Below are 115,343 nucleotides of genomic sequence, written 5' to 3' on the forward strand. Positions count from 1 at the left end.
GGAAGAACGAGCGGGGGTCGGCGAGGAAGCGGACCCCCACCGCCCGCAGGAAGGGCAGGGCCTCTCCCAGGGGGACGTCACGGGCCCGGACGGCCACGCCCAGGGCCAGCGAGAACGACACGGTGAAGTTCATGACCCCGATGAGCCCCACGCCCACCAGGGCCATGAGGAAGTCGGGTTGGAGCACCGCCTGGGGGCCGAGCGCGCCCCCGGCCATGGCCAGCGAGCCGAGCGCGAAGGTGACGTGACGGACGTCCAGGGGCAGCCCGAAGAAGCGCCCGAGTACGCTCATCAGCGCCAGCAGGAAGCCCAGCGTCACGTTGACGCCCAGGCCCGACGCCGCGTGGACCAGCCCGTCCGCGAGCCGCTGCGCGCCGCCCACGCCCAGGACGCGGCGCAGCATGCGGTGGTGGGCCAGGGCCTCCGGCAGTCGCCGGTACACCACGAAGTTCTCCATCCACCCGCCCGCCACGCTGGACAGCCAGAGCAGCACGCCGGTGAGAGCCGCGTATGGGAGCGCGCCGCTGCGCCAGGGGTGCATGGAGGCCACCGTGGCCTGGGCCTTGGCGGGGGAGAGGAAGGGCGTGCCCCGCGCGGCCTGCCACGCCAGGGCCAGGGCCACCGCGGCGGGCAGCACGCAGCCCAGGTTGCCGGTGAAGGCGGCGAGCTGCGAGCGGGTGATGCGGGGGATGATGTCCACCAGGCTCGACAGCCGGTCGCCCCGGGCGCCCTCGCCCACCGCGCCCGCCAGCGTGGCCGCCGTGACGGAGGGCTGCTTGGTGGCCAGCGTGAAGCCCAGGGCCTGGATGAGGAGGAAGGCCACCGCGTAGTTGAGGCCCACGGCCAGAAACGAGAAGAACGGCGCGAGCGCCAGCGCGGTGAGGGCGAACTTGAGGGCCACGGCGACGGCCGTCACCAGCCCGCCGCCCGCCGCCGAGTGCACCATGGCGTGGAATTCCGAGCGGGTGCTGGTGATGTAGTGCTCGCCGGAGTGGCCCGCGCGCTCGATGATTTTACGCGCCAGCATCCGCACGTTGCGCCGCACCAGCTCGCCCACGGAGCGGTCCGCGTGCGCGCGCCGCAGGAGGTCCGACAGGAGCCCCAGCGCCTCGCGCCAGCGCGGCTCACCCCGAGGCGCGCCCAGCACGCGGGCGATGGCCTCCATGCGCTCCAGGCTCCGGCGGATGCGCTCCAGCCGGTACACCAGGTCCACGCTGACGCCCGAGGCCTCCAGGTGCCGTGACACGCTGCCCACCACGAGGCGGCAGTCGTCCACGCACGTGGCCAGGTCCCTCATCGTGTCCGCCGCCGCGTCGCGCGCCAGCACCGCGTCGCACACCATCCGCAGCCGCAGGAAGGGCGAGGCGCGGAAGGCCGTCTCCGGGGCACGCTCCCTCACGTCCTCCATGGTCCCCAGCGCCGCTGTCTGCACCGCCAGCAGCATCAGGGCGTCCAGCAGGTCCGCGCGCACGCGGGCGGCGGGCACCGGGTCCGGCGGCCGGGGCTCGCCCACCAGTGACGCGAGCTTCGCCAGCAGTGCGGGCGACAGCAGCGCCAGCCACACCGCGTCCTCCGGTACGGGGAACAGCCGCAGCAGGAGCTCCGACAGCTTGCCGGGCTCCGGCGGGGAGGGGAGCAGCGTGCGGGCCAGCCGGTCGGACGCCTCCGACAAGAAGCCCTGGCCCGCGGGCAGGCCCACCTGCGCGAAGAGCTTCAGGCCCCGGCTGCCATCACAGACGGCGGAGACCAGGTGCGTCACCGCGGCCCGCATGGCCGGTTCGCCCTCCATGATGCGCACCATCAGCGACAGGCGGGTGTCGGCGGGGGGCGCTTCCGGCTCGGTGGCGTCCACCAGCCCGTGGGCGGGGATGCGCTCGCGCAGCCACGCCATCCAGCGCTCCACCCAGTCCAGCCGCGACTCCAGGCCGTCCTCGGGCACGTCGCGCAAGAGCCGGTACAAGTCCCGCACCGCGGGGTGCCCGGGCGCGCGCGGCGCGTACTGCACGCAGAACGCGTCCACCTCCCGCTCGGAAGGAGCGTGGGAGGTGCGGCTCACGGAGAGCTGAGCGGAGGAGGAGGTGGTGGTCATCGACCCGACGAGAGGGGAGGGCGAGACTACGCCATGCGTCGCCCCCTCGGAACCCCTCCGACGGCCGAGGGCCTGGTGGCCCGGCCGTCGGGAGTGGGCGCGGCGACTACTTCTTCGCCAGCTCCTGCCGCATGCGCCCCAGCAGCAGGTCCCATCCGCCCTGGGCCAGCAGCGGCTGCACCTGCGTGTCGCGGATGTCCTGGAGCATGGAGGAGCCGAGCACCGTCACGTCCACGACCTTCCACGCGGCGGCGTCCTTCACCAGCCGGTACTTGAGCTTCATCTCCTGCGTCTTCAGCGGGTGCTTGATGAAGACGACCGAGTCCACCGTGGCCTCGTTGCCCGTCACCTCGGCGGGGGAGTAGACGATGTCCTCCAGCGACTTGAAGTTCTCCCGCACGCGCGGGAAGGCGATCTTCGCGAACAGGCCGTGGAAGAGGGTGACGAACTCCTTGCGCTGCTCGTCGGTGCCCTTGGCCCACGCGTCGCCAAGCAGGTACTTCCCCTGCTCCTCACCCCCGAAGAGCTTGAGGGCCGCCGCGTCGCGCTCGTAGCGCACGGACGTCACCACCGTCTTCACCGGCTTGACGACAGGGTCGTCCTTCTTCGGGGCCGCGGCGAGGGCGGGCATGGACAGGGTGAAGGCGACCAGGAGGGAGAGGGTACGGAAGCGGGCGTTCATGTCGGGCGAGTCCTCCACAGGGAATGCTCGGCGTTCTGTTAGCCCAGGAGAACGCTGGGCGCTTCGCGAAATTCAACCCCAGACGCCTGGCGGGCGGGCACCATGCCCGGTCGCCCTGCATGTCGGACACCCGAATGAAGCGGCCCGGATGTCTGTTTGACTCCCTTGGGACCACACTTTAGTGTCCGCCCGCGCGCGCGGTATGCGCCCCCCTTGCACTGAGACGACATGCCTACCGACTACCTGTTCACGTCCGAATCCGTCACCGAGGGCCACCCGGACAAGATCGCCGACCAGATCTCCGACGGTGTCCTCGACGCCATCATCGCCAAGGACCCGCAGGCGCGGGTCGCCGTGGAGACGCTCGTCAAGACGGGCCTCGCCATCGTCGCCGGTGAGGTGACGACGAACACCTACGTGGACATCCCCAAGATTGTCCGCAGCACCATCTGCCGGATTGGCTACACCGACAGCTCCATGGGCTACGACGGCAACACCTGCGGCGTCATGGTGGCCATCGAAGGGCAGAGCCAGGACATCGCCCGCGGCGTGGACAACAAGAAGGAGCAGGGCGCCGGTGACCAGGGCATGATGTTCGGCTTCGCGTGCGACGAGACGCCGGAGCTGATGCCCGCCCCGCTGCACTACGCCCACGCGCTGACCCGCAAGCTGGCGGACGTGCGCCGCAAGCAGCACGACTGGCTTCGTCCCGACGGCAAGAGCCAGGTGACGGTGGAGTACCGCGAGGGCCGCCCGGTGCGCATCGACGCGGTGGTGGTGTCCACCCAGCACTCGGACGACGTCTCCAACAAGAAGATCCAGGAGGCCATCCGCGAGGACGTCATCGCGAAGGCGCTCCCCAAGAAGCTCATCGACAACAAGACCAAGTTCTACATCAACCCCACGGGCCGCTTCGTGGTGGGTGGCCCCATGGGCGACTCGGGCCTCACCGGCCGGAAGATCATCGTCGACACCTACGGCGGCATGGGCCGTCACGGTGGCGGCGCCTTCAGCGGCAAGGACCCGTCCAAGGTGGACCGCTCCGCCGCGTACATGGGGCGCCACATCGCGAAGACCGTCGTGGCCGCGGGCCTGGCGACTCGCTGCGAGGTGCAGGTCTCCTACGCCATCGGCGTGGCCGAGCCCGTCAGCGTCATGGTGGAGACCTTCGGCACCGCCACGGTTCCCGAGGAGCGCATCGCCAAGGCCATCCGCAACACGTTCGGCCTGAAGCCGCGCGAAATCACGGAGCACCTGGACCTGCTGCGGCCCATCTACCAGAAGACCGCCGCGTACGGGCACTTCGGCCGCACGGAGAAGGAGTTCACCTGGGAGCGCACGGACAAGAAGGACGCGCTCCGGGATGCGGCGAACAGCACCTCCACGGGTCGTCGCCTGAAGGTGGTCTGAAACCCGCGCCTTCGCCCCGCTGATGGGGGCTGACGCGGGACCGAGATGGGCCGCTTCCCACCATGGGGGCGGCCCATCGTCGTTTCAGAGCAGCCCGTGCGCCTTGAGCGCGTCGATGGCCGACGCGAGTGCCGGCGAGCGCGACGGGGCCTTGCCCGTGGGAGAGCGCACGGCGCTGACGAAGACGTGGCGTCCCTTGGGCGAGGCCACGTGGCCCACCAGCCAGGTGACGTCACCGGACTTGTTCGGGTACCAGCCCGTCTTGGCGCTCAGCACCGCGCCGTCCTTCCAGGGGCCGCCCAGGTTGATGCCGTCGCGGACGCTGGCCACGGTGTCCGGCCCGTGCGTCATCGTGCCCTTCACCTGCTCCAGCACCTTCGGGCTGACGGGGAGCTGGCCCCGGAACATGCGCGCGAGGAAGTCGAGCTGCTCGTCGGGAGAGATGCGCAGCGGGCCTCCCAGCCAGAAGAGGGTGATGTCGCCGGAGGCGTCCCGCGTGCCGTAGTCGAAGCGGCCGAGCCAGTCCTCCATGCGCTCGCGGCCCAGCTGCTTCGCCGTGCCCTGGAAGAACCACACCGCGGAGCGGCGCATGGCCGTGTCCAGCGTCTGGTCCTGGTTCCACATCGCGATGGAGTGCTTGGTGCCATCCCACTTGTGCACCTCGTCCACGCTCGCCACGACGCCGGTCTCCAGGGCGATGAGCGCGTGCGGCACCTTGAAGGTGGAGGCGGGCGGCAGCCGCGCGGCGCACTTCACCGCGTCGTTGCGAGTGACCTTGCCTGTCTCCAGGTCCATCAACAGGAAACAGCCCGGGTGGGCCGCTGGAGCCTTCGGCGCGGCGGCGAGCGCGCTCGTGGTGGCGAGGGTGATGAGGGCGAGCAGTGTCGAGGGGCTGCGGGACATGGGGCTCCGGTTCCGCGCGACGTGGGCCGAGCTTCGCGCGTTGGGGCCGGGGCGAGAGCAAGGCTCGCGCCAGGGCTCGTTGCGAGGCGCGTGAGTTGGAACCCGTAGGTCGCGTGGTCCTCCGGACACGAAGCCGTGGCGCCTCGTCCACGGGCTCGTGGCTCGAAGCCCGCGCGCTCGTCAACATCGACCGCGCTCGCGTCGCGGCGGCATCGCGATGACGAAAGAAGCGGCGTAGCGTCCCGGCGGGAAGATTCTGGCGACCCGCCGTTGGGTGGGCATGGGCTGCCAGGGCACATACGCGGGGAGTACGGCGGTGGATGACGGGTCCTGGTCCTGGATTCCGCGGCCGAGGTGGGCCGCGCTCGTGGTGGTGGTGGGTGTCGCGGGAGCCGCCGCTGTCGTGGCCGGCGTGCGCTCGCGGCAACGTTCCGAGCCTGTGTCGCCGGAGCTGTTCCTGACGGGCGCTCCAGTTCGCACGCTGGAGGCGCGGGTGAGTTATCCCGGCGCGGATGTACACCGTCCCTACGGACCGCTGCGCTCGGGGGATGCCGGCGGGCCGACTCCCGCGCCGCTGCGTGAGCTGGCGCGGCTGGAGGCCGAGGGCGACATGCAGGGGCTCGCGGCGGCCTATCTGGTGCGCCGCGACACGGAGCTGGCGGCGCCCTATCTGGCGACGGCGGGGACGTCTCCGGACGTGGACAGTGACAGAGCCATCATGGCGTTGGACCAGGGAGACTCCGCCACGGCGCTGGCGCTGTTGGAGGGCGTGCTGACGGCGCGGCCGACGCATGCGCAGGCGCTGTGGAATCGGGCGCTCGTGCTGCGAGACCTGGAGCTGTGGGCACTCGCCGCGCTGTCTTTCGACGCCGTCGCCGCGCTGGGGGAGCCGGGCTGGGCGGTGGAGGCGAGGACTCGCGCGGACGCGGCGCGCGCTCGGCTGATGAGCACGGAGGACTGGCGCAAGCCGTCGGCGCTAGGACAGGCGCTGGTGACTCAGGGCGAGCCCGTGTCCGCCGAGGTCCTCCAGGCGCATCCCGGCATCTTCCGCATGTTCCTGTACGAGGCCATCCGCGCGGCGCCTTCGCTGGAGCGGCTGCACGCCCTGGAGTCGGTGGCCACGGTCCTGGATGCTCGCGACGGTGGCACGGTGCTGCGAGATGCCCTCCGCTGGGCGAGCGGACGGGACTTCCACGTCCGCGCGCCCCTGGCCCGTCGCTACCTGGAGCTGTACCGCACGCACGAGGTCGCCGGGGGGCTCGCCGCGTTCCTGGACGAGCTGCGGCGCGCTGGCGAGCTGGACCTGTACCTGGGGGCTTTGGTGCGCGAGGGGAAGGTGGCGGAGCGCCTGGACGAACTCACCCCGCTCGTCGCGCGATTGGGGGACCCGTGGTTCACGCTCCTGCTGGAGCACGAGCGCGCCAGGGTGGCCATCTCCCGAGGAGAGCTGCTCCAGGCGGAGCAACACCTCCTGGCCGCTGCCGCGCTCTGCCAGGAACATCCATTGGGTTACCGCTGCATCCCGATTGAGTCGGACCTGGGCGACCTCTATCGCCAGCTCCACCGGCTGGCGGAGTCCCATCGTCACCTGCAGGCCGCGCGCGCCCTGTACCGCACGGACCCGAGGTGGGGCGAGGCGCAACTGCTGCTCCATCTCGGACAGCTCGCCCGCTACCAGGGTGATGGCGCGCAGGCACGGGCCTATCTGGAGGAGGCGCTCGCGCAGCGTCCCGAGGACTGCACCATCCGCCACTTCGTCCGCTCGAACGACGCGCTGGCCTTGCTGGGGAATCTGTCCGTGGCGCCGGCCCGGGAGCGCATGCGTGAGGCGCTCTCCTGCAAGACGCCCCTGCTGCTCTCGGGCGCGAAGACGCTCGCGGACCTGGCGCGGTTGGGGCCGGACCCGGAGCAGGATGCTCGGCTCGTGGCGGGGATGTCGGAGCGGCGCCAGCAGGGGACGCTCACCCCGGGCGAGGCGGCGCTGCTCACGCACATCGAAGGGCGCTTCCTCGTGGAGCAGGACAGGGTGCGGGGCGAGGCGTTGCTGCGGCGGTCCATCGCCGAGGCGCAGCGCCTTCCCTCCACCAGCGTCGATGCGCGCAAGGCCCGCGCCTACAGCTACACGTCCCTGCTCTTCGCGGCGGCCCGGGCCGGAGAGTCCGAACAGGCGTTCCGACTCTTTGGAGAGGAGCTGGGCGGCCCGCTTCCCGAGCGGTGCGTCCTGGCCGTCACCGTGGATGTCGAGCGGACCCTCGTGCTGGCGCGAGGACCGGAGGGGCAGCTCGTGGAGCATCACGATGCCAGCCGCCGCGCGCCCCTGGATGAGGAGCTTCAGGGACTCGTGCCCGAGTCGGTGACGACGATGCTGCGAGCCTGCCCGGCGGTGGAGGTGGTGGCGCGTCCTCCGCTTCATGGCCGAGCGGGGCTGCTGCCCGAGGATGTGGCGTGGGCCTACCATGTTGTCAGGCCAGGGCCGGCCGTACCGGCACCGAGCATGGGACGTCGGTTGGTGGTGGCGGAGGTGCAGGCGCCCGCGTCGCTGGGGCTGCCAGCGCTCGGCGGGTGGGCGGGGCTGCCCGGGGATGACGCCACGATGTTGCTGGGACGGCAGGCCACGCCTTCACGCGTGTTGGATGCGATGGCGGACGCCACGCAAATCGAGGTCCATGCCCACGGGCTGATGAACCCGGATGTGTCCGAGGCGTCGTTGCTGGTGCTGTCGCCCGAGTCGAACGGTCGCTATGCGCTCACCGCGGGCGAAGTGCGTGCGACGAAGCTGCGAGGCCAGCCCCTGGTCATCCTGGCGGCGTGCCGGGCCGCGCATGGCGTCACCTGGACATATGAGCGCTTCAGCCTGCCCGTCGCCTTCCTGGATGCGGGGGCGCGCACCGTGCTCGCGGCGACCGTGGACGTGCCCGATGCCGAAGCGGGACCTTTCTTCAATGCGGTGCGTGAGCGGATTCAGCGTGGAGAGCGCGCGGCCAATGCCCTGCGAGATGTGCGGATGACGTGGATGCGGCGAGACCCTCGCAGTTGGGTGCGCTCCGTCCTGGTTTTTGAATGAAGGCGGGATGGGCCCGCCTGGTTCGAGTGGAGGGGGAAGACAATGAAGAACATGAACAAGTGGATGATGTGCCTGGTGCTGGTGGGGGCGGTGACGGGGTGCCGCACGATGGGCTCGCGACCGACGCCGAGTCCGTGCCCCGAGCCCGGCCCGATGCCGAAGACTCCCAAGGTCCAGCCGCTGCCGCCCAACGCGCAGCTGCCCGAGGGCGCCACCCAGATGGTCGTCGGGCTGTGCCCCCGCACGGGCAAGTTCCTCGCGCTGGGCGTCAACCCTGGCGGGAAGACCTTCGCGTACGCGGTGTCGGGTGACCGTGCCTCCAGCGACGCGTTCTTCGCGAACGTCCGCCGCAAGGGCATCCCCACGACGACGTTCACCGCGCCGGTGAGGGTCCGGAGCGGGGGCTCCGTGGGGACGGACGCCGTCGACGCGGGCTCCAACCCTCAGCAGGGCAATCAGGGAGGAGGCGAGGAGCAGAGCGCGCCACCTCCGTATGACCCCTGCACCAACCAGTCCGACGAGATTGGCGACAAGCCGCCGCCGGACCCGACGGATGAGGGGGGAGCGGTGCCGGATGGCTTCGCGGCCCTGGCCTGGAGGACCGCCAATGCCGTCGATGACACCAGCGACCCCTCGCCCGCGGCCACTGCTCCGCCGGCTGGAACGACGGTGCCCCGCTAAGCGCGGATGAAGGGACGAGGCCCGGAGCTGTCACGCCGGGCCTCGTCGTAGTTCCTCGCAGGCGCGTCAGGTCTCCAGCGTGCCGCCGAGCGCCTTCACGCGTTGCTCGATGTCCGCCTTCACGTCCGAGCGCAGCTGATGGGCCATGGTGAGCTTCGAGCGCTTGAGCCGCGCGATCTGCTCGAGTCCGGCGACGAGGTCGTCGCGCACGAGCTCCTCGTAGGGCTCGTTCATCTTCGTGGTGAAGAGGTGGACCGCGTGCTTGCCATCCGGCTCGCGCACGAAGCGGAAGCCGCAGCTCCAGTCCTTGGTGTCGTTGCGCACCAGTCGGAAGGTGAGGTCAGGGACCTTCAGCGTCGGCACGAGCGAAAGAAACTCCAGCGCCGACGACGGGATTTCGGCGCTCACGTAGATGCGAACCTGGAGTCGCTCCATCCGAGACACGAGCGGTGTCGCCAGGAAATCGGAGACCCACCCGAGGAAGAGGAAGAGGTCCAGGTGGCGCAGCGAGGGGAACGCGCTGGTGTCCTTGCCCACCTCCGTCCAGGCGTCCACCGCGCCACGCACCAGCAGGGACTCGAGCCGGGGCATCTTCGCCAGCGCTCGGAGCCCCACGTCGGTGTTCGCGAGCGAGCGCAGCGACTTCATCACCGGGTCCGTGGTGATGTCGTAGTCGCCGCGACCTTCCAGGTGCTCCACCGTGGCCCACAGGGGATGGCCGATGGTCTTCTCGATGGCGCTCTGGGTGGCGCGCGCGTTGCCCTGCTTCAGCGCGGCGTGGGACAGGAAGCCCCGCGTGAAGACGCAGTCGGGCTTGAGCGCCTCGTCGAGCGGGCCGAGCAGCTCCTTCCGGGCGCTCTTGAGAATCGCCTGCTCCCGCTTGCGCTCGGCGGCGGTGAGTGGGCGCCGGGCGGCCTCGAGCTGGAGCGCGATGAGCTCGCCGCGAGGGTGGCCCTGCTCCAGCAGCACGTCGGCCAGCACGGCGCGGGCCTCGTCGTCCTCGGGCTTCGCGAGCACCTGGGCCAGCAATGCCTCCGCGTCCGCGGCGTTCCGGGGCTTCGGTGGCGCGGCTTCCTGGAGGGCCGCGTCGAACCCGGCGAGGACCTTCACGTCGTCGGCGTGAAGCTCGGCGTCCTTCGCGGCCTCGAGCCCGGCGCGAATCCGGTCGACGTGGCCGGCGAGGAACTCCTCGAAGTCATCCTGTTTGTCGTAGCCCGCGCGTGCCTTCAGCATCGAACTCGCGGCCTGGGCATCCCGGACGCGGCGCGCCAGGGGGGCCAGCCGTGTCCAGTATGGACGGGCTCCGGTGCTGGTGAAGGGCGGGTCCACGAACTGGCTCGCGACCCAGCGGTCGATGCGCGGGTCCTCGGGCCAGTCCGCGAGCGTCTCCAGCCGGGGCCTCCCTTTCACCGAGCCCTTGTCGAGCAACGCGGCGAGCAGCGTCGTGAGGTTCTTCGCGTCGGGCTTCTTAGCGAGCGCATCCCAGTCCTTGGGCGGAGGGATGTCGCCGGAGAGCTTCTGTCCCACGGTGACGATGCGGTCGGCCAGCGCGGTGTGGGGCGCGGCGCGCCACGCGGCGAGCAGGTCGTCGAGGACGCGGCTCCAGTCGTGCTGGCTCGCGGCTTTCAGCAGGGAAGACAGCTTCGAGGTCGCGGTGGGCATCGAGGGTCCTTCGAGGCGCGGAGCTGGCCTACCTGGGAAACGTCGCGAGCGTGAGGGACTCGGGCGGGACGGTCAGCTCGCGGAGCATGAGCGTGTCACCGGAGAGGTAGCGCCAGCCGGTGCCGTCGTGGCGGAAGTCGGAGCGCTCCACGAAGGAGCGGTCCTTGCCCTTCTCGAACACCTTCGCGAAGAAGAGCACCTGCGCGGTGCCCTGGGCGTCGGGGGCCTGGCGGTCCATCACCACCAGCTTGGGGAACTGGTGGGCCTGCGCGAAGGCGCGCAGCTCGCGCACCACGACGTCCTCGGGCCGCGCGCGGTCCGGGTGGCTGGGGTGAAGTGTCTTCCACAGGTACGTCGGCTCGCGCTGGGCGAAGGCGGCGTAGCGGCTGCGCATCAGTCGCTCGGCGTCGGGCGGTTCCGCTTCGCCCCGGTGGAAGGGGGCGCAGCACTCGCGGTAGCGCAGTCCGGAGCAGCAGGGGCACGGAGGGGCAGGGGGCATGTCGCGGACCCGAGCCTACCTGGACCGAGGGGGAAGGGGGACGCCGCGTGCTCGCCCCGCCACACACGCGGAGGTTCGCCCTTGCTGGCGGCGGTGTCCGGGCATACATCCGGGGACCGCGCCTATGAGCCTCCTTGAAGCCATCGTCCTGGGACTGGTCCAGGGTCTCACCGAGTTCTTGCCCATCAGCTCCACCGCCCACCTGCGCATCGCGCCGGAGCTGTTCGGGTGGAAGGACCCGGGGGCCGCGTACTCCGCGGTCATCCAACTGGGCACGGTCGCCGCGGTGCTCATCTACTTCCGCAAGGACATCGTCTCGCTGGTGACGGCGTTCTTCCGGGGGCTTGCGAAGCGCGAGCCCTTCGGCACCGTGGAGTCCCGGCTGGCGTGGTTCGTCCTGGTGGGCACGCTGCCCATCGGCCTCTGCGGCCTGGCCTTCAAGAAGGCCATCGAGACGCAGTTCCGCTCGCTCTACGTCATCTCCGGCAGCCTCATCATCCTGGCCATCATCCTCTTCGTGGTGGAGAAGCGCGCCTCACACCAGCGGACGCTGGCCGACATGACGTGGCGGGACGGCATCCTCATCGGCCTGTGGCAGGCGCTGGCGCTCATCCCCGGCTCGTCGCGCTCGGGCACGACGCTCACGGGCGGCCTGTCGCTGGGGCTCAAGCGCGAGGACGCGGCGCGCTACTCGTTCCTGTTGTCCATCCCCGCCACTTCGCTGGCGGGCATCTTCGAGCTGAAGCACCTGTTGGAAGCCACCGAGCGGCCCAGCGCCGTGTCGCTCTGGGTCGGCACCCTGGTGGCGTTCGCCTCGGGCATGGCGGCCATCGCGTGGTTGTTGAACTACCTGCGCTCGCGCACGACGCTGGTGTTCGTGGTGTACCGCGTGGCGCTCGGTCTGCTGCTCCTCGGGTTGCTCCAGGCGGGCGTGCTCAAGCCGCTGTCGGGCGTGGAGAACGTGGACGTGCCTCGCGAGCCGGGGAAGCAGCAAATCGAGAAGCAGATCACCGACTAGGGAGGCTGGCGTCGTGAGCGTGGAGGCGTTGTTCCAGGGGGTGGAGGCGCGGCTGTCGACGCGTCCGGCGCGCAATGTGGACCTGCCGGGGCTCGTGCTGCGCGAGGCCTCCGTGCTGGTGCCGCTGTTCGAGCGCGACGGCGTGCCGCACGTGGTCTTCACCCGACGACCCGCCACCCTGCGCACCCACGCCAATCAGTACAGCTTCCCGGGCGGAGGCCGCGACGCGGAGGACCTCACGCCGCTGCACACCGCGCTGCGCGAGACGGAAGAGGAGCTGGGCATCGACCGGCGCGGCGTGCGCGTGCTGGGCATGCTGGACGAGGTGCCCACCATCTCCCAGTACCGCGTGCGCCCCTTCGTCGGCGTGATTCCGGGCGACGGCAAGTACCAGCCCAGTCCAGAAGAGGTGGCCTTCATCCTGGAGGTGCCACTCGTCGCCCTGATGGACCCTGCCATCCTCCGCGTGGAGCGCAAGGAAGTCTTCGGCGCCGAGCGGGACTTGTACTTCTACACGTACGACTCCCACGTCATCTGGGGAGCCACCGCGCGCATCCTCCGCGACTTCCTGGGGCAGCTCGCGCAGGTGCCCGGCCTGGAGTCCGTGCTCGCCGCGCCCGGACGCCGTCAGAACTGAAGGTACACGTACGGCCGCGTCTCCACGGCGGACAGGTGGCGGATGCCCAGGCCGAGGACGACCAGCGCCACGGCGCGCACCGGCACCGGCATCCGCACGAACAGCTCCGACGTCACCGTGTAGAGCTTCATCGGCACCACGTGGAAGAACACCGCCGCCGCCAACATGCCCCACACCAGCGGGCTGACGTTGGCGATGCCCGGCACGCCCTCCATCATCCGCGCGTAGAACTCACCCGCGTGCGTCATCGTCTTCGCCCGGAAGACGACGCGTGTCAGCACGACGATGGTGAACGTGGCCAGCATCCCCAGGGCGATGCGAGGGACCCCCGGCTTCTCCGGCTTGCCCACCCACCACTCCCAGCACCGTGACAGGCCCAGCACCGCGCCGTGCACGCCGCCCCAGACGGCGAAGCGCCAGTCCGCGCCGTGCCACAGGCCGCCCAGCACCATCACCGTCATCAGGTTGAACAACACCCGAGGCTTCGACACCCGGTTGCCGCCCAGCGGCCGGTACAGGTAGTCCCGCAGCCAGGTGGACAGACTCATGTGCCACCGGTTCCAGAACTCGCCCAGGTTCTTCGCCAGATACGGCCGGTTGAAGTTCTCCGGGAACTTGAAGCCGAACAGCGCCGCCACGCCCAGCGCGATGTCCGAGTAGCCCGAGAAGTCGTAGTAGAGCTCGAAGGTGTAGGCGATGGCCGCGACGATGCACTCGGCGGAGGCGTACTTGTCCGGCGAGGCGAACACCGGGTCGACAATGCCGCTGCCCAGCACGTCCGCGATGACCAGCTTCTTCACCAGGCCCACGGCGATGCGGAACATCGCCTGTCCGCCTTCTTCCGGCGTCAGCGTGGGCACGTCCTTGAAGCGCGCCATCAGCTCCGACGCGCGGACGATGGGCCCGCTCACCACGCGCGGGAAGAAGAGCATGTACAGCAGGTGCTCGATGAACGAGTGCTCGGAGCTGGCCTTCCCCCGGTACACGTCCACCGTGTAGCTGATGGCCTGGAAGACGAAGAACGACAGGCCCAGCGGCAGAATCAAACTGAACGGCGTCTCGCGGACGTGGAGACCCCAGGACTCGGGCACCAGCTCCAGCGCCGTCTTGCGCAACAGCTCCAGGTACTTGAAGCCCGCGAGCAACCCCAGGTTCGACACCACCGACAGCGTGACGAACAGCTTGCGCACGCCCTGCGACGTCGCGCGTCCCATCCCCTTGACGAGCAGGTGGTCCACCGTGACGCCGATGAGGAAGATGATGAGCGGGAAGGGCGTGAAGGCCGCGTAGAAGTAGACGCTGGCCACCAGCAGCACCAACAGGCGCGGCCAGTAGTGACGGTGCACCGCCCAGTACAGGGCGAACACCGCGATGACGAAGACGAGGTACTGGAGGCTGTGCGACAGCACGTCAGTTCCCCTCCATGCGCGCGGTGGGCTCGGTCTTCTTGCGCAGCTCGTACGCCGCCAGGAAGTCCCGCGCGAAGCTCGCCGCCAGCCGCTCGTAGCCTTCCGGCGTCAGGTGCACGCCATCCGCATGGCCCAGCACCGGACGGGCCCGCTGCCAGCGCAGCATCGCCCGCTCGCCGCCCATGGCCGCGCGAGGAGACCAGTAAGCGCAGCCCGCGTCACGCGCCACCCGAGGCAGCGTGTCCAGCACCGCCGCCAGCGCGGGCGCCTCCGTCCAGCGGCCATTCGCGTCCTGCGCCAGCCGGTCCGTGGGGCCCATCAACAGGCACTCGGCGTTGCCGGTGGCCTTGCGCAGGCGGGCAATGAGCGCGGGGTAGTCGTTCGATATCGCCGCCGCGTCCAGGTCCGCCTTGCCCGCCTCGTTGGTGCCGTACCAGAAGACGAGCAGGTCCGGACGACGAGAGGCGAGCTGCGCATCCACCGCCGACGCATCCATGTCCCGCAGCGTGGAGGCCATGGCCCCGGGCAGCCCCAGCGCGTCCAGCACCACGCCCGGCGTGTCGTACTCCAGCGCGGCGCCTAGCACGGTGACCCCACTGCCCTCCGGCGCCACCACCTCGACTTCGTGCGACGCGCCCGTGACGGGGAAGGAGCGGATGCGCACCATCGGCGCGGAGAGCGGCTCCGGCAGCGGTGCGTCCGGAGGCATGGCCTCGCCGTCCACCCGGATGTCTGGAGCCTTCGTGTCGGGCGCGTCGAGCGCGTACAGGTCGAGCCGCCCGGTCAAGGTCTTCGCGTCCTTGCAGTCCTTGCAGAACTCGATGCGCAGCTTCGCGCCCGGCGCGCCCACGGCGCGGATGCCCGTGAGGCCCCACAGTCCGCCCGGCGGTGCCTCCATCGCGTCCTCCACCGTCCAGTCGCCCACCAGCTCGCGGGCCACGCGCGCGTTCTCGAGCCGCGGCGAGGACTTGCCCGCGGCGATGAAGCCCCGGCCCGCGTCACCGAAGCGCTTCGTCAGCACCCCGCGCACCGCGTCCGTGAAGTAGTGCGACGCGGTATGCGACGCGCCGAGCTGGGCGATGCCCACGCGCAAAGCCTCGCCGGACTCGCGGCGGCGCAGCCGGTCGAACGTCTTCGTCAGCGCGGTGTCCGCGTCCCGCAGGCCCGGCGCGTCCGCCACCGGCACCAGCGGCGCGTGCACCTTCGCGAACCCTCGCTGCAGCGCCAGGTCGAACAGGTGGCCCAGCAGGTCGGAGCCCTTCGCGCGCGGGTGCACCAGGTCCTCCAACATCAACCCGGCCTCCAGCCACCGCAGGGCCGCGCCCTCGCCACCCATGGCGGTGTACGCATCCCAGAAGGCACAGCCACCCAGGCGCGCCTCCTCGCGGAAGATGTCGGAGACCTCCTTGGAGCCCCGGCGCGGCACCAGCTCGCCGCCCATGGTCCGCACGCCCGCGTCGATGGGCGACATGACGAGGCACGCCGCGTCCGGCACGTTGGCGCGCACGCGCGACACCAGCTCCTTCATCTGCGCGCGCACTTCCTCGAGCGTGGTCCGGTCTCTCGAGAAGAAGAACGCCTCGTTGCCGCCCACCATCAACACCACCATGGCCGGCTTGCGCTGACGAAGCTGCGCGCGGAAGGCCGCGGGCTGGGCGCGCAGGTACACCTCCGCCATTCCGCCCAAGAGGCCCACCGTGTCGTAGATGACGCCCGGCGTGCCCGTCTCCAGCGTCACGCCGTGCAGCTCCACCTTGCCGGACGTGGTGAGCGTCAGCGTCTTGGCGCCCTCGGGCAGGTTCACCCGCGCGAAGGCCGCCTCCGACTTCGTCTTGGAGAAGCCGCGCGTCTGGATGCGCTGCAGCGGCCGGCCATCCACGGAGAGCTGCACGGAGCCGCTGGAGGGCTGGGCGAGGAAGAACAGCTCCGCCACCCGCGAGCCCTCCACGTCATACTTCGTGTTCTGCGAGCCACCCGCCGAGGTGAAGGCCACACCCGTCCAGCCCACCCTGTCGCGGGGCCACTTGGTGTCCACCAGCCGCGCGATTTCCCAGCCGTCCGAGCCCCGTCCGGAGCGCGTCCACCGGCCCGCGCTGGCGGGGCGGGTGATGAAGAGGAAGCCCTTGCCGCCCGAGCCGAAGCGCTCCTGGAGCCTGTCCCGCACCACGTCGGTGATGTAGTCCGACGCGACGAGCGAGTCTCCCAGATGCACCACGCGCACCGGCGTGCGCCGCGTGTCCGCGCGCAGCTCCGTCAGCGCCCGGTGGAAGGGGGCGAGCCCGTCCTCCTCACAGGTGCCGTCCGCGCGTGCCTTGCGGCAGTTGGGCTCGATATCCACGTGCTGGGCGCTCATCCGCTCGCGCAGCGCCTCCAATTCCACGGCGCGCGCCAGCGAGGGGGCGCTCAATTCCTCCAGGCCGATGCCGGGCACGGTGGGCACCGCGGGCGTGGGCACCGCGTCCACGACCTCCGTCCCCGCGTCGTCGGCCGGGTCCTCTTCCGGCACGGCGCCCTGCTTGGGCGTGTCCGACGCCACCACCTCAATCTCCGGGGGCGGGGCGGGGCGGCCTCCGGTGAAGGACGCCGGCACCGCCAGCGCCACCAGCTTCGGGCCCAGGGGGCCTCGCTGGAGACTGGGCAGGGGGCGCCACGACTCCGGAATCGGGGCGAGCGAAAGCCCCAGCGCCAGCGCGACGGTGAGGGTGAGCGTCAGCCCGGTGGTTCTGGCCTTGAGGAAGTCCAACAGCGCGGCATGAGACTGGCTTTTCGGGGGCGGGTCAAAACTCTCGCCGCTCGGGGCCGCTTCATCGTCCGGGGGGCGGACAGGCGGGCGGTCTGGACTGGAAGGTGGGAGGCGCAACGGCCTGGACGGGGGCTTCATGGGAAGCGGCTCCCCTCTTTCCCGGAAAGGCCGAAACGGTATGGTGCGCCGCCATTCACGCTGGGGGAAGACCCTGGCGCCTCCCGCTGGCGACGAGCCGGCACTCGCAGGAGTCGTACCCCGCATGGCCCTCTACCCCGTCATCATGGCCGGTGGCTCCGGCACTCGCTTCTGGCCCCTGTCCCGTCAGGCGCGGCCCAAGCAGTTCCTGCCCCTGGCCTCCAAGCTGCCGCTCATCACCGACACCGCCGCCCGTCTCAAGGGCCTGTCGACGGTGAAGAACACCTTCATCGTGTGCGGCCCCCTGCACGCGAAGGCCGCGGCGAAGCTGGTGAAGGGCCTGCCCAAGGCGAACATCCTGGTGGAGCCGGTGGCGCGCAACACCGCGCCCGCGATTGCGCTGGCCGCCGTGCACGTGGCCGCCAGAGACCCGAAGGGCATCATGGTGGTGCTGCCCTCGGACCACCATGTCGCGGACGTCCCCGGCTTCAAGCGCACGCTGGAGGAGGCGGCCCGCATCGCGGAAGGGGGGCACATCGTCACCCTGGGCATCCAGCCCAACCGCCCGGAGACGGGCTACGGCTACATCCAGGTGGGTGACGCGCTCTCGGGTGGCGGCCGTTCCGTGAAGGCGTTCAAGGAGAAGCCCGACACGCAGACGGCCAAGGCGTACGTCTCCTCCGGCGAGTACCTGTGGAACGGCGGCATCTTCGTCTTCCGCGCCGACGTCATCCTGGCCGCCTTCGAGCAGCACATGCCGGAGATGAAGAAGGGCCTGGCCGCGCTGAGCAAGGCGGCGGGCAAGCGCACCTTCGGCCCGGTGCTGAAGAAGGTCTTCCCCAAGCTGCCCTCCATCTCCATCGACTACGGCGTCATGGAGAAGGCGTCCAACATCGCGGTGCTGCCCGGGGACTTCGGCTGGTCCGACGTGGGCTCCTTCGCGGCGATTCCGGAGGTCCGCCCCGCGGACGAGAACGGCAACGTCATCTCCGGTGCCTCGGCGGTGGTGGTGGACTGCAAGGGCTGCGTGGTGCTCGCGGACAAGCGCCCCCTGGCCGTCGTCGGCCTCACCGACGTGGTGGTGGTGGACTCCGGCGACGCGGTGCTGGTGGTGCCTCGCGAGAAGAGCCAGGACGTCCGCAAGGTGGTCGAGGCCCTCAAGGCCCGCAAGCTTCAGAAGTATCTGTAGGCGCAGGCGCCCAGTGTGCGCTGGAGAAACTTCCACTCTCGGGGCTGAAACATTTTCCGCTTCGTGGGTAACGGGTTTCCCCGGGTTCTCGTCCCGTCGGGAGGTTGTCCTGTCCAGTCGGTGACGAAGCGGGGGGTGCACGGGGGTTGCAGTGCCACCGCCGCCCGCCCCATCCAGGGGCGGCAGGGGCGGTGGCGAACATGGCATGCAGGCACTGCGCGGTGGAGCATCCGGTGGGTACGGGCTGTCCCCAGGCGCCGTCGCTGGAAGGGCAGCGTCACGGTCCGCTCGTGCTGCGCCAGCCGCTGGGGGCCGGAGCGCTGGGCACGGTGTACCTGGCCGAGCACCAGCCCACGGGCCATCGCTTCGCGGTGAAGGTGCTGCATCGGCACCTGGCCGCCCAGCCCGCGGTGCTCGCGCGCTTCCAGGCGGAGGCCCGGGCGCTGCGCGGACTGAAGCACCGCCACGTGGCCCGCGTGCTGGATGTGCGCCGGGGCCCCGAGGGACTGCCGTGCCTCCTCATGGAGTACGCGGAGGGTGAGCCCTTCTCGCGCCTGCCCATGCCGCTGGCCTCGGCGGAGGTGGTGCTGCTCCTGGCCCAGGCGCTGTGCGCGCTCGAGGCCGCGCACTCGCGAGGGCTGGTGCACGGGGACCTGTCCGCGGACAGCCTCATCCTGACGTGGGACTCGCGCGGTGAGCGGCAGGTGAAGGTGCTCGACTTCGGCACGCAGGCGGTGCTCTCCGCCAGCCTCTCTCCGGAGGAGCGCGCGTGCGGCATGGTGGTGGGCTCACCCGCCTTCCTCGCGCCCGAGCAGTGGGCGGGGGACGCGGTGGACGGGCGCACGGACCTGTATGCGCTGGGCGTGGTGGGCTACCTGCTCGCCACGGGGCGGCTGCCCTTCGGCTTCGGCCGCGTGGGCGGGCTTTCTCCCACCGAGCCGCATGTGCTCAACCCGCGGGTTCCTCCCGCGCTCTCCACGGTGCTGCTGCGCGCGCTGGCCCAGCGCCCCGGGGAGCGCTTCCCGAACGCGAGGGCCTTCCGCGAGGCGCTGCTGGAGAGCCAGGGCATCGGGCGACTGGAGCCCTCTTCGTCGACGCGCACACGCACGTCGAAGGGCGGCGTCTCCATCTTCGGGCACATCATCCCCGAGGACGGCGCCACGCCGCTGCACCTGGCGCTGAGAGACGCGGCGCATGGGAACGCCACGCCGACCGAGGTCAACCCGCCGCGCATGGAGTCGCCGCGCGGGCTGGGCGTCCGGCTGGGGCTGGCGACGGACACGGAGCTGGTGCCCGTGCGCGTGGGCGATGTGACGGTGGATGGCTTCTTCGCCACCTGGGCGGGCCCGCTGCCGGAATTGGCCTCGCAGCTCCCCGTGGAGCTGTCACTGGGGGGCCGCAAGGTGGCGTGTGACTGCGACGTGGTCCGCCATGTCACGAGTGAAGAAGCGCGGGCGTGGGGCGGGGCCTCGGGCCTCTATGTCCAGTTCGCGGGCGAGGCGGCGCGGGCGCTGCTGGGCCGCGCGCTGGGCGTGGGCGTGATGCCGGGGGAGTTGGACGCGGAGCCCGTGCCGGACGCGGAGCTGGGGCGGCTCTTGTCGCGCGCGGCCGTCGTGGCCAAGGACCCGTACGCCCTCCTGGGCGCGTTGCCTCACGAGGACTTCGAGCAGGTGCGTCGTCGCGCGAGCGCCGGGCTGCGCCGGCTGAACCTGTTCCGTCAGCGCGCGCTTCCGCTGGGGCAACGTCAGGCCCTGGAGTCGCTCCTGCGCCGGGTGGAGGCCGCGGGACGCGTGCTGGGCGAGCCCGTGTCACGCGCGGGCTTCGATGCCACGCGCGGCAACCTCGCGGGAGTGGCGCGCTGCCTCGACGCGGGCCTGTCGGAGCCTCAGGCGGACGTGCTGCGCAAGGCCTTCCTCGCGGCGCGTCCCCTGGCCGAGACGCGGGCCCGGGCGCTCTTCACCCAGGGGCATGCGTTGGAGGCGCGGGGTTCGCTGGACGCCGCGCTGGAGCGCTATGCGGAGGCCCTCTCGTTGGACCCCCTCAACGCCTCCTGGCTGCGGCACTACCAGGAGCTGCGCGGACGGGTGCGTCTGGCGGTCCTCCCGGCCGTCGAGGCCCCTGGCGTGGAGGCCCTCACGCACTGAGGGCCGTGTCTTCCGGGAGACCTTCCAGGGGGCGTGGAGGCCCGGCGTGGACCGCCGCCCGCCCGACAGGCGGGCACATCCAGGGGTTGATTGGCACCCCAGGGACTTGAAGGGCCCCCGAGGGGCCTCCGTTCAGCAGGTTGCGCCCCCGTCTCGGCGGGTGCCGGGAAGGTCGGGGCTCGTGTAGAGTCCGCCGCCCTCCGTCATGCCCTCCGGTCTTCCGAGGGCGGGGACACCTTCATGAACGCGCATATCTTCCGCGAGTACGACATCCGGGGTCTGGTGGACAAGGACCTCACCGCCGAGGTGGTGGAGCTGCTGGGCAAGGGCCTGGGCACCATCATCCGACGCAAGGGCGGCCGCTTCATCGCCGTGGGCCGCGACTGCCGCGAGTCGTCCACCCGCTTCCGCGACTCGCTCTGTGCCGGCCTGACGTCCACGGGCCTCAACGTCTTCGACGTGGGCGTCGTGCCCACGCCGTTGGTCTACTTCGCCGCCAACACCCTGCCGGTGGATGGCCTGGCCATGATTACCGGCAGCCACAACCCGCCGGAGTACAACGGCTTCAAGATTGGCGCGGGGAAGACGACCTTCCACAGCCACGAAATCCAGGCGCTGCGAAAGCTCATCGAGGCCGCTGACTTCGAGGTCTCCGCCACGCCCGGCACCGTCACCCCGTTCGACATCATCACCCCCTACAACCACTTCGTGAAGCAGACGGTGAAGGTGGGCCGCAAGGGGATGAAAATTGTCATCGACGCGGGCAACGGCACCGGCGGCGCCATCGCCGTCCCGCTGTTCGAGAGCATGGGCTTCGAGGTGGTGCCCCTGTTCTGCGAGATGGACGCGACGTTCCCCAACCACCACCCGGACCCGACGGTGGTGGAGAACCTCCAGGACCTCATCGCCGCGGTGAAGCGCGAGAAGGCGGAGGTGGGCATCGCCTACGACGGTGACAGCGACCGCATCGGCGTCATCGACGACCAGGGCAACATCCTCTGGGGTGACCAGATCATGGTCCTCTTCAGCCGCTACGTGCTGAAGGACAGCCCGGGCGCGGCCATCGTCGGCGAGGTGAAGTGCAGCTACACGCTGTACGACGACATCGCCAAGCGCGGCGGCAGGCCCATCATGTGGAAGGCGGGCCACTCCCTCATCAAGGCGAAGATGAAGGAGGAGCACGCGGAGCTGGCCGGGGAGATGAGCGGTCACATCTTCTTCAAGAACCGCTACTTCGGCTTCGACGACGCGGTGTACTCGTCCGCGCGCCTGCTGGAAATCCTCACCCACGAGAAGCAGAAGCTGTCCGAGCTGCTCGCCGACGTGCCCAAGACGTACGCCAGCCCCGAGCTGCGCTTCGAGACGAAGGAAGAGAAGAAGTTCGAGATGGTCAAGCGCGCCACGGAGACGCTGCGCGCGGCGGGCCACGACATCATCGACGTGGACGGCGTGCGCGTGACGTTCCCCGACGGCTGGGGCCTCATCCGCGCCTCCAACACGCAGCCCATCCTCGTCCTTCGCTTCGAGGCCAACACGGCCGAGCGCCTCAAGGAAATCCAGGCGCTCATCGAGGGCACGGTGGCCCGTGTGCAGAAGGAAGTGGGCGGGTGAGCATGTCGTCGCCTCGCATCCTCGCCATCAGCGGAAGCCTCCGGAACGGCGGGTTCAACCAGCTGCTCCTGGCGGTGGGCGTCCAGAAGGCCCGCGCGCTGGGGGCCGAGGTCGACGTCGTGGACCTCAAGTCGCTCGGCGTCCCGCTCTATGACGGCGACGTGGAGGCCCAGGGCCTGCCGGCGCCCGTCGTCGCGCTGCGCGAGCGGGTGGCCAGGGCCCAGGGCTTCCTCATCTCGAGCCCCGAGTACAACTCGTCCATTCCCGGCGGCCTGAAGAACGCCATCGACTGGGCATCGCGTGCGCCGGGCCGGTTGTTCCAGGGCAAGTGGGCGGCGCTCATGGGCGCGAGCCCCGGCAACTTCGGCACGTCGCGCATGCAGCCGCACCTGCGGCAGGTGATGTCTTCGGTAGGCGCGCTGGTGCTGCCCACCCAGGTGCACCTGGCGCGGGCGATGGAGGCCTTCACGCCCGAGGGTGCGCTGAAGGACGACGCGCGGAAGAAGGAAGTCGAAGCGCTGGTCACCGAGCTGTTCGAGCGCGTGAAGGGTTGAGAAAGGACACCGCCATGGCGACGCTAGGAATCGACCTGGGTGGGACGTTCGCCCGCGCCGCCGTGGTGGACGCGGCGGGAAAGATGCTCGCGTCGGCGAAGGTGGCCCTCGACGAGCGCAGCCCCACCGGGGTGGTGGAGACGATTGCCCAGGCGGCGTCCGCGGCGGTGAAGTCCGCGGGCGTCGTGGTGGGCGGCTGTGGCGTGGGCGCGGCCGCGCAGATTCACAAGGACTCCGGCGTGCTGTCGGTCGCCCCCAACCTGGGCTGGCGCAACGTGCCGCTGGGTCAGCTGCTCACGGACCGGCTGGGGCAGAAGGTGAAGGTGGTGAACGACCTGTCCGCCGCCGCCTGGGGTGAGCTGCACGCCGGCGCGGGGCGCGGCGCCCAGGATTTGTTGGTGGTCTTCGTGGGCTCGGGCGTGGGCAGCGCCATCATCGCGGGCGGACAGCTGCTGGATGGCGCGGGCGGCGTGGCGGGAGAGCTGGGCCACATCAAGGTGGTGCCGGATGGCCGACGCTGCGGCTGTGGTGAGCAGGGGTGCCTGGAGGCGTATGCCGGCGGACACAACCTCATCGCGCAGGCGCGGGAGCTGCTGGCGGCCGGGAGCTCGCCCGCACTGGCGGAGCTGGTGGGGAATGACGCCACGAAGCTCACGCCGGTGACGCTGGAGCAGGCGGCGGAAGCAGGCGACGCGGCGGCTCGGGAGGTGTATGAGCGGGCCGCGCGGTTCCTGGCGCTGGCGGTGGCCAACCAGGTGACGGTGTTGAATCCGGCGCGACTCATCCTGGGCGGTGGGGTGTTGAACCACTGTCCCGGCATGCGGCGCCGGGTGCTGGATGGTGTGCGGGCGTGGGCGTCCCAGACGTCCCGCGAGGGGCTGCTCATCGCCGACGCGGAGCTCGGTGACGACAGCGGCCTCATTGGTGCGGCGTTGCTGGCCGCGTGATGAGAGGAGTGGGGATTCATGGCCGAGTTCAAGAACCAGGTCACCTACCGGGGACAGCCGGTGACGCTGGAGGGGGACGGACAGGTGCAGGTGGGCGACGTCGCGCCTGACTTCACCGTCTTCAAGGGGTTCTTCGAGTCCCACCAGCTGTCGGAGCTCAAGGGTCAGGTCGTGGTGCTGAGCGTGGCGCCCAGCGTGGACACCAAGGTCTGCGCCATCCAGCTGCGCATGTTCAACAAGCAGGCGACGGACATGGGGCCGGACGTGAAGGTCTGGTACCTGAGCCTGGATCTGCCCTTCGCGCTCAACCGCTTCAGCGCGGCCGAAGGCATCAACAACGTCGCGGTGCTGTCGGACTACAAGAACCGCGAGTTCGCGCGGAAGTACGGCCTGTACATGAAGGAGCTGGGCCTCCTGGCGCGCAGCACCTTCGTGGTGGGCCGGGACGGCAAGGTCGTCTTCCGTGAGGTCGTCCCTGAGATGATGCACGAGCCGGACTACGACGCCGCGCTGGAAGCGGTCCGCAAGGCGCTCTGAGTCGTCGAGCGCCGCGCCGCTTCCAGGCGCGGGAGTGTGAGGCGGCTCAGGCGTGCACCACGCGGGCCTGCTTGACGGCCATCAGCTCCAGGCAGGTGAAGCCCGCCACGGCGAGGGCCTGCACCAGGGTGAAGGCCTGACCCCAGACGGTGGGCTGCACCCAGCCCGAGGCGAGCAGGACGAAGCTGTCCACCGTCCACAGCACGTTGGCGACGATGATGGCCCAGACGAGCGCTCGGGGCACGAGCGGGCGCATGGCGAGGAAGACGAGCAGCGCGGCGAAGGGCAGCAGGCTGAAGCCCGCCGAGCGCAGCAGCGTGACATGAAGGCCCAGCAAGTCGCTCAAGGGCCCCGCGGCGAAGAACATCAGGGCCCCGGTGGCGCCGCTGATGAGACCGTCGGCGAGCAGGATGTGGCCCAGCAGGGTGCGGGAAGCGGGAATGGCGCTCATGGGTGTGTCCTTGGAGAGCGGCGCCGGTGAATCCGGCCGCCGTGTGAGACACAAATTGCGCGCCGGGGGATTTGAAGTCGATTACGTGGGAGGTAATTGGAGCGCTTCCCCCGCGTTCCTACACCAACGATTGTGATCCTTGAACGACGGTAGGTGGGGCGCTTGCGGCGCCTCGGTGTGGGGATGGACAGGCGGAGCTTTGGGCATTTATTGCAGTCAGGTAGGCACGTACTCGCGCGATGCGTTGCGCCATGGTGGAGCAGCAGTGGTTGCGGGTGACGTTGGCGTGCAGGTCGAGCCACACCCGCTCGAGGCGATTGCCTTACGGGCAGTACGGCGGCACGAAGCGTCTGCCGAGTTGTGCGAGCGCCAAGCGCGTCTTCTTGCTGAAGTGGACCGAAGCGTTGTCGAGAATGAGGTGGATACGGCGAGCGCGTCGGTCCTTATTGGCCAGGCGCCAGAGTAGCCGGATGTAGAATGCGCTGTCCTTGGACTTGCCTTCCACCGACGTCGGCCTCCCTGTCCGGACAGGGAGTGCTCCATCCAGATAGTGCTTCTGGTTGTTGCCATGTGTCACGATCACCCAGCGTTGCCGGGGCAGACAATGGTCGCGTCCAACCTTGGGATTGAGGTGGATGTCGATCTTGTACACGTAGAGGACGAACTCGAGGGCTTCGGTGTCTGCCCCACTTCTGGCTATCTCCAGCTCCCACAGTCGCCTGACCGCGCCAACGGGCGTTCTTCCCTTCGAGACCATCACAGTGTCCTTACGGACCCACTCTTATTCCTGGAATCAACGGGAATCGAGAGTCGCTCATACCCCTCTGGTGGTATGGCTTTTCAGCCCTTAGGCGTTACAGTTTGCGCTGTGAATGGGGGGCCGGTGCAATGAGACCCTGCCGCTTACGGGGTCACACCTCCACAGCATGGGGATTCTGGCCATCGTTTGTCATGGCCTCACACATCTGGAGGCGGCATGTCCATCGCTCTTACTGGTTGGTTCGGGTCGTTCCTCGAGCGGCGACAGACACCTGCACGCAAATTGCCGGACGGACGACCCCTCTTTCGCTATCGCTGCGATGGCCCTGAATTCGAGGCACTCCAGAACTCGCTCCGGGAGCAACTCCGGGGGCGGCTGGATAACGCAGACGGTTGGACGGCGGCCACGTTTTGTATCTGCGCTGCGGAATGGTGGCGTCGCAACTACCTCGAGGGGAGCTGGACTTGGCGGGGTATTCTCGAAGCCTTGGGCGTGGGCGATGTGGCCCATGCCCAGTTGGCCCAGTTGACCGAGCGGGGATTGCGCTTCTGGGGGCGACGCGTCGTCGAGCGCAGCGGGCGTCAGGAGTACCTTCTGTCGCTAGCGCTCGAGGGAGGAATGCCGCTCCGTCTCGTGGAGCGGCCGGATACGCATGTGGGGCGATTTCTTCTGCGCCTCATCCAGGAGCTGCGTGACTTTCCCTGTCCGAACGCCCCTGCGATGGAGTTGGCGCAACGCTCGCGCCATGTGTTGCCCTCGGCCCTTCAGAACGAGCAAGTCATCCTGCTCAGCGCCGAGCTCGCTGCAGGGGTGGTGTTGCTCCAGCGCAAGGTCCGGGGCGAGGAGGACCCCTACCAGGCACTCGATGACAGAGAGCCGGATTGGAGGGAGCGGCTGCCCTTGGACATGCACCACAAGACTGCGGAGAAGCTGCTCCGTAGCCTCATCCAGGCTGCTCGAGAGGTGTCCACCAACCAGCGAGAACTGAACGTCACCACGCGTCTGCTTCCGTGGAATCAAGGCTACCGTCTCGAACGAGCCATCACCCTGCCTCGCAAGCTCTCCCATTCCTGGCTCTCGCAGCTCCTCACGCAACAAGAGCTTCCGGCGCGACTGCAGCTCATTTCCCTCGCCAGTGATGGTACGCGGCAGCCGTTGGCCATGTTGACCCAACGCTCGTCAACCGAGTACCTCGTGGAGACAACGCACGGCGCCTCCGCACGACTGTCTGGGGACTCCTGGCTCGGGCCAGTCCTCCTGTCCGCATGGTCTGGGGGCCAGGAGCTGGGCAGGTATGTCCTGCCTCGAGGCGAGGAACTCGGCATGTTGCCGTGGCTTTTCGTCCCCGACCTTCAGGCGAAGGAGGAAGGAACTTGGCGCCTCGCCGGCACGGGCTCCGGCCGCTTCCGTGTCTCCGAGGTACTGCTGGCGCTGCCCGAGGGCGCCCACCTGACAGTGCGGGTGCCAGGCGCACGGTGGGAGCGCCTGGGCCAACTCGTGGGCGGTCGGGAGGTCTTCCGACTCCAGGGATGTGTGCAGGTGGCGCTCGCCGACATGGGTGTTTGCCAGGTGGACACGGGTTCGGACTCGGAGGAGACGCAGCAGTGCCGCCTGGAGACGGAGGCCCAGGAACTGCTCCCGGGAGTGGTTGCATACCTTGGAGTCCCGGCCCTGCGGGTGAGATTCGCGACTGGGTTCGAGCAACGCCGCGATAGCAGGGAACTCGATTACCGGCCCATGGGTGCAAAAACGTGGCGGCGCGTTGATGGAGCCTGCGTGGGCGACGTGAGCCTCCGTTACCTCTCCGGCGGTGCGTTGCTGTTCCAGACGCGGTTGCGCATTCTGCCTCCGGGAGCCTCGTTGCGCGCACAACCCGAAGGGGCTCGACAGGGTCGTCTGTGTCTCCGCGCGCTCGGGGGGGCGAGCGTGAAGGTGCCCCCCGCGCCCCACGTTCACGCGGACGTCCAGGTCTCCGGGGCGGACACAGAGATCCTCCTGCGCTGCGATGGCGAGGCTCCGGACTTCGCCTCCATTGATGTGGCTTGGCCTGGCGGGCAAGCCTGCTCACTCCAGGTCCCCTTCCCTCGTCAACTTGTCGGATTCACCGATACTTCGGCGCGCCCACTTCGGGATGGGACCCTCGTGCCTCTGGATCGACTCGGGCGCGTGCGCGCGTTTGTGAGGACTTCGCACCTTCAGGCCTCTGCGGTGTTGGAGGTCGCTCCCGGTGGCACGGCACAATCTCTGGACCCCTTCTTCCGTTTGAAGATCCCCCTGCGCTGCACCGCGCCGGGAACGCTCGAGCTGAACCTTGGGGAAATCGAGTCCGCGCTGGCCAAGCGACTCGCGAGCTTCGGAGACCTAGATGCGCTTTATGAGCTGCGACTCCGGATTCGCGGGGGGAGCGAGTCGCGCCCGCCCCTCCTTCGCGTGGGCCGCTACGACCTGACGCTGTCGCCAGAATGGAGGATGTCCCAGGTCCGTCTGGCGGAGACAGACATGGCCGGAATGAACGGAGGAGCGGCGCTTGCGGTGGAGATCCGCCCGCTCGTCCATCCCGTGACTCCCGAGCGCGAACTGGAACGAGTGGCGCCAGGGACCTGGCTCATCCCGTCGGACCTCGCGCCGGGTCCCTGGCTCGTCACGGGTCGTGAAGGCAATTGGTATCGAGGACGCCCGTTGCTCTGGAACGTCTGCTCCGAGGGCGGAGGGAGCGAAGTCCCCGTGCTGGGTCCGCTCCAACGCGCGGTGTGCGCGCCTCCGCAGCGTCGTAAAGCCGAACTGGATGCAGCGCTCGAGGCACTCGGTAGCGACGCGAACCACCCGGACTGGCCTACGCTTCTCGCCTACCTCCGGAGCCTCGGAGAACTCCCTCCCGAGACCTTCGATGCCGTACGGCAACTGGTGGACCACCCACAGACAGCCGTGCTCGCCCTGTTCCTTCTCTCGGAACCGGATCGCAGCCGCATCTGGGTGGGACTCGAGGAGCTTCCATTTCAATGGCCGCTCGTTTCGGCGCGGGCGTGGATGGATGCGACGCGGAGCTGGCTCGACTCGGCGTCGCATCTCTCTCCAGACCTCCGAGCCACTGTCGAACCGATGCTCCATACACGCCATGGCGAGGTCTGCAAGATGGCCCAAAGCCACTTCGCAGGGTTGGAGGCGGTCCTCCAATGGGTGAAGGGACGAATGGCTTCGTCCAGCTCGCGCTCCGGGACACAGACGCCTCCCAACGGTTCTCCCGGGGTGGCCATGGCCCTCCGCCCGGTACTCGAAGGAGAACTGCATCAACTGCGACGCCTGCATGCAGACGCTCCTTGGCCCTCCGTGTCGAACTACTACGCCTCCATCGAGGAACCGTTGCGGGGCTTCCCGCCCACCGCCCAGCGGCACGTCTTCCGCCCCCTTCAGGATATCGAAGAGTCCCTGCCGTTGCTCAATGCTCCGGTGCTCGCGGCGTTGGCGGTGGTCCATGACCAGCGGCTCTCTGCAGCGACCCGCTTCACATTGCGCACCCTGCGTGAGGCGCACCCCACTTGGTTCTCTTTCGCGTTCGGCTATGTGGCTTCCGTTTGTCTGGGTGAGGTGAAGTGATGAGTGAGATCCTCGGTACGCAACTGTTCACCACGCTAGCAGGCGCCTTCGGACATCGCGCGGCACGCGCGGTGGTGAGCAAGCTAGGCCCCATTTCGGATCCGCTACGGAGCGAACTCTTCCGCAGGCTGGATGTTCCAGTGGGAAGAGCGGGGGGATTCCTGTCCGAGCCCGTACTGGAGGCCACCTTCGGCTGGCACACGTCTTTGTACTCCATGCAGCAGCTCTCCGGCGCTTTGTTGGACCCCAGCTTGGTGAAGGCCATGGCCTCGGCGGAAAACCCGGAGGTGGTCTTCCCCTGCGACCGCCATCCATTTACGCACCAGGAGGAGGCTTGGCGGATCCTCCTCGCGGACAAGGTGCGGTCGGTGGTGGTGTCGAGTGGAACGGGCTCCGGCAAGACGGAATGCTTCTTGGTTCCCATCCTGAATTCGCTGGTGAGTGAGGCGCGCACCGCCGGGCCTCTCACGGGCGTACGCGCGCTGTTCCTCTATCCGCTCAATGCGCTCATCAACAGCCAGCGTGAGCGCCTCTCCGGGTGGACGCGGCCGCTCAACGGCAAGGCGCGCTTCTGCCTCTACAATGGCGAAACGCCTAACCACGATGTCCAATCCTTGCGCCAGCAGTCCCGGCCCGAGGAGGTCCTGAGTCGCTCGGATCTGCGGAAGAGGCCTCCTCCGCTCCTTGTGACCAATGCCACCATGCTGGAGTACATGCTCGTGCGGCACGAGGATCAGCCCATCCTCGAACAGTCCCAAGGGATGCTGCGCTGGGTGGTGCTGGACGAGGCTCACACTTACATGGGCTCGCAGGCTGCTGAGGTCGCACTGCTCTTGCGACGCGTCATGCATGCGTTCGGCGTCCAGCCGGGGAACGTGCGTTTCGTGGCGACCTCCGCGACACTGAGCGGGACGGACGGAGACACGGCGCGGCGGGATCTGCGTAGGTTCCTCGCGGACATCGCGGGTACGCGGGAGGACTTGGTCCATGTCGTGGAGGGCAAGCGCTTCGTGCCCCCCTTGCCGCAAGAGGAGTCCACGCGAGCGGATGAGCTTCCATCGCTGGAGTTGCTCCAGGCCCAGGAGCCGCTAGAACGATTCCGGGCCCTGGCCCGCGCTCCGCGCGCGCGTGCCCTCCGCGCACTGCTTGCCAAAGGGCAGGCGCAACCTCTCTCCGCGTTGGCCGCCGAGCTTCGTGGCCAGCCTGTCGAGCGAGTGACTGAGACAGACCGGCAGGAGACGCTGCGCCTGTTGGATGTCGCGCGCTCGGCGATGCTGGAGGACACCCCCTTCCTCCCCCTGCGAGGGCACTTCTTCCATCGCACGCAAAGTGGGGTGTGGGCATGCTTCCGAGCGGATTGCTCCAAGCGAGAGGGCCCACTCACCAGCTCGGATTGGCCCTTTGGTCGCATCTACTTCGAGCGACGAGAGCACTGTGAGTGCGGAGCCAGGGTCTTCCCGATGGTCCTCTGCGGCGGCTGTGGCGCGGAGTACCTCCTGGCGCGAGAGGTGACCTCGGCGGAGGACGGCCAGCGGCGCTTCATTCCGCACGACCTGGACCAGGAGGATGGCTCGGACGACGGAATTGAGAACGAGCTCGAGAATGACGAGGATGAGTCCCCCTCGCTGGCCCCCACCATGGGACTCCGGCTGCTCGGCCGCTACGGGCGCGTGGAGATGCAGGAGCTGAGGAGCGATGCCCTGGAGCCGGAGACAGGCGTGCTCGTAACGCCTCCCTCGGGAGCATCCATGTGTTACCTGTTGCCCGACGAGGGCGCCCTGCGCTGTGGCCGATGCCGGGAGCGAGAGCAGGAGCCTGGCCAGCTCTTCCGCCCCCTGCGCGCGGGAGGTGCGTTCTTCCTGGGCGTGGCGATTCCCACCCTGCTCGAACACGTCCCGGTGCTCAACGACATGAAGCGCCTGCACCCCTTCGAAGGACGGCGACTCCTCACCTTCACGGACAGCCGTCAGGGAAGTGCGAAGTTCGCGCTCCAAACGCAGATGGAGGCGGAGCGTAATCGGATTCGGAGCGTGCTCTACCACAAGCTCCAAGCTGACCGAGCCTCCGTCCGCCCTGGCTCTGGCCCCGCTGTGGCACATCTGAAACAGGAGATCTCCGCACTCGAACCGATGGCGGCAACGAATTCAGTCATCGCGGGCATGCTCGAGCAGAAGAAGCAGGAACTGGCCCGTCTGTCCGCGCCTGCAGAGGGGAGGCTTTCATGGGACGAGGCCGTTCAAGTGCTCCTCCAGGACACGGCAGTGAAGGATTGGATGTACGCGGCGTGGCAGCGGCGCGCGGGTGAAGCATTGCCGCCGAGGGACTTTGCTCGATTCCTCCTCTTCCGAGAGCTTCTCCGCCGCCCGAAGCGACAAAGCTCCCTGGAGACGCTTGGGCTGGTGGCCATCCGCTACCCGGTCGTGGACAAGTTGGATGAGCGTGATGCCCCTGCAGCGTGGCGTGCTCGCAGTCTTCCTGCCCAGGAGTGGAGGAACTTCCTCAAGGTGGCCATCGACTTCATCGTCCGAGGCCGGACGGCAGTCCTTATCGATGAAGAGTTCCTGCGGTGGCTAGGGCTGGCAATAAAACCCAAGTTCCTGCTCGGGCCGGACGCCACCCGCCCCCCTGTTATGGAGCGATTCTTCCTCTGGCCACTCGCCTCTAAGAATACCCGGGCCCGCCTGCCGCTCCTGCTCATCAATGCGCTCCGCCTGAACGCTGATTCGGAGGAAGACCGCGCATTCATCAATGAGCTGTTGCGCGATGCCTGGCAGACCCTCCTGCGACTGGGACTCCTGGAGCAGCTTCCGGATGGTCGCAAGATGAATCTTTCCCGGCACACCGTACTGTCGACCGTAGACGAGGCATGGGTCTGCCCGGTGACCCGGCGTGTCCTGGACGCCTCCTTCTACGGGCTGACCCCATACATCACCCCGGAGCTGCGTTCGGAGGAGATGCGGTGTACGCGTATCCAAATGCCGCAGCTTGCCTACCCCAATGGGAGGGATGAGGCGGATCGGGTTATTCCCATCCATCAGCGACAGTCGTGGTTGGAGAAGAACGAACGCATTCTGGCACTCCGACAGCGCGGTGTGTGGACGGAGTTCAGCGACCGGCTCGCAGCCTCTGCCGAATACTTCGAAACGGCGGAGCACTCGGCGCAGCAAAGCGGCAAGCGGCTGCGAGAGCTGGAAGACCGCTTTAAGCAAGGGGACATCAACGTCCTCAGTTGCTCCACCACGATGGAGATGGGCGTGGACATTGGCGGTCTGTCCGCGGTGGCGATGAACAACGCGCCCCCAGGCCCCGCCAACTTCCTGCAGCGAGCAGGCCGTGCGGGGCGGCGCAAGGAGACCGCCGCCGTGACTCTCACCTTGTGCAAAGCCATTCCTCATGGGGAGGCCGTCTTCAACAACCCCATGTGGCCTTTCATCACGCCTATCTTCGTCCCGCGAGTGTCACTGCAGAGTGAGCGCATCGTTCAGCGGCACATCAACGCGCTTGCGCTCACGCGGTTCATTTCGCTTGAGGGAGGCAACGGATTGGAGCTCCGAGCGGGGACCTTCTTCAGTCCGGTGCCCGGGGGCTCCAGCCCCGCCGAGCATTTCGAGAACTGGCTGAGCCGAAGTGAAGGAGCCCCAGCGGACGCGTGGTTGACCCGAGGCATCCGAAGTGTCGTCACCGGCTCATTCCTGGAGGGCATCCCTGAGTCCCGGTTGCTCGCCAGTACTTCGGAGCACATGAAGCGCGCCCGCGAACGCTGGTACTCCGAATGGGAGGCTCTCACCGAGCAACTCCAACTCGCGGGCGGCCCAGTGAAGGAGAACGGACAGGCCGCGTCGGCTCCGCAGCTTGCTCTTACCCGTCAGATGGGCCGTGTCGAGGGAGAGTATCTGCTGGGAGAGCTATCCTCCCTTGGGTTCCTACCGGGATATGGCTTCCCCACTGGAGTGGTTTCGTTCGTCAACACGACCGGCGAGCAGCTCGCCCGCGAGGAGAAGAACCGAAAGCAGAAGAAGATGGACGGGACCGGAAGGGAGAACGCCCAGCCACTCACGCGTCGTCGTGGATACCCCTCGCGGGATTTGCCCCTGGCCTTGCGAGAATACGCGCCAGGGACCGACGTGGTGGTGGACGGACTCGTCTACCGCTCCGGTGGTGTTACCCTGAACTGGCACATCCCCGCCTCGGATCAGCAATTCCACGAACTACAGTCCTTTCGAACCGCGTGGAAGTGCCGGTGTGGCGCTACAGGATCCAGCAGCGTCCAGGTTGACGCGTGCCCCGCCTGTGGCGCGGAGGCGAACCTGTTGCGGCGCATTCCCTATCTGGAGCCTGCGGGTTTCGCCGTCCCCTTGGGCTACAAGCCGCATACGGACCTGTCAGCGCAAAGCTATGTGCCGCCCCGCCCACCTTGGATCTCCACTGGTGGTGGGGCCTGGCTTCCCCTTCCGAGAGCCGATGCGGGCCGCTTCCGAGCGGCGCATGACGGCGAACTTTTCTTCCGCAACGGCGGCACAAATGGCAACGGCTTCGCCATCTGCTTGGTTTGCGGCAGGGCCGAATCCGAGGAGCCAGAGCGGGAGGAACAATTGCCTCCAAAACTGCGTGGGCACTTTCCCCTGCGTGGTGGGAAGGCCCGGTTGGAGGACGGACAGTGCCCAGGAAATCTCCAGGAGCGGGGCGTCAAGCGTCATCAGTGGCTGGGGGCCACCGTGAGGACTGATGTGTTCGAGTTGCAACTGGCGGACTCCCGAACCGGATTCCCGCTCGCCGACGACTCCACTGCGGCGTCCCTTGCCGTCGCACTGCGTGAGGCGCTGACGAAGAAGCTGGGCATCAGCGAACGTGAGCTCGGCTGGGCCGCCGTTCCCGCGCGCACCGCCAGAGGCGAACCCGCCCGCTCCCTCATCCTCTTCGACACCGCCTCGGGCGGGGCCGGGTACGCAACAGGCGCTGGGGCCTACCTGCCCTCGCTCCTGAATGCGGCACGGCGCATCCTGGAGTGCCCACGCCAGTGCGACGCCGCGTGTCATGCGTGTCTGCTGAGTTACGACACGCAGCGGGAATTGGCCCGGTTGGATCGCCACAAGGCGTTGGCCCTGCTCAATCCAAGCTTCCTCCAAGGCCTCGAACTGCCGCCGGCCTGGGCGGTGTTCGGAGCTCCAACGCAGCTCGAGTACGAGTTGATGGAGAATGCGCTCGCGCGCGAGATGCAGCGCGTGGAGGCCACTGAGCTCAGGCTCTACCTCGGGGGCAATGCCGCAGATTGGGACGTGGTGGTGTGGCCCCTTTGCTCACGACTCCTGCAGTGGGCCGGAGCAGGAAGAGTCATCCGTCTTTTCCTGCCGGACTCCTATCTGTCCCAGTTGGGCGAATCGGTGCTCAGCCCACTCGCGGGACTCGCCTCGGCGGCGCGCGTCGAGGTCCGCACGATGACGCAGCTTCCCATCGTGAGGGGGCTCTCCCTGGCCGCGGAAGTGGGCGGAGACAAGCGTCACTGGCGATGGGCCTGGACCGCCGGAGGGGCCCAGGCCCCTGGCGAAAGCTGGGGAACAGGGGCAGGAGGGGAGCACTGTGTGAGCGCGGCGGAGGAAGCGCCACTTCCCGCCGCCCCTGGTACACCCGTACCCGAGGCACGACTCCGGCCCACCGTGCCGGGCAGCCTGCGCGAACTGCCCATCCGCGGTGAATTGGATGGCCCCATCCACACGTTCAGCCAGCGATTCTGGGACCTCATCTGCAGGAAGGCGCCTCTCTTGAAGGCGCGTCTCGAACAGAAGATGCCCCTTGTGGAGGTCTCATATACGGATCGATACGTGCGATCCCCTCTTACGGTTCGCTTAGTGCGTGAATTGGGGCGCGCGCTCGCAGAGCGCCATGGCGTCATTACTCCCAGCACGCAAGTGCTCATCCGGACCACCCGGCTCGATGAATCCTCCAACCAACGACTGGGGCGCCAGTTGGAGCATGACTGGATGCGTACGGTCGACCGCGACGCCGTACTATCCACCCTGCTCAAGGGCTGGTTGTTCCAGGTGCAGCCAGACACTAGAGACCGTGTTCCGCATGCACGCACGTTGAGCCTGCGATGGGCCGACGGACAGCAAGCGCGCATTCGACTGGACGAAGGGGTCGGGTTCCTCATTCCCGAACCGAGGCGCTCCTTCGACTTTGGAATGAGCACGGCGGAGCAGGCACGGAGGCTTGCCTCCGAAACCTTCCGTGTGGAGCGCCGCAACAATCCCAGTCCGACCTACCTCTATATCTCCGACGTCGCGCCATGATCCCCTGACGTTGGTGGGCCCCTCTGTCAGGGCGAGGAGGGCCCCCGCGCCCAAGATACGCGTACACTCCGCCTGCTCAAACCAGGGAAATCCCATGTGGCCGCAGAAGGGCTCCGTGTCTTGCGCCGTGCTTCCCATCCCCCACGCCCTGCGCACTTCCGCTCCGAGCGGCTTTCATTCCAGGGCTGTGCTCACTTCGTCGTGTTGAACGCCTCGTGATAGGTCACCCCTGCGAACGCGATGGCCAGGAAGTACTCGGCAGGACTGGCCCATCCCGCCGGAATAAAGGCCTACGGGAGAGCGTGCGACATGGCGGGCGATGACACCGTCAGCCTTCGTGCCTAGGGACACGGACTGCAGGCCCGCCCGTTGACGCGCACGCACGATGAGGCGCTCGGTGTGGCTCCTGATAAGGAGCAGTCCGGAGAGCGGCGCCGGTGAATCCGGCCGCCGTGTGAGACACAAATTGCGCGCCGGGGGATTTGAAGTCGATTACGTGGGAGGTAATTGGAGCGCTTCCCCCGGGTTCCTAGTGTCAGGGGCATGATGATGCCGAGCCGTCCGGTGGGTGAGTTGCTGCGGGAGTGGCGCCAGCGCCGCAGCTTGAGTCAGCTGGATTTGGCGTGCCGCGCGGATGTGTCGGCACGGCACGTGAGCTTCCTGGAGACGGGGCGCTCCACGCCGAGCCGGGACATGTTGCTGCATCTGGCCGAGGAGCTGGAGGTGCCCCTGCGCGAGCGCAACGCGCTGCTGGTGGCCGCGGGCTTCGCGCCTGTCTATTCGGAGAACGAGCTGGATGGGCCCCGGATGGGCGCGGCGCGCGAGGCGGTGGAGCTGGTGCTCTCCGGGCACGAGCCCTATCCCGCGCTCGCGGTGGACCGGCACTGGCAACTGGTCACGGCCAACCGCGCCATCGGGGTGCTCTTGGAGGGCGTGCCCATGGAGCTGCTCCAGCCGCCCATCAACGTGCTGCGGCTGAGCCTGCACCCGGAGGGGCTGGGCCGGCGCATCCTCAACCTGGAGCAGTGGCGCGCGCACGTGCTGACGAGGCTGCAGCGGCAGGTGTCGAGCACGGCGGACGTGACGCTGGCGGTGCTGCTCGAGGAGCTGCGAGCGATGGGGGCCCCGAGCGCGTCCGCGGAGCCGGACTTCGCGGGCGTGGTGGTGCCGCTGCGCATCCAGACGCCGCGAGGCATCATGTCCTTCATCGGCACGACGACGGTGTTCGGCACGCCGGTGGACATCACCCTGGCGGAGCTGGCGATTGAGTCGTTCTTCCCTGCGGACGCGGCGACGGGGGAGCTGTTGCGCAAGGCCGCGGCCGAGGGCTCGCGACACACCGACGCCTGAAAATAGGGACGCCCCGTTCCGGCCATAGGGTAACCGGAGCGGGGCGCGGGGTGTGGCGACCGCGACTACAGCGTGGGCGTACCCACGCGATTGCTGCAGTACGCGCTGGAGCCGCAAGTGGTGCCGACGCTGGTGTACCAGGCCGTCTTGCGGGTGCCGTACTGACGATTGTCCGCGTGTACGTGCGCGCCGGTGGAGTTGCCCGTGGAGCCCACGAGGCCCAGCGCACAGCGGTCACACGTCTTGGAGCCGGACGACACGTTGGAGTTCAGGTGGAGCTGACGGAAGTCCCAGCCGGTGGCGCCGGTGACGACGTAGTAGTTGCCCGCGCCGCCGTTACAGGTGGTGCCTCCGCTGCAGTTGTTCGCACAGCCGCCGTAGTAGGCGTAGTAGCGGCTGACGTTGATCATCCCCCGGTGGTTCCACTCGCTGCACGTGCCATTGCTCATGTCGAGCGCGTTGTGGCTGCTGCCCGAGCACGAGTAGTACGTCGTGGAGCCCACGCGAGCGGCCGTGTCACAGATGGGGCCCACCGCTGTCGCGGACAGCGCGCTGGTGGCCCATCCCGTCACGGTGAGCACCACCGTGGCCAACATCCACTTCATTCCCTTCATGGAAACCTCCTCTGGGTTGTTTCGCTGTGGCACTGCCTACGGCGGTGATGCAGGGGTCACCTCCGCAGCCGCTGCTTCTCGCGCAGCAGCAGGTGCCACTCCTGGAGGTTGAGCTTCAGCGCGGACAGCCACGCGTCGATTTCCAAGTCCATGCTCGCGTCCACGCCCCGCAGCGACTCCAAGAGGGGCCGCGCGGAGGCCTGACCCAGCCGGGCGATTCCCTCGAGCGCCGCCTTGCGCACCGCGGGATTCGCGTCACGTCGGAAGGTCTCCACCAGCGAGCGCCGCGCCCCATCCGCCTCCGCCCCTGGCACGCCTCCCAGCGCCGTGGCCGCCGCCGCGCGCAGGCCCGGGTCCTCCGCCTCGAGCTGCCGCGTGACGCTCTCCACCGCGTCGTGGCCCACGGCCTCCATGGAGACCTCGCCCAAGAGCTTCGCCGCCACCGCCGGGTCCTCCGTCGCCGCCGCCACCGACACCGCCGTCTCCGACACCGCGCGGTCATGGCCGGAGTACACCTGCGCGCTCTCCTCTCGCAGGTTGTCGGCCACGGCCTGGCGCACCTCGGGGGATGAATCCCTCGCGAGCTGCTCGTACGTCACCACGCCGCCGTTCTTCGCCATGAACTCGACGGAGGGCGTGGCCCTCAAGGCGCGCACGGCCGCCGCGCGCGCGGCCGGGTCCGCGTCTCCGGCTGCTCGTGCGAGCAGGGGCTGCACCAGCGTGGGTGACTCGGCGTGGCTCGCCTTGGTGGCCAGCGCCGCGCCCAGGGCCTCCAGCACCTCCGGCTCGCGCTCCCGCTCCAGCGCGGCCTGCAGCTCGGCGACGGGCAGGGCCAGCGCGGCCTCACGCAGCCGCAGCTTCACGTAGCGCCGCAGCGCCGGCGATCCGCCCTTCAGCGCGGCGCGCACGTCCACCAGCATCGTCTCCACCGTGCAGGTGGACGGCGTCAGCAGGGGCTGGGCCGCGCTCGCGGACATCCCCCCGGCTACCAGGGCCGACAGCAGCAGCGCGCGCCCCAATTGCTTTCTCACGAGGGCGTCCATCAGTGCGGCGCTCCTTCCTCGACGAGGCACGCGTGGTGCTCGCCCTTGCCCAGCCAGATGCGGGCGAAGTCCACCGTGCCGGAGGCGTAGAGCTGCTTGAACTCCGCGTAGTCGCGCTGGAAGCGCGGGTCCTTCGCGGCGAGCCTCGCCAAGAGCGGCAGCGCCTTCTCTCCGGCGGCGCGCACGGCGAAGCGGAAGATGGCCCAGCGCACGCAGACGTCGTGCTCCTTCTCGAAGGCCGCCTCGTAGATTTTCAGGGCCTCCTCCGGTTCGCGGGTGACGCCGAGCCGGAAGGCCGCCATCTCCCGCACGTCGCGCTCGCGGTCCGTGGTGAGGATGTGCTGGAGCTCGTCGAAGGACTCCGAGCCGATGAGCGGATTGGAATACGACGGCATCTCCAGCGCGAGCAGCCGCACCGCCATGTCGTCCGACTTGCCGGCGATGGAGAGCAGCTCCTTCCAGTACGGGGCATGGGTGCCGGTGCGCTCGAAGTCCTCCTTCATCACCCGGCCCAGGGTGCGCGTGGCCACCCAGGCCGTGGAGTCCGCAGTCTCGTCCAGCGCCACGGCCTTCAGTCGCGCCAAATCACTGGGGGACAGGCGTCGCTGGGTCTCCAGCGCGTCCAGCGCCGCCGAGCGGTTCTGGAGCGGCATGCTCCGGTCCTCACCCAGCTTCAGCAGCGCCTCCGACACCTTCGCGTCGTGGACGGCCGGGGCCGCCTTGAGCGCGTCCAGGTAGAGCCCCAGCTCGGGAGGACTGGCTTGCTTCGCCCACTCGACCACCTGGAGCCCGCGGCCCGCGTCCTGGCCCACCACCTCCGTCAGGCGCTCCTGGAGGTACGTCGCCAGCAGGTTGTCCCGCTTGCCCACCGCGACACCCAGCGCCTCGCGCAGCGAGTCCAGCGTGGCCGTCTTGTCGAGGTCTCTCAGGCCGTCCCAGCACCCCGGCATGGGAAGCTGTTCAACCGCCAGCTTCGGCTCGTTGGGAGACGGCATCCCTGAAGACGTGCCGACCAGCACGCCACTCGCGGAGGGCGGCCTCGCGGCGGAATCAGAGCGCGCGCTGTCCTCGACGGAGGGAGGTGCCCCTCGGGAGAGCAGCAGGGCGACAGCCGCCCCCACCAGCACCGCGCCCACCAGGGCCCAACCAGGCTTTCTGAAGGTCATCAGGAGAAAGTCGATAGGTGGTTAAAGCTGAGAATTCTCGATTACTTGGAAAATGCGTGAATGGCAACGGATTTGTCACGGGCCCGACGCGACGCCTGCTCCCTGCGAGGGCGGGCGTGAAGCGCGCGGAAGCGGCGGACATAGCTTTCCCGGGTGAGGTGGAGGTGACGCCTCCCATCACAGCCGATGCCTGGCAGGGGGAGTCCCATGCACGAGCCGCCACCCGCCGCCTCTGGAGAGGATGGCCGTGCGTCTTCTCGCGGAGCCGTGCCCTGGCATGCCCTTCCCCCCGAGCGTGTGTTCGAGCAGTTGGAGAGTGGCGCCGAGGGCCTGACGGACGAGCAGGCGCGAGAGCGGTTGATGCGCCACGGGCCCAACGTGCTGGAGCGCCAGAAGGGTGAAGGGCCGCTGAGGCTGCTCTGGCGTCAGGTGAACAGCCCGTTCATCTGGGTGCTCATCGTCTCGGCGGTGCTCGCGGTGGTGATGGGGAAGGTGACGGACGGGCTGGTGGTGGCGGCGGTGGTGGTGCTCAACACCGTCATCGGCTTCGTGCAGGAGTTCCGTGCGGGCAAGGCCATCGAGGCGCTGAGCCGGATGGTGCCGGAGAACGCCACCGTGGTGCGCGCCGGCGACAAGCGCGCGGTGCCCGCGGCGGAGCTGGTGCCTGGCGACGTGGTGGAGATTGCCTCTGGGGACAAGGTGCCCGCGGACATGCGGCTGGTGTCCTCACGCAACCTCCAAATCGAGGAGGCCGCGCTCACCGGCGAGTCCGTCCCCGCGTCGAAGCAGCCCCTGCCCGTCGAGGAGGACGCGGAGCTGGGCGACCGGACGAGCGTCGTCTTCGGCGGCACGCTGGTGACGTCCGGCGCGGCCAGGGCGGTGGTGGTGGCCACGGGCGGTGCCACGGAGCTGGGCCGAATCTCGGAGATGCTCCGAGGGGCGACGGACCTCCAGACGCCGTTGACGAAGGCGCTCGCGACCATCGCCAAGGTCATCACCGGGGCCATCCTCGTCGTGTCCGTGCTCCTGCTCGGGGTGGGCCTGTGGCGCGGCTATGACCTCAGCGAGGCCGTCGTCGTGGCGATTACCCTGGCGGTGGCGGCGATTCCGGAGGGCCTGCCCGCCATCGTCACCATCGCCCTGGCCATCGGGGTGCAACGCATGGCGGCCCGTCGCGCCGTCATCCGCAAGCTGCCGGCGGTGGAGACGCTGGGCAGCACCACCGTCATCTGTTCGGACAAGACAGGCACGCTCACGCGCAATGAGATGACGGTGCAGGCGCTGTGGACACCGACGGGGCGCTACACCGTCACCGGGGTGGGCTATGCGCCTCGGGGAGAGCTGCGCAGGGATGGCCCGCCGCTCAGCGCCTTGCTGGTGCCCGAGGACGTGCGGGAGCTGCTGCTCGCGGGCGCGCTGTGCAACGACGCCGCGCTGCACGGGCAGGGCGGTGATTGGCGGATGACGGGTGACCCCACCGAGGGGGCGCTGGTGGTGGCGGCGGAGAAGGCGGGCCTCGGCGTGGACGAAGCCCGCGCCCGCTTCCACCGGCTGGACGCCATCCCGTTCGAGTCCGAGAGCCAGTTCATGGCCACCCTGCATGAGGACGCGCGAGGCGGCCGCGTGCTGCTCCTCAAGGGCGCGCCCGAAGTCGTGCTGGCACGGTGCGCGCCGGACGGCGCCGCGTCGAATGAGGCCGTGCTGGAGGAGGTGGAGCGACTGGCGCGGCGGGGGATGCGCGTGCTGGCCGTGGCCTCGCGCGAGCTGGCGGAGACGCGAGACACCCTGGCACTGGAGGACGCGGAGGGGGGCCTGGAGCTGCTGGGACTGGAGGGGATGATGGACCCGCCTCGCGAGGAGGCCATCGAGGCGGTGAGGGCGTGCCACGAGGCGGGCATCGTCGTGAAGATGATTACGGGCGACCATCTGGCGACAGCGGAGGCCATTGGCGCGCGGCTCGGGCTGCACGAGCCAGGGACGCCCGGTGTCGCGGGCGCGAGGCTGGGGGCGCTGGACGATGAGGCGCTGGCGGACGTGGCCGAGCGCACGAATGTCTTCGCGCGGGTGGCGCCGGAGCACAAGCTGCGGCTGGTGCGCGCGCTCCAGCAGCGGCGGCACGTGGTGGCGATGACGGGGGACGGCGTCAATGACGCGCCCGCGCTCAAGCAGGCGAACATCGGCGTGGCCATGGGAATCACAGGCACGGCGGTGTCCAAGGAAGCGGCGGACATCGTCCTCACGGACGACAACTTCGCATCCATCGCGGCGGCGGTGGAGGAGGGAAGGCGCGTCTACGACAACCTCATCAAGTCGCTGGCCTTCGTGTTGCCCACCAACCTGGGGCTCGCGCTCATCCTCCTGTGTGGCGTGGCCTTCTTTCCCATCCAGGACTTCGGAGGGGGGCCGGTGCCGTTGATGGCGATGCTGCCCACGCAGTTGCTCTGGATAAACCTGGTGGCCACGGTGTCGCTCGCGCTGCCGTTGGCGTTCGAGGCGCGTGAGTCGGACGTCATGCGGCGCAGGCCGCGCGACCCGGACGCGCCGGTTCTCAGTCACTTCATCGTGATGCGCACGGGCCTCGTCGCCCTGCTGATGGCGGCGGGCGCCATTGGCTTGTTCCTCTGGGAGTACGCGCACGAGGTGCCGGACGTGGGGCATGCGCGGGCGCTGGCCGAGGCGCAGACGATGGCTGTGAATACCGTCATCAGCTTCCAGATTTTCTACATGGTGATGTGCCGCACGCTCACCGGCTCGCTGCGCAAGGTGGGCCTGTTCAGCAACCCCTCCGTGTTCATGGGGATTGGGGCGCTGGTGCTCTTGCAGCTCGCCTTCATGTACGTGCCCTTCATGCGGCGCATCTTCGGCACCGCGCCGCTGTCGCTGGAGGCCATTGGCCTGTCCGTGCTGGTGGGCGCGGTGGTGGTGCCCGCGGTGGGCTTGGAGAAGTGGCTGCGCGGACGCAAGGACGGCGGTCCGGTGGAGCGCTCCCGCTCCCGCCCCCGCTCGCGAGAGGATGAGGAGCACACGCCGCCTCCCGGGACTCACGAGCGTTTGCCGGCGTGAGGTGCTTCAGCGCTCCGTGCGCGAGGGGCGCGCGGCGGCGTCCGGGAGCGAGGTGTCCTCGGCCTCGAAGACGATGTGGCAGCGGTCCAGCTTGGGTCCGCAGGCGTGGTCCAGGTCCGCGCGGGTGTCGCAGCCGGGACGCTCCTCGCAGGTGTCGGGAAGGAAGGCCCAGACGAACTGGAGCACGTTGCCCCGGCGTCCCTCGGGCAGCGCGGCGAGGAAGTCTTCGCGGTACGTCTCGAACAGGCGCGCCAGGTGCACGGTGTCCCTGTCCAGGCGCACGTTGCGCTTGTCGCCGATGAAGCGGCGGCTGGCCTCGTTGAGCTGCGAGTGGAGGTACTCGGGCTGGAAGTGGGAGCTGTCCATGCGCGGGCCGCCCCGGGTGGCGTGGAAGAGCGCGAGGTGCACGCGCGGGTCGGCGAACTCCCCGGAGAGGACGCGATGGCGCAGCGACCACAGCGTCATCCGCCGGCCGCCCACGGGCCATGAGCGGGCCCAGAAGAAGCGCCCTGGCCAGGGCTGCTCCACGCTCTCCAGATAGGGATATCCATCCACCACCTGCTGGAGCACGAGCGCGTGGTAGGTGTTGAGCCAGAAGGCGAGCGCGTCCTCCGACGTCGGGAAGACATCTGGCCGGTTGTGAGGAGAGAACGAGGCGAGCGACGCGACGAAGCGGTCCAGCTCCGCGCGCTCGCGCCCCATGGAGGAGAAGTCCACGTCGCCGTCGGGCTGGACGTGTCGCAGCACCTTCTCGAAGCCCTGGTAGTGGAAGGGCTCGTCGGCGGAAGGAGCGGAGGCGGGCAGCAGGCCCTGCACGTACAGCGTCGCCAGCGCCGCCAGCATGCTCACGCTGGCGAAGAGCACGGCGGCCACCAGGTAGCGTCGTCGGGAGGGCAGGGGAGCGTCCACGAGGCGCGCAGCATAGACCAACGCGAGCCCGCGCCACCTTGGCCCCACCGGTCTCCCGCCCGGCGAGCACACAGAAGGACGCCATGCCCACCGGCCACCCACCCTGGGGGCGCCTACGACGTCCTGAGGTGGAGGGCTCGGCGGATGGCGTCCACTCCTGCCAGACGTGAAGGAAGCCGCTGCGGCATCCGCTGCTCTCCCAGTCGCGGACGACGCCACGACGGCGTCCGCGCCCTCCCGGACGCGGAGGACTCCGTTACGGCGTCCGCAGCTGTCCCGACGCGGAGGACTCCGCTACGGCGTCCGCCGCTGTCCCGACGCGGAGGACTCCGTTACGGCGTCCGCAGCTGTCCCGACTCGGACGACTCCGCTACAGCGTCCGCCGCTGTCCCGACGCGGACGACTCCGCGAACGTGTTCAGCAAGCGGTGCAGCTTCACCGCGTGCTGGAAGCCGGGCGCGAGCGACGTGCCCTCCGCGACGTCCTTCGCGAACGCCGCGTAGAGCTGCGCCGTCTGGTGCGCGTCGTCGGTCAGCGCGCCCTTGGCGCTCAGGAGGTACTTCTCCGGCGTGGGCAGCGGCTGGAGCGGCTGGTTGTCGCCTCGCGCTCCGGACACGGTGAGGTCCTGCGACAGGTACAGGTCCCCCTCGGTGCCGGTGATGGTGCAGCCGATGACGCCGCCATTGCGCTTGCCGGCCTCGACATGGGCGGACAGCACCGCGCCGCTCTTCAGCGTGCCGGTGATGAGCACCTGGTCCGGCGCGGTGACGGGGATGACCTCGCCCGTCTCCGCCAGCGTGGTGTGCTCGAACTGGCGCGTGACGAGCGCGGCCACGCTCTGGAAATCCCCCACCGCCGCCAGCACCGTGTCGAGGAAGTGCGCGGTGATGGTGGCCAGCGCGTTGGCCCCCTTGGTGGCGTCCGCCGTGTAGTCATACGCCTTGGGCCGCGTGTGCCCGAGCATGGCCGTGGACACCTGGAGCGTCACCGAGCGCACCTGCCCCACGTAGCCCTCCTGGAGCAAATCCCTCAGATAACGCGCGCCGGGCGCCAGCCGACGCTGAAGCCCGATGACGGTGCGCACCCCCGCCGCTTGCGCCAGCGCCGCCAGCTCCGTCGTCTCCTCCACCGAAACGCCCAGCGGCCACTCGCAGAACACGTTCTTCTTCGCGGCGATGGCGGCGCGCACCAACCGCGCGTGCTCGGCCGCGCGCACCGAGACGACGACGAGGTCCACCTCGGGATGCTCCACCAGCGGCTCGAAGCTCGCGAACGCATGCGGCACGTCGAACCGGCGCGCCGTCTCATCCGCGCTCACCTGCCGCGTGGTGCTCACCGCCGTGACGCGATAGCCCGGCAGGGACTGCAGCGCGGGCAGATGCGCGTAGGTCGCCCACCCCCACTGCGGGCTCGCCCCGATGATGCCCACCCGAATCCTGTCCGACACGCTCGACTTGCCCATCGCTCCACTCCTTCGCAGGTGACGGGGCGGCACCGCGCCAGTCCGGGCTCCGCTCCCGGCCGGCAGGCTAGCGAGCGACCTCCGTGGATTCAAGACGACTGGTCATATTCAATGAAAAGCCGTGGAGTATCATGGGGTTGTAGCGAATTCGAGGCGGGTTTTGACGGCCCGGGGCACGGGCCCTAAAAGGGAGCGATGCCGAGAGCCAGCGTTCGCGACAAGCTGCTCGCCGCCGGTCTGGAGACCCTGCGTACTCAAGGGTTCAACGGCTGCGGCGTGCAGGACATCACCGACGCGGCCGGCGTGCCGAAGGGCTCCTTCTACAACCACTTCGAAAGCAAGGAAGCGCTGGGCGCGGCGGTGGTGGACCAGTACATGCGCGCCAGCAGCGCGGACCTGTCGCTGCTGCGCGACACGTCCCTCACACCGCTGCGACGGCTGCGCGCCTACTTCGCCGCGCAGGTGGAGGTGCTCGTCGCGGGCAGGTTCGAGTGCGGCTGCCTGCTGGCGAACTTCGCCGCGGAGCTGGCCGACCACAGCCCCCTCATCCGCGAGCGCGTGGCGGCCTCCTTCGCCGAGTGGTCCTCGCGCCTGGAGGAAGTGCTCCTCGAGGCGCAGGGTTCCGGAGAGGTCGCCAAGGACGTCGCTCCAGAGATGCTCGCCACCTTCATGCTCGGGGCCTGGGAGGGCGCCGTGCTGCGCAGCCGCGTGGAGAAGGGCCGAGCCCCGCTGGATGCCTTCCTGCGGCTGGCGTTTGATCGCTCCCTGGAGCAGGCAACCGCCGCCTGCGCCCCCTAGCGCGCATGGCGCGGCTCGCCAATCCGCACTGTTTAATTAGGGATTGTTGCTTTCTCGTGTCTTGAGACAGAGTGCTCCCTGAATCACGGGAGGGAGTCAGCTTTGTCCATACGTGTAGGTCTTGCTCGCGGGCTGTGTCTCGCGGTCCTGCTCTTTGGCGCGGGGGCATTCGCGCAGGGCGTCTCGGTCATCACCGGCACCATCACCAGCGCGGATGACAAGCGTTCGCTCGCGGACGCAGTCGTGACGGCGACGTCGCCGAAGCTGCAGGGTGAGCGGGTGGTCGTCTCGGATACGAGCGGCCAGTACCGGCTCGCCCAGTTGCCGCCGGGTACGTACACGCTGCGCGTGGAGCGCGAGGGCTTCGAGCCCTTCGTGCGCGCCGACATCGTCCTGCGGTTGGACCGCACCATCCGGGTCAACATCCAGCTGTTGCCCTCGGCCTTCGGCGAGGAGATTTCCATCAGCGCGGCGCCCACGGTGGACGTGGGCTCCAGCACGACGGGCCTGAGCGTGGACGCGGACTTCCTGCGCACCATGGCCGTCATCCGCCCCGGCACGAAGGGCTCCGCGTCGCGCTCCTTCGAGTCGCTGGCGGAACTGGCCCCGGGCGCCACGGAGGACCGCTACGGCGTGAGCGTCAGCGGCAGCAGCTCGCCGGAGAGCCAGTACGTGGTGGATGGCCTGTCGGTGAATGACCCGAGCGTGGGAACGCTGGGCACGCCGCTGTCCGTCGAGTTCGTCCAGGAGGTCAACGTCATCACCGGTGGCTACATGCCGGAGTACGGCCGCTCCACGGGTGGCGTGCTCAACGTCGTCACCAAGTCCGGCTCCAACGAGTTCCATGGCTCGGTGTTCGCGAACATGGCCCCCGGTGCGTTGCAGCGCAACGGCACGGTGGTCCGCCAGGAAGGCACCGTCATCTCCGCGCAGGGCCAGCCCTGGAACCAGGGCGACTTCGGCTTTGATTTGGGCGGCCCCATCCTCAAGGACAAGCTCTGGTTCTACGTGGGCGTGGCGCCGTCGTTCAATCGCATCCGCGTGGACCGGCAGCTGAGCACGCTGGACTTCTGCACGGAGGTGGACCCGGCGATCGGCTGCGCCACGGTGGGCCAGCGCCGCAGGGACCCGGAGACGGGCTTCGGTCAGGTGACGCCGATTGAAGGCTCGCGCACCACCCGCTTCGCGGACGAGCGCAGCATCCAGTACATGAGCAAGCTGACGTACCTCTTCAACCCGGACCACAACCTGTCGCTCTCCGTCTTCGGCACGCCGCGCTCCTCCGGCGGCGACGGCAAGTATGCCTTCAGCGACGACGGTGACCCGGAGGTCTGCGTGGGCCTGTCCTGCACGGCCTACGTCCAGGGCACCTACGACTCCATCGCCACGCGGCGCTCCAACGGCGTGATGGACATCGTCGCCAAGCAGTCCTCGTCCTTCTTCGACAAGAAGTTCCTCGTCGACGCGACGGTCGGCTGGCACCACCAGTCGGACAGCCAGCTGCCGTCGGATGGCTCGGGGCTCTTGTCGGACTCGGGCCTGTCCTCCCGGCCGAACATCGCCTGGCGCCGCACGCGCAACCCCGGCCCCCACACCATCACCGAGTTCGAGTCGCTGCTGGACCCGTCCGTCTGTGGCGCCACGGAGGCCGAGCAGCGCCGCAACTGTCCCGTCACCGCCTACTCCACGGGCGGCCCCGGCACCATCAGCGAGCAGGAGTTGGACCGCGTCCAGGGCAAGGTGATGGGCACGTACCTGTTCCAGGCGTTGGGCCACCACATCGTCAAGGCGGGCTTCGACGCGGAGCGGATGAGCTTCTACAACAACCGCGCGCGCACCGGCGGCACGCCCTGGCAGGAGTGCACCGGCGGCGACTGCTTCTACACGCTGAACCAGTACGGCTACCTGGATGGGCCGGACTCGCCGGTGTTCCTGGCCAGCAAGGAAGGCACGTCCACGTCGATGACGGTGGGCGGCTTCGTGCAGGACAGCTGGTCCATCATGGACACCGTCACGCTCAACGCGGGCCTGCGCTACGACGTTCAGACGCTGTGGGGCCTGGACGACAAGGTGGGCCTGCACCTGCCCAACCAGTGGTCGCCCCGCGTGGGCGCCGTCTACGACTTCACCCAGCAGGGGCGCTCCAAGCTGTTCGTCAACTTCGCGCGCTTCTTCGAGAACGTGCCGCTGGACATGGCGGACCTGTCCTTCCCGCAGCAGCAGCTCCTGTCGGCCACGTATGACTCGCCGCCGTGCCGCCCCGACGACCGCAACTCGCTGGTGACGGACTGCGTGGCCAGCCGCAACCGTCAGCTCATCGGCAACAGCGAGAGCCCCAATCAGGCCTGGGACGCGCAGGGTGGCGACCGCGTGCCGGTGGACCCGAACATCCGCGCCCAGTCCGCGGACGAAATCATGGTGGGTGGCGAGTACGAGGTGCTGCTCGGCCGCTTCGGCCTGACGTACACCCGCCGCCAGCTCAACGACGTCATCGAGGACATGAGCCGTGACGACGGCAACACCTTCTTCCTGGGCAACCCGGGCAAGGGGTACTCGACGGACTTCCCGGAGGCGGTGCGCAAGTACGACGCGGTGAACCTGTACTACCAGAAGGCATTCTCCGACGGCTGGCTGGCCCAGGCCAGCTACACCTGGTCCCAGCTGCGCGGCAACTACTCCGGCCTGTTCCGCGCGGACACGGGCCAGTTGTCGCCCAACCTCACGCGCGACTTCGACCTGCTGTCGCTCACCACCAACCGTGACGGTCCGCTGCCCGGTGACCGCACGCACGCCATCAAGGTGTTCGGCGCGCGGGAGTTCCAGGTGACGCGGACGACGAGCGTCAATGTTGGCGGTGGCTACCGCAGCCGCTCCGGCACGCCGCTCAACTACCTGGGCGCGCACCCCCGGCGCAGCGGCTCCGAGACGTTCATCCTGCCGCGCGGCAGCGCCGGCCGGCTGCCCTGGGTCCACAACCTCGACACCCACGTGGGCGTCAGCCAGAAGCTGGCCCGCGACTACACGCTGAGCCTGTCGCTGGATGTGTTCAACCTCTTCAACTTCCAGCAGTACACCGCGGTGGACCAGACGCTGACCTTCACCCGCGTCTATGCGATTGAGCAGGGCGGCAAGCCGGAGGATTTGACGGCGTGCCTCACGGCCAACAACCCGGGCTGCAAGGTCATCTCCACGGCGACGAACCTGCCCATCACGACTTCCGACATCAACCCCAACTTCAAGCGTCCCACCGCCTACCAGGCGCCGCGCTCCGTCCGTCTGGGCGCGAAGCTCAGCTTCTAGGCCCCCACCATGAAAGGACAATCACCCATGAAGACTCGTTGGATGGGATGGGGACCCGGCGTCGCCGCTTTGGTTCTGCTCGCGGGCTGTGGCGTCGAGGACCCGGAGCCGCAGTGTGTCGTGGCGCGCGCGGTGAGCGACGGCTCCATCGGCTCGTTCGCCACCGTGTACACGCTGTTGCCCGGACAGAATCCGGACCAGCAGTGCGCACAGCTCAAGCCGGAGCCGCTGGGCCTGCAGAAGTACTACAGCCAGGACCCCAACGCGCGGGACACCGTCGCGGTGCGCAGCGAGCGGCTGGGCGAACTGGTGGCGGACTTCGAGGAGGACCGGCCGGACCCGGACCCCTCGCACACGCCGTTCTCGGTGGGCCCGTTCTCGAGCGAAGGGCCCGGCGCGGACAACTTCTGCGACGTGCCCCAGCTGAGCCCCACGCGGCTGGACGTGCCCGCCACGGCCACGCTGCCCGCGCAGAGCTTCCGCTACGAGTGGTCCAACCTGCGCATCTACAACACGCCTGGGATTCCGGGCACGCAGTTCAAGGCGGACCTGACCTACACGGAGAACGGCTGCACGGCGACGTACCAGGCCAAGGGCATCTGGCCCGTGGTGGGCTGTGCGACGAAGGGCGCGCCGGACGAGACGAAGTGCGACCCGTACGCGGACTACTCCGTGGGCCGGCTGCGCGGCTCCGGCATCAACCCGCTGTTCCCCGTGAAGTGCGACCCGGACGCGCTCATCTGCGTGCTCACCGGTGACGTGCCGTCCGACGAGACGCCCTGAGCGTCGGTGAAGCAGGCCCCTTCCGCTGCTCGTCGAGCGGAAGGGGACCTGGGGCTCACTGGAGCGGGGTGGACTGCTGGTCCACGCCGGAGGACTTGCGCCAGTCGGTGAGGTTCGTCTCCTCCTGGGGGTCCACCTTGAACGTCCCGTTGGAGCCGTACCGGTTCCGGTCCATCTTCAGGCCGGGCCGGTGCTGCCGCTGCCCCAGGCGCACCAGCCTGCGCCCCTGGATGCTGTTGCCCCGCACCGTCAGGTTCTCGCTGGGCGCGCCGTTGGAGCCCAGGCCGAGCATCATCCCGTAGCCCTGCGTGCCGGAGATGGCGTTGTCCACCACCTGCACCTCGCGCGAGTTCTCCACGCGGATGCCCGTGCCGTCGCTCCCGCCGCTCTGGGTGATGTCCCGGATGACGTTGCCGCTCACCACCACGCCCACGGGGCTGGGCTCGTCGCCGATTCGCGAGCCCCCCACGGAGATGCCCCGGCCCGCGTCGTGGATGGTGTTGTCCTCCACGCGCACGTCCCGCGCGGAGTAGTGGATGACGAGGGCCTCTCCAGAGGACGTGGGGGACTTGCGGAAGCCGTACATCGTGTTGTCACGAATGACGACGCGATGGCACGTCTTGATGTCCACGGCGTTCTCGTCATTGTCGTGGAGCAGGTTGTTCTCGATGAGGATGTCGCTCGCCGGAGCGTCTTCCTTCTTGTCCGGCAGCAGGCACTGCACGGAGTCCCCCGAGTTGTGGTGGATGTCGTTGCCGCGCACCGTGATTCCGCGCGACGTGGCCTGGATGACGACGCCGTGCGAGTCGCCCTTGGGTTGCTTGCGGAAGTCGTGGATGTGGTTGTTCTCGATGAGCACGTCCCGGGCTCCGCCGTAGGTGGCGATGCCGGCGCCCAGGGTTCCGTGGTGGAGGTCGTTGCCGGTGAGCACGGAGCCCGTGGTGTTGCCCTCGAAGAGGACGGCGAAGCGGGGCTGGCCGCGCACGTCGATTTCGAAGCCCTCGACAATCCAGTAGGGCTTGCGCACCTGGACCAGCGTCCCGCCTTTCGGCGTCGGGACGATGCGCGGTCGCCCTTCGCCCACCAGGGTGATGGGGGCATCCGCGCGGCCCGCCTTCACCGCGTTGTCGATGAGCAGGCCCTCCGCGTACTCGCCGGAGGCGACCCGGATGGCCTCACCGGGACTTACGACTCTCAGCGCGCGGCCGATGGTGCGGAACGGCGCCTGCTTCGTCCCCGCCGCCGTGTCCGAGCCCGAGGTGCTCACGTGCCACTCCCGGGAGAATTGTTTCGGGCGGCGCGTGGCGTGCCGCACGGTGTCGCCGCTCCCCTGGTCGCCCTCCTTCTTGGCGGGCGAGGTCGTGCTCGCCGCCCATGCGGGGCTGAACGCCCACAGCGCGCAGGCAAGGCCCCATCCCAGTGTCAACTGGCTGACCCTCATCCCCATCCCCTCCCGTCGGACAAACCCCGCTCCCCAAGGTGCGCACGATGGCGCGGCTGGGAAGCGGGGAAGGGGCCCGTCGTTGCCGCTGGGGTTCAGGGAGGGGCGGGCGTCTTGAACTCGGGGATGAGCTCGCCGGTGAGGCGGATGCTCTTGAGGACGGCCTCGTGCGAGAGGGCGCCCACCTGGTGGAAGGACATGAGGGCGTCGATGCCCAGCGACTCGTAGCGCTTGAGGCCCTGCCGCACCTGGTCCTTCGTGCCGACGATGAGCGAGTCCTGCGCGCTCAAGACTTCCCAGACCTGCTCGTGGGGCACGTCCTCGCCGGACATGATGCGGCCGAGGATGCGCTGGGCCTTGGACACGGGGGCGTTCGGGTCCTTGCCGCGCAGGTACTGGCCCGTCAGGCCGCCACCGGCGGGGTCCCTGGCGAGCGCCTCCAGCTCCGCGGCCGACTTGACGAAGAAATCCTTGGCCTCGAAGAAGGTGAAGGAGCCGTTGGTGTACCAGGCCGCGGCCTGGGCGGCGCCGTTCTCCATGGCCTCGCGCTCCGAGTCCGCGCAGTGCACGAAGGTGAAGAAGGCCACCTGGTTGTTCACGAACTCGCCCACGGGCTCACAGCGCGTCCTCAGCGCCTCGCGGTAGAGGTGAATCATCTCTCCCACCTGCTCCGGAGACGCCCACAGCGTCACGCCGAGCGCGCCCACGCCGTTGCGTCCCGCCTGCTCGAAGGACGCGGGGCTGGAGCACGCCTGCCACAGGGGAGGGTGCGGCTTGCGGTAGGGCTTGGGGATGACGCTGATTCGGGACCATCTCGAAAGCCTGCTGCATCTGTGAGCGGGTGGCGTCCGCGTCGATGTTGAAGACGCGCCACTCGGGGATGGTGCTGCGGGCCATGCCGAGCTGGAAGCGGCCGCCACTCAGGTGGTCGATGAACGCGGAGCGCTCGGCGATGCGGATGGGGTGGTTGAAGCGCGCGGGCGCGAGCGCGGCCGAGTGGCCCACGTGGATGTTCTTCGTACCCATCGCGATGGCGGTGAGCATGACCTCCGGCGCGGAGCTGTAGCTGAACTCCACCGCGGTGTGATGCTCCACCTGCCACCAGACTCCGTAGCCCATCTCATCCGCCAGCCGCGCCTGCTCCAGTGTTTCGCGGATGAGCCGATGCTCATGGTCCGGCTGGGTCCAGTGTTCCTTCGGGTGCTGCATCTCCGAGAAGATATCGAGTCGCATGTCAGGTCCTTCCCCCTGTAGACCTCGGGTTGACTCGAGTGTAGCACCGGGAGTGAGGCTGTCTTGTCCCATGGGTCAATCCTTGTCATGCGAGGGTCGGGGTTGACATCCATTGTTTGTCTTGCATGAGGTCACCCGGGGCGGAGCGGGAATGCTCTACTTCGTCGGCCCGCACCCGCCTCCCTCGGGGTGGTGCGGGCTCATGACCGGCCTGTCTCCCTTCCCTCACCTCGCGCCCCCTCTCGTCGGGGGAGCCCGGCCGATTCCTGCTCACGCTGGGAAAAGGAAGCTCGAATGCAAATGCAAGGCAAGACGCGCTGGGGCTGGGCCTGTCTCATCATCGGAATGCTGGGGGCCGCCCTGGGCTGTGGCTCGTCGGGAGAAGTGCAGTCGCTGGGCGCGGTGGAGTTCGTGGGAGCTGTCTCGGAGGCGCTCGCGGGAGAGGACGTCACGCGTGTCACCGTCACCCTGACGGCCACGGGTGTCCCTGCGTCCACGGTGACGCTGGTCCAGGACGCCGGTGCGTGGCGAGGGACGTTCCACCAGGTTCCCGCCGGCACCGCGCGGATGTTCACCGCGGAGGCGTTCGATTCACAGGGCGCGCTGCGTTATCGCGGCGTGGCGGAGGGTGTCACGATTGTGGCGGGTGAGACGGCGGTGGTGGCCATCACCTTGCAATCCCTCTCCACGGGGGCGCCGTTCGACAACACGGTGCCCTGCATCGACTCGTTGGTGGCGTCGTCGAGCATGGTGTTGCCGGGTGGCAACATCGTGTTGCGGGCCACGGCTCACGACAAGGATGTGACAGACACGTTTTCCTATGCGTGGAGCGCCACGGGTGGGGTGTTCACCACCACGGGCACGTCGACCACGACGTGGACGGCGCCGCAGGTCTCCGGGGAGTTCGCGTTGACGTTGACTGTCACGGACTCGCGCGGCGCGGCGACGAGCCTGCGCATCGATGTCCGCACGATGTCGACGGATGGCGGGCCGAACTCGGGCGGGGCGAGTGTGAGCGTGGCGTTCAACATGGCGCCGACGGTGCGGGGCATCACCGTGACGCGTTCGCCGGTGCCGGTGGGGCAGAGCACCACCGTCACGGTGGACGCGGTCGACGCGGATGGGGATGCGCTGACGTATCAGTGGTCCACGGTGTGCGCGGGCGCGTGGACGCAGCCCACGTCCACGTCGGCGTCCTTCACGCCGAGCGCAGTGCCGTCGGGGGACCCGTGTGGCAACTGTGCGCTCACGGTGGCGGTGTCGGATGCGAAGGGTGGACGAGGGCAGGGGACGCTGCGCGTCTGCGTGGGGCTGGGCACGGGCCCGAGTGTTCCTCCGCGCATCGTCCTGGCGAACCAGTCCGCGAACACGGTGGCGGGCCGCGAGGCCGTGACGCTGCGAGTGCTGGCGGAGGATGGAGATGGGGCGGCGCTCACGTTTGGCTGGGCTTCGAGTGTCGGGGCGCTGGGCACGGCGACGAACGGCTTCACGTCCAGCGAGGTCCGTTGGACGGCGCCGGCTTGCGTGGCGACGGGCAGCGCGCCGACCGTCACGGCGACGGTGACCAACGTGCGCGGCTTCTCCGTGGCGCACACGTTCAGCGTGAGCGTGGTCAATGGGCCGGACTGTGGCAGTGGCACGGTGGCGCGGTGGGATGCCACGGGCAGCATGCTCACGACGCGCGCTGGCTACACAGCGCTCCTGCTTCCGTCGGGCAAGGTGTTGGTGGCGGGGGGCTACAATGGCATCGGTAGCACCATGGCCTCGGCGGAACTCTACTCTCCAGACACGGGAGCGTGGAGCGCCGCGGGCACGATGAGCAGGGGGCGCATCAGCCACTCGATGACGATGCTTCCGTCAGGCAAGGTCCTGGTGGTGGGGGGGCTTCCCACCACGCATGGAGGGAACGGCCTGCGTGAGGCGGACCTCTATGACCCTCAGACGAATGTCTGGACGGCCGTGGCCTCGATGACCTTCGAGAGGAAATCACACACCGCGACGGTGTTGCCCTCGGGCAAGGTGCTTGTCGTTGGTGGCGCTGTTGAAGCCACGGGAGGAGGAAGAATCCCCGAACTCTATGACCCCGAGACGAACTCCTGGGTCCCTGTCGCGAGCTCGAGTGCGATTGGCCGGGGAGGCCACTTCGCGCTCCTGTTGCCCTCGGGCAAGGTGTTGGTGGCGGGGGGGAACTCCATCGCCGAACTCTATGACGTGGCCACGAACACCTGGGCCGCCGCGACGGGGCTTACGGGGGGCTGGACACACGCGTTCCTGTTGCCCTCCGGGAAGGTCCTGATGCACGTCGGCACTTCGTTGTGGGAGTACGACCCGTTGCTCAACGTCCAGCGGAGTGTGGGGACGTGGAATCACCATCGGAACGCGGCGCACTTGGTCATGTTGCCCTCGGGGCGCCTGATGTTGACGGGAGGCCTTGAAGGCGTGGGGCTCACCACGGAGTTGTTCGACCCCGCGACGGGTGTCACCACCTACTCCGTGAGCATGCCGTCGGCCCGAGCGGGTGGTTGGCCTCTCCTGCTTCCCTCCGGGAAGGTGCTCATCGCGGGAGGCGTGCTCTCCGATAACAACACCTACGTCAACACGGCGGTGCTCTACACCCCCTGAGCCTCGCGAAGCCGACACCTTCATCGTGTGACTGGCACGGTGGGGGTGTCGGCCTCCCTCGCGGGCACCCGTCCGCTTCCCAGGCCGGGTGCCCGCGAGGGCCACGTCGGGAACAGGTGCCGAGCCCCGGTGAACAGCGGCAACCACAGCCTGCCCCGCGACATCCTGGCGTCCTCGAAAGGACATGCCCTTGCGTTTGCGCTCTTGCCTCTCGCTCCTGCTCCTTCTCTCCTCCTGCGCTACATCCGCGCCGAGCCCCAGCGTGTTGGTGCCTCGGAGCCGGAGGCTCGCCAACCTCCAGAGGGCGGCGACGCTGCCCTGGAGCGACGAGGGGCGGTGCGTCGTCAAAGAGGCTTCCCAGCCGTGGCCCGTGATGGTGGAGCAGTGCTTTCACGTGCTCGACCGCGAGAGGATTCGTTTTCAAGACCCCACGGGAAGGTGCGCCATGGCCTCCACGGGTGCAGTTGTTGTGGGAATCGGAATCTGCATCCTGGCGGCACCGGAGATTGTTGTCGGCGCGGTCATCATTACCGGTGCAGTGGTGGTGGCTGTCGTCATCAAGGAAGCCCTGGATGCCTACGAGTTGCGACGAGGCCATTCTGAGCAAGCAAAGCCTGTGTTCCAGACAGGTTCTTCGCTGAAGGAACCCGTGGTGGAGCGAAGCCCGAAGCCCGAGTCATCAGGACAGGACGGCCCTCCCACGATGCCCCCTGTTTCCCTGGAGCAAGAGCGCCGCCCTGATTGCACCCCCCGGCCCGTGCCGCACCTGGGCGGCGATGCCCTGCACAACCGGTGCGCCGACAGGGTTCCTCGGAATGGATTCCCCGGTTCGGATGTGCTCGTCAACGGGAAGCGCTTCGACGCCCTTCAAGCCGGCGAGCGTGTGTTGTGGGAGGTGAAGACCGACAACTTCGACACGTTCTCGGTCTACCTCCAGAGGATTGTGCCTGGAAAACAGGTGGCGGAGCTGCGGCGAGAGCGTGCTCTCGCTCTGTCCTGCGGATTCGATTTCCGGGTCGGCGTGCGAAGCGCCGAGCACAAAGATGCCCTGGAGGTCGAAGCGCCAGAACTTGAGGGCATCATCGTCGTCATGGAATGGTGCTGAGAGAGATGACGGCCAAGCAACGCAACGACCTCGGCATCATCGTCTACGGCCCCGCCCTCATGCGCGGTGATGACCGCCCTCTGGCTGTTGTCCGCGCCATGGAGCGCACGTCTCCTGGTCTGCGCCTGGAGTGGACGATCTCCGACGAGGGAAACCCCGTGTCACTGCCAGAGCGCGACGCGTGGATTGCCCAGGGGAGGTCGGACTCACCGGGCTTTCCGCTCGTCTGCAACGGTGGCGGTGAGAGCGACCTCGTGACGCTCTACGGCCTGGAGCTACCGAAGGACTTCGGGCCGGCAGGGCACCCGCTGTTCGAGGTTCATGCCGCACTGCCACTGAATGGCGCCAGCATCGCGGAGGCCGCGGAGATGTTGGCGGCGGTCGCGGAGGCCGCTCGCGCGTTCTGGGGACATGTGACGCCGTTCCGCGCGGGGGTGGAGATCGCGCGCCAGACCAAGAACTGGGCGGCCAATCCGCAGCCACCGCCACGCGGGCTCCCAGCGCTCAAGCTGCCCAAGGACCTTCGCTCACCGGAGATTCCGCATCGGCTGGGCTGGCTGAGCTACTGGTCGGCCGCCGCCGCACAGGCCATCGGTTTTCCAGACCCGATGCGCGACGCGGCGCTGCTCTCGCGGGCGCGGCGTACCACGACGGGAGGATGGGTGGTCGGGTTGACGGATGCGCCGCTCGACCTCGACGACCCAGCCCACCTCAATGCCCTCCTGAGTGCCTACGAGCGCTTCCCGGAGATCGGCGGACGCTCGGGGCGGTGACGGCCTCCCTCCCGGGCACCCGTCCGCTTCCCAGGCCGGGTGCCCGCGAGGGCCACGTCGGGAACAGGTGCCGCGCGCGCACGAACCACGTATGCAGGAGCGCATGAGCCGCGCTGACTCCCGTGGAATCCTCTTCGACCTCGACGGCACGCTGGTGGACTCGCTGCCGGATATCATCGACAGCTTCCTGCAAGCCTTCCCCGTGCATGGCCTCACCGCCCCCACCTACGCCCAGGTGCGCGCGCTCATCGGCTACCCGCTCGACTTGATGTACGCGGAGTTCGCGCCCCAGCACGTGCCCGCGCTGTGCGCCACCTATCGCGAGCACTACCCCCTCAACTACATGAACCGCTCGCGCCCCTATCCCGGTGTGCTGGAGGCCCTCGGCACGCTGCGCGAGCGCGGCTACCTGCTGGCCGTGGCCACCACCAAGAAGAGCCCCATGGCCCGCCGCTTCGTGGACGCCATGGGCCTGGGCTCCGTGCTCCACCATGTGCAGGGCACGGATGACTTTCCGCACAAACCCGCACCCGATGTGCTCCACCGCGCCCTCGCCGCGCTGGAGACGGGCGGATTGTGGATGGTGGGTGACACCACCCTGGACCTGCGTGCAGGCAAGGCGGCCGGACTGCGCACCTACGGTGTCACCTGGGGCACTCACCCCGTGGAGGAACTGGCCGGTGAAACACCGGATGAGCTTCAGCCCGACTTGCGACGGTTGCTGGAGCGCCTTCCTCCCCTGTCCTGAGTCGCTCGCTATACTTGGAAAGTATGGAGCCACTGCCCGACGTCCTCCGTCATTTCCATCCCGTGCTCCCAGCCACCGCGCTCCGTAAGAAACCCATGCGAGTGGAGGTGGCCGGTCGTGCCTATGCCCTCTTCCGGGACGCTGAAGGGCGTCCCGCCGCGCTCGCGGATGCGTGTCCCCACCGCTTCGCGCCTTTGTCCAAGGGCCGCGTGCGCGCGGATGGTCGGCTCCAGTGCCCGTACCATGGCTGGCGCTTCGACGCGCAGGGACAGGGCGCCAATCCCAGTCAGCCGGAGCTGCGGCACTGCGACGTGAAGAGCTTCCAGGTGGTGGAGCACCGGGGCTACCTGTGGCTGGCCCATCGCGACACCCCGCTGTCCTCGCTGCCGGAGCTGCCCGCCAACGACGGTTACCTCTTCGGCGGCAGCTTCTCCGTGCTCTTCGAGGCGCCGCTGCATGTCGCGCTCGACAACTTCAGCGAGGACGAGCACACGCCCTACGTCCACACCCGCCTGGGCTGGGATGACCCTCACGCGGGCCAGGTGGAGTTCAAGGCGCACAACCTCGAGGACCACACGGAGGTTTTCTATCGCGCCCCCCAGCGGCCCGCGCCGCTCATGAAGCTTCTGGGCGTGCGCGACGGCGACCTGTTCCGCAACGAGTGGGTGACGCGCTTCGACCCGGTGCACAGCCAGTACACCGTGAGCTGGGAGGCGCCCTCCGGAAAGCAGCGTCCATTCATCACCCGCGCCAACATCTTCTTTGTCCCGGAGACGGCGAAGACGACGCGCCTGCATGTCTTCTCCTTCCTGCGCTGCGTGCAGCCGCTGCTCAAGCCCTTCCTGCCGGTGGCGGCCCGAGTGGCCATGGAGCTCACCCGCTGGGAGGTCGTCGACGACGCGCGCTTCATCCCCACCGTCGCGGACACGCCCTACAGCCACAGGGGCATGCGCCTGGACCGGTACGACAAGCCGCTGGTGCACCAGCGCCGCCTGATGGAGCGCATCTACTTCCGTCAGCCTCGGACGACGACCACCGAGGACGAACTGCCCGCCGTGACGCTCGCTCGCGAGGCGGTAGGCTGAAGCCCGCATGAGCCTGGACGCGCGCGTCATGGAGACCCTCGTCGCCCAGCGGCGCCGCTTCCTCGCGTTCCTGGCTCCACGCGTGGGCAGCCCGGAGGAAGCCGAGGAGGTCCTCCAGCTCGCCTTGGTGAAGGGGCTGGAGAAGGGCGAGGGGCTGCGCGACGAGGAGAGCGCGGTGGCCTGGTTCTACCGGCTGCTGCGCAACGTCCTGGTGGACCGCCACCGCCGCGCCCGCAGGGAAGAGCGCGCCCTGGCCGTCGAGGACGCGGAGGCTCCCCGCTCCACCGAGGACGCCGAGGCGCTGGAGTCCTCCGTGTGCGCGTGCGTGGCGGGGCTGACGGACACGCTCAAGCCGGAGTACTCGGCCGCCATCCGCCGCGTGGACCTGGAGGGCACGCCCGTCTCGACGTTCGCCCGCGAGGAAGGGCTCACCGCGAACAACGCCGCCGTCCGCCTGCACCGCGCCCGGCAGGCCCTGGGCCGTCGGCTCATCGAATTGTGCGGCACCTGCTGCACCCACGGCTGCGTGGACTGCGCCTGCGAGCCGGGGCGTCCCCGAGTCACCGAAGAGGCCCGACAAAAGCCGGTGTAATGCGGCGAGGAGTCCGGGCGTCAGCCCTGGCGTCAGGGGCGGGCGGGTGCTCGCCCCCTTCGTCGAGGACCTCTCATGGACGCCGAAACCCTCCACCGCCTCGCGCTGCCCGCCAGCGCCGTCGCCTTCCTCCTCTTCGCCATGGTGCTGCCCACCGCGCGGCTGCGCCGCCGCACGGGCCAGGCTGCCTTCGTGCTGCACCGCCGCGCCAATCCCTTCCAGCGCGTCATCGGCGTGTGCATGGGCCTGTTCATCCTCGGCCTGACGGCCTGGAGCGCGTTGTACGCGGCGCTGGGCTCGGAGCGGCTCGGTGTGTGGCCGGTGCCGGACGCCGTCCGGTGGCTGGGCTGGGCGGTGCTGCTCGCGGGGCTCGTCGTCGTGCTGGTGGCCCAGGTGCAGATGGGCGCGTCCTGGCGCATTGGCATCGACCGGGAGCCCACGGCGCTGGTGACGGACGGCCTGTTCTCCGTCGTCCGCAATCCCATCTTCGCGGGCATGCTGTGGGTCGTGGTGGGGATGGCCTGCGTGACGCCGAGCGCGTGGACGTGGATGGCGTGCGCCGACTACGTGCTACTCGTGTCTCTTCAAGCAAGGCTGGAGGAGGAGCACCTCGCGCGGCTGCACGGCCCGGCGTATCGCGAGTACGCGGCGCGGGTGGGGCGCTTCCTGCCAGGGTTGGGCCGGTTGGAGCCTGCGGAAGTCACGGCCTGAAGGGCACACCTCCCAACGGCACCCGGGACTGGGATGAACTCCGGCCCCAGGCGCTTCTGGTAGGTCAGTCGTTCACGTCACTGCACCGTGAAGGCGAGGTCATCCACGTCCGTGAAGCCGCCACCGGGGCATGCACCCGAGAGGCTGGTGGAGCGGAGGACGGCTCGCACCGCCTGCTGCGCGCCCGAGGGCAGGGTGTAGGTTCGCGTCACCCACGCATACCCCGCGCTCGACAGGGTGGTCGCGCCCAGGCTCACCCACGTCGGGCTGGCGGCGTTGGCCGCGGTGAAGATCTCCAACTGCTCCCCGGTGCCCGAGGCAAAGGCGCTGACCTCCACGCGCACCGTCTTCCCCGAGGCGAACGGCGTCTTGTCGAGCGTCATCACCCGGACGCGTTCGACCGAGCCATCCTTGAGGTAGCCGCCCGTGACGTCCGTGCCCACGGTGGTGACCGCGGTGCCATCCGCGCAAGTGCCCTGCAGCGTGTTGGGCTGCTGGGCCTCCGGATACACCGTCCCCCGGCCCTCATAGAACATCCCCGAGTCGCAGGAGGCCTGCGCCGTCGAGCACAGCCCGGTCTGTCGCGTCGTGTTGTAGGTGGCCAGGAGCATGGGGGCCAGGGTGCAGGTCAACCCCGTGCTCGCGCGAGCACAGAGGTCCGCCCGGCCATCGCCATTGATGTCTCCCAGGGCGAGCGTCGAGCCGTACTCGTCGGCGGACCACCCTCCGGAGTCAGCGAAGTGCATGTTGGTGACGTAGCGGTAGTTCCTGAAGGAGGTCCCCGTCGAGAAAGAACAGACCAGCCCCGTCGAGTGCCGGCCGCAGACGTCCGCCTTGCCGTCTCCATCGACGTCGCCGAGCTTGATGGACTTGTAGCGCGACGGCAGGGTTCCCCATCCCTGGGCGTCATCGAAGGACATCTGCGTCCAGCGCGACGCCGTCGCGAAGCCCGTGGCGACGCCCTCGGACAGTCCACACCACATGCCGTCCGCCCCACGCGCGCAGATGTCCGCCTTGCCGTCGTTGTCCAGGTCCGCCAACTGGAACGTCGTGGCGTGCTTCGCCAGGGCCCACGACGGGGCCGTGAAGTCCGAGCTCCAGGACGTCGCGGCCTCGAAGGTCGTCCCATTGAAGAGGCTGCACACGATTTCACCCGCCGCGTTCCGGCCACAGATGTCGGCATAGCCATCGATGTCCCCGTCGACGTTCCCGAGCCGGATCGAGCCATAGAGCGCCTCCGAGGCATTCCACCCGTTCGCATTGGAGAACTCAGCCGCGTTCCAGGCTGACGTCGCGAACGCCGTCGTTCCGTTCGACTTGAAGCACAGGTAGCCAACCACGGCACGGATGCAAGCATCGGCGTTGCCATCATGGTCGATGTCCGCCAACTGGAACGTCGTGCTGTACTGGGCCGGCTTGTAGCCATCCGTGTCGGCCACCAGGCTCAGCCAGTTGGTCGCGGTGTCCATGGAGCCGTCCGCGAGCGACAGCGCGCACCGAATCCCCCCGGAGCCACGCCCGCACACGTCCGCCTTGCCGTCGCCATTGATGTCACCCAGCCGGACCGTCCCGTAGTAGCCAACGTCGCTGTTCCACGTCTCCCAGTCGGACAGGTAGGTCGTGGTCCATTGGGTCGGAGCGGGAAAGCTGAACATTCCCCGGACGCCGGGATGCGCGTCGAGCGGGACGAAGACGTACGGGGCGCCAGACACGGCCTTGAGCTTTCCGACCAGGGACACCACGAAGCGGTAGGCCCAGTCCGTCCCAGCGATGTCCCCCGTGGGATTGAAGTCATGCATCTGGATGATGCCTCGCTCGAGCCCGTTCACCGTCCTGTCCCCAGCAGGATCCAGCTCGAGGCTCTTGGCGACGTAGAGGTCCGCGCAGGCCTCCGGCGTCAAATCGTCATTCGTGCAAGCCCAATCGTGGGCGTCCCAGTCGAAACAGAAAGGGCCACTCATCTTGGACAGCGCGGGGTCGCTCCGGACGTTGTTCGCGATCGAGGAGGAGCCGTCGCACGCGTGGACTCCACCGGTGGGGGACTGCCCCCAGTTGTCGCCCGGGGCCCGGAAGAGAAACATGCCATCCGTGATGTAGGGGTCCAGGATGGCCTGGTTGACTTTCAGCTCGGCGATCTGCCCCGCGGCCCCCAGCGAAGGGTTGGTGAGCGCCTCGTGGTCATACGTGTGGTTGGCCACCCGGTGGCCCATCTCGACAATCTGGGACAGATAGGTGGTGTTGCCCAGGTCGCCGTCGAACCGCGGACAACCCGCGTCGATGCGGCACCCGTTGATGAAGAAGGTCGCGCGAATCCCCTGCTGCTGCAGGTAGTTCGCGATCTGCCAACTGGTATTGAAGCTGGCCTCCGGATTGTCATCCGGACCGTCATCGAAGGTGAAGGAGACGGTCCGGTACGGCAGGGGTGGGTCCTTCCAGGCATTCCCAATCTGGGCGTCGGTCAGGACGGCATCACGGCGCTGGGCCGTCTCGACGGGGGCGGAAGGAGTGGACTGGGTACAGGCCATGCTTGTCATCAACAACGGCAGCAGGAGTCTTTTCATGGGGGAATCCAAACGGGGGCCTTCGTGAATGGCCCGGCAGGCTCCTACCATGTCGCGCTGACGCCTTCGCACGGCGCTTCCAAGGGCAGACTCCAGGCGGCCCCAAAGCATTCCATGCGTCACCTGCTCGCCAACGAGCAGGATTTGCTCGCTCTCACGGAGCGGGTGTCAAAGGGTGTTGAGAGGGAAGACGGCCCGACGGGCCGTGGCCGTCTTGCTTCGTGGAGTCTTGTGCTCCACGAAGTCTCGACGGGAACCGCTTGCCGGTGTCAGTGCGCCGGCTGGGCGGGCTCCTGCCGCTGCTGGGGTCCGACGCCGGTGCGGGCCTCGAACGCATTGCAGCCGCTGGCGCCAGAGACCTTCAGGTCGTACGCACGCAGGTCCGCCTGCATGCAGCGCTGCGTCTCGTTGTCACTGGGGTTCGCATTACCGCTGGCGAAGTAGCGACAACTCTTGCAGTTGCCCCACTGTCCTTCCGCCATGATGACCTCCTCGGAAAAAGGGGTGCTGCTGTCTTCCTTCCGAGGGTGGGGTCGGTGGCGAAGCCTCACAAGCGGGGACGCGCCACCGCCCCGGGAGGCGGTCGGTCCGGCGCCTGGAGTTCAGGCGCCGGACGGGTGAGTCTCTACGGCTGCGGCGCGGGCTGCGGCTGCTCCGGCTGCGACTGCTCCGGCTGCTGCATCTGCGCGGGGTTCTGCTCCGTCGCGCCGGGCAGCGGCTGCACCGTGGGCGGCACCGCGTTCTCGTCCTTCAGGTCGGAGTCGAGCGGGCGAGCCTCGAACGCACCCACCGAGCGCAAGAGGCGCAGGGCGGCGACCGAAGCCTGGAGGCGCTCGCTCACCAGGCCGATTTCGGCGTTGGTCAGCGCGGTGTTCGCGTCCGCGACTTCCAGGTACGTGGCCACGCCGGCCTTGAAGGAGACGTCGGTGAGGCGCTGGGACTCCCGCGCCAGCTCCACCGTCTGCTCCGCCTTGAGGCGGTTGGCCAGGGCGCTCTCCAAATCCAACTGCGAGCGCTTCACTTCCTCGCGCGCCGTCAGCTCCGCCTTGCGGGCGTTGGCCTGGGCCTCGACGATTTTCGCGGAGGTGTCCGCGAGGTTGGCCTCGCGCAGACCGCCATCCCACAGCGTCCAGTTGGCGCCGAGGGTGATGAGCCACACGTCCGCCCGGCCCGCGAAGCCCGCGGCGTTGGCGATGCGCCAGGTGCCGGTGAGGCCCACGGTGGGCAGGTAGCTGAACCACACGCCGCGCTTGTTGATGCGCGCCAGCTCCGTCGTCTCACGGGCCGCGGCCACGTCCGCGCGCTGCTCCAGCGAGCGCTCCACGAGGACTTCCGACTCCGTCTTCACCGGCACCTGCGGCTCCGGCGGCGGGGCCACCTCGAAGTCCGGGCTGTCCAACGCCAGCAGCGTGGTCAGCACCAGCTTCGCGGACGCCAGCGCGTTGCGGGCGCGGATGAGGTCCTGCTCGGCGCGGGACAAATCCTGCTCGGCGCGCAGGAGCGCGACGCGCGTCACCGTGCCGGCGTCGAAGCGGACCTTGGTGTCCTTCGAGCGAGCGCCGTTGAGCTCCACCAGCCGCTCCTGCACCGTCACGGCCTGGGCCTGCGCGGCGGCGCCGTAGTACGCCTGCGCCACGCCGAAGAGGATTTCCCGGCGCGCCTGCTCCACGTTGAGCGCGGCGACCGTCTCGCTCTTGTAGGCCGCCTGGATGCCCGCCCACAGCTGGGGCGCGATGATGGCCTGGCGCAGCTCCGCCTGGAACTGCCGCTGCACCAGGGGCTGGATGACCACGGGCTCGGGACCCAGGGGGCCTGGGGGAATGACGGCGGCATTGGAGTTTCGGACGATGGCCGCGCCCACGGTGATGGTGGGCAGATAGCCCGCCCACGCCTTGCGGGACGCCGTGTCCGCCTGACGCAGCCGCGCCTGCGCCGCCTTCAGGTCCAGGTTCTCTTTTCGCGCCTGGATGAGTGCGTCTTCCAGGGTCAGCACGGGGGGCGGTGCCGCGGCCAGGGTGGCCGCCAGGGTCAACGCCAGAAGTGAGCTCATAACCGCCTCTGCCTCCTCGTGGGGTCCGCGCCGGCGCGAACCCCAATGGTCCTAGATGGATTCACTACGGGGGTGTGTCTTGGGTCCGCGTTCCGGGCGTTCTGCCCGAGCGCGTCATGAACGACAGGAATTCAGCGCGAAGGGCCGAACCGGCTCTTATGAAGGTCATCCGCCGCCGCATGGCTTCTTCCACGGTCCTGTTTCGGGTCGGGCCCCACATAGGCCATGTCGTTCGATTTTGGAAGCTCCGGAATGTAGTAACCCTCAATATTTGATGAAGTCAATTGTTTAGGTAATGGGGGTGAATTACCATGAGCGGTATGAGTGGAAGCAGCGAGAATCTGGAGCGACGGGGCAAGCCGCCGAACTCCGGGCCGGAGGCCCTGGAGGGGGACCTGCCCAAGCAGGCGTGGACGCTGCTGTTCGAGCTGATGCACGCCCACATGCGGAACTTCCCGGCGCTGGCGGCCGAGTTCGAGCTGTCCCCGGTGCAGGCGCACGTGGTGCGTCAGCTGGGCGAGGGCCCGCTGGCGATGAGCACGCTGGCCAACTACCTGTCGTGTGACGCGTCCAATGTCACCGGCCTGGTGGACCGCATGGAGGCGCGGGGCCTGGTGGAGCGGCGCAGCAGCGAGCAGGACCGGCGGGTGAAGATGCTGGTGCTGACGGACTCGGGTGTGGCGCTGCGCGAGCGGCTCCTGGAGCGACTGGCGGAACCGCCGGAGCTCATCGCCGCGCTGTCGGATGATGACCTGCGCTCGCTGCGCGACATCATGCGCCGGGCGCTGCGCTCGCAGTGAGGCCCGCGCGGGCCCCGTCCCTCCAGCAGGGAGGTGGGGCCCCGGCGTGCTTCAGTCCAGCAGGAACGTGTACGAGTACTTCATCTCCGTGGAGACCGCCTCGCCGCCCTTGATGGCGGGCTTGAAGCGGAAGCGTTTGATGGCATCGCGCGCGGCTTCATTGAGGCCGTAGCCGGGGCCGGAGAGCACCTTGGCGGCGACGACGCGGCCCTCGTTGTCGATGGTGATGGACAGCGTCACCGTGCCTTCGATGCCAGCGCGACGGGCCTCTTCCGGATAGGGGACCTTCACCTCGGAGGCCACGGTGGGCTCGGAGTCCACCTGGTAGATGGGCGTGTACTTGGGCGCGGAGTAGCCCTTCACGTCCTTGGGGTCCTTCGCGACGCCGTCCGCCTTGCCGTAGGCGGTGTTGCCCACGGGCGCGGCGAACGAGCCCGCGCTGGTGGTGGAGGACATCGTCATGCCCACCACGAGCGGCGGCGGCTTGGCCTGCGGCGTGGGCGGCGGCTCGTTGGGCGGAGGCGGCAATTGCTCCGGCGGAGGCGGCTGGGGCTTGGGCACCTCGGCCACCTTGATGGGCGGGGGCTTCACCGCCTTGGGCTTGGGCGGAGGCGGCTTGGGCTCTTCCTTCTTCTCCTCGGGAGGAGGCGGAGGAGGCGGCTTCTGGACCTCCACCATGACGAGCTCCACCGGGCGCTGGGCGACGGGGCGCGGGCGCTCGGCGATGCGGTTGAGGTACCAGAAGCCCACGCCGTGCAGCACCAGCGAGGTGAGCAGGAAGATGCCCACCACCCAGAGCGAGCGCTCACGGCGGGGGAACATCGGGGGAGGGGAGTCGACGACCGCCTGGCTCATGCGCTGGGCCTTGCGTCAGGGTGTGGCGGGCGCGGCCGCGGGGGCCACGTCCTTCTCGATGTTGAGCGCGAACTTGGCGATGCCCTGGCCCTTCACCGTGTCGATGAGCCGCATCACCTGTCCATACGCGATGCTCTGGTCGGCGCTGATGATGGCGCGGGTGTCCTTGTCCTTGGCGATGGCCTCGGCGACCTTCGCCCTCAAGTCCGCCTCGCTCACCGCGGCGCCGTCGAAGTAGAGCTTGCCCTCCTTGTCGAGCACCACGTTGACGAGCCCCTGCACCGTCTCGCCACCATTGGCCGCGCGGGGCAGGTCCACCTCCACCGTCTCGCGGACGATGAAGTTGGCCGTCACCATGAAGATGATGAGCAGCACCAGCACGATGTCCACCAGCGGGGTGACGTTGATGCCGGTGATTTCCTCGTCGTCTTGCTGCGCGCCTCCGGCCATGGGCTAGCGGCCCTCCGCCGTGCGAGTGGCCGCGTCGGGCGTGCGGCCCTCGGCGCGCATGCTGCCCACCAGCGCGTAGCCCAGGGCGTTGGCGCGGCTGGTGAGCGTCTTGAGCTGACGGTTGAAGATGTTGAAGGCGACGACGGCGGGAATCGCGACGGCCAGACCCACGGCGGTGGCGACGAGCGCCTCGGAGATGCCGGCCATGACGGTCTGCTGAATCGCCGCGCCCTTCACGTTGGCGGAGCCCAAATCGTGGAACGCCTTGATGATGCCGAGCACCGTGCCGAACAGGCCGATGAACGGGGCGTTGTTGCCCAGCGTGCCCAGGAAGGACAGGAAGCGCTCGTACTGGGGGCGCTCGCGGGACATGGTGGACGCAATCACCTGCTCCACGGTGTCCGCGCCCTGCGAGGCGGAGGCGAGCGCCTCGCGGATGATGGCGGCCTCCATGCCCGTCTTGCCCTCCACGGCCTTGCGCGCCGCCTCGAAGTCGCCGCGCGCCAGCCGGACCGCCAGGGCCTCCGAGTCCGGGAGGCGGTTGCGGGCGAAGTACACCGTGCGCTCCAGCATGATGGCGATGGAGAGCACGGAGAGGACGACCAGAATCCAGAGGACCCACTCGGCGGAGGTGAGCGTGACACCGAGCAGCTTGCTGCTGAGCCAGCCGAGCTCGGGTTGCCCTGTCTGGGCCAGGAGGAGGGAGAGCGTCATGAAGGGAAGCCTGGGGGGAAGTGGGTGACGGGTGTCAGTAACCCGGTTGCCAACTCGCGCGCCCATCTGTTGTTCCGTCCGCCCTGAAAGTCAAATGGATCGGCCGGTTTGTCCGCTTCCTGGGCCGTCTGGCAACGGCTGGAAACACATTTGTCGCCTGGCCGTCGCCTCCGGTTCCACGTCCCTTCGCGGGAGGCCTTGTTAGAGCGGCGGCGCCGTGCGGGGCGTCACCTTGAGCAGCCGGCCGTTTGGCGCGTCGGTGAGCAGGTAGAGCGCGCCGTCGGGACCTTGGACGACGTCGCGGACCCGGTTGTTCCCCGCGGGCTTGAGGCGCTCCTCGCCCACGACGCGGTCATTGCGCAGGACGAGCCGCACCAGGGCGTGGCTGGACAGCCCGCCGATGAAGAAGTTGCCCCTCCATTCGGGGAAGAGGTTCCCGGAATAGATGGTCAACCCCGAGGGGGAAATCACCGGGTCCCAGTAGTAGACGGGTTGCTCCATGCCCGGGCCCTGGGAGCTCTCGTGGATGGGCGCGCCGGAGTACTCCTTGCCGTAGCCGATGGTGGGCCAGCCGTAGTCCTTGCCCGGCTCGACGAGGTTGAGCTCGTCGCCGCCCAGCGGTCCCATCTCCACTTCCCAGAGGCGGCCCTGGCCGTCGAGCGCTGCGGCGAGGACGTTGCGGTGGCCGCGTGAGTAGATTTCCGGACGCGCCGCGGGGTTGTTCACGAAGGGGTTGTTGGCCGGCACGGTGCCATCGGTGTGGATGCGGACAATCTTGCCGAAGTGGCTGTTGAGCTGTCGGGCCTGGACGCGGCCGGTGAGGATGGAGCGCTCGCCCAGGGTGACGAAGAGGGTGCCGTCGGGAGCGAAGACGAGGCGGCCTCCCGCGTGCCACAGCGAGTCCAGGGTGGGCTTCATGCGGAAGATGATTCGCAGTGCCTCGATGCGCGGCTGGGGGCCGTCCTTGAGCTTCCCGCGTCCCACCGCGAGCCCGTTGCCGTTCTCGCGTGGCTCGTAATAGGTCCAGTAGATGAGGCTGTTCGTGGCGAAGTCGGGGTCGACCTCCACGTCGAGCAGGCCGCCCTGCTCGCGGCCGTCCACGGGAGGCAGGCCCGCGACGGGCGCGGACTTCACGCCCTGGGGTGTGACGATGAAGAGCTTCCCGGTGGGCTTCTCCGTCACGAGCATGCGCCGGTCCGGCAGGAAGGCGACGGCCCAGGGGTAATTGAAGCCGGAGGCGATTTCAGTGACTTGATAGGGCGTCTGCGTCTGCACGGCGGGCGCGCGCGTCTGGCCGGGGAAGGCCGGGTCGAACTGTGACACGCCAGGCTCGGACGGGGGACTCTCCGTGGCGTCCTGGGCTCGGGCGGGTCCGGCGAGGGACAGGACGGTGGCGCAGGCCAGGGTCGTCAACAAGACGCGCAGGTGCATGGGGCTCCTCAGGGGGCGGATGAGAGGGATGAACCCGACAGCACTTAGCCCTGGGGCGCGGCGTGCCGCCCGGCCTCACGGCGGGGTGTGCGCGTTCCAACAGGGCATGAGTGGAAGAGTCAGCACTGGAGGCGCGGAGGCGTCCCTGGCATGTGTCTACTGGCGATGTGGCGCATCCCGCAGCGCGACGAGTGGTGACCCGCATGGACCCGGACAAGCTGCTCCTGGTGCTGGACCTGGACGAGACGCTGATTCATGCCCGCGAGGCCCCGCTGGAGCGCGCGGCGGACTTCCGTGTGTTCGGCTTCCACGTCTACGTGCGGCCCCACGTGGCGCGGTTTCTCGCCGAGTGCGCGGCCCGGTTCCGCCTCGCCGTCTGGTCCTCCGCGGCGGACGACTACGTCGCGGCCATCGTCCATCACCTCTTCCCGCCGGAGCTCCGCCCCGAGCTGGTCTGGGGCCGCAGCCGGTGCACCTTCAGCGTGGACCGCGCGCGCGTGTTGGAGGAGGGCTTCATGGACCCGTCCTCGCATTACGAATATGCGAAGAAGCTCCACAAGCTGAAGCGCAGGGGCTTCCGACTGGAGCGGGTGCTCATCGTCGACGACACCCCCGCGAAGTGTCTGCACAACTACGGAAATGCCATCTACGTGCGGCCCTTCGAGGGGCAGGTGGACGATATCGAACTGCTGGCGCTGTCAGACTACCTGGCCACGCTCGCGGATGTCCCCAACGTGCGCGTGCTGGAGAAGCGGGGTTGGAGGAGTCCACGCCAGTGAGCGAACTCACTCCGGATAGGAGGTCTTCGCGCGCTCCTTGCGCTCCTTCTCCAGCCGCGAGCGTTCCTCCAGGTGGCGGTCCATCTCATCCGAACTCGTGCGTCGCTTTCGGAGCTCCTCCGGATACTGCGCGGCGATGATGGGCGCGAAGTGCTCGAGCGCCTCCTTGAGGTCGGGGAAGGGCACATCGTTCTTCTCGACCAGGATTTCCCAGGGCTCCGAGCTGGAACCGCGCTCCATCTCGAAACCGACGCCCCGGCTCGCCCAGGTCCCAGGGACGGTGATCATGACGGAGAAGTACTCGTTGTGCGTACAGGTCCTGAGCCAGACCGTGGTCGGGTAGTTGCGTGAGCCTCGCCGGTCCCGCTTCATGTAGCTGAGCGAGCAGGCCTCGAGCGGCCTCAGTTGCTCCTGGATGCGTGCCAGCTCGGGGAGCCCGCCCACGTCCGAGGTCGTCAGGAAGCCACCCTTCTTGAGCCCCGTGCTCAGCGCGCCCACGCCCAGTCCGACGGCAATCGTGCCTCCGATGATGGCGAGCACCCGCATGCTGGGGTACTTGTTGACGTGCTGGCCGTTGCTGGGACCGGACGCGGTCGTCCCTGGCGCGTTGCCGTGCGCCTGTGAGGGCTGCCGAGCGGAGTCTCCCCGGGGCATGGCCCCGACGGTGTAGCCAATCATGAAGGCCGCGAACAGGGAGACCCCTCGCAGCAGCTCGAGCGTGGGCACGAAGGGCAGCCCTCCCACTGACTGGAGCCACGTGAGAGTCCTCGGGGCCATCATGCCGCTGCAGGCCAGCGTCACTCCCACCCAGAAGATGACGAACACGATGTTCGACAGCCGGGTGACGCTGGAGTTCGCCGTCCTGCTGAGCAGCTCCGAGTGCGCCATCACCTTGGGATGTACGTGCTTCCTGAGCCACGTCCCGATGAACACGCCCAGCAGCAAGGGGACCCACAGCACCGCCACCCCGACGAACATCGCGGACTCTTGCCGATTCATGGCGAGGACCATGCTTCAATCCCCGCTGAATCCCAAGAGGGGCGGAGCTGTAGCCCTGAAACATCAGGAACTTGAGAACGTGAGAGACGGCGTGAGGCCCTCACGCCGCCTGGACAGCGCGACGGCTACTTGCAGATTTCCCGGGTCAGCTTGTCGCGCTGGAGCTGCTCCGCCGTCGCCCGCTTGACGGCGTCCTCCAGGGCGTCATCCGCCTTCTCCAGTGAGTCCAGGGCGCGGCTGTGTGCGCGCCCCTTCTTGGCGGTCACCAGCACGTCGCGCATGTCCTTGCGCGCCTTCTTCAAGGTGGTGAGCTGCTCCTCGCGCTCCGCGAACTCCTTCTTCGCCGACTTGCATTCAGGAGACTGGGCGGACGCACTCGACGCGAACAGCACTGCGGTGACCACGAACCAGCGCACACGCCACCTCCAGGTGAAGGACCTGGGACGAGTATAGGGCGGCGGCGGAGGTCCTTGAATCAAAGAGCGCGGGCTTTCGTGCCCGCGCCCTCCGACATCATGACGACCTCACCTAGCAGGCGTGGTAGCAGACGTTGTAGCAAGGCCTCCACCTGCTGAAGCAGGAGAGATCGCAGTCTTCGCCCTGACAGTTGGCCATGCACCTGTCATAGCCGGCATCACAGTCAGAGCAGCACGGCACGAGCGAATCCTCCGAGGCCGCCGCGGTCCCTGACACCATGGAGGTTCCGATGCCGATGAGCGCGCCCAGGAGTCCCATCAACAGAGTCTTCTTCATGTATCCCCCGTCACGTGTGGCTGTGATTGCGTCCAGGGCGTCCCACACGGGCGCGCCTGGGGAGGGATTAGGCCATGTCTGGGGTTGTCGCCTTCAACTCCATCCCCTCTCAAGTGTCGGAGAGGGGACAGAGCTGGGTTGATGCCTGACAGCCCTGCTTCAGATTTTCCGGTCGGGCACTTCGGTGAGGGCCGGGTTGCGCTCGACGACGGGGCCGAGCACCTCGTCGATGCGGCGCATCAGCTCCGCCTCCAACTTCACGCCCGAGGCCTTCACCGTGTCGTGGACCTGCTCGGGCCGCGAGGCGCCGATGATGGCGGAGGAGACGCCCTTGTTCTGGAGCACCCACGCGACGGCGAGCTGCGCCATGGTGAGTCCCGCCTGCTGGGCCAGGGGACGCAGTTGCTGCACGCGGTTGAGCACGTCGTCCTTCATGAAGCGGGCGATGAAGCGCGACCCGGTGGGGTCGGTGGCGCGGCTGCCGGCCGGAGGAGGCTGGCCGGGGAGGTACTTTCCGGTGAGCACGCCCATGGCCAGGGGAGACCAGACAATCTGTCCCAGGCCTTCCTCGAGGGACGCGGGGATGACCTTCTCCTCGATGACGCGCCAGAGCATGGAGTACTGGGGCTGGCTGGAGACGAAGGGGATGCGCAGCTCGCGGGCGAGCGCGGCGCCCTGGCGAATCTGGTCGGCGGTCCACTCGGAGACGCCGATGTAGTGGGCCTTGCCCTGACGGACGATGTCCGCGAAGGCGACCATCGTCTCCTCCAGCGGCGTCGCAGTGTCGAAGCGGTGGGCCTGGTACAGGTCCACGTAGTCCGTCTGGAGGCGGCTCAAGGAGCCATCGATGGACTCCATGATGTGCTTGCGCGACAGGCCCCAGTCGTTCTTTCCGGGCCCGGTGGGCCAGAACACCTTGGTGAACAGCTCATAGCCGGCGCGGCGCTGACCCTTCAGGGCTCGGCCGAGCACGGACTCCGCGCGGGTGCCGGCGTAGACGTCGGCCGTGTCGAAGGTGGTGATGCCGACGTCCTGCGCCGCCTTCACGCACGCCAGCGCGGCGTCCTCTTCCACCTGGGAGCCGTGCGTGAGCCAGTTGCCGAAGGAAATCTCACTGACGGCCAGACCGCTGCGACCAAGATGACGGAAGTGCATGGGGCGCCAGCCTAACCAGTGACAGGTCGGCTCGCACGGCTTCCGAGCGGCCACAGTCCACCGGCCCATGCCACCCACGCAAGGTAGATGAGCTGGAAGGGGATGCGCAGCCAGAAGTACCAGTCCGGGAAGGGCAGCACGTGGGAGCCCTGGTTCGACGCCGCCTCGTGGATGTTGGCGGGGAGGACGGCGAGCAGCAGCGCGATGAGCCCCAGGGCCGCGAGCTTCCGCGTCCGGGGAATCAGCATGCCCACGCCGCCCGCGACCTCGAACACGCCGGACAGCAGCGTCCAGAAGCGCGGCGAGGGGAGCTGCGGCGGAATCATCGCGTCGTACTGGGCGGGCACGACGAAGTGCATGACGCCGGCGCCGATGAAGAAGAGCCCCGCGGCCACGGCGGCACGACGGGTGGGCGTGGAGAGCGAAGGGAGGCGGCGCAGCGGAGGCAGGTGGAGCAACAGGAAGGTGGAGATGAGTATCAAGGCGAAGGACATGGCGAGGCACCTCGAGGGCAGCGAGCCGGAGACTGGTCCGGCGGGTCGATGCTCAAGATGCGTCGGTGGGGCGGGCCTTCGCTTGAACGAACTGGCTGCGACGTTGAAGGAACGAGGGCGTGGTGCCGAACATGCGGCGGAAGGTGCGCGTCAGGTGGGCCGCGTCGGAGAAGCCCGCGGCGTGCGCGGCCTCTCCCGCGGTGCGGCCCGAGGCGAGGGCGCCCGCTGCTCGCTGCAGTCGCAGCCAGAGCAGATAGGGGCGCAGGGGAACGCCCGTGGACTCCGTGAAGGCGTGCATCAGGCGACCGGAGGACAGGCCGGCGACCTCGGAGAGGGCCTCCAGGGAGGTGTCCTCGGGAGCGGGCTCCGCGCGCAGGTGCCGCAGGAGCTTGCGCACGCGCGGGTGCATGCGCGGTGCGGGGACCTCCGTGGGACCGGCCAGGGCCTCCAGCGTGGCCTCCATCCACGGGCCAATGGCCTCGTGCGCGATGGGGCCCTTGCGCGGCAGCCGGGCGAGCAGGGCGTCACGTGCCGCTTCGTCGAAGAGTCGCGCGGGGGAATCGAGCGAGGCGCGCAGCCGCTCGCCGTCCTGGCTCTCCGGTTCGACGAACAGGAGGATGACCTCGCCCCCCGTCGCGTCGATGGCGTGGGGCACGTCCGGGCCCACGAGCACCCCCGCCGCGCGGGAGTCCACCTTCGTCGTGCCCGCGCGAAAGGTCAGGGTGCCCTCGCGACGGAGCAGCAGGTGCATCGCGTGGTGGGCGTGCCTGGACGACGCGTCACCCGGGCCCCACATGGCGAGCGCGGCCGGCCACACCACCAGGGGCATGTCCGGCCACGGGGCACGGGGAGCGAGGTCGGGCGGTCGCGCGAGCAGCATTCGGCGGGGACGCTACCAGCGATTCCTCGAGAGGATGACCGCGCTGTAGGCCCCCAGGGAGAGCGCGCCGCGCGCGGGCAGTCCGTCCCGTCCGCCCCAATCGCCCCAGACGTCGTGCACGGAGGTGTCGCCGAAGTCCGGTGAGTAGCCCCGCCAGTCTCCGTTGAACCGCACCCGCCAGAGGCCATCCGTGGGAAGGCCGAGCTCGTACCCCGTGAAGGTCCGGTGTCCCAGGTTCACCACGACGATGACGTCGTCGCCCGCGCCGCCGTGCTCCCAGCGGTGGAACGCCATCACCTTGTCCTCGTGGTTCAGGTGGAACACGTGGACGTGTTCGCCGCGCAGGCCCGCGCTGGTGTCATGCCAGTTGCGGCGCAGTTGGATGAGGTCCCGGTGCGCCTGGAGGATGCCGCCGAACCAGCCCGCCTTGTTCCAGTCGAGTGGGTCTCCGTCGTCGAAGTGCCCGTCCTCCAGGAACTCCTGTCCCATGAAGAGCATCGGAATGCCCGGCGCCGTCAAGGTCAGCACCGCGCCGAGCAGCGCCTTCTTCTTCGCGAGCATGTCCCCCGGGTTGTAGGGCGACACCTCCGTGGGCAGCCGGCTGCGGCCGTTGGCCACTTCATCGTGGCTCTCCGTGAAGATGACGCGCTGGGAGGCCTGGCCGTTGTAGCGGAAGTACAGCGCGTCGCGGACGGCGTTCAGGTCGCGCCCCTCGTCGAAGGGCGCGGTGAGCGCGGCGCGCACCGGGTGCACGAAGGCCGCGTCCCACTGCGCGTCGAAGCCCGCGCCCTGGGAATGCGTGACGGCGGGGTCCGACGCCATGTCCTCCGCGATGAGCAGCTTCCACGGGAACTCGCGCTTCACCGCCTCGGTGATGGAGCGCAACAGCTCCCAGCCCGCCGGATTGTCCACGCCGCTGGCGGTGCGAATCTCCTTCGTCGCATCCAGCCGCAGGCCATCCATGTGGTACTCGCGCAGCCACATCAGTGCGTTGTCGCGCAGGTAGTCGCGCACCTCGGAGCGGCCGTAGTCCGGACGCGTGTCGCCCCACGGCGTGCTCGCGCGCCAGTCCGCGTAGAAGTACACGCCACCCCGTCCGAACGTCTCGCCATCGAAGTCCCAGTGCGGCAAATCACTGGGCCCCAGGTGGTTGTAGACGACGTCCATGATGACGCCGATGCCTCGCCGGTGCGCCTCGTCCACGAAGCGCTTCAAGTCGTTGGGCGTGCCGTAGGAGCTCTCCGGCGCGAAGGGGAAGGTGGGGTTGTAGCCCCAGGAGAAGTCCCCCGCGAACTCGGCCGAGGGCATCAACTCCACCACGTTGACGCCCAGCTCGCGAAGGTAGTCGAGCTTGTCGATGGCGCTCAGCCAATGCCCCGGTCCCCACCCGGCCGAGTCATTGAACGTGCCGATGTGCAGCTCGTAGATGACGGCCTCGCGAAAGTCCGGCATCCGGAAGAGGCCGTCGTAGCGCCAGACGAAGTCGCGATGGTCCAGGATGACGCTGTTGCCCGTGGAGTTCGTGACGTCCGCGGCGCGCGGGTCATTGCGCCAGCGCCAGTCGCCGTAGCGGCCCTGGATGATGAACTGGTATTGCTGGCCGTTGCCCGCGCCAAGGATGTCACGGGAGAAGTTGCCGGAGGGCTCGCGCGCCAGCTCCACCGCGTGCCAGTGACTGAAGTCACCCACCACCTGCACGCGCTGCGCATGAGGCGCCCACACGCGGAACGTCGCGCCGCCATCGAAGGGGATGGCGCCCATGCCGGGACGCCATGAGGGCTCGGGCTGGGGCTCCAGCGGGACGAAGGCCGTGAGGAAGCCGGGAGCCTGGAGCTGGTCCGCGGGGCCGAACAACTCCGGCGCGGCGCGAGAACGCGCGGTGCGCTCCGCCACCTGGTTTCCGCGAGCCCTGCACGCGGACTCGCTGAAGTCCTTGCGCGGCGAACGTGCTTCGTTCGGATTCGTTTCTCGGTTCGACATTCATTCCCCCGCACCGCGGACGTCGCGCGATGTGCCGCATTCCGACAGCGGGAGGACCCGAGGGTAAATCCTCCCTGGAGGGCCGGCCCTCGTTCAATTCCAGGCAGTGGCCCCCGCGTTTCACCCTGCTCCAATCCCTGGGGCCTCCCGTCTCCAAAGATTTGTCAGAAGCAGCAAATAGATTAAAACCTGAAAATGCCGCAAGTCGTAAATAAGTCGTTGCACGATGCGATGCAATTCCTCGCAGCACAAAGGACGTGTATGAACCCTCTTCGCAAGAGCCTGGTGTCAGCCTCCCTGGTGTTCCTGGGGTTGACCGGATGTGGTGTCGCCGACGTGCAGGGAGAAGAGACGGACAGCACCGCCCAGGAGATGACCGCGGAGGCCGTGCCCCTTCCTCTCCCGGTGGGGTGCCTGCTCGCCTCCCTGGATACGGACAAGGATGGAATCTGCGACATCGTCGAGGCGTTGCTGGGCACCAATCCCAACAGCACCGACACGGATGGTGACCGGCTCAGCGACTACGCGGAGTCGTTCGGTTTCGGAGGGTTGGACCTGGCCGCGCTCGGGGCGAACGCGCGGAAGAAGGACGTCTTCGTGGAGATGGACTACTACCCCGGCCTCCAGCCCACCCAGGCCACGCTGAACCGGGTCATCAATGCGTTCGCCAACGCGCCCATCGCCAACCCGGACGGTTCCACGGGCATCACGCTGCACCTGGTGGTGGACCAGCAGATTCCCGCGGCGGACGCGGACCTGGACCTGAACCCCGTCTGGACGGACTTCGACAAGATCAAGTCCAAGTACTTCGCGGCGAGCCGGGGGCCGTTCTTCCACTACATGGTGATTGCCAACCGCTACGACGGGGGCAACTCCAGCGGCATCTCTCGCGGCATCCCCGGCCATGACCTCGTGATGACCCTGGGCTTCGCCGGAGGTGGCTCGTCACTGGACCAGGCCGGAACCATCATGCACGAGCTGGGGCACAACATCGGCCTGCGCCACGGTGGCACCGACCACGCCAACTACAAGCCCAACTACCTGAGCATCATGAACTACGAGTACCAGTTCTATGGGTTCAGCATCGGCGGGGCGGCCAACGTGCTCGACTACTCGCGCGTGCAGGTCGCTTCCTTCAACGAATTGGCCGTCAACGAGGGCTCGGGCTTCGCGCCTGTCGCCCCCACCACCGAGGCGGACCTGGCCCGCATCAGCGGACTTCGCTTCAACAACGTCTCGGTCGTCGGCAACGCGAGCAACAACACCGACTTCAACGGCAATGGCGTCACCGATGCCCCGACCTACTCCAGGGACTTCAATCGCAATGGCGTCGCGGACGTGTATCCCGCGTCGCAGAACGACTGGACGGCCCTGCTCTATGACGGGGCCGGGCAGATTGGTGACCCCGGGCTGGGCATCCTCCGGAGCCTGAACCGCGAGGCGCGGTTCCTCGACGCCCCGGAAACGTTGGAGCCCTGCCAGACCGTGAACGAGAGCCGCATGCCGTAGTCCCTCGTTTCGCGGAAGCCTTCGCATCCCAAGGCCGGGTCCTCCTTCCGAGGGCCCGGCCTTTTGTCTGCCATTGAGCGCGCCGTTGGAGCGGCAGTGTCCTGGAGGGTTCGTGCCTGTCCAATCCCTGGCGCTTTCGCGATGCAGGAATGCAGGGTTTCTTCGTCATCGTCGGACGCGATAAATCGAAGCGTGTCCGTGAGTCGTAAGCGAGGTGTTGCATGGCGTGATGTAAATGGGTGCAGCGCAAAAGGATGGGTATGGGTCCGCGCGTTTGCCAACGCGCCGGTGAGCAACCCGGATGGCTCAACGGGCGTCTCGCTGCACCTGGTGGTGGACCAGCAGATCGCCGCGGTGGACGCGGACCCGGACCTGAACCCCGTCTGGAAGGACTTCGACAAGCTCAAGTCCAAGTACTTCGCGGCGAGCCGGGGGCCGTTCTTCCACTACATGGTGATCGCGAACCACTACAACGGGGACTACTCCAGCGGCATCTCCCGCGGCATCCCCGCCCATGACCTGGTGGTGACCCTGGGCTACGCCGGAGACAGCACGGCGCTGGAGCTGGCCGGGACCATCATGCACGAGCTGGGGCACAACATCGGGCTGCGCCACGGCGGCACCGACGACGCCAATTACAAGCCCAACTACCTGAGCATCATGAACTACGAGTACCAGTTCTACGGCTTCACCATTGGCGGCGTGGCCAATGTGCTCGACTACTCGCGCGTGCGGGTTGCTTCCTTCAACGAAGCGACCACCAACGAGGTCGCGGCCTTCGCGCCGGTCGCTCCCGCGAGGGAGGCGGACCGCGCGCGCATCAGCGGGCTGCGCTTCAACGAGGTCCAGGTCATCGGCAACGCGAGCAACAACGTCGACTTCAATGGCGACGAGGACATCTCGACCGCGAGCTACTCCCGGGACTTCAATCGCAATGGCGTCGCGGATGTGTTTCCCGCGTCACAGAACGACTGGACGGCCCTGCTCTATGACGGAGGCGGGCAGATTGGCGACCCCGCCCTGGGTTTCCTCCAGAGCCTGAACCGCGAGGAGCTGTTCCTCGTCGCCCCGGATGAGATGGAGCCCTGCCTCACCGTGGACCCGAGCCGCGCCCGGTAGTCCCTGTCTTCCACGGCCGGGTCATCCTTCACGGGGGACCTGGCCGGTTGTTACCGCTCCGCGTGGCTTGTGGGGGCCGGCCGAGTGTCCGACACTGGCCCCTCCCCATGGCCGCCAGCGAAGAACGTCGCCTCCAGGCTCTCGTGCTCGCCCCGGTGCGGCGTGTGCAGCGGCGCCTCAACGCCTTCGCCTGGGCACAGGCCAGCCTCGTTCCCCTGTGGGCCACCGTCACGGCGTGTGTGCTTGCTCGGCTGCTCTTGCGGGGCGCGGTGGTCTGGGCCCTGCCTCCGCTGGTCCTCGCGGGACTGGCGTGGTGTTTCCTCCGCGCACGGACGCGGGGCGTGTCGCTGGAGCATGCAGCCGTGCTCGCGGACCGCTCGGCCAACGCGGGGGGACTGCTCCTCACCCGGCTGGAGCGGCCCATGGGGGAGTGGGAGCTCAGCGTCAATCAGCTCGTGCGCGACGTGAAGCTCCCCGTGGTGGCGTGGCGGCGTCCCGTGGGGGCCCTCCTGGGCGCGCTGCTGTTCCTGCTCGTCGGCTTCCTGCTCCCGCTGCCCGCGCCGAAGGGCCCGCGCGCGCCTCATGCCGCCGCCGCCGCGAAGGTGGATGCGGTGAAGGCCCAGGCGGAGGCCCTGGCCCGGGAGGAACCTCTGGGCGAGGCCGTGGAGGACGAGTTGCGCCGACTGGCCGAGGAAGTGGCCGCGGGTCGCTTCGACTCGGGTGACTGGGAGGCCGCCGATTCACTGGAGCAGCGACTCGCCGAGCGCGCCGCCGAGGCCGCCGTCGAGCTGGCCCAGGCCTCCGAGGCCGCGCGTGACTTGGAGGAAGCCCTGGGGGCGGCGGGCGGCGCCGAGTCCTCGTCTCGTGAGCGCGAGGCCCTGGAGCGCGCGCTCATGGGCCTGGAAGGTGAGGGCGAGGGTGAGGACTCCCAGGGACCGGGTGAGGCATCGGCCCACTCGGGCGAGGGACAACAGGGGCCTCAGGGAGAGGACCCGAACGGGACGCAGGGCACCTCGCAGTCGGGGCAGCAGGGCACTTCGCAGTCGGGACAGCAGGGCACCGCGGATTCGGAGGGATCGAAAGCGCAGTCCCAGGCGCGGCGGCAGGCCCAGGCCCGCGCCCAGGCCTCGGGCGCTCCGGACCAGATTTCGGAACTCCGCCGGTCGCTGGAGCGTCGACAGCAGTCACTCTCGCAGCGCTTCGAGCCCCGCGAAGGGCAAGGCGCCCAGGCGAGCTCACAACGGTCGGGCTCACGTCGGAAGCAGGGCGCGCGCCAGCGGAGTGAAGGTGCGTCGCGACCGGGGCAGGACGGCGAGCAACAGGGCGAGGGGCAGGGCGAGGGACAGGGGCAGACAGGCAATGAGGGCCATGCGAGCCGGGGCGTTCGTCGTGGTACGGGGACACAGGGCGGAGGGCCGAGTCCGCTCGTGTTCGGCGGTGAGGCGGAGATGGACCCGGACCGACTCTCGTTCGAGCCGCTTCCGGAGGGACAGGGTGGCGAGGCCGGAGAGCTCTGGGGGCTCGAGGCGGCGGACCCTCGGCGCGGCACGGGGTCGGCGGGTGCGGCGGGCTCGCGAGGAACGAGCGCGCGGGGTGAGGCGACGGCGGGGCCTGGTGCGCAGCCGCTGTTGCCGCGCAACCGCGACCTGGTGAAGCGGTACTTTGGTGGCGAGTAGTCTGGAAGGGGAGACACACGTGGCAGCGGAGCTTCTCAGTCCCGCCGAGGCACAGGGGGCGGCGGAGGTGGCGGCCCGGCTCAGGGACAGCCTGAACACGGTGCTGTTGGACCAGGAGTCCGTCGTCGAGCAGGTCGTCGTCGCCGTGCTCGCGCGCGGGCATGTGCTGCTGGAGGGCCTGCCCGGCCTGGGGAAGACGGAGCTGTGCAAGTCGCTGGCGAAGCTGCTCGCGCTGCCCTTCCGTCGCATCCAGTTCACCCCGGACCTCCTGCCCGGAGACATCACCGGCACCTACGTGCTGGAGGGCGAGGGGCGCCGCGAGTTCGTCTTCCGCGAGGGGCCGCTGTTCGCGAGCCTGGTGCTCGCGGACGAAATCAACCGCTCCAGTCCCAAGACGCAGTCCGCGTTGTTGGAGGCGATGCAGGAGCGCCGGGTGACGGTGCTCGGCCAGACGCGGACCCTGCCGGACCCGTTCTTCGTGCTGGCCACGCAGAACCCCATCGAACTGGAGGGCACCTACCCGCTGCCGGAGGCGCAGTTGGACCGCTTCCTCTTCCGCATCCAGGTGCCGCCCGTGGGCGCGAAGACGCTGCGCGCGCTGCTCACCACGCGCGTGCGCGGCGCGCCGCCGGAGCTGTCTCCCGTCCTGGATGGGGAGGGGCTCGCGCGCCTGTTCGCCGCCTCCGACCGCGTGCACCTGCCGGGGCCGGTGGCGGACTTCATCGGGCGGTTGGTGGAGGCCAGCGACCCGCGCCAGGCCTCCGCGCCCGAGGCCGTTCGCCGCTTCGTGCGTTATGGCGCGAGCCCGCGCGCCGCGCTCGCCCTGGCCGCCGCGGGCCGCGCGCGTGCGCTGTTGAGTGGACGGCCCAATGTGGGCTTCGACGACGTGGTGGCCGCCGCTCCCGCCGCGCTCAATCACCGGCTGGTGCTCGCGTACGAGGCGTCGCTCGAGAAGGTGTCCGCTCCGGACGTGGTGCGCGCGCTGCTCCAGGCCGTGCCCGAGGTGCCGCGTGACTAGCGTCGCGATGCTCTCGCTGTGGCTCCTGCTGGGCACCTCGCCCCCGCCGGCGGCCGTCGCCGTCGAGCAGGCCGTGGCCGAGGCCGAGGACGCGACCGAGGCCAACGCTCCGAACGGCTATCGCGACGCGACGGGCACCGTGGACTCCGTCACGGAGGGCCCCCTGCGGGTCACCATGCACGGCGCCGTGCTGAAGCCCCAGCGCGGGTACTGGGCGGCGCAGGTGGTGCTGAACAACAGCGGGTCGCAGGCGCTCCCGGTGCGCATCGCCTTCTCTCCCGCCTACGGAGACACCTCGCGCTCCGCCATGCGGCATGTGGAGGTGGGGCCCCGGCAGCGCGTCGTCACCTGGGTGCCGTTGCCCGTGGCGTGGCACTCCGTCACCCTGCGGGTCGATTCACCTGGATTGAAGCCCATCGTGGAGTCCCTCTACGCCGACTCCGACCGCTTCGAGCCGGTGCTGTCGGTGGGGACGGTGTCGGAGTTCGAGACCTCCACGGGATTGACGAAGACGGGGGAGCGGGACGAGCCCTACTTCTCCATCCGCTTCCTCGACGCGAAGGATGCTCCTCGTGAGCTGGCTGCCTACGTGGGCTTCCAGTTGGTGGTCGTCACGGCGGAGGCCGCGGCGGTTCCGGCGGATGTGTGGGCCGTGCTCGAAGCCTACGCCGCGACGGGAGGAACGCTGGTCGTCACGCGCCCCTCCCGCGACCTGCGTGAGCGCCTGCCGCTCTTGCCGGAAGCGGCGAGCACCCAGTCACAGTATGGCTTTGGCCAGGTGTGGAGGTGCCTGGAAAGCAAGTTCGAATGTGAGTCGCTGATTCGAGGGGGCTCCGTCGGCATCGAGGCCTACCAGCGGGGCGTGGTGATTCCCCTGGGCATGACGCAGCGCTGGGTGGCGCCCTTGATGCAGACGAAAGACCCGCGGCCGCTGCTGTCCAATGCCAGCACGCCCGTGGGGCGCTTCCTGCTGGTCATCACCGCCTTCGCGCTGGTGGTGGGCCCCGGGGCCTGGTGGTTGGCGAGACGCCGGGGGCCGGTGTCGGTTCTCATCATGGTGCCGGCCGTCTCCGTGGTGACGTGTCTGGCGCTCATCTTCTGGTCCGTGCTGGTGGATGGCTTCGCCGTGCACACCTCGCGTTACAGCCTGACGTGGCTGGACGGAGCGCGGGCTCGTGCGGTGACGGCGGGCTTGAGCGCCTGGTACGCCAACCTGTCGCCCGACGCGCTGCACCTGCCCGCCTCCAGCGTGCTCCTGCCGCCGCCCGACCTGGACGACGCGCTGGCGGACCTGGACTGGACGGCGGGCCTCACGGTGGGGGACGGCTTCCTTCCGCCGAGGACCTATCGCGAGTGGGGTGAGGTCGCGGTGCTCCCGTCGCGGGCCCGGCTGGTGCTCAAGCGTGAGGGTGATGCGCCCCGTGTCCAGAACGCGCTGGGCGCGCGACTGGAGGAGGGGTACGTGCGGCTGGACGGGACGGTGCGCCGGCTGCCTGCCTTGTCCGACGGTGAGGAAGGCGCGCTGGGGGCTCCCGAGCCGGAGCCGGGGAACGTGGCGGACACCCTGGTCGGGCGGCACCTGGGAGATGGCGCGGGGCTCCGGCTGTCGAATGCGTTGACGCCCTTCAGCGCGGACCTCTCCGAGGGAGGCTTCATCGCGCGGCTGAGCGGGCAGGGGCCGCTGCCGAGCAGTGGCATGCCCTCCGAAGTGGAGACCGCCGTGCATCTGGTCCGCGGCGAGGTGAGGCCATGAGTCCGTTGCTGGAGGTGAAGGGGCTGCGGCGCGACTACGGCGCGCTGCGGGCGGTGGACGACGTGTCGTTCCATCTGGAGCCGGGCAGCATCCTGGGCTTCATCGGCCCCAATGGCGCGGGCAAGAGCACCACGCTGCGCATCCTCGCGACGCTGGATTCGCCCACGGCGGGAGAGGTGCTGCTGGGGGGCCACTCGCTGGTGGACACGCCGGACCGGGTGCGTCCGCTCATCGGCTACATGCCGGACCGGTACGGCACCTATGACGACGTCACCGTCTTCGAGTTCCTGGACTTCTTCGCGCGGGCGTATGGGCTGACGGGCGCGAAGCGGCGCCAGCGCGTGGAGTCGGTGATGGGCTTCACGGGGCTGGGCCCGCTGGCGGACAAGCTCACCACCGCGCTGTCGAAGGGCATGCGGCAGCGGGTGGCGCTGGGGCGCACGTTGCTGCACGACCCGCAACTGCTCCTGCTGGACGAGCCCGCGGATGGCCTGGACCCGCGTGCGCGCATCGAGCTGCGCGAGCTGCTGCGCGCCCTGGCGGACCAGGGCAAGGCCGTCATCATCTCCAGCCACATCCTCACGGAGCTGGCTGAAATCTGTGACACGTGCGCCATCATCGAGCAGGGACGCCTGCTGGCCACGGGCAGGGTGGAGGACATCCTCCGGCAGGGTGCCAGTGTCGCCGCCGTGGAGCTGATGGTCCGGCTGGCGGTGGGCGCGGAAGCGGACGCGGCGTGGGCGCGAGCGGAGCGCCTCCTGCTGGAGCAGCCGCGCGTGGCGCGCGTCTCGCGAGAGGGAGAGTCCTTGAGGGTGGGGCTGGAGTTGGAGGCGGGAGCAGGCGCGGGGCAGGTGGACGCCGCGGCGGCGGGGCTGTTGTCGGCGCTGGTGACGGCGGGCCTGCCGGTGTGCTCGTTCGGCATGCGGGAGCGCAACCTCGAGGATGCGTTCATGACGGTGACGAAGGGGAGGCTGGCGTGAGCGCGCCGGTGGAGACGAGCACGGGGGCGGGGACGGAGGTGTCCGCATCCGTGGAGGCGGCGGACGCGAGCACCGCGGGCCTGTCCTTCCAGGAGCGGTGGGGAGATCGCCTCAATCCGCTGGTGGTGAAGGAGGTCCGTCAGGGACTGCGCACGCGTGTCTTCTGGGCGTGCTTCGGTTTGATGTTGCTGGCCTGTCTGGTGTTGGCGCTCGTGGCCTTCGTGCATACGCGGGAGGAGGCGTTCGCCCACCATGGCCAGGGCTACTTCTTCGCGTTCTTCATCTGCCTGGCCGTGGTGCACTTCTTCGTCATTCCCTACAGCGCGTATCGCTCCCTGGCGCGCGAGCGGGAGGACGACACGTGGGTGCTGCTGGTGCTCACGGGCCTGGGGCCTCGGAGGATTCTGCGAGGCAAGGTGTCCTCCTTCCTGGTGCAGGCGGCGCTGTATGCCTCGGCGGTGGGGCCCTTCCTGTTGTTCAGCTACTACCTCAATGGCATCTCCCTGCCGTCCATCCTCGCGGTGCTGGGGTTGGGTGGGGCGTGGCTGGTGTTCCTCACCGTGGTGGCGGTGTGCGCGGCGACGCTGGCGGACAGCCGCATGGGGCGCGCCTTCGTGCACTTCGTGGTGCTGGGGGTGTTGGGACTGGCCTTCAGTGCGGCGCTGGGCATCTCGGGCGCGTTGAGTGATTCGGGCAACAGGCTCCTGAGCAACGATGGGGTGCATCTGGCCATGGGCATCGGGCTGGGGTTGATGCTCCTGGATGGCTGGCTGTTGTTCGAGGTGGCCGCGTCGCGACTGTCGCTCTCCACGGAGGACTACACGCGAGGCCCCCGGCGGGTGATGGTGGTGCAGATGCTGGTGGCCTTGGTGGTGGGCCTGGGGTTCTGGTGGCACGAGGACCAGGGGCACGTGGTGACGGAGATCTTCGCCGTCTGCGGCACGCTGCATCTCGCCGTCGTGGGGCTCTTCGTGGTGACGGACGTGGACGGGCAGGCGCGCGCGTTGCGAGCGGCCACCGGCCCGGTGTCCCTGTTCCGGCCCGGCGCGTTGCGTGGCTTCCGACTGACGATGCTCCTGCTGGTGGGGTGGGCCGGGGTGTGGGCGGCGCTGGCGCTGGTGTCGGGGAAGACGAACCACGGCAGCGAGTCCATGCGGATGCTGATGGCGGTGATGCCGGCCTACGTCATCCTCTATCTGTCCCTGGCGTTGGTGCTCGGGAGGATGCCTCGCTCGGACCGGTTCTCGTCGCCGGCCTCGGTGCGGTTGCTCTTCGTGGCGGCGGTGGGCGTGGCGGCGGGCCTGCCTCCGCTGGTGGCCGCGCTGGTGGGAATCGAGATGGGAGACCCGCTGCTGAACCTCCTGAATCCGGTGGTGGGCATCGCGAACTTCGGGGCGCATGACTACGCCACGGCCGAGCCGGGGATGGCGTGGCCGCTGGTCGCCTTCGTGGTGGGCGTGGCGTTGCTGGTCGCCTTCATGGCGGACCGGGTGCTCGTCGAGCGTGAGAAGCGGGCCCATCTGCCGTGAGCGAGCGTCTGGATGAAGCGGCGGTGGGACGACTGGCGCCCGGGTTGGGGCTGGCGTTGCCGCGAGGGCCTCACCGGGGCCGCGTGGGTGAGGTCCGCGCGGCGTCCACCGGGAGCGCCTTGGAGCTGCATGACTTCCGGGCGTATCAGCCGGGCGATGACCTGAGGCAGCTCGACTGGAACGCGGTGGCGCGCACCGATGAGCTCATCTTGCGGGTGCGGCAGGACGAGGTGTCGCCGCGCGTGGAGGTGGTGCTGGATGGCTCGCGCTCCATGGCGTTGTCACCGCGCAAGGCGGCGTGTGCGCGGGAGCTGGCGTTGCTCGCGTGTGAGGTGGGAGCGCGTCAGGGATTGAGTCCCACGTTGCTTGCGACGGGGGTGCGGTCGGAGCGGGTGCAGGGGTCGGCGTGTCGGGCGGCGCTGCGCGCGCTGGAGTTCGACGCGAAGGATGACCTCGTGACGGCGCTGGGGCGGATGCCTCCGCCGAGGTCCTGTGGCCTGCGCGTGGTGGTGAGCGACTTCCTGTTCGAGGCGGACCTGCCCGCGATGGTGGCGCGGTTGTCGCGGGGCGCGGCGGGGGTCTTCCTGGTGCAGGTGTTGGATGCGGAGGACCTGGCTCCGACGGGGGGCGAGGGCGCGCGGTTGGTGGACTCGGAGAGTGGCGCGGCGCTGGAGGAGTTGCTGACGGAGGAGGTGTTGGCCGCGTATGCGCGGCGCTTCGTGGAGCACCAGCGCGTGTTGAGGGCGGCGGCCCTGCGCTCGCGTGGAGCGCTCCTGACGGCGCCCGCCACGGAGACACTGAACGCCCTGGTGATGGGCCCGCTGCGGCCCTTGTTCGTCGCGGGAGGTCGAGCGTGAGCTTCGACCGCTCAGGGGCGCATGGCGCGCAGAGCTCCCGCGTCGTTGCGCGAGGTGCGGCATGAGCGCCGACCTCTCGTGGAGATTGCGGGCCTGTGCGTCGTGCTCCCGTGCCGTCGCGCGAGGTGTGGCATGAGCTTCGGCTTCCCGTGGGGATTGCTCGCCCTGGGCGCGCTGGTGCCCCTCGTGGCGGCGTACTTCCTGCGGCGTCGGCAAAAGCCGGTCGTGGTGAGTGCGTTGTTCCTGTGGCGCACGCCGCGTCCTCGCGCGGAGGCAGGACCTCGCTGGGAGCGCTTCACGCGGGAAGCCTCGCTGCTGTTGGAGGCGCTCGCGGTCATCGCGGCGGCGCTGTACCTCTCGGACGTGCGCCTGGGTGAGGCGGCGCGGACGAAGCACCTCGTGCTGGTGGTGGACGGAAGCCTGTCCATGTCCGCGCGAGGGCCCGATGGCGTGACAGTGCTGGAACTCGCCCGCCGCGAGGCCGCGAAGCGGGTGGAAGACGAAGCCGCCACGCGAGTGACGGTGCTGGCCACCGGACTGAGTCCGCGTGTCGTCGCGGGTCCGGAAGCAGAGCCGTCCCGCGCCCTGGCGGCGCTCGAGTCCTTCCAGTCACGAGGCGCGGACCACGACCCGATGCCCACGCTCCTGTGGGCCCAGGAACTCGCGGGAGCAGGCAAACACGTGGCCTTCTTCACCGACGCCGCCCCCGTGGAGGGACTGGTCATCCCAGCTCCCGTGCGGTGGACGGCGCTGGGCACCGCGCGCGAAAACGTGGCGTTCGTCTCCGCGCAGCGCAAGGACGATGGCGGCACGGCGACCGTGACGCTGCGAGTGGCCCGCTTCGGCGCGGGCCCTGAGTCAGTGTCCGTGCGGCTGCGCGCACTCCCAGGTCCCGACGCGAAGCAAGGCACGGAGCGCGTGGAGAAGGTCGCGCTCCAAGGCGAGGGCTCCGCCACGGTGCGCCTCACCTTCCAGAACGCGGGTGACGTCGAAGTCTCCCTGCCGGACGACGCGCTGCTCGAAGACGGTCAGGCCCGGCTCACGGCCTCTCCGACACGGCCCCTCGCGGTGAGTCTGGCCCAGGGCCTGGGTCCGCTCGAACGTGACGCCCTGGAGCGTTTCCTCGCGGCCTCCCCCGACGTGGCACGAGACGGCGCCGCGGGCGAAACATTGCTCATGGGCCCACGAGGCACGGATGCAAAGGTGACGGTGGGCGCGACGGGAAAGGTGCGCACCTTCGTGGGGCCCTTCTTCTCCGAGAAGGGACACCCGTTGCTGGACGACGTACAGCTCGCGGGCGTGAGGTGGTCGGCGGGAGAGAATCCCCCGGGGCATCCCCTCATCACGGCGGGTGACGCGGTGCTGGTCTCCGAGGAGGACGACGGACGGCTGCACCTCAACGTGGACCTGTCTCGCTCCAACGTGCAGCGCGTGTCCGCCTGGCCCGTGTTGCTGGGCAATGTGGTGCGAGAGTCGCGTCGCGCCCGCGAGGGTTTCGTCCGACGACAGCTCACCCTGGGCGAGCCGCTCCAACTGGTGACGCTGCCCGGGAAGCGCTACACGCTGACGGGTCCGAGTGGCGGCAAGCCCGTGTTCGGCGCGGGAGCGGTGAGCCTTCCTCCTCCTGCCATGCCGGGGCGATATGTCCTGGAGCGCGATGGCGCGGATGGGGTGGACGCGGCGGAAGTCCTCGCATTGGACGCACGCGAGTCGGACCTGCGAGGACGTGGCCGCGCGGACGTGCCGGCGCGTGAATCGGGAGACGACGAGGCGCGCGCGAATGCCTCGGACCGGGCGCGCTGGCCGCTGGTGTTGTTGCTCCTCGCGCTGGTGGGAGATTTCTACGTCACGAGGCGGGTGTCATGACCTTCTCCCTCCCCCAGGCGTGGGTGCTGTTGCTGCCGCTGGGCCTCTTCCTCTGGAAGTTCGGCCGGCGGCCCGGTCCGCCCATGTGGCTGCGGGCGGCGCTGCTGGTGCTGACCGTGGGTGCGCTCTCGGGGCCGGAGTTGCGGCGGGCCGACGCGGGCAGCGACGTGGTGGTGGTGGTGGACCGCTCCGCCTCGATGCCTCGGGACATCGACCGCACCGCGCAGGAACTCGTCTCGCATCTGGAGTCACAGCGCCGCCCCGGTGACAGGGTGGGCGTCATCGTCTTCGGCCGTGAGCCCCGGGTGGAGCAACCCCTGTCCTCGGGCGGTGCCTTCGGCGGCTTCACCCGTCCAGTGGATGCGGAGTCGTCGGACCTGTCCGCCGCGCTCGATGCCGCCAACGCCCTCATCCCCCAGGAGCGCACCGGCCGGGTGCTCGTCCTCTCCGATGGCCGCGCCACGGGCACGGATGCACGAGGCTCCGCGCGAAGACTCGCGGCCCGGGGAATCGCCGTGGACTGGCGCCAGCTCGCGCGGCCCGAGCCTCCGCTCGATGTCGCCGTCGTCTCGTTGGACGTGCCGACCGCCGTGTCCTCCCGCGAGCCCTTCCAGTTCTCCGCCAGCGTGTACGCCTCCTCGGCGGTGACGGGCACGGTGCGACTGGAGCGCAATGGCCGTGTGCTGGTGAAGGGCCCCTTCGATTTCCAGCCCGGCCCCAACGTCCTCCCGCTGAGGGACCTCATCGAGGAGCCCGGACTCGCGCGCTACCAGCTCACCGTCGAAGTCCCGGGAGACGGCGTGGTGGAGAACGACAAGGGGCTCGCGGTCCTGCGAGTCGAAGGACCCCGCCGCGTGTTGCTGGTGACGAACCAGCCCAAGGGCACCCTCGCGAAGGCGCTCGAAGCGACGGGGCTGGTGCTGGAGGTCCGCGCGCCCTTCCGCCTCACCCTCGATGACCTGGACGGCGTGGGCTCCGTCGTCCTGGAGAACGTGGACGCGAACACCCTGGGCGAGCCGGGCCTCAACGCGCTCGCGGCCTACGTGGAGCAAGCGGGAGGGGGGCTCGTGATGACGGGAGGGCGTGAGAGCTTCGGCGAAGGGGGTTATCGCCGCTCACCCGTGGAGCCGCTGCTGCCCGTGTCGCTGGAGATGCGAGAGGAGCAGCGGCGCGCGTCCATCGCCATCAGCATCCTGATGGACTGCTCCTGCTCCATGGGCGCCACGGTGCCCGACGGCCGCACGAAGATGGAGGTCGCCGCCGAGGGTGTCGTGGCCGCGCTCACGCTGCTCAATCCCCAGGACGAAGCCTCCGTGCACATGGTGGACACGGAGACCCATGAAATCTTCCCCCTTCGCTCGGTGCAGGCGGGCCTGCCGTACGACAAGGTGGCGAAGGGCTTCAGCGGCGGCGGTGGCATCTACGTGGGCGAAGCGCTGCGCACGGGGCGCAAGCAGATTTTCAAGAGCGAGAAGCCCACCCGCCATGTCCTCCTCTTCTCCGACGCGGCCGACTCCGAGGAGCCGGACGACTACCGTCGCACCCTGTCGGAGCTGCAGGGCGAGGGCGTGACGGTGTCCGTCATCGGCCTGGGAACGCCGAAGGACGTGGACGCGGCGCTGCTGAAGGAAGTGGCCCAGCGCGGCGGCGGGCGCATCTACTTCGCGGAGGACGCGATGAGCCTCCCACGCATCTTCAGCCAGGAGACGCTCGCCGTCGCGCGCGCGACGTTCATCGACGAGCCCGTCTCGGTGGAGGCCGCGCCGGACCTGCCGCTCCTGGGGAAGCTGCCCTCCGAGGGACTGCCCCAGGTGGGCGGCTACAACCTCACCTATCTGAGACCTCGGGCCAGCGTGGCGCTGCGCACGCTCGACACGCATGCCGCGCCCCTGCTCGCGATGTGGCCGCGCGGCGCGGGACGCACGGTGGCCTTCACCGCGGAGGTGGATGGCCCGTTCACCGGCGAGCTGCGCCAGTGGGGCTCACTGCGCGCGACGCTGGAGGCGATGGTGCGCTGGACGTTGGCGGGCAGCTCTCCCTTGGGAGAAGCGGTGGTGCGCTCGGAGCGCCGCGGCCACCTGCTGCGCGTCACGTTGGACCTGCCTCCGGACGAGCCGCTGCCCGCGACGTTGCCCACGCTGATGTTGCTGTCGGGCGACGGGACGTCCGCGCCCACCGAGCATCCGATGCGCTGGGAGGAAGACGACCGGCTGGTGGCGGAGCTTCCGCTGGAAGGCAGCGGCACGTGGCACCCGGTGGTGCGAGTGGGCACGCGCGCCCTGCGTGCGCCACCCGTCGCGCTGCCGTATGCCCCGGAGTTCGAGCCTGGGAGTCCCAAGGAAGGACTGGCGCTCTTGCGAGCCGTCGCCGCCGTGGGAGGGGGCGTGGAGCGCCTGTCCATGACGGGCCTCTTCGAGGAAGCCCCCGAGTCGGAGGGACACCTGGCCCTGGCTCCGTGGTTGGTGGCGCTGGCCGTGGCAGTGCTGCTGTCGGAGGTGGCCGTGCGCCGCTTCCTCTCGGCGCCTCGGCAGCGCGTGAAGGCGCGAGCCGTGTCGGAGGCGTCCGTGGCGGGGAGCGTGCTGGCGCCGTCGTCACCCGTGCCCTCCACGGTGACTTCCGTGACGTCGGCCCCAGCGGCTCCCGAGGCGGGGCCCCGCGCTCCCGAAGGTGAAGCGAAGCCGAAAGAGGGCGGCGTGGACTCCGCGTTGGAGGCCGCGCGCGCCCGCTCTCGTCGTCGACTGGACCGGTGAGTGGCGGCTAGAGGTACGGCGTGCCGCTCACCGGGTTGCCCAGCTCGTTCTGGAGCGTGATGCGGATGGAGGAACTCACCGGCCACCGCCACGTGTACTGGAACACGTCGGACAGGTTGACGTTCGCGGCGCGGCTGGCCGCGAGCACGAAGTTGTCCGCGGACGAGTACGGGCTCGTCACGCTGCCCAGCTGCTCGACCTTGCGCCAGAGCTGGAAGATGAAGCTCCAGTTGTGGACGCTCTTGAGCTTCAGCACGAAGGACGCGAACAGGTCCGTGGTGTCGAACCCTCCGATGCCCTGCCTCACCAGCAGCGTGTTGGCCCAGTCATGCTTGAAGCAGCGGGTGCTCCCCGGGCTGATGGGCGTGCTGGTGGCGCCCGCCGTGCCGCAGGCCACGTCGGCCTGGTACGCGGTCATCAGGTTCTTGACGTTGGTGTAGAGGGTGGTGTGGCTGGAGGACACGGGCAGCCCGTAGTACTCCATGGCCAGAAAGCGATTCAGCACCGCGTAGCCGGTCACCATGGCGTGGCCGTAGTTGCCATTGTTGGACGCGAGCTGGGGCCCGTAGAACCAGAAGTTGCGACCCAGCTCGTAGAAGCCGACCTGGTTGTGCTTGCCCGCGGCGGCATCGGTGCAGATGTTCAGCTGGAACAGGTCGAACTTGAACTCGATGCCATGCGTGCCGAGGTCACCGCAGGCCGGGTCGGAAGCGCTCCCACAGCCCGTCGCGACGCCCGAGGGGAGGATGGCGAGGCTGTCCGTGCCCTGGTAGTTGCGGCCCGAGCCAGGCGTCCGGCCGGTCATGTCCTGGTAGAAGGTGTAGCCATTGTCCAGCCCGTCGACCACGAGCTTGATCTGCGACACCGTGCAGGTCGTCACATCGGGGGTGTGCAGCGTGACCTTCTGGCCCTTCCAGATGTAGAGCGTGTGCTGGGCGCCCGGCTGTGAGGCGTACGTCCCCCGGCGTTGGCAGTACCAGGAATAGGGGTCGCTGAAGGTCTGGTAGGCGGCCTGATAGATGTTGGAGTTCGGGTGCTGCGTCAGACAGGCCTGGGTGAGGTCCATGGACAGGTACTGCCCATTCTTGTAGCAAGACCAGCCAAAGGCATTCTGCTGCGTCAGCGTGGAGAAGGCGCCTGCGCCGTACTGCCAGGCGCAATACGCATTGAGGTTCATGCCCGGCAGGTTCAGGGTGGCCAGGGCGCTCCCCGGCGCGGCCACTCCCAATACCAACAGCGCGGCGCCGCCAGCATTACGACATGAGCGAGCAATCGCGGAGCGCCAGGCGCCCCACGGATGGGTCTGAGTCATTTCGGTGGTTCCCCCTCTACGGATGTGGCACGGGCCGCCCCCGACCTGGAGGTGTCATCACGATGAGGAGGGCGGCCCGCTCCCTATGAAGCTCACAGGGTAAAGAAGAGATACACGGAAAGAATGGGTGCCACAACTGGGTCAAAAAAATTCCCCCCTACCAGAATATGGGAATGGCTCTTTCGAGGTATGAGGCGCCAATGACGTCTGCACGTTGGGGGCGCCTGGGACTCACGCTGGCGCTCCTCGCACTTGCCCTCCAGGCCGCGCGCCTGGCGTTGCACAAGGGCTTCAGCATCGACGAGTTCCAGTACGCGCACGCGGCCTGGCTCGTGTCGAAAGGGCAGGTGCCCTACCGGGACTTCTTCGAGGTCCACTTCCCGCTTGTCTATCAAGGGCTGGCGCCGCTGTTCTGGCTCGTGGGGGATGCGCCTCGGGGTGTGCTCGCGCTGCGTCTGGCGATGCTCGTGCCGCTGGCGGGCGCGTGTGTCTCGGTGGCCGTGCTCAATCGACGCGAGGGCCGCGTGTCGATGTGGCTGGCTCCGGTGTTGTTGTTGGCGCTGACGCCTTTCACGCGCTTCGCGGTGGAGATTCGTCCGGATGCATTGGCCTGTGCCTTGTTCCTGGGAGGGCTCGCCGCGTTGTCGGTGAGGCCGGGCACCCGGGGGCTCGGCTTCGTGGCGGGGGTGTTGTTCTCCGCCGCGTTCTGGTCCTCGCAGAAGGTGTTGTTTCACGGCGGCGTGGTGGGCGCGGTGCTCGCGGTGGATATCGTCTGGCGGCGGGGCAGGGGACCGGCGCTCGTGGCGCGGCCCGTCGCGTTTCTCGCGGGCGCGGGGGTGGGGCTCGCGGCGGTGGCGTCGTATCTGACGGTGACGGGCTCGTGGGGCGCCTGGTGGCAGTGGTGCTTCGCGTGGGCCGCGGAGCATCAGCGGCACTACCCCGGCTTCTCGTGGCGGGACTATCTGCTGCCCATGGTTCGCGAGCAGCCCTGGCTCTTCGCGTTGGCGGTGCTGGGGTTCCTCGTCACCGTGCGCGCGTGGTGGCGTTCGGGCGCGGAGCGCTGGGGGAGCGCGGACCTGCCGTTGCTGCTCGCGGTGCTGGCGACGTTTGGCTCGTATGCGCTCCAGCGCGCGCCGTTTCCGTACAGCCTGCTGCCCTTCCTGGGAGTGCTCGCGCCGTTCATGGCGCGAGGCACGGTGGCAATCTTCAGTGGCTGGAGTACGCCCCCGGCGCGAGTCGTCGCGGCCCTGGCGCTCGGAGTATTGCTCTGTCTTCAGCTCTGGAGGCTGGAAGCCCTGGTGGACGGAGGGGGCAATGCCAGACAGCGAGACGTGCTCGCGCGCATCGCCATGCTCACCGGGCCCGAGGACGTCGTCTACGACAACTCGGGGGGCTATGTGAGCCGGCCACACGCCCACTTCTATTTCTACACGGATGCCTATCTACGGGGCTCCATCCCGGACGTGCTGGCGCGCGAGGTGCCCCAGGCCTTGGTGGAACGCGGCTGTGTGCTGCGCGTGGATGACCTGCGGACGTCGGGATTGCCGCCGTCGCTGCGAGGCTTCCTCGACACGTATTACCAGCCCTACGACGGAGACCTGTTCCTGTGGGGGCAGCGGTACGACGTGTCCCCTGGGAGCGCGCTGGAGGGTCGCTTCCTGGCGGTTCGTGACGGGCGCTACTTCGTCGAGCCCGCGTCGATGCTGGAGTCAGGCGCGCTGTTCGTCGACGGGGCCCGCGTCACGGAGGCGGAGCTCACCCTGTCGCGAGGTGAGCACACCGTGCGGTACGAGGGCCCCGAGGGGCGCTTGCACCTCCTGTGGCTCCCGCGTGACGGTCAGCGATGGGTGCCGCGTCCCGAGGCGAAACCCACCTACTCGCGCCTGTTCTGAGCCGCGCGTCGGTGCCTCCGAGAAGAACGCTCGGAGGACACCTGCGACACGGACGCTTCGCTACGGCGCGCAGGGCGCCTGACCGCCGGCGCGCTTGTAGGCGCTCACGCGGTTGGACAGGTTGCCGTTGTCGGTCTCCGGCGAGGTCTGCCGGCCTTCACCCGCGCCGAAGGAGAAGCCGACCGAGTGCGCGGCGGCGAGCTCCGACGTGTGCGAGAAGAAGTAGTCCACGCGGTTGTCCTTCCACCGCTCGTTGGTGTTCGGCAGGTTCATGTTGCCCACCGGGAGCTGCCACCAGAAGTTCGGTTTGTTGAGTCGCTCGGAGATGGCGCTCGCCCAGGTGAACGCCTGACGGAAGTGGGGCAGGGTGGTGTTGTTCGCGTCCCACCACGTGTCCTCGCCGATGCTGTCGTAGAAGCCCGCGTCACGGTCCGACGCCTCCACGACGATGAAGTCCGTGTCCGCCGCGCCGAGCTTCAACAGGAAGTCGGCCACCTTGCGCGCCTCACCGGCGATGTCGAAGGACGCGTTGGTGTTGAGGTACACGTCCGTGCGCGTCGACCAGGGGCTGGCGTGCAGGCTCACCTTCGCGTTGGGCGCGTACTTGCGAGCCATCGCAATCATGCACCGGCTCACGCCCACGGCGTTGTTGGCCATCCCCGAGCAGTCCGTGGCGTTGGCGCTCGCCACCTGCGCGGGCACCGTGGCCGGGTCTCCATTGGAGAAGAACTGGAGATAGCCCCACAGGTCCGGCTCGAGGTGGAGCAGGGCGGGCTCGCTGCCCACCTGCTGCAACGTGAAGCGATAGTCCGCGAAGTAGCGCCGCATGATGGCCACGTCGTTGAGCGCCTGGAGCTGCTGCTCGCCCTCGCCCGCGGGCCCGACGCCGCCCAGGAGCTGCTGGTAGTAGGTGATGAAGGGAAGCTGCTGGCGCCCCTTCGCCCCGGACACGTGGCCGCGCACGTAGGCACCCGGCGGATCCGACACGTCCTGCCAGCAGCCCCACCACGCGCATGCCGCGCCCGCGCAGGAGGTGCCGGACGTGGTGCAGCCCGTCGTGCAGGACGTGCACACGTTCGTCGAGTCGACCAGCCCGCTGGCGACGTACAGGTAGTGCACATCGAAGGGCGCGCCCGCCGCCGTGCCAGGCTCCATCTGCGCGCCGACGAGCAGCCGGTTCTTCCCCAGGGACGCGAGGAACGTCTCGCCCATGCACCCGGTACCGACAGGGCCACCGTCCGGCGTCCCGCCGCCACCGTCCGGTATGCCATTGCCGCCGTCTGGGGTGTTGGTGCCGTCCGTGCCCGAGTCGGAGCAGCCTCCCAGCATCAGCAGGCAGAGGGTGAGCGGAGCGAGTCGCTTCAGCCACTTCGAAGTGTGCATGCGCATGACGACAGTCACGCTACCTCGCCACGCCCTGCACGGCTCAAGGGCCTGGGACTCCGGGACAGGGGGCCGTCCTGACCGCTTCCTCGCTCGACATCCAGCCTCGCGATAACAATCTGTTAATCTTTCAATTCAAGAAATTCTTGAAACTCGGTATTCGCGCCGACTACACGTCAGGGTTCCCCCCTGCCGAGCCCGCCGGGTGGTCTGGGCTTCCTCGCGGGCGCGGCACATCCCCTCGAGGCCGTGATGAAGACGCGACTGTGGTGGCTGGTGGTGCCCGCGTTGCTGGCGGTTGGCTGTGGTCCCGTCATCGATGACGAAGAAGGCGAGGTCATCGACGAGCTGACCGGGCAGGTGCTCCAGGAAGCCACGGTGAAGTACGACATGCACCGGCTCCTGGAGGACACGCATCTGTTGGGGCATCAGTGGATTACCACCGAGCAGGTGCAGGCGTTCCTGACGCAGCAGGGCTCGTATCTGGCGACGTACAAGGACCCGGCCTTCAGCAACAAGACGGCGGCGGCGCTCATCGTCGAGCGCTCCAAGGCGTACAACATCAGCCCGCTGTACATGCTGGCGCGCATCCAGGTGGAGTCGAGCCTGGTGCAGAGCGGCACCTCCACCAACCTGGCGAAGGCCACCGGCTGTGGCTGTCCGGACAGCAGCGGGTGTGACGCGCAATACACGGGCTTCGGAAAGCAGATTGAGTGTTCGGCGAAGAAGCTGCGCGGCTACTTCACGGACCTGGATGCGGGGCGGACCACCGTGTCTGGCTGGAAGGTGGGGACGACGAAGGCGTCGTTGGACCCGTGCTCCATCAAGCCGACCAACAAGGCCACCGCGGCGCTGTACACGTACACGCCCTGGGTGGGCGCGTACGCGACGCAGTGTGGCCGCACCACGGTGGGCGGCTCGTCGCTGGTGGCGGTCATCTACCACCGGTACGCGGACGGCGGCTTCAACTGGGACGCGCCGACGACGTCGGGCTGCGTGTCGGAGACGGCGGGCACGACGGTGCCGAACCTGGGCTGCGTGCAGAGCTCGTCGGACGCGGTGTGGCGGCAGTGCGTGTCCGGTGTCTTCACCGCGGGCACCACGACGAAGCCCACCAACTGCACCCAGTCGTGGCCGTGGTGCTCCTCCGCCACGCTGGGCCGCACGGTGCCCGCGCGCACGTGCGTGCAGTCCTCGTCGGACCAGCAGTGGAGCCAGTGCGGCGTGGGCGGCGCGTGGGTGAGCTCGCCCATGGCGCCCAACAGCGGCGCGGGCCCCGTGGGCGCGTGCTTCGAGATGTACTGGCTGTAAGCCCGCGGCGTCAGTACTCGTTGGTCCAGATGAGGTCCAGACCACCCGAGCGCGCGTCGCCGTACTGGCCCTCCAGACTCCAGCGCGGTCCGAACTGGTATTCGAACCGGACCGCGTTGGAGTTCTCTCCCTGCTGGATGTTGGCGCCCACGCGTCCGGTGTAGCCGACGTAGATTTTGTCGGTGACGTAGGTGCCCACCTCCAGCTTGGTGCCGGCGATGCCCGCGCCGCCGGCTTCAATCGAAATCACGTCCAGCGGCAGCTTCGCGGCCAGGGCCTTGCGCGCCTCGTTGGCGACGAGCGAGCCCACCACGGAAGCGGCCTGGGCGCTGGCCGTCATCGACGCGCCGGAGCCGCGCTCCAGCGTGCGGCGGCCGGTGGCGAGCAGCGTGTAGATTTCGGACTCGGGCAGCGGCGGCTCGCTGGTGGGCTTCAGGGTGATGTCCCGGCCCTGGCCTCGAATGGTGACGAACACCGTGATGTTGGCGCTGTCGTTGCGGTGCTCGGCGGTGACGTTGATGTACGGGACGGTGGGCGGCCCGGTGAAGCTCACGATGCTGTCGCGCTGCACGTCGAAGCGCCGGCCCAGCACGTCCACCCGTCCGCGCAGCACGCGCACCTGTCCGAAGAGGCGCGCCACGTCGGTGTATTCGACGCGGAAGTCCTCCGACAGCCCCAGCTCCACGTTGACGTCAGAGCCCTTCACCCAGATGTTGCGCGGCGCATTCACGTTCACCCAGTACGCGCGCCCGGGTGGCGTCTCGCCCGGCTCCAGGTCCTCCGCGGAGTCGGCCACGGGAGGAGGCTCGGTGGAGGGCTGCTGGTTCGGCTCGGGCGCGCCCGGTGAGGGCTGCTGCTGTTGCCTGCGCTTGCGCCGCTCGATGGGCGTGCCGTTGCGCACCAGCACCACGTCACTGGGCCGCTCCAGGTCCTGGAGGTCCTTGCGTTTGACTTCCGGCAGCTCGATGGTGGCCTCGGGGATGGAGACGTTGCGCAGGTTGACGAGCCGTTCGGACAGCGTGCCCTCCACCTTCGCGCGCATGCTCAGCACGGCGATGAGCTGGTCGTCGAAGACGATGGGGAAGTCGCGAGCCATCAGCGGGTAGGGTTTCCCCGCGGGGCTGTTCAGCTCGTACTCGCCATTCTGGGTGCGAGTGGCCGTCAGCGGCGCGTCGAGCCACAGCGTGCCGCCTCCGGCCTTGGCGGACAGCGTGTTGATGGCCAGCGCCTCGCGACTGGCTTCCAGCGCGAGCTGGATTTCGCGGTACTCGCCCAGGCCCATCAGCCCGAGCTTGCCGTCCTTCCACGAAAGCGAACCCTGGAACGTGGGCACGGCGGGAGTGCCCGCCAGCTTCGCGTCCGCCTGAATCAGCCCGCCCACGCTGCGCAGCATCTCCACCGCGCCAGAGAGGAAGGAGGGGTCGAAGTCGCGCGCCTTGAGCGTCACGTCCAGCGGCGCGCGGGAGGTGTCGAGGCCGCGCTGAATCGCGGGCAGGGACACGTCCAGCTCCACGCCTCCTTCCACCATCAAGGTGCCGCCCGCCGGCGCGGTGAGGAGCACGTCGAAGGCGGAGCGAGCGTTCTGGTAGCCGTAGTGCAGGCGCGCCTGTCCCAAGGCCAGCTCGCCCATGCCCAGCTTCTGTACGCCGGCGGTGAGCTCCATGCGAGGCGTGTCCAGCGTGCCGCGCGCGGCCAACTCCACCGACAGCTCGCCCTGGATGCCCTTGGACGCGGCGCTCGCCTTCTGCGCGGCGGCGCCTGTCGCGCGGGCCTTCGCCACGCCGGGCAGATGCTGGAGAGCGACCGGCCCCAGGCGGCCCTTGAGCTGGAAGGGAATGTGTCCGTAGACCTCCTGGTCCTGCAGCGCGCCCAGCGGAGCGTCCAGCGTCACGTCGAGCTGCGCCAGCGGCCCCTCGTCCCGCTGCGCCGCCAGCGTCACCTTCACGTCCTGGTCATCGCCCACCACGCCGAGCTGTCCGTTCACCGGAGGAAGGCCGTACGCGGTGAGGCCCACGGCCTTCACGCTCAGGCGGGCCTGCGGCACCAGCGCGGAGCCGGAGAGGAACAGCTGCGCGGACACGGTGCCCGCGGGCTTCTGCAGACCATTGACGCCCTCGAACTGCGCCAGGGACAGGTCCGCGACGCGGGCCTCCAGGTCCACCGAGGCCGAGAGGAGGTCGTCCGCCTTGGGGGGACGTGCCAGCATCCCGCCCAGGGTGAAGGGTGTGTGCAGCACCACGTACGTCTGGGTGCCCAGCCCCTGCACGTCCAGGCGCGCGTCCAGGGTGGCGTCCTCGCGGTCCGACGCCGCGCGCAGTTCGAAATCCAGCGGCTGCTTCAGCGCGAAGCCCGGAGGCGGCGCGGCGTAGTTCAGCTTCTGGCCGCGCAGCACGAAGTCCAGCCGGGGCTCGCGCGCGGTGCCGTCGATGCGCAGCTCTCCGGCCACCATGCCGCTCACCGGCTCCGTGCGTCCGAGGAGCTTCATCACCCCGGCGAGGTCCAGGTCATCCAGGTCGACCTTGAGGGAGAGCGCGTCCTTGCGCCGCTTCAGCACGCCCTGCACCGGCACGTCGAAGTCCGCGACGACCTTCGCCACCGGCAGCCCCGCCGACAGCGTGCCCGTGGCGCGGTCCTTCACGTAGCGCCCGTCGAGCGCCACCTGGAGGTTCTCGTAGCCGCTCACCCGTCCGTCCTGCCAGCGCAGCTTCGTCTCCGCGTCCGGCCGGGGCAACCTGCCCTTCGCGGTGACGAAGCCCGACACCGTGCCGCCCAGGCCCAGCGACTCCGGGATGACGATGCGGGGCAGCAGCGTGAGGTCCACCGCCTCCAGGTCCACGCGCGCCGTCAGTTGCTCGTTGGCGAGCGAGCCGCGCACCGCCAGCGACTGCGCCCCCGACGCGAGCTTCAGCGCGGGCTCCACCTCCATGCGTCCGCCGCCGAAGCCCACGTGCGTGGGGGCCTGGAGCTTCCAGGTGGCCTCCGGCCACGAGAGCACCAGCGCCTGGACTTCCAATCCCTGGTTGTCCTCATCCACCAGCCCGTTCAGCGCCAGGCCGAGCGTCGCGCCCCCCAGGGCCTTCACGCTGACCTCCAGGTGACGCTCGTGCGTGGTGATGGTGGCGGACACGTCCTGGAAGGAGCGCTCGCCCGAACGCAGCTCACCCATCACCAGCGTGGCGTCCGTGGTGAGGGGGCGGGTGATGTCCGGCACCTCGGCCTGGAGCGTGAGGTTCCTCACCGCGAAGTCCCCATAGGAGAGCGAGGTGAAGTTGCCGTGGGCGACGACGCCCGGCGCGCGCACGGGCCCTTCCACGCGGAACTCCAGCGTGCCGCTGCCAGACAGCGGAGGCACGGTGCCAGGCAGCAGCCGGGTCAGCGCGTCGGACAGCATGGCGAGGTTGCCCGCCGTCAGGCCGCCGTCCACGCGAATCGCCTCGGTGGTGCCTTCGCCCTTGGCCTGAAGCGACGCGCCCGGCACCAGCACCAGCAGGCGCGACAGCGTGTAGCGGCCGTCCTTCGCGCGGGCATGCAGCTCCACGGGCCCCAGCGGCTGACCCCGGAAGCGCGAGGGCGACACGGTGAGGTCCACCTCGCCGTCGAGGGTCTCCAGGCTGGTGCCGCCGCCCTTCGCGGACAGGTCCGCGGAGAGGCTCGTCTTTGGCCCTTCCTTCACCAGCGCGGACAGGTCCACGTCGCGAGCCTTCACGGAGACGCCGGTGGAGCGCATCCGCTCCAGGTCCAGGTCGCCCTTCACGTCCAGCTTCGCGTCCGCGGCCGTCCCCTGGAGGTCCACCTGAGCCAGCTCGCCGTCGATGCCCGCCTTGCCCGCGAGGTTCACCGGTACCAGCAGCGGCCAGGTGGGCAGCACGCCGCGCGTCAGCTCCGGCGGCACGGTGAGGCGCCGCACGTCCACGTCCGCCTTCAGGGTGCCCGGGGGCTGGCCGGGCGGAGTCTCGGGAGGAAGTCGCGCCGTGGCGCTCGCGTCCAACAGCAGCCCCGCGAGGTCCAGGTCCACGTCGGCGTTGAGCGCGCCCTCCTCGCCGCCGCCCTTCAATGCCAGCCGCAGGGGCCCCTTCGCGGGCAGCGCGAGCGCGCCGGTGGACTCCAGCGTCGCGCCGAAGCCCTGCGTCGCCGCCGCGTAGTGGCCGGACGCCTTCGCGTCGAAGTCTTCCAGGCGCACGTGTCGCTCGCCGCCTTCTTCCAGCTCCTGCCTGAAGTCGACGTAGCCGTCCTCGAGCTCCAACTCGTGCAGCTCCACCCGCAGCTTGCCGCGCGGAGAGGGCGGCTCCTCGGGCTTGGGCACGCGAGGCGCGATGGCCCGGGCGAGGTTCAACCCGCGCTCGTCCTGGGCCAGATAGAGGCGCGGCTTCTCCACGCGCACGTCCGTGAGTTCCACCTGCTGGTGGATGAGGCCGCCCAGGCGCACGCGCGCCTCGACGCGCGCGATTTCCGCCACCAGCTCACCCTCCGGGTCATACAGCTTCACGCCGGTGAGGACGGCGCCCGGTGGTGCCAGGTCCAGCCCTCCGACTTCCAGCCGACCGGAGAACTGCTCATTGGCCAGATGGAGGCCCTTGCGGATGAGCCAGCCCTCACCCGGTGACGACGTCGCCCAGAGGAGCACGCCCAGCACGGCGACCACTCCCAGGCACACGACGCCGAGCAGGCCCCACAGCAGTCGTCGTGCCCAGCGTCGCCCTCTCAAAACGCCTCTCCAATCGACAGGTGCAGCGCGCACTGACCGTCAGGCGCTCCCGCGAAGGTGGCCCCGCGAGACGTGGGGCCGTCGGGCTTCCACTTGCTGCCAATGCCGAAGCAGCCTCCAGAGGTCGGATAGATGTACCCCGGGGTGGCGACGGGCAATCCCTGGCCCAGATTCAGTCGGCGCGCGATGTCCAGGCGCACCGGCCCCACCACCGTGAGGTAGCGCAGGCCCACGCCCACCGCGTGGTAGTGGTCGGGACCGAACAGTCGCGGCGAGTCGCTCGAGTCGAAGCCCTCCACGCCCACCAGCCCCGTGTCCCAGAACGCCGCGAGCACGATGCTGGTGGAAATCTGGTAGCGCAGCTCCACCGTCGTCTCGAAGAGGCTGTTGCCGCCCACCGGCACCGTCTCCCACTCCTCCGTCTGTGTCGTCTCCGGCACCCCGTCCCCGTCGGTGTCCTCCTCCTTGGCCAGCGCCGCCAGGGGCGACAGGCGCTGGCCGTTGAAGCCGCGCATGGAGGTGGCGCCACCGGAGAAGAAGCGCGTGACGATGGAACTCTGTGAGCCACCCGCGGGGTTGAGCGTGCCCATCCGCAGCTTCGCCGCCAGCACCACGCGCTTGTCCTCGTCGAACGAGTGGTAGAAGCGCAGGTCCGGCAGCAGACGGATGTAGTTGAAGTCGCCGAAGAAGATGCTGCCGCCCTTCTGCACGGACAGGCTCAGGTAGTAGCCATCCCGAGGCTCCACCGGGTCATCCCGCCGGTCCCACGCGAAGGCCACCTCCAGGAAGCTCAGCGCCACGTCACACTGGATGGTGTCCTCGCCGCAGCCCAGCACGACGGGCGGCACGCGCGAGTCCGCGCTCACCCGACCCGACAGCCGATAGATTTGGAGGTTGTAGGAGGGGAAGACGGAGAAGTTGCGGTGCGGCTGCCAGATGACGCCCGTCTGCAACCTGCCGCCATAGAAGTCGTAGGCCTGCTCCAGGCCCTTCTCCAGCGTCAGGGACGTCTGCTGGCGCAAATCCCGGAAGAGGAACCGCGGCTGCTCGTACTCTCCCGTTATCTCGAAGACGGGTCCCTGCTTCGACGGCGACAGGACGTGGGGGATGAACGCGTAGCCGGCGCGGCCTCGCACGGTGACGCGGCGCAGACCACCCAGGAAGTTGCGGTTGGTCCACTCCCCCAGCACGCGCGCTTCCTGGCGGGCCGCGTCCACGCCGATGCCGCCGCCCAGACGCACCGAGCGGAACGGCGCCTCGCGCACGTCCACCACGACGGGCACCGTGGCTGACTCCCGGTCTGGCGCCCCGCGGTTCACCTTCACCGCGCCGAACACGCCCATGCGGAACACGCGGGCCTGGGCCTCCGCCAGCGCCGTCTCGCTGTACCAGTCCCCCTTCTTCAGCGCGCCCTGCACCTGCTCGATGATGCGGCGCGGCGGCACCTGGGGATTGGCGTCCGTCGCGACGAACGTGTTGCCGAAGCGGTAGCGCAGCCCCGGCTTCACGTCCAACCGCACCCGGGCCTTCCGGGTGTCCACGTCCACCTGCACCTCGCCCGACACCTCTGCTTCCGCGTACCCCAGCTCGCGCAGCTGCTCCTGGACCCGGGCCTTGGCCTCCTCCCAGGGCGCCTCGCGGAAGATGTCGCCTTCCTTGAGGGGCAGCTCGGACTTCACCCGCTCGTGGTGTTCCTTGCGGTGCTCCTCCGGCAGCGTCTGGAGGCCCTCCACCTGGATTTCGCTGATGCGCGTGGGCTCGCCCTCGCTCACCTGCACCTCCAGCTCCACCTCGTTCGTGCCCTTGGGCTTCACCGCGCTGTCCACCACCTCCGCCTGGTAGAAGCCCTGGGCCTGGTAGTAGCGCTCGATGCGGCGCAGGTCCGCCTGCCACGCATTGGGGTCGAAGTAGTGGGGGCTGCCGAAGGGCCAGAACGCCCACCACGGGGTCTCCGAGGTGAGGATGCGGTCCTTGATGTCCCCCTGTTTCACCTGCTTCGTGCCCTCGATTTCCAGCCGGGAGACCTTGGGCCCCGGGGGCGGGGTGGACGTGGTGGCGCACGCCGCGACGCTCAGGAGCGCGGCGACAGTGGCGAGGCGAAGGAGTCGGAGCAGGTCAACGGCCACGGACTGTTCATACCCGGAAGGCAAGCGCCTGACGCGTCTCCTGTCGGACGCCCCCATCCCTTTGTCGCATTCCAACGTCTCGTCGGCGGTTCCTGTCGGCTGGTCCTTGCTGGATACACACGGAGACGTGCAAGCCGCGCCAAGGTGCGCCAGATTGGGGGCCATGCTCCTGTCCCGGCGAATCAGAGTCTTGGTGTTCTGCGTGGTGTCGGCGCTCGCCACCGCCTGCGGCGTGGATGACGACGAAGTCGTGCGCGTGAAGGAGGGCGAGAGCCTCGCCGACGCCGAGTACTGCGGCTCGTTCGGCTGCGACCAGCTCAACGAGTTCTGCGCCGAGGTCTTCCTGGAATTCGGTCGCTCGCCGCCCATCTGCATCACCGAGGACGTGTGCGAACGGCTGGAGTGCGCCAACACCAACCGCCGCTGCGCCATCTTCGATGGCTTCCCCGGTCAGGTGAAGTGCATCAAGTAAGCGGCGCGAGTTGAGTGGAGCCACGCCCGGGAGGACGTCCCCGGGCGAGCGGAGTCCGGCCTTCAGCGCCGGGCGGACGCGGTGAGCCAGGCCAGCTTCTCGGCCGCTTCCCGCGTGGTCGAATCCGACATCAGCGCGCCCACGTCCTGGGTGATGCGGTACGCCCAGTTCGAGTCGCTCATGGAGCCCGGCAGGTTGATGCGGTCCCGGGTGCCGAGCACGTCCTGCCAGGGCAGCACGCACAAGTCACTGCTCGCGTTGAGCGCCGAGGCCAGCAGGCCCCGGTGTACCTCCGGGGTGAACTCGCGCGTCACCGTCACGCCCTTGAGCTCCGGCCAGGCGCGCGCGGCGGCCTGACGCTCGTCGTCGCGGGCGCCCTCCCACCACTCGGCCATCGTGTCGGTGTCATGGGTGCCTGTCGTGACGAGGGACACGGGGGGAAACTGGTGCGGGTCGCGGTAGACGCTGTCGTCTCGCTCCCAGCGCATCACCCGGTAGCCGGGCAGCTTCAGCTCCGCGAGGATGTGGCGGACGAAGGGAGGAATCACGCCCAGGTCCTCGGCGACGATGCCCGCGCCCTCCGAGAGCAGCTCGAAGTGCTTGCGGCCCAGCCGCTTGTGGCTCTCCTCGTCCGGCGGCGTGAAGCGTCCGGTGGGCGTCTTCTCGTCGCGAATCCACTGACGGAAGTAGCCCACCGCGTGGTCCACGCGGCGCAAGTCGTAGTAGCTGGCCGCCTTCTTCGCGCGCGCCTTCAGCCAGGCGTAGTCGTCCTTCTGCATGGCGACGAAGTCGAAGTAGGGCAGGCCCCAGTCCTGGCCGGTGGCGGAGAAGTCGTCCGGCGGTACGCCCAGCCGCGCGTCGCGACGGAGGATGGTGGGGTTGGCCCAGCAGTCCGCGCTGTCCTGGCCGATGATGAAGGGCTCGTCGCCGCACAGGAGCACGTCCTGGGCCTTGGCCCGGGCTCGCGCCGCGTCCCACTGCTGCTCGGCCACCCACTGGAGCCAGGCGTGGTAGCGCACCCGGCGCTCCAGCTCGGTGGCCTTCGCGCGCAGGGCCTCGGGCTGGCGCGTGCGCAGGCCCTCCGGCCACTCCCACCACGCGCGGCGCTGCTCCTGCTCGCTGATGGCGGTGAAGAGGGCGTAGGTCTCCAGCCAGTCCGCCTGGGCCTCGCGCCACTGGTGGAAGGCGCGGGCGCGCTCGGACTGGCGGGACTGGTGCTGCTCCTCGAAGGTGTCGAAGGCGCGCGCGAAGGCGGCGTCCTTGAGGGGGAAGACCAGGTCGTAGCGGACGCGGGGCGCGGAGCGGGCCTCGGCCAGCTGCCGGCGCTGCTCCTCGGAGAACGCGCCCTCGCCGCCGGAGGTGATGAACTCCGGAAGGGCGTGCAGGTCGATGAAGAGCGGGTTGAGTCCGAAGGCCGAGCGGGTGGCGTAGGGGCTTGAGTCTCCGGGCGCGGTGGGCAGCAGCGGCAGCAGCATCAGGAGACGCTGGCGCGCGACCTTCATCCAGGAGAACAGGCCATCCAGCGCGCCGAAGTCGCCGATGCCGAAATCCGTCGGGGCGCGGAGTGAGAACAGCGGAAGCAGGAGACCGGAGAGCCGGCCGGGGGTGGACATGGTGCGGCGCAATCTGCACCACCCCTGCCCCGGAGTGAACTGGTCCCGTGACAGGAAATGCGCGGCGGGTTTTCGCTGGAGGACGGATTCACCTTCCCCGGCGCACCCGTCTGTTGGCCGGTACAATCCTGGGGTGAGCGTGACTGTCTTGCCCCCTTCCTTCTATGCGCGGCCGGCCCTGGTGGTGGCGCGGGAGCTGCTCGGGACCCTCCTCGTGGTGCGAGACGCCACCGGACTTCGTCGGGTGGGGCGCATCGTGGAGACGGAGGCGTACATCGGCGAACACGACCTGGCCTGTCACGCGGCCAAGGGGCTCACCCCGCGCACGGAGGTGATGTTCGGGCCCCCGGGGCGGGCGTACATGTACCTCATCTACGGCATGCACCACTGCTTCAACGTCGTCACGGACGCGCCCGGGGTGGGGGCCGCGGTGCTGGTGCGCGCGGTGGAGCCGGTGGAGGGCCTGGAGGCCGGGGCGCGCACGGACGGGCCCGGCAAGCTGTGCAAGGCCCTGGGGTTGACCTTGACGCACAACCGGATGGACCTGGCCTCCCCCGGGCTGCACCTGCTGCCGGGGGTGGACGTGGCCGAGGCGCGGGTGGAGCGCGGGCCGCGCATCGGCGTGGACTACGCGGGGGCGTGGGCCCAGGAGCCCTTCCGGCTCTGGGTCCGGGACAGTCAACACGTCAGCAAGCGGCCGGCGACGAGGGCTCGTAACCGGCCTTGACGAAGGCGCTTCCGGCTGGTTGGGTGCGCCCCGCCATGCCTGACGAGGTCGCCACGGAAGATGATCGCCAGCTCCTCGCCCGCGCGCAGGATGGGGACATGTCCGCCTTCGAGGCCCTGGTGGAGTCCCACCAGGACAAGGTGTACGGTCTCGCCCTGCGGATGACCCGCTCGGAGGCGGACGCCGCCGAAATCACCCAGGACACCTTCCTGTCGGCCTACCAACATCTCAAGGATTTTCGCGGGGATGCGGCCTTCGGCTCGTGGGTGCACCGGATAGCGGCCAACCATGCGCTGATGCGCCTGCGCCACCGCCGGGTGACGCAGGCCGCCGAGGCGGAGCTCCAGGGGCCGGAATTCACCCCCCGGGGTACGCTCGCGGACTACCCGGTGTCCGACTGGAGCCGGGACGCCGAGGAGAAGGCGCTGGACGCCGAGCTGGGGCATGCCATCCGACAAGCGGCGGATCGGCTGCCTGAGGGGTATCGTGAGGTCTTCCTCTTGAAAGACGTGGACGGCCTCAGTTACGAACAGATTGCAGAGGTGACGGGGGATTCCATTCCCGCCATCAAGAGCCGCCTGCACCGGGCTCGTCTCGCGCTCCGGGAGGCGATCGACGCCTTCTACAACCGGGACAATCGCGGGCCGTGAAACGCAACTGGGGGGCTCCGCATCTTCCGAAGCGAGGACGAGGGCGTGCCGCAGCCAGCCGAGGTTCGGATGTACACCTGTAAAGACTCAATCAACCTCCTGCTGGAATACCTCGAGGGCGAGATGTCGCCCGAGGAGTCGCGCCACCTCCAGGAGCACCTGTCGGGGTGCTCCCCCTGTGAGGAGTTCTTGAACACGTACCGGGCGACGCCCAGTCTGTGCAAGCGCGCGCTGGCGGCGAGGATGCCGAAGGAGGTCAGCTCCAAGCTGACGGAGTTCCTTCGCACCAAAATCAAGTCCGCCTCGTGAACCTGAAGCAACTGTCGCTGCCGGAGCTGTCGGAGGCGCTCGCGCCCTTCGCCCCGTCCCCCACCGCGGTCCGCAAGGTGTTCGCCGCCGTCTTCGCCCACGGGCTCGGCTCGGTGGAGGAAGTGGCGCGCTCGCCGCAGGTCCCCCGGCGGGTGGCCGACCACCTGAAGGCCCACGCCGAGATGCCCAGCCTCCAGGTGGTGGAGCGGCGCCGGGCGGACGACGGCTTCGTGAAGTACCTCTTCGACTCGCCGCTGGGTGGGCGGATCGAGGCCGTCCGGATTCCCATCTTCGACGAGAAGTATGTCGTCTGCGTGTCCAGCCAGGTGGGCTGCGCGCTGGCGTGCGACTTCTGCATGACGGGGAAGTTGGGTTTCAAACGGAACCTCCAGACCTGGGAGATTCTGGACCAGGTGCTTCAGGTGAGGGCGGAGGCGGACCGGCCGGTGCGGGGTGTGGTGTTCATGGGGATGGGGGAGCCGCTGCTCAACTACAAGGAGACGTTGCGAGCGGCGGGTATCCTGTCGAATCCGGCGGGCTTCTCGATTTCGGGGCAGTCCATCACCTTCTCCACGGCGGGGCATGTGCCGGCGATTCGGCGCTACACGCGAGAGGGGCATCCGTACCGGCTGGCCTTCTCGGTGACGAGCGCGATTCCGGAGAAGCGGATGAAGGTGCTTCCGATTGAGAAGACGCATCCGTTGCCGGAGTTGATTGAGGCGATTCGCGAGTACAGCCAGGTGCGGCGCGAGCGGGCGATGATTGCCTATGTGGCGATTCGCGGGTTCAACCTGGAGCGGGAGGACGCGGAGGCGTTGAAGGTGGCCTTCGAGGGGATTCCCATCAAGGTGGACCTCATCGACGTGACGGACCCGACGGGGAAGTACGAGCCGCCGACGGCGGAGGAGCTGAGCGCGTTCCGTGATTACTTGCAGATCCTGAAGGCGCCGGTGGCGCGGCGGTATTCAGGGGGCAAGGAGATTGGGGCGGCGTGCGGCACGTTGGCGGCGACGCAGTACGGGGGCACGGTGATGCCGGCGCCCGTGTCCGAGTCGACTTCGACCACCACGTGACAATCGGCCCTGTCGGGCGAGCCGAGGGTGCGGGGTGAGGCGGGTAGGGTGCGTGGGTTTCCGGGGCCCTCCGGCTGGTGCCAAGGCATTCAGGGAGCAGGCCATCCGGTGACGGAGGCGCGTACCCGTGTCCCTGCTCTCGGAGTTCAAGCAGTTCGCCCTGAAGGGCAACGTGGTGGACCTGGCGGTGGCGGTGGTGATGGGGAACGCGTTCTCCGCCATTGTGACCGCGGTGGTGGCGGACCTGGTGATGCCAGTGGTCGGCGCGGTGCTGCCTGGAGGTGACTGGCGCAACGCGACGGCGACACCACTGAATCTACGGCTGGGGCACCTGCTGGGCGCGGTGCTCGACTTCCTCATCATCGCGTCGGTGCTGTTCATCGTGGTGGCGAAGGTGGGGCAGGCGTGGGCGAAGCGAGGGAAGAAGGGTGAGCCCGCGCCGGTCGCGACGAAGGTGTGCCCGGAGTGCCGTGAGACGATTCCGGTGGAGGCCCGGCGGTGCCGGGCGTGTACTTCGGTGCTGGTGACGGTGTGAGGTAATGGCGGGTGCTTCACACCGGACGACCGGCGTCACGGAGCCTGGCGGCTGGGCTTATTGGAGCGGCCTCGACTTGCCTTGGTGCTTTGTGGCGTCTTGGCGAGGTCTGACTGTCGAGGCACCCACCCGGGGGATTCGGAGTCGTACCACTCCTGCTTTCTGAGCCAGTCGTCGAAGCGAAGGAAGATGGTCCTGGGGCCGTCCATGGTCTTTCGCTCGGCGAGGAAGGTCTCGAGGGTGTCGAGCAGGAAGGCGACGTTCTCGGGCTTCTCTTCCGTGGGGTCGAACTTCGGGTGACCTGATTTGCGTGCCAGGAGAACCACGAGCCCTGACCAACCGAAGTTGGACCCACTGTCGACCTTGACGATCAGCCACTCACGAAATCCGAAAAGGAGCCCACCACCCCACGCAGCGTCGAATCCATGAACGAAGTTGGCGCAGGCGTCAGCACTTGGGTGTGCGAGATGCATCTCCGGAAACTTTCTGACGTGGTCCAGGACATCGGGCAGGTGTGAGGGATTGCGCCGAGGAGAGGCCGAGGACGTACTCTTCTTGGTGCTGTGGCGGCGTGGAGTGGATGGCGGCACGGTGGGCGTTTCCCAGGATGCGGTGAAAGGAGCCCTCGGCGCGAGTGTTCCAGGGGCGTTGGAGGTGATAGAGGGGGGGCCTTGATGCCAGTCATCCAGCGGGTTGAAGAATCCAGTCGTCACCCTTGTACGAACATCGATCCATGCGACGTAGATTCACGGATGATTGTATTTGGAGCTCATGTCTCGGATTCCTGGCGCTGTGTTTCGTTGAGCTCCTCCCTTCTGATTCGCGCTCCGTCAAAGGCGACAATGGCAGCGCAGATGTCGCGTGGGTAGGCAGCCACCCTCCCATTTCTTCTCATGGATATGTCCGGGCTGGGGTTGGCTATCTGTATGTTGTTGATGGGTTTGACGGAGGATTGAGCAGTGGTCAGGACTCCTTCGTTCTGGAGAGTGACCTCGTAGAGTCCTGTTCTAATGGTCTTGATGGAAGTGATGATCAAGTGAACCAAGGCTTCTCCCGAAGAGTATTCGTGAAAGCTCCGGTCGTCAGTTCGTAGGATGCACCCTGTGTCAGGGAGTCAGTGCGAGGTATTCGCGTGCGAAAGCCTCTGTGTTCTCTTGGACGCCCAAGGCGAGGGCCTCGCGAAGGAGCGCCGCGCACGAACGAGCATCATCGTACGGGATTCGTTCACCGGGGGCCCGCCTGTTCAGATTGAGCAGGATGACCAGGATGCGTACCGCAGTCTCCCTTAGTCCGGCCTCTTCGTGGATGCAAAGACTGGGAAGTGCTCTCGCGAGACGTATCCGGTCCCAACTCCGCATCGTGAATGCCACCGAGAGCGCATTCACGAGTTGACGCGTTGACCCGTCACGTTGCTCGACGATGTTCATCACGAAGTCGAAGCCTTCGGCCTTCAGCGAGGTGAACTCATCTTGGACTGGATAAGGAAGGCTGCCAGCCCGGGCCAGTTCCGCCTTGAGCCGTCGCCAGGGGGACCTGGGCCGGATGTCAGCGAGTGGCGCCAGGACTTGGTGACGACAACTCTGCGGAAACACCACATCCAGCGAGTAGGCATCCCCGGGCCGCCAGCTCCGGGAGGCCTCCTCCAGCACATGCACGTAGGCACCGAGGTCTTCGGTGGAAAGGGTGGGAAGTTCGTCATGGAGGAGGGTGACCTTCCCGGCGGGAAGCCAGGACAGGTCTCTGAGGACATCCAAGAGCGCATCCCAATTCTGCCCGAAGTGGGCTGGCAACCGGAGCGCGGCTTCAAGCACGTTCATCAACTGCTGCTTGCTTGAGATGCCGGCGGAGATGCGTCCGACATGTGCCCCGGCGGGCTGGAGCGCTTCTGGATTCTTGACGAAGTGAAGTGGCATGGTGCGCTATTGGCTCGCGTAGGTAAGGTTCAGGATAATTCCGGCGCCAGGGCTCCGTGCAACATCCGGGGCCTGACGCCGGTTCGATGTGCCGCTCCAGTGCCCGAAGTGGGCGTCGCCGAATCCCGGCAAGCTAGGGTGGATCGAGTGAGTCTCGAACGATCACTCACGCCTCGTTCGACTGGAACCCAGCCCACAGGTGACATGGCGGCGTATGGGCCGGATTTCGAATCCGCGAGTCGCGGAGTCAGCGGCCTTGTGAGAGGCGCTTGGTGTTCTCCTCAACCCCCAGGAGTGGACCCGGGGGTGATTATCCTATTACAATTTAGACCGACGGAGAATAATTTCGCCCGATTCGATGGCTTGATTGAACTCATCGAGGAGGTCCTTCGATAGGATTCTCTCGAAGCCGCTGCCCCCTGAGATGTCTGGGAACTCGAGGTCCATCGCTGCTCCGATGGGTTCCCGGTTGAGTTCGTCGATGCCAAACTTCTTGGCGAGTTCCTCGGGAATCTTGATCTCGATGAGGCTCCTTGACTTCGCCAGGATGTCATTCGTGTGGTTCCGGGGAGCTTGATTGGCGAAGAACTCCGCTGTGGCCCGCTCTTCTGCGAAGAACACAGCGCCCTTGGTTCCTGCCCTGAACCCGCGTGCTTTGTAGAGAAGGCTTCCCATGATCTTGGCGGCGCGGTTTCCCGTCGTGCCGTGGAAGAGCGTGATGAACTTCTTCGGGTTGGCGAGGTTCTTCAGCAGTCCCACGCCACTGCTGGCGCCCTTTCCTCCCGGATAGAGAGCAGCGCCGGACGCCATGACATAGAAGGCGGATTTACCGATGCCCATTCCGCAGTCCAGTGCTCTGGACGAGGTGCAGGCGGACCCTGCCTGGTTGACGCTCTGTCCCGCCGAGACGAACGGGATGAACTCGTTGATGGCGAGACTGGCCGCCGCGACCTTGCTGATAGGCGCGTAGCGGTCGTACTCCACCGATGCGTTGACCATGCTGTCGTACTGCCCGTTCGCTATGGCCCTGGCCGCATGGCAGGACAGCATCGACCCGCAGGGAATCAGGTCATTGAGGGCTCTCGAGATGTTGGCGGCCGCCGTCAGCAGCGACGTTCGTGTGGACGTGGACGAACCCGCGCTTTGCCCGATGTCGTTCGTGTGGCGCGCATCGGGCTGGGCCTTCGCATCGTCGAGAGTCTCGACGCTTGGAACCTTGAGGTCGATGCTGGGCAGGTACAGGGCTGGCCCTGTCGCGGACTGGTGCCAAGCCAGCGCGTTCATCATCATGCTTTGGTTTGACTGTGGTGCCCCCGTCCACCCGCCGTCCCAGCGGCTCACCAGTCCTCCCACATAAGGTGAGAATCCACTCGGGTCCGTGTAGCGCGTGGGATTGTTCAGCACGTAGGAGTAGGCGTTGTGCGACTGCGCCGAGCCCGGCTGGGCGATGACCGGGTCCACGCTGAGGAACTTCATCAGCCGTGGGTCATAGACACGCCCGCGCATGTTGATGAGGCCCAGCTCGTCGTCATGCTCATGCCCTGTGAATCCACGACGCGCGCCAGAGTGGCCTGAGGTGAAGGCCTGAGCCAGATTGCTCGCCTGCCTCCTGGCCCCGAAGGGCTCGTACTTGATGCGCTCAAGGACGGTGCCCGAGGCGTCGGTGACGGTGTCGGGGCTGCCCTGCGGATCATTGAGGAAGTAGCGCGTGGACTCCGTGGTGGAGCCCTCATCCCAGGAGACCTCGGCGATAACTCCCTCGGGACTGGGGATGTTGAGGATGTGGGTGGTGGTCAGTCCCTTCTTGCGACGCTGGTAGAGGCCCCCGAGGTAAACGGTCTCCTCCTGGCCGTCCGCGGAACGCTTGCGGACGCGGGTGCCCGAGGCGTCGTAGTCGAAGAGGACGGTGCCACTCGACGAGGTGACGCTCTCGGGAAGATTGAAGGAGGTGTACTGCGCCGCGCGAACCAGGGCGCCCTGGGCATTACGCGAAGCAATCTGGTTGCCGCGATGGTCGTACTCGTAGGTGAAGGACTCGGCGCCGAGCTGGGCTTGTTTGACAGCGTGAGGGCCACCCGTGTTGCCTGACGTGTAGTCGAGCGTGGCGGAGGGCTCCGAGCCAGCGACGGGAGCGCGGCTGAGTATGTTGCCGAGCTTGTCGTACTGGAACTGGACGTCGAGGTTCTGGCAGTTCTGCTGAACCTTCCAGCGCTCGAGGCGGTCGAGCGCGTCGTAGGTGTACTTCTGGGTGACGCCGAGCTCGAGGTCGTGACGCGCCGAGAGATTGTCGTTCTCGGTGTACTCGTAGGCGAGCCGCTGGACGTTGTTGCCGCCGCGCCTGGCCTCCGTGAAGCGCAGTCGGCCCTGGGTGTCATAGCGGAAGATGCGTGCGACACCGTTGCCATAATGGGCTGTCTTGAGCCGGCCCATGCTGTCCTGCTCGTAAGCCCGCCAGTAATTGGTGATGGAGTTGCTCCGGTAGATGCTCGAGAGGTCTCCTCGGTCCTCATATGAGCGGTTGACCGAGAAGAGCGTGCCATTGATCGCCACGGGATAGGTGAGGCGTCTCATTCGGCCGTAGTCGTCGTACTGCCGGCTCATCACGAGTGTCTCGCCGCCCACGCGCTGCGCGAGGTCCGTCTCGCGACCGAAGGCGTCAAAGATGTAGTCCGTGATGACGACCCCACCGGGGTTGCCGACAGGGGTACGGGTCGCACGCGTCAGGCGGCGCATGGCACTTGGCCCGTCGTCGTACACATATTCCAGGCTCTCCTTCTGGTTGGTGGAGGAGAGGACGCGGCCGAGGAGGTCGCGCTGGTAGGTGGTGGTGATGCGCCCGGCCGCGCCGGTGGCTGCGTCGGACTGGCTCTTGAGCTCGCCGAATGCGTTGTAGAGGAAGAAGCGAGTCCCCGCGTTGGGGTCGACGGTGTGCTCCAGACGACCCTCGGTGTCGTAGAAGAGAGCGTTACGGTTGCCAGCCGGGTCGTCCATGAAGTCCAGGCGGCCGAAGGGGCCGTAGGAATACGTCATGGTCGCTTCCTTGGAGGTACCCACGGCCTCGGTGGTCTGGGTCATCAGTCCACGGAAGTCGACGAGAGTCTTCTTCACTTGGCCGAGCGCGTCCGTAGACATTGCCTGCGAGGAGTAGGGCGCGGGCGTGGAGTAGCTGAAGCTCTCGATGAGCTTGCCAGAGAGACCCGTGGTGCCATCACCGAAGCGGCGAGCAGCGACTCGGTTGAGCGCGTCGTACTCGTAGCCTTCCCACGTGGCTTGCTCGCTGCTGGTTCGGGGCATCTCCCGCTTCACCACGCGCCCAAGGACATCGTAGATGACGGAGGAGGTCACTGGTTTGCCGTCGAAGCGCGCGGACTGGGTCGTCACCGGACGCCCCATCGCGTCGAAGCGCGTAACAGTCTCATCCTTCACGGAGGCGCTCGTAGCGACCTCGGTCCGATGCTGTGGCAGGGGACCATTCCATTCGTAATGCGTCTCGACGATGGACTTGTTCGCGGGTGCCACGGAGGGCCCCTGGTACATCGGTGTGACGATGCGCTGGCGGCCGAATCCGTCGTACTGGAAGCGCATGTGGACCTCATTGGGGTCGGCCGTCTGCGCGAGGACCCCCAGGCCCGGATGAAAGAGGTAACGCCAGGTGGCGCCCTCGGCGTCCGTGGTGGTGGACAGCTGCGTCTGGTCGAGGCTGTCGTACGTCACGGACTCGGTACGCGTGAGGCCGCTGCCTTGCTGCGACACCTGTTCGACGAGACCCTTGATGTTTCTGGTGAAGAGCGTCTTGAGGTACGTCTCCGAGGTGGTGGGCGTCACGGCCTCGCCGATAAGCGACGGCTCGTGCTCGGCGCTTTCAACCTGACCGCGCGAGTCGTAGGTCACCTGCTGCGTGCGAACGTTGGCGGCATCGGGCTGTCCCAAGCAGCCGACCGCAGGAGCCCTGACACAGGACATCCAGGACGTGGTGATGGTCCAGGTCCCCTGGGGAAGCCAGGTGGTCGTGTTGAAGCTCGGCACGGTGACCGTCTTCACCTGCTCGGTCGTGCCCGCCCCGTGGATGAGCACTGTACGCGAGAGCGGGGTGCCGTAGTCATCCAGCGAGGTGAGCGCCTCCGACTCGGAGACCACCGTCGCGGAGCCGTTCCTGATTTCGCGAACCGTCTCGACAATGCGTCTGGCGTACTGCCGGTACGTCGAGGCATGGACCTCTGGCGTGCGGGTATAGAACCACTGCCGCTGCGTCTGGATGCGCGTGTTCGCATCCGTCGGCACTTCGACGAGCTCCTCTTTGGGTAGGTGTGCCAGGGGCGCCTTCGCAAGACGGTTCGAGCCCTCGACCGTCGTCCTGTTGTCGTAGGTCGTGGTGGTGCGAGTCCCCGTCACCTCGTCGATGACGATGCGCTGCCCGAAGCCCAGCCAGCCCAGTCCTCGTGCATCTGAGAGACCATCTCGATAGAGGTGGCGCCAGCTCTGCACTCGCTGCTCATTGGAGTTGATGGACATGCGCGATACGACACGCATCGTCTCGGGCGGCAATCGAAGCCAAGG

Annotated in this window: 84 protein-coding genes and 2 pseudogenes (1 of these 86 running past the window's edge); 46 read left to right on the forward strand and 40 right to left on the reverse strand. The window is 68.5% G+C overall.

The annotated features are described in order from the left end of the window. Positions 1 to 2,089 (reverse strand): site-specific recombinase (locus tag FJV41_RS01035; protein ID WP_141640485.1); only part of this gene is annotated, 2,089 nt, incomplete at its 3' end. Between the two features lie 106 nt (positions 2,090 to 2,195). Beyond that, positions 2,196 to 2,771 (reverse strand): Tgt2/MlaC family protein, encoded by a 576-nt coding sequence (locus tag FJV41_RS01040; RefSeq protein WP_141640486.1) that lies wholly within the window; start codon positions 2,769 to 2,771, stop codon positions 2,196 to 2,198. A gap of 228 nt (positions 2,772 to 2,999) precedes the next feature. On the opposite strand from FJV41_RS01040, the gene metK reads away from it, so the two are divergent. After that, the gene (gene metK, locus FJV41_RS01045) at positions 3,000 to 4,181 is read left to right on the forward strand and encodes a methionine adenosyltransferase (protein ID WP_141640487.1); all 1,182 of its coding nucleotides are present in this window, start codon (positions 3,000 to 3,002) and stop codon (positions 4,179 to 4,181) included. Positions 4,182 to 4,265: 84 nt separating this feature from the next. Here the strand turns inward: metK and FJV41_RS01050 are convergent, their stop codons facing one another. Then, entirely contained in the window at positions 4,266 to 5,084 is an 819-nt protein-coding gene (locus tag FJV41_RS01050; RefSeq protein ID WP_141640488.1) for a penicillin-binding transpeptidase domain-containing protein, read from the reverse strand. A gap of 316 nt (positions 5,085 to 5,400) precedes the next feature. Between FJV41_RS01050 and FJV41_RS01055 the strand changes: the two genes are divergently transcribed. Next, entirely contained in the window at positions 5,401 to 8,148 is a 2,748-nt protein-coding gene (locus FJV41_RS01055) for a CHAT domain-containing protein (protein ID WP_141640489.1), read from the forward strand. 42 nt (positions 8,149 to 8,190) lie between these two features. Next, a complete protein-coding gene (locus FJV41_RS01060; RefSeq protein ID WP_141640490.1) occupies positions 8,191 to 8,829 on the forward strand; it encodes a hypothetical protein in 639 nt (212 codons plus the stop codon). A gap of 66 nt (positions 8,830 to 8,895) precedes the next feature. Here the strand turns inward: FJV41_RS01060 and FJV41_RS01065 are convergent, their stop codons facing one another. Together FJV41_RS01065 and FJV41_RS01070 are read right to left on the reverse strand one after the other, a co-directional pair. After that, complete coding sequence (locus FJV41_RS01065) at positions 8,896 to 10,491, reverse strand: TIGR02996 domain-containing protein (protein ID WP_141640491.1); 1,596 nt, start codon at positions 10,489 to 10,491, stop codon at positions 8,896 to 8,898. Positions 10,492 to 10,519: 28 nt separating this feature from the next. After that, complete coding sequence (locus tag FJV41_RS01070) at positions 10,520 to 10,990, reverse strand: YchJ family protein (protein WP_141640492.1); 471 nt, start codon at positions 10,988 to 10,990, stop codon at positions 10,520 to 10,522. Between the two features lie 124 nt (positions 10,991 to 11,114). On the opposite strand from FJV41_RS01070, the gene FJV41_RS01075 reads away from it, so the two are divergent. Together FJV41_RS01075 and FJV41_RS01080 are read left to right on the forward strand one after the other, a co-directional pair. After that, positions 11,115 to 12,008: an undecaprenyl-diphosphate phosphatase gene (locus tag FJV41_RS01075; RefSeq protein WP_141640493.1), complete on the forward strand. Its 894-nt coding sequence runs from the start codon at positions 11,115 to 11,117 to the stop codon at positions 12,006 to 12,008. A 13-nt stretch (positions 12,009 to 12,021) separates the two neighbouring features. Continuing rightward, positions 12,022 to 12,645 carry an NUDIX hydrolase gene (locus tag FJV41_RS01080; RefSeq protein WP_141640494.1) on the forward strand — a complete coding sequence of 208 codons (624 nt, stop codon included), beginning with the start codon at positions 12,022 to 12,024 and terminating at the stop codon, positions 12,643 to 12,645. On the opposite strand, the gene FJV41_RS01085 is transcribed toward FJV41_RS01080, so the two are convergent. Continuing rightward, positions 12,636 to 14,054: an MBOAT family O-acyltransferase gene (locus FJV41_RS01085; protein WP_141640495.1), complete on the reverse strand. Its 1,419-nt coding sequence runs from the start codon at positions 14,052 to 14,054 to the stop codon at positions 12,636 to 12,638. The genes FJV41_RS01080 and FJV41_RS01085 overlap by 10 nt on opposite strands. 1 nt (position 14,055) lies before the next feature. Beyond that, positions 14,056 to 16,935 carry a GDSL-type esterase/lipase family protein gene (locus FJV41_RS01090; protein ID WP_141640496.1) on the reverse strand — a complete coding sequence of 960 codons (2,880 nt, stop codon included), beginning with the start codon at positions 16,933 to 16,935 and terminating at the stop codon, positions 14,056 to 14,058. A gap of 124 nt (positions 16,936 to 17,059) precedes the next feature. Between FJV41_RS01090 and FJV41_RS01095 the strand changes: the two genes are divergently transcribed. The 6 genes from FJV41_RS01095 (at position 17,060) to tpx (ending at position 23,917) form a co-directional block, all read left to right on the forward strand. After that, positions 17,060 to 18,124, forward strand: coding sequence for a mannose-1-phosphate guanylyltransferase (locus tag FJV41_RS01095; protein ID WP_141640497.1), 1,065 nt, complete (start codon positions 17,060 to 17,062; stop codon positions 18,122 to 18,124). Positions 18,125 to 18,324: 200 nt separating this feature from the next. Then, positions 18,325 to 20,268 carry a protein kinase domain-containing protein gene (locus FJV41_RS01100; protein ID WP_141640498.1) on the forward strand — a complete coding sequence of 648 codons (1,944 nt, stop codon included), beginning with the start codon at positions 18,325 to 18,327 and terminating at the stop codon, positions 20,266 to 20,268. Between the two features lie 240 nt (positions 20,269 to 20,508). Beyond that, entirely contained in the window at positions 20,509 to 21,879 is a 1,371-nt protein-coding gene (locus FJV41_RS01105) for a phosphomannomutase/phosphoglucomutase (protein WP_141640499.1), read from the forward strand. Positions 21,880 to 21,881: 2 nt separating this feature from the next. Then, positions 21,882 to 22,433, forward strand: coding sequence for an NADPH-dependent FMN reductase (locus tag FJV41_RS01110; protein ID WP_141640573.1), 552 nt, complete (start codon positions 21,882 to 21,884; stop codon positions 22,431 to 22,433). Between the two features lie 14 nt (positions 22,434 to 22,447). Further along, positions 22,448 to 23,380 carry an ROK family protein gene (locus tag FJV41_RS01115; RefSeq protein WP_141640500.1) on the forward strand — a complete coding sequence of 311 codons (933 nt, stop codon included), beginning with the start codon at positions 22,448 to 22,450 and terminating at the stop codon, positions 23,378 to 23,380. An 18-nt stretch (positions 23,381 to 23,398) separates the two neighbouring features. Further along, a complete protein-coding gene (tpx, locus tag FJV41_RS01120) occupies positions 23,399 to 23,917 on the forward strand; it encodes a thiol peroxidase (RefSeq protein WP_141640501.1) in 519 nt (172 codons plus the stop codon). 46 nt (positions 23,918 to 23,963) lie between these two features. Here tpx and FJV41_RS01125 read toward each other — a convergent pair whose 3' ends face one another. Both FJV41_RS01125 and FJV41_RS01130 read right to left on the reverse strand, forming a co-directional pair. Then, the gene (locus FJV41_RS01125) at positions 23,964 to 24,368 is read right to left on the reverse strand and encodes a hypothetical protein (RefSeq protein ID WP_141640502.1); all 405 of its coding nucleotides are present in this window, start codon (positions 24,366 to 24,368) and stop codon (positions 23,964 to 23,966) included. Between the two features lie 322 nt (positions 24,369 to 24,690). Next, positions 24,691 to 25,125: a transposase gene (locus FJV41_RS01130; protein ID WP_141640503.1), complete on the reverse strand. Its 435-nt coding sequence runs from the start codon at positions 25,123 to 25,125 to the stop codon at positions 24,691 to 24,693. A gap of 219 nt (positions 25,126 to 25,344) precedes the next feature. Here FJV41_RS01130 and FJV41_RS01135 point away from each other — a divergent pair, with 219 nt between their 5' ends. The 4 genes and pseudogenes from FJV41_RS01135 to FJV41_RS01145 all read left to right on the forward strand — a co-directional run bounded on the left by FJV41_RS01135 (position 25,345) and on the right by FJV41_RS01145 (position 36,359). Continuing rightward, positions 25,345 to 28,722 (forward strand): STY4851/ECs_5259 family protein, encoded by a 3,378-nt coding sequence (locus tag FJV41_RS01135; protein ID WP_220137820.1) that lies wholly within the window; start codon positions 25,345 to 25,347, stop codon positions 28,720 to 28,722. Positions 28,723 to 28,985: 263 nt separating this feature from the next. Continuing rightward, positions 28,986 to 30,551 (forward strand): annotated as a pseudogene (locus FJV41_RS56965) (DEAD/DEAH box helicase); the annotation flags it as partial. A gap of 36 nt (positions 30,552 to 30,587) precedes the next feature. Further along, positions 30,588 to 35,009: a helicase-related protein gene (locus FJV41_RS01140; RefSeq protein WP_246136924.1), complete on the forward strand. Its 4,422-nt coding sequence runs from the start codon at positions 30,588 to 30,590 to the stop codon at positions 35,007 to 35,009. 543 nt (positions 35,010 to 35,552) lie between these two features. Beyond that, on the forward strand, positions 35,553 to 36,359 hold the full coding sequence (locus FJV41_RS01145) for a helix-turn-helix domain-containing protein (RefSeq protein ID WP_141640506.1): 807 nt from the start codon (positions 35,553 to 35,555) through the stop codon (positions 36,357 to 36,359). A gap of 65 nt (positions 36,360 to 36,424) precedes the next feature. Here the strand turns inward: FJV41_RS01145 and FJV41_RS01150 are convergent, their stop codons facing one another. Genes FJV41_RS01150 through FJV41_RS01160 form a run of 3 tightly spaced genes read right to left on the reverse strand, consistent with a single transcriptional unit; the run spans position 36,425 to position 39,182 of the window. After that, positions 36,425 to 36,973, reverse strand: a complete 549-nt coding sequence (locus FJV41_RS01150; RefSeq protein WP_141640507.1) for a M23 family metallopeptidase — start codon at positions 36,971 to 36,973, stop codon at positions 36,425 to 36,427. 56 nt (positions 36,974 to 37,029) lie between these two features. Continuing rightward, complete coding sequence (locus FJV41_RS01155) at positions 37,030 to 38,004, reverse strand: HEAT repeat domain-containing protein (RefSeq protein WP_246136925.1); 975 nt, start codon at positions 38,002 to 38,004, stop codon at positions 37,030 to 37,032. Between the two features lie 11 nt (positions 38,005 to 38,015). Continuing rightward, a complete protein-coding gene (locus tag FJV41_RS01160; RefSeq protein WP_141640509.1) occupies positions 38,016 to 39,182 on the reverse strand; it encodes a HEAT repeat domain-containing protein in 1,167 nt (388 codons plus the stop codon). Positions 39,183 to 39,389: 207 nt separating this feature from the next. Between FJV41_RS01160 and FJV41_RS01165 the strand changes: the two genes are divergently transcribed. Next, on the forward strand, positions 39,390 to 42,245 hold the full coding sequence (locus FJV41_RS01165) for a cation-translocating P-type ATPase (RefSeq protein WP_141640510.1): 2,856 nt from the start codon (positions 39,390 to 39,392) through the stop codon (positions 42,243 to 42,245). Between the two features lie 6 nt (positions 42,246 to 42,251). Here the strand turns inward: FJV41_RS01165 and FJV41_RS01170 are convergent, their stop codons facing one another. Then, positions 42,252 to 43,154 carry a DUF547 domain-containing protein gene (locus tag FJV41_RS01170; protein ID WP_246136926.1) on the reverse strand — a complete coding sequence of 301 codons (903 nt, stop codon included), beginning with the start codon at positions 43,152 to 43,154 and terminating at the stop codon, positions 42,252 to 42,254. A 370-nt stretch (positions 43,155 to 43,524) separates the two neighbouring features. After that, positions 43,525 to 44,616 carry a Gfo/Idh/MocA family protein gene (locus FJV41_RS01175; RefSeq protein ID WP_141640511.1) on the reverse strand — a complete coding sequence of 364 codons (1,092 nt, stop codon included), beginning with the start codon at positions 44,614 to 44,616 and terminating at the stop codon, positions 43,525 to 43,527. Between the two features lie 195 nt (positions 44,617 to 44,811). Between FJV41_RS01175 and FJV41_RS01180 the strand changes: the two genes are divergently transcribed. The 3 genes from FJV41_RS01180 (at position 44,812) to FJV41_RS01190 (ending at position 49,497) form a co-directional block, all read left to right on the forward strand. Beyond that, positions 44,812 to 45,414, forward strand: a complete 603-nt coding sequence (locus tag FJV41_RS01180) for a TetR/AcrR family transcriptional regulator (RefSeq protein WP_141640512.1) — start codon at positions 44,812 to 44,814, stop codon at positions 45,412 to 45,414. A gap of 102 nt (positions 45,415 to 45,516) precedes the next feature. Continuing rightward, a complete protein-coding gene (locus FJV41_RS01185) occupies positions 45,517 to 48,714 on the forward strand; it encodes a TonB-dependent receptor (protein WP_141640513.1) in 3,198 nt (1,065 codons plus the stop codon). A 27-nt stretch (positions 48,715 to 48,741) separates the two neighbouring features. Then, positions 48,742 to 49,497: a hypothetical protein gene (locus tag FJV41_RS01190; protein ID WP_141640514.1), complete on the forward strand. Its 756-nt coding sequence runs from the start codon at positions 48,742 to 48,744 to the stop codon at positions 49,495 to 49,497. Between the two features lie 55 nt (positions 49,498 to 49,552). Here the strand turns inward: FJV41_RS01190 and FJV41_RS01195 are convergent, their stop codons facing one another. From FJV41_RS01195 to FJV41_RS54510, 3 genes and pseudogenes are all read right to left on the reverse strand, one after another. Further along, positions 49,553 to 50,764, reverse strand: coding sequence for a right-handed parallel beta-helix repeat-containing protein (locus FJV41_RS01195; RefSeq protein WP_181790312.1), 1,212 nt, complete (start codon positions 50,762 to 50,764; stop codon positions 49,553 to 49,555). A gap of 269 nt (positions 50,765 to 51,033) precedes the next feature. Continuing rightward, positions 51,034 to 51,858: an LLM class flavin-dependent oxidoreductase gene (locus FJV41_RS01200; RefSeq protein ID WP_281291370.1), complete on the reverse strand. Its 825-nt coding sequence runs from the start codon at positions 51,856 to 51,858 to the stop codon at positions 51,034 to 51,036. Next, a pseudogene (locus tag FJV41_RS54510) lies at positions 51,818 to 52,243 on the reverse strand (LLM class flavin-dependent oxidoreductase); the annotation flags it as partial. The pseudogene FJV41_RS54510 and the gene FJV41_RS01200, both read right to left, overlap by 41 nt. Positions 52,244 to 52,465: 222 nt before the next feature. On the opposite strand from FJV41_RS54510, the gene FJV41_RS01205 reads away from it, so the two are divergent. The 7 genes from FJV41_RS01205 to FJV41_RS01235 all read left to right on the forward strand — a co-directional run bounded on the left by FJV41_RS01205 (position 52,466) and on the right by FJV41_RS01235 (position 59,807). Continuing rightward, on the forward strand, positions 52,466 to 54,793 hold the full coding sequence (locus tag FJV41_RS01205) for a Kelch repeat-containing protein (protein ID WP_141640516.1): 2,328 nt from the start codon (positions 52,466 to 52,468) through the stop codon (positions 54,791 to 54,793). 445 nt (positions 54,794 to 55,238) lie between these two features. Further along, positions 55,239 to 55,898, forward strand: a complete 660-nt coding sequence (locus FJV41_RS01210) for a DUF6310 domain-containing protein (RefSeq protein ID WP_306440851.1) — start codon at positions 55,239 to 55,241, stop codon at positions 55,896 to 55,898. Between the two features lie 5 nt (positions 55,899 to 55,903). Then, positions 55,904 to 56,671, forward strand: coding sequence for a DUF5953 family protein (locus FJV41_RS01215; protein ID WP_141640518.1), 768 nt, complete (start codon positions 55,904 to 55,906; stop codon positions 56,669 to 56,671). A gap of 103 nt (positions 56,672 to 56,774) precedes the next feature. Beyond that, complete coding sequence (locus FJV41_RS01220; protein WP_141640519.1) at positions 56,775 to 57,419, forward strand: HAD family hydrolase; 645 nt, start codon at positions 56,775 to 56,777, stop codon at positions 57,417 to 57,419. A 23-nt stretch (positions 57,420 to 57,442) separates the two neighbouring features. Beyond that, positions 57,443 to 58,504: a Rieske 2Fe-2S domain-containing protein gene (locus FJV41_RS01225; RefSeq protein WP_141640520.1), complete on the forward strand. Its 1,062-nt coding sequence runs from the start codon at positions 57,443 to 57,445 to the stop codon at positions 58,502 to 58,504. A gap of 7 nt (positions 58,505 to 58,511) precedes the next feature. After that, entirely contained in the window at positions 58,512 to 59,096 is a 585-nt protein-coding gene (locus FJV41_RS01230; RefSeq protein WP_141640521.1) for an RNA polymerase sigma factor, read from the forward strand. Positions 59,097 to 59,171: 75 nt separating this feature from the next. Beyond that, on the forward strand, positions 59,172 to 59,807 hold the full coding sequence (locus FJV41_RS01235; RefSeq protein ID WP_141640522.1) for a methyltransferase family protein: 636 nt from the start codon (positions 59,172 to 59,174) through the stop codon (positions 59,805 to 59,807). A gap of 77 nt (positions 59,808 to 59,884) precedes the next feature. Here FJV41_RS01235 and FJV41_RS01240 read toward each other — a convergent pair whose 3' ends face one another. The 3 genes from FJV41_RS01240 to FJV41_RS01250 form a co-directional block, all read right to left on the reverse strand. Further along, a complete protein-coding gene (locus FJV41_RS01240) occupies positions 59,885 to 62,368 on the reverse strand; it encodes an FG-GAP-like repeat-containing protein (RefSeq protein WP_181790313.1) in 2,484 nt (827 codons plus the stop codon). A gap of 269 nt (positions 62,369 to 62,637) precedes the next feature. Beyond that, entirely contained in the window at positions 62,638 to 62,850 is a 213-nt protein-coding gene (locus tag FJV41_RS01245; RefSeq protein ID WP_141640524.1) for a hypothetical protein, read from the reverse strand. Between the two features lie 143 nt (positions 62,851 to 62,993). After that, on the reverse strand, positions 62,994 to 64,418 hold the full coding sequence (locus FJV41_RS01250) for a TolC family protein (protein WP_141640525.1): 1,425 nt from the start codon (positions 64,416 to 64,418) through the stop codon (positions 62,994 to 62,996). A 311-nt stretch (positions 64,419 to 64,729) separates the two neighbouring features. Here FJV41_RS01250 and FJV41_RS01255 point away from each other — a divergent pair, with 311 nt between their 5' ends. Then, positions 64,730 to 65,218 carry a MarR family winged helix-turn-helix transcriptional regulator gene (locus tag FJV41_RS01255; protein ID WP_141640526.1) on the forward strand — a complete coding sequence of 163 codons (489 nt, stop codon included), beginning with the start codon at positions 64,730 to 64,732 and terminating at the stop codon, positions 65,216 to 65,218. A gap of 51 nt (positions 65,219 to 65,269) precedes the next feature. Here FJV41_RS01255 and FJV41_RS01260 read toward each other — a convergent pair whose 3' ends face one another. The 4 genes from FJV41_RS01260 to FJV41_RS01275 all read right to left on the reverse strand — a co-directional run bounded on the left by FJV41_RS01260 (position 65,270) and on the right by FJV41_RS01275 (position 68,668). Continuing rightward, positions 65,270 to 66,073: an energy transducer TonB gene (locus tag FJV41_RS01260; RefSeq protein ID WP_141640527.1), complete on the reverse strand. Its 804-nt coding sequence runs from the start codon at positions 66,071 to 66,073 to the stop codon at positions 65,270 to 65,272. Between the two features lie 15 nt (positions 66,074 to 66,088). Continuing rightward, entirely contained in the window at positions 66,089 to 66,523 is a 435-nt protein-coding gene (locus FJV41_RS01265) for an ExbD/TolR family protein (protein WP_141640528.1), read from the reverse strand. Between the two features lie 3 nt (positions 66,524 to 66,526). After that, complete coding sequence (locus FJV41_RS01270; protein WP_141640529.1) at positions 66,527 to 67,237, reverse strand: MotA/TolQ/ExbB proton channel family protein; 711 nt, start codon at positions 67,235 to 67,237, stop codon at positions 66,527 to 66,529. A 201-nt stretch (positions 67,238 to 67,438) separates the two neighbouring features. Further along, the gene (locus FJV41_RS01275) at positions 67,439 to 68,668 is read right to left on the reverse strand and encodes a PQQ-dependent sugar dehydrogenase (RefSeq protein ID WP_141640530.1); all 1,230 of its coding nucleotides are present in this window, start codon (positions 68,666 to 68,668) and stop codon (positions 67,439 to 67,441) included. A 203-nt stretch (positions 68,669 to 68,871) separates the two neighbouring features. Here FJV41_RS01275 and FJV41_RS01280 point away from each other — a divergent pair, with 203 nt between their 5' ends. Next, the gene (locus tag FJV41_RS01280) at positions 68,872 to 69,447 is read left to right on the forward strand and encodes an NIF family HAD-type phosphatase (protein ID WP_181790314.1); all 576 of its coding nucleotides are present in this window, start codon (positions 68,872 to 68,874) and stop codon (positions 69,445 to 69,447) included. Positions 69,448 to 69,453: 6 nt separating this feature from the next. Here the strand turns inward: FJV41_RS01280 and FJV41_RS01285 are convergent, their stop codons facing one another. The 7 genes from FJV41_RS01285 to FJV41_RS01315 form a co-directional block, all read right to left on the reverse strand. Next, positions 69,454 to 70,446 carry a hypothetical protein gene (locus tag FJV41_RS01285; RefSeq protein ID WP_141640531.1) on the reverse strand — a complete coding sequence of 331 codons (993 nt, stop codon included), beginning with the start codon at positions 70,444 to 70,446 and terminating at the stop codon, positions 69,454 to 69,456. Between the two features lie 125 nt (positions 70,447 to 70,571). Beyond that, positions 70,572 to 70,862 (reverse strand): hypothetical protein, encoded by a 291-nt coding sequence (locus FJV41_RS01290; RefSeq protein WP_141640532.1) that lies wholly within the window; start codon positions 70,860 to 70,862, stop codon positions 70,572 to 70,574. Between the two features lie 112 nt (positions 70,863 to 70,974). Next, positions 70,975 to 71,199: a hypothetical protein gene (locus FJV41_RS01295; RefSeq protein WP_141640533.1), complete on the reverse strand. Its 225-nt coding sequence runs from the start codon at positions 71,197 to 71,199 to the stop codon at positions 70,975 to 70,977. A gap of 159 nt (positions 71,200 to 71,358) precedes the next feature. After that, the gene (locus FJV41_RS01300; protein WP_141640534.1) at positions 71,359 to 72,354 is read right to left on the reverse strand and encodes an aldo/keto reductase family protein; all 996 of its coding nucleotides are present in this window, start codon (positions 72,352 to 72,354) and stop codon (positions 71,359 to 71,361) included. Between the two features lie 11 nt (positions 72,355 to 72,365). Next, positions 72,366 to 72,848 carry a DoxX family protein gene (locus tag FJV41_RS01305; RefSeq protein WP_141640535.1) on the reverse strand — a complete coding sequence of 161 codons (483 nt, stop codon included), beginning with the start codon at positions 72,846 to 72,848 and terminating at the stop codon, positions 72,366 to 72,368. 52 nt (positions 72,849 to 72,900) lie between these two features. Further along, positions 72,901 to 73,677: a helix-turn-helix domain-containing protein gene (locus FJV41_RS01310; protein WP_246136928.1), complete on the reverse strand. Its 777-nt coding sequence runs from the start codon at positions 73,675 to 73,677 to the stop codon at positions 72,901 to 72,903. A gap of 63 nt (positions 73,678 to 73,740) precedes the next feature. Continuing rightward, positions 73,741 to 75,708, reverse strand: a complete 1,968-nt coding sequence (locus FJV41_RS01315; RefSeq protein ID WP_141640537.1) for an alpha-amylase family glycosyl hydrolase — start codon at positions 75,706 to 75,708, stop codon at positions 73,741 to 73,743. Between the two features lie 261 nt (positions 75,709 to 75,969). Here FJV41_RS01315 and FJV41_RS01320 point away from each other — a divergent pair, with 261 nt between their 5' ends. The 10 genes from FJV41_RS01320 to FJV41_RS01365 all read left to right on the forward strand — a co-directional run bounded on the left by FJV41_RS01320 (position 75,970) and on the right by FJV41_RS01365 (position 90,765). After that, positions 75,970 to 77,217 carry a hypothetical protein gene (locus FJV41_RS01320; RefSeq protein ID WP_141640538.1) on the forward strand — a complete coding sequence of 416 codons (1,248 nt, stop codon included), beginning with the start codon at positions 75,970 to 75,972 and terminating at the stop codon, positions 77,215 to 77,217. A 288-nt stretch (positions 77,218 to 77,505) separates the two neighbouring features. After that, a complete protein-coding gene (locus FJV41_RS01325; RefSeq protein WP_246136929.1) occupies positions 77,506 to 78,336 on the forward strand; it encodes a zinc metalloprotease in 831 nt (276 codons plus the stop codon). A 107-nt stretch (positions 78,337 to 78,443) separates the two neighbouring features. Beyond that, positions 78,444 to 80,012, forward strand: a complete 1,569-nt coding sequence (locus FJV41_RS01330) for a hypothetical protein (protein WP_141640539.1) — start codon at positions 78,444 to 78,446, stop codon at positions 80,010 to 80,012. A gap of 19 nt (positions 80,013 to 80,031) precedes the next feature. Then, a complete protein-coding gene (locus FJV41_RS01335) occupies positions 80,032 to 81,030 on the forward strand; it encodes an AAA family ATPase (RefSeq protein ID WP_174454309.1) in 999 nt (332 codons plus the stop codon). Continuing rightward, positions 81,023 to 82,783, forward strand: coding sequence for a hypothetical protein (locus FJV41_RS01340; protein ID WP_141640540.1), 1,761 nt, complete (start codon positions 81,023 to 81,025; stop codon positions 82,781 to 82,783). The genes FJV41_RS01335 and FJV41_RS01340 overlap by 8 nt, the downstream gene beginning before the upstream one ends. Next, on the forward strand, positions 82,780 to 83,763 hold the full coding sequence (locus FJV41_RS01345) for an ABC transporter ATP-binding protein (protein WP_141640541.1): 984 nt from the start codon (positions 82,780 to 82,782) through the stop codon (positions 83,761 to 83,763). The genes FJV41_RS01340 and FJV41_RS01345 overlap by 4 nt, the downstream gene beginning before the upstream one ends. Then, positions 83,760 to 85,292, forward strand: a complete 1,533-nt coding sequence (locus FJV41_RS01350) for an ABC transporter permease (RefSeq protein WP_306440852.1) — start codon at positions 83,760 to 83,762, stop codon at positions 85,290 to 85,292. The genes FJV41_RS01345 and FJV41_RS01350 overlap by 4 nt, the downstream gene beginning before the upstream one ends. After that, entirely contained in the window at positions 85,289 to 86,149 is an 861-nt protein-coding gene (locus tag FJV41_RS01355; protein WP_141640542.1) for a DUF58 domain-containing protein, read from the forward strand. The genes FJV41_RS01350 and FJV41_RS01355 overlap by 4 nt, the downstream gene beginning before the upstream one ends. 132 nt (positions 86,150 to 86,281) lie before the next feature. Further along, positions 86,282 to 88,015: a vWA domain-containing protein gene (locus tag FJV41_RS01360; protein WP_141640543.1), complete on the forward strand. Its 1,734-nt coding sequence runs from the start codon at positions 86,282 to 86,284 to the stop codon at positions 88,013 to 88,015. Next, positions 88,012 to 90,765, forward strand: a complete 2,754-nt coding sequence (locus tag FJV41_RS01365) for a VWA domain-containing protein (protein WP_141640544.1) — start codon at positions 88,012 to 88,014, stop codon at positions 90,763 to 90,765. The genes FJV41_RS01360 and FJV41_RS01365 overlap by 4 nt, the downstream gene beginning before the upstream one ends. Positions 90,766 to 90,772: 7 nt before the next feature. Here FJV41_RS01365 and FJV41_RS01370 read toward each other — a convergent pair whose 3' ends face one another. Continuing rightward, on the reverse strand, positions 90,773 to 92,077 hold the full coding sequence (locus FJV41_RS01370; protein WP_246136930.1) for a calcium-binding protein: 1,305 nt from the start codon (positions 92,075 to 92,077) through the stop codon (positions 90,773 to 90,775). Between the two features lie 200 nt (positions 92,078 to 92,277). Between FJV41_RS01370 and FJV41_RS01375 the strand changes: the two genes are divergently transcribed. Continuing rightward, positions 92,278 to 93,969, forward strand: a complete 1,692-nt coding sequence (locus FJV41_RS01375; protein ID WP_141640545.1) for a putative glycosyltransferase family protein — start codon at positions 92,278 to 92,280, stop codon at positions 93,967 to 93,969. Positions 93,970 to 94,029: 60 nt separating this feature from the next. On the opposite strand, the gene FJV41_RS01380 is transcribed toward FJV41_RS01375, so the two are convergent. Further along, positions 94,030 to 95,358 carry a hypothetical protein gene (locus tag FJV41_RS01380; RefSeq protein ID WP_141640546.1) on the reverse strand — a complete coding sequence of 443 codons (1,329 nt, stop codon included), beginning with the start codon at positions 95,356 to 95,358 and terminating at the stop codon, positions 94,030 to 94,032. Between the two features lie 246 nt (positions 95,359 to 95,604). Between FJV41_RS01380 and FJV41_RS01385 the strand changes: the two genes are divergently transcribed. Then, positions 95,605 to 96,663 (forward strand): hypothetical protein, encoded by a 1,059-nt coding sequence (locus tag FJV41_RS01385; RefSeq protein WP_141640547.1) that lies wholly within the window; start codon positions 95,605 to 95,607, stop codon positions 96,661 to 96,663. A 10-nt stretch (positions 96,664 to 96,673) separates the two neighbouring features. Here the strand turns inward: FJV41_RS01385 and FJV41_RS01390 are convergent, their stop codons facing one another. After that, positions 96,674 to 101,368: a translocation/assembly module TamB domain-containing protein gene (locus FJV41_RS01390; RefSeq protein ID WP_141640548.1), complete on the reverse strand. Its 4,695-nt coding sequence runs from the start codon at positions 101,366 to 101,368 to the stop codon at positions 96,674 to 96,676. Further along, positions 101,365 to 103,494, reverse strand: a complete 2,130-nt coding sequence (locus FJV41_RS01395; RefSeq protein WP_246136931.1) for a BamA/OMP85 family outer membrane protein — start codon at positions 103,492 to 103,494, stop codon at positions 101,365 to 101,367. Before FJV41_RS01395 ends, FJV41_RS01390 begins: the two co-directional genes overlap by 4 nt. 202 nt (positions 103,495 to 103,696) lie before the next feature. Here FJV41_RS01395 and FJV41_RS01400 point away from each other — a divergent pair, with 202 nt between their 5' ends. Further along, positions 103,697 to 103,966: a hypothetical protein gene (locus FJV41_RS01400; RefSeq protein ID WP_246136932.1), complete on the forward strand. Its 270-nt coding sequence runs from the start codon at positions 103,697 to 103,699 to the stop codon at positions 103,964 to 103,966. 62 nt (positions 103,967 to 104,028) lie between these two features. On the opposite strand, the gene FJV41_RS01405 is transcribed toward FJV41_RS01400, so the two are convergent. Further along, the gene (locus FJV41_RS01405) at positions 104,029 to 105,579 is read right to left on the reverse strand and encodes a 4-alpha-glucanotransferase (protein ID WP_141640551.1); all 1,551 of its coding nucleotides are present in this window, start codon (positions 105,577 to 105,579) and stop codon (positions 104,029 to 104,031) included. Positions 105,580 to 105,718: 139 nt separating this feature from the next. Here FJV41_RS01405 and FJV41_RS01410 point away from each other — a divergent pair, with 139 nt between their 5' ends. The 5 genes from FJV41_RS01410 (at position 105,719) to mscL (ending at position 108,873) form a co-directional block, all read left to right on the forward strand. Then, positions 105,719 to 106,306, forward strand: coding sequence for a DNA-3-methyladenine glycosylase (locus tag FJV41_RS01410; protein WP_141640552.1), 588 nt, complete (start codon positions 105,719 to 105,721; stop codon positions 106,304 to 106,306). A gap of 35 nt (positions 106,307 to 106,341) precedes the next feature. Beyond that, positions 106,342 to 106,956 carry an RNA polymerase sigma factor gene (locus FJV41_RS01415; protein WP_141640553.1) on the forward strand — a complete coding sequence of 205 codons (615 nt, stop codon included), beginning with the start codon at positions 106,342 to 106,344 and terminating at the stop codon, positions 106,954 to 106,956. 69 nt (positions 106,957 to 107,025) lie between these two features. Then, the gene (locus FJV41_RS01420) at positions 107,026 to 107,265 is read left to right on the forward strand and encodes an anti-sigma factor family protein (RefSeq protein ID WP_141640579.1); all 240 of its coding nucleotides are present in this window, start codon (positions 107,026 to 107,028) and stop codon (positions 107,263 to 107,265) included. Continuing rightward, positions 107,262 to 108,338 (forward strand): radical SAM protein, encoded by a 1,077-nt coding sequence (locus FJV41_RS01425; RefSeq protein WP_141640554.1) that lies wholly within the window; start codon positions 107,262 to 107,264, stop codon positions 108,336 to 108,338. Before FJV41_RS01420 ends, FJV41_RS01425 begins: the two co-directional genes overlap by 4 nt. A 127-nt stretch (positions 108,339 to 108,465) precedes the next feature. Next, on the forward strand, positions 108,466 to 108,873 hold the full coding sequence (mscL, locus tag FJV41_RS01430) for a large conductance mechanosensitive channel protein MscL (RefSeq protein WP_217446086.1): 408 nt from the start codon (positions 108,466 to 108,468) through the stop codon (positions 108,871 to 108,873). Between the two features lie 35 nt (positions 108,874 to 108,908). Here the strand turns inward: mscL and FJV41_RS01435 are convergent, their stop codons facing one another. The 4 genes from FJV41_RS01435 to FJV41_RS01450 all read right to left on the reverse strand — a co-directional run. Further along, the gene (locus FJV41_RS01435; protein ID WP_141640555.1) at positions 108,909 to 109,346 is read right to left on the reverse strand and encodes a hypothetical protein; all 438 of its coding nucleotides are present in this window, start codon (positions 109,344 to 109,346) and stop codon (positions 108,909 to 108,911) included. A 296-nt stretch (positions 109,347 to 109,642) separates the two neighbouring features. Further along, positions 109,643 to 109,918, reverse strand: a complete 276-nt coding sequence (locus FJV41_RS01440) for a hypothetical protein (RefSeq protein ID WP_141640556.1) — start codon at positions 109,916 to 109,918, stop codon at positions 109,643 to 109,645. Positions 109,919 to 109,979: 61 nt separating this feature from the next. Further along, entirely contained in the window at positions 109,980 to 110,786 is an 807-nt protein-coding gene (locus FJV41_RS01445) for a barstar family protein (protein WP_141640557.1), read from the reverse strand. 318 nt (positions 110,787 to 111,104) lie between these two features. Continuing rightward, positions 111,105 to 115,343 carry the 3' portion of an RHS repeat-associated core domain-containing protein gene (locus FJV41_RS01450; RefSeq protein ID WP_181790316.1) on the reverse strand. The gene runs 2,736 nt beyond the window's last position, so only the last 4,239 of its 6,975 coding nucleotides appear in the window; the start codon falls outside the window, past its right edge; the stop codon is at positions 111,105 to 111,107.

The sequence above is a fragment of the Myxococcus llanfairpwllgwyngyllgogerychwyrndrobwllllantysiliogogogochensis genome (genome assembly GCF_006636215.1).
In the GTDB taxonomy this organism is placed as follows: Bacteria; Myxococcota; Myxococcia; order Myxococcales; family Myxococcaceae; genus Myxococcus; species Myxococcus llanfairpwllgwyngyllgogerychwyrndrobwllllantysiliogogogochensis.

Bases quoted from the DNA above. Each gene is read 5' to 3' on its own strand.
- FJV41_RS01225 (WP_141640520.1), top strand. From the start codon at position 57,443: ATGGAGCCACTGCCCGACGTCCTCCGTCATTTCCATCCCGTGCTCCCA.
- FJV41_RS01065 (WP_141640491.1), bottom strand. From the start codon at position 10,491: ATGCCCACCGCGACCTCGAAGCTGTCTTCCCTGCTGAAAGCCGCGAGC.
- FJV41_RS01070 (WP_141640492.1), bottom strand. From the start codon at position 10,990: ATGCCCCCTGCCCCTCCGTGCCCCTGCTGCTCCGGACTGCGCTACCGC.
- FJV41_RS01100 (WP_141640498.1), top strand. From the start codon at position 18,325: ATGGCATGCAGGCACTGCGCGGTGGAGCATCCGGTGGGTACGGGCTGT.
- FJV41_RS01255 (WP_141640526.1), top strand. From the start codon at position 64,730: ATGAGCGGTATGAGTGGAAGCAGCGAGAATCTGGAGCGACGGGGCAAG.
- FJV41_RS01300 (WP_141640534.1), bottom strand. From the start codon at position 72,354: ATGCACTTCCGTCATCTTGGTCGCAGCGGTCTGGCCGTCAGTGAGATT.
- FJV41_RS01240 (WP_181790313.1), bottom strand. From the start codon at position 62,368: ATGAAAAGACTCCTGCTGCCGTTGTTGATGACAAGCATGGCCTGTACC.
- FJV41_RS01180 (WP_141640512.1), top strand. From the start codon at position 44,812: ATGCCGAGAGCCAGCGTTCGCGACAAGCTGCTCGCCGCCGGTCTGGAG.
- FJV41_RS01135 (WP_220137820.1), top strand. From the start codon at position 25,345: ATGTCCATCGCTCTTACTGGTTGGTTCGGGTCGTTCCTCGAGCGGCGA.
- FJV41_RS01310 (WP_246136928.1), bottom strand. From the start codon at position 73,677: ATGCCCCTGGTGGTGTGGCCGGCCGCGCTCGCCATGTGGGGCCCGGGT.
- FJV41_RS01105 (WP_141640499.1), top strand. From the start codon at position 20,509: ATGAACGCGCATATCTTCCGCGAGTACGACATCCGGGGTCTGGTGGAC.
- FJV41_RS01435 (WP_141640555.1), bottom strand. From the start codon at position 109,346: ATGCATCTCGCACACCCAAGTGCTGACGCCTGCGCCAACTTCGTTCAT.
- FJV41_RS01205 (WP_141640516.1), top strand. From the start codon at position 52,466: ATGCAAATGCAAGGCAAGACGCGCTGGGGCTGGGCCTGTCTCATCATC.
- FJV41_RS01415 (WP_141640553.1), top strand. From the start codon at position 106,342: ATGCCTGACGAGGTCGCCACGGAAGATGATCGCCAGCTCCTCGCCCGC.
- FJV41_RS01250 (WP_141640525.1), bottom strand. From the start codon at position 64,418: ATGAGCTCACTTCTGGCGTTGACCCTGGCGGCCACCCTGGCCGCGGCA.
- FJV41_RS01365 (WP_141640544.1), top strand. From the start codon at position 88,012: ATGACCTTCTCCCTCCCCCAGGCGTGGGTGCTGTTGCTGCCGCTGGGC.
- FJV41_RS01295 (WP_141640533.1), bottom strand. From the start codon at position 71,199: ATGAAGAAGACTCTGTTGATGGGACTCCTGGGCGCGCTCATCGGCATC.
- FJV41_RS01150 (WP_141640507.1), bottom strand. From the start codon at position 36,973: ATGAAGGGAATGAAGTGGATGTTGGCCACGGTGGTGCTCACCGTGACG.
- FJV41_RS01420 (WP_141640579.1), top strand. From the start codon at position 107,026: ATGTACACCTGTAAAGACTCAATCAACCTCCTGCTGGAATACCTCGAG.
- FJV41_RS01375 (WP_141640545.1), top strand. From the start codon at position 92,278: ATGACGTCTGCACGTTGGGGGCGCCTGGGACTCACGCTGGCGCTCCTC.
- FJV41_RS01190 (WP_141640514.1), top strand. From the start codon at position 48,742: ATGAAGACTCGTTGGATGGGATGGGGACCCGGCGTCGCCGCTTTGGTT.
- FJV41_RS01235 (WP_141640522.1), top strand. From the start codon at position 59,172: ATGGACGCCGAAACCCTCCACCGCCTCGCGCTGCCCGCCAGCGCCGTC.
- FJV41_RS01110 (WP_141640573.1), top strand. From the start codon at position 21,882: ATGTCGTCGCCTCGCATCCTCGCCATCAGCGGAAGCCTCCGGAACGGC.
- FJV41_RS01215 (WP_141640518.1), top strand. From the start codon at position 55,904: ATGACGGCCAAGCAACGCAACGACCTCGGCATCATCGTCTACGGCCCC.
- FJV41_RS01040 (WP_141640486.1), bottom strand. From the start codon at position 2,771: ATGAACGCCCGCTTCCGTACCCTCTCCCTCCTGGTCGCCTTCACCCTG.
- FJV41_RS01220 (WP_141640519.1), top strand. From the start codon at position 56,775: ATGAGCCGCGCTGACTCCCGTGGAATCCTCTTCGACCTCGACGGCACG.
- FJV41_RS01145 (WP_141640506.1), top strand. From the start codon at position 35,553: ATGATGATGCCGAGCCGTCCGGTGGGTGAGTTGCTGCGGGAGTGGCGC.
- FJV41_RS01445 (WP_141640557.1), bottom strand. From the start codon at position 110,786: ATGCCACTTCACTTCGTCAAGAATCCAGAAGCGCTCCAGCCCGCCGGG.
- FJV41_RS01210 (WP_306440851.1), top strand. From the start codon at position 55,239: ATGGCCTCCACGGGTGCAGTTGTTGTGGGAATCGGAATCTGCATCCTG.
- FJV41_RS01125 (WP_141640502.1), bottom strand. From the start codon at position 24,368: ATGAGCGCCATTCCCGCTTCCCGCACCCTGCTGGGCCACATCCTGCTC.
- FJV41_RS01260 (WP_141640527.1), bottom strand. From the start codon at position 66,073: ATGAGCCAGGCGGTCGTCGACTCCCCTCCCCCGATGTTCCCCCGCCGT.
- FJV41_RS01270 (WP_141640529.1), bottom strand. From the start codon at position 67,237: ATGACGCTCTCCCTCCTCCTGGCCCAGACAGGGCAACCCGAGCTCGGC.
- FJV41_RS01285 (WP_141640531.1), bottom strand. From the start codon at position 70,446: ATGAATCGGCAAGAGTCCGCGATGTTCGTCGGGGTGGCGGTGCTGTGG.
- FJV41_RS01075 (WP_141640493.1), top strand. From the start codon at position 11,115: ATGAGCCTCCTTGAAGCCATCGTCCTGGGACTGGTCCAGGGTCTCACC.
- FJV41_RS01060 (WP_141640490.1), top strand. From the start codon at position 8,191: ATGAAGAACATGAACAAGTGGATGATGTGCCTGGTGCTGGTGGGGGCG.
- FJV41_RS01090 (WP_141640496.1), bottom strand. From the start codon at position 16,935: ATGAAGCCCCCGTCCAGGCCGTTGCGCCTCCCACCTTCCAGTCCAGAC.
- FJV41_RS01405 (WP_141640551.1), bottom strand. From the start codon at position 105,579: ATGTCCACCCCCGGCCGGCTCTCCGGTCTCCTGCTTCCGCTGTTCTCA.
- FJV41_RS01050 (WP_141640488.1), bottom strand. From the start codon at position 5,084: ATGTCCCGCAGCCCCTCGACACTGCTCGCCCTCATCACCCTCGCCACC.
- FJV41_RS01115 (WP_141640500.1), top strand. From the start codon at position 22,448: ATGGCGACGCTAGGAATCGACCTGGGTGGGACGTTCGCCCGCGCCGCC.
- FJV41_RS01175 (WP_141640511.1), bottom strand. From the start codon at position 44,616: ATGGGCAAGTCGAGCGTGTCGGACAGGATTCGGGTGGGCATCATCGGG.
- FJV41_RS01095 (WP_141640497.1), top strand. From the start codon at position 17,060: ATGGCCCTCTACCCCGTCATCATGGCCGGTGGCTCCGGCACTCGCTTC.
- FJV41_RS01315 (WP_141640537.1), bottom strand. From the start codon at position 75,708: ATGTCGAACCGAGAAACGAATCCGAACGAAGCACGTTCGCCGCGCAAG.
- FJV41_RS01275 (WP_141640530.1), bottom strand. From the start codon at position 68,668: ATGCACCTGCGCGTCTTGTTGACGACCCTGGCCTGCGCCACCGTCCTG.
- FJV41_RS01370 (WP_246136930.1), bottom strand. From the start codon at position 92,077: ATGACTCAGACCCATCCGTGGGGCGCCTGGCGCTCCGCGATTGCTCGC.
- FJV41_RS01160 (WP_141640509.1), bottom strand. From the start codon at position 39,182: ATGACCTTCAGAAAGCCTGGTTGGGCCCTGGTGGGCGCGGTGCTGGTG.
- FJV41_RS01320 (WP_141640538.1), top strand. From the start codon at position 75,970: ATGAACCCTCTTCGCAAGAGCCTGGTGTCAGCCTCCCTGGTGTTCCTG.
- FJV41_RS01330 (WP_141640539.1), top strand. From the start codon at position 78,444: ATGGCCGCCAGCGAAGAACGTCGCCTCCAGGCTCTCGTGCTCGCCCCG.
- tpx (WP_141640501.1), top strand. From the start codon at position 23,399: ATGGCCGAGTTCAAGAACCAGGTCACCTACCGGGGACAGCCGGTGACG.
- FJV41_RS01130 (WP_141640503.1), bottom strand. From the start codon at position 25,125: ATGGTCTCGAAGGGAAGAACGCCCGTTGGCGCGGTCAGGCGACTGTGG.
- FJV41_RS01245 (WP_141640524.1), bottom strand. From the start codon at position 62,850: ATGGCGGAAGGACAGTGGGGCAACTGCAAGAGTTGTCGCTACTTCGCC.
- metK (WP_141640487.1), top strand. From the start codon at position 3,000: ATGCCTACCGACTACCTGTTCACGTCCGAATCCGTCACCGAGGGCCAC.
- FJV41_RS01380 (WP_141640546.1), bottom strand. From the start codon at position 95,358: ATGCGCATGCACACTTCGAAGTGGCTGAAGCGACTCGCTCCGCTCACC.
- FJV41_RS01280 (WP_181790314.1), top strand. From the start codon at position 68,872: ATGGACCCGGACAAGCTGCTCCTGGTGCTGGACCTGGACGAGACGCTG.
- FJV41_RS01265 (WP_141640528.1), bottom strand. From the start codon at position 66,523: ATGGCCGGAGGCGCGCAGCAAGACGACGAGGAAATCACCGGCATCAAC.
- FJV41_RS01165 (WP_141640510.1), top strand. From the start codon at position 39,390: ATGCACGAGCCGCCACCCGCCGCCTCTGGAGAGGATGGCCGTGCGTCT.
- FJV41_RS01230 (WP_141640521.1), top strand. From the start codon at position 58,512: ATGAGCCTGGACGCGCGCGTCATGGAGACCCTCGTCGCCCAGCGGCGC.
- FJV41_RS01305 (WP_141640535.1), bottom strand. From the start codon at position 72,848: ATGTCCTTCGCCTTGATACTCATCTCCACCTTCCTGTTGCTCCACCTG.
- FJV41_RS01360 (WP_141640543.1), top strand. From the start codon at position 86,282: ATGAGCTTCGGCTTCCCGTGGGGATTGCTCGCCCTGGGCGCGCTGGTG.
- FJV41_RS01385 (WP_141640547.1), top strand. From the start codon at position 95,605: ATGAAGACGCGACTGTGGTGGCTGGTGGTGCCCGCGTTGCTGGCGGTT.
- FJV41_RS01345 (WP_141640541.1), top strand. From the start codon at position 82,780: ATGAGTCCGTTGCTGGAGGTGAAGGGGCTGCGGCGCGACTACGGCGCG.